This is a genomic window from Marinifilum sp. D714 (assembly GCF_030851345.1).
GTDB lineage: Bacteria > Bacteroidota > Bacteroidia > Bacteroidales > Marinifilaceae > Marinifilum.
Genome location: NZ_JALPNU010000008.1, coordinates 57,672 through 173,014, shown reverse-complemented (window position 1 = coordinate 173,014; position 115,343 = coordinate 57,672). Strand labels below are relative to the sequence as shown.

The 115,343-nt window shown below is 36.0% G+C and carries 84 protein-coding genes and 2 riboswitches (2 of these 86 cut by a window edge); of the genes, 32 read left to right on the top strand and 52 right to left on the bottom strand.

From position 1 onward, the window contains the following. The 8 genes from M0051_RS10210 to M0051_RS10175 form a co-directional block, all read right to left on the bottom strand. A protein-coding gene (locus tag M0051_RS10210; RefSeq protein ID WP_306741434.1) for an SRPBCC family protein crosses the window boundary here: on the bottom strand, positions 1-146 show its 5' portion. 202 nt of this gene lie to the left of the window's left edge; only the first 146 of its 348 coding nucleotides appear in the window; its start codon is at positions 144-146; the stop codon falls past the left edge of the window. A 132-nt stretch (positions 147-278) separates the two neighbouring features. Next, the gene (locus M0051_RS10205; protein ID WP_306741433.1) at positions 279-1,688 is read right to left on the bottom strand and encodes a B12-binding domain-containing radical SAM protein; all 1,410 of its coding nucleotides are present in this window, start codon (positions 1,686-1,688) and stop codon (positions 279-281) included. Positions 1,689-1,747: 59 nt separating this feature from the next. Further along, complete coding sequence (locus M0051_RS10200; RefSeq protein WP_306741432.1) at positions 1,748-2,476, bottom strand: class I SAM-dependent methyltransferase; 729 nt, start codon at positions 2,474-2,476, stop codon at positions 1,748-1,750. 65 nt (positions 2,477-2,541) lie between these two features. Further along, entirely contained in the window at positions 2,542-3,753 is a 1,212-nt protein-coding gene (gene lhgO / locus M0051_RS10195) for an L-2-hydroxyglutarate oxidase (protein ID WP_306741431.1), read from the bottom strand. A gap of 51 nt (positions 3,754-3,804) precedes the next feature. Continuing rightward, positions 3,805-4,188 (bottom strand): diacylglycerol kinase family protein, encoded by a 384-nt coding sequence (locus M0051_RS10190; RefSeq protein ID WP_306741430.1) that lies wholly within the window; start codon positions 4,186-4,188, stop codon positions 3,805-3,807. A gap of 24 nt (positions 4,189-4,212) precedes the next feature. Continuing rightward, a complete protein-coding gene (gene creD, locus M0051_RS10185; RefSeq protein WP_306741429.1) occupies positions 4,213-5,556 on the bottom strand; it encodes a cell envelope integrity protein CreD in 1,344 nt (447 codons plus the stop codon). A 52-nt stretch (positions 5,557-5,608) separates the two neighbouring features. After that, positions 5,609-5,899, bottom strand: a complete 291-nt coding sequence (locus M0051_RS10180; RefSeq protein ID WP_054719939.1) for a transcriptional regulator — start codon at positions 5,897-5,899, stop codon at positions 5,609-5,611. Beyond that, a complete protein-coding gene (locus M0051_RS10175; protein ID WP_306741428.1) occupies positions 5,896-6,513 on the bottom strand; it encodes a hypothetical protein in 618 nt (205 codons plus the stop codon). The genes M0051_RS10180 and M0051_RS10175 overlap by 4 nt, the downstream gene beginning before the upstream one ends. Positions 6,514-6,833: 320 nt before the next feature. Between M0051_RS10175 and M0051_RS10170 the strand changes: the two genes are divergently transcribed. Then, complete coding sequence (locus M0051_RS10170) at positions 6,834-7,649, top strand: FKBP-type peptidyl-prolyl cis-trans isomerase (RefSeq protein ID WP_306741427.1); 816 nt, start codon at positions 6,834-6,836, stop codon at positions 7,647-7,649. Between the two features lie 51 nt (positions 7,650-7,700). On the opposite strand, the gene M0051_RS10165 is transcribed toward M0051_RS10170, so the two are convergent. The 10 genes from M0051_RS10165 to M0051_RS10120 all read right to left on the bottom strand — a co-directional run bounded on the left by M0051_RS10165 (position 7,701) and on the right by M0051_RS10120 (position 18,483). Then, on the bottom strand, positions 7,701-8,015 hold the full coding sequence (locus tag M0051_RS10165) for a hypothetical protein (protein WP_306741426.1): 315 nt from the start codon (positions 8,013-8,015) through the stop codon (positions 7,701-7,703). 195 nt (positions 8,016-8,210) lie between these two features. After that, positions 8,211-9,713 carry an NAD(P)/FAD-dependent oxidoreductase gene (locus M0051_RS10160; RefSeq protein WP_306741425.1) on the bottom strand — a complete coding sequence of 501 codons (1,503 nt, stop codon included), beginning with the start codon at positions 9,711-9,713 and terminating at the stop codon, positions 8,211-8,213. A gap of 245 nt (positions 9,714-9,958) precedes the next feature. Beyond that, a complete protein-coding gene (locus M0051_RS10155) occupies positions 9,959-10,618 on the bottom strand; it encodes a hypothetical protein (protein WP_306741424.1) in 660 nt (219 codons plus the stop codon). Positions 10,619-10,829: 211 nt separating this feature from the next. Beyond that, positions 10,830-11,288, bottom strand: a complete 459-nt coding sequence (gene pyrI / locus M0051_RS10150) for an aspartate carbamoyltransferase regulatory subunit (RefSeq protein WP_306741423.1) — start codon at positions 11,286-11,288, stop codon at positions 10,830-10,832. Positions 11,289-11,321: 33 nt separating this feature from the next. Continuing rightward, positions 11,322-12,227, bottom strand: a complete 906-nt coding sequence (gene pyrB, locus M0051_RS10145; RefSeq protein WP_306741422.1) for an aspartate carbamoyltransferase — start codon at positions 12,225-12,227, stop codon at positions 11,322-11,324. 390 nt (positions 12,228-12,617) lie between these two features. Beyond that, positions 12,618-13,229 (bottom strand): YigZ family protein, encoded by a 612-nt coding sequence (locus tag M0051_RS10140; RefSeq protein WP_306741421.1) that lies wholly within the window; start codon positions 13,227-13,229, stop codon positions 12,618-12,620. A 20-nt stretch (positions 13,230-13,249) separates the two neighbouring features. Next, entirely contained in the window at positions 13,250-14,110 is an 861-nt protein-coding gene (locus M0051_RS10135) for a DMT family transporter (RefSeq protein ID WP_306741420.1), read from the bottom strand. Between the two features lie 105 nt (positions 14,111-14,215). Then, positions 14,216-15,646 carry a chromosomal replication initiator protein DnaA gene (gene dnaA, locus M0051_RS10130; protein ID WP_110359027.1) on the bottom strand — a complete coding sequence of 477 codons (1,431 nt, stop codon included), beginning with the start codon at positions 15,644-15,646 and terminating at the stop codon, positions 14,216-14,218. Between the two features lie 391 nt (positions 15,647-16,037). Then, complete coding sequence (locus tag M0051_RS10125; RefSeq protein ID WP_306741419.1) at positions 16,038-17,264, bottom strand: MlaD family protein; 1,227 nt, start codon at positions 17,262-17,264, stop codon at positions 16,038-16,040. Between the two features lie 64 nt (positions 17,265-17,328). Further along, entirely contained in the window at positions 17,329-18,483 is a 1,155-nt protein-coding gene (locus M0051_RS10120; RefSeq protein WP_306741418.1) for an N-acetylmuramoyl-L-alanine amidase, read from the bottom strand. 213 nt (positions 18,484-18,696) lie between these two features. Between M0051_RS10120 and M0051_RS10115 the strand changes: the two genes are divergently transcribed. Then, positions 18,697-21,276 carry a putative LPS assembly protein LptD gene (locus M0051_RS10115; RefSeq protein ID WP_306741417.1) on the top strand — a complete coding sequence of 860 codons (2,580 nt, stop codon included), beginning with the start codon at positions 18,697-18,699 and terminating at the stop codon, positions 21,274-21,276. 52 nt (positions 21,277-21,328) lie between these two features. Here the strand turns inward: M0051_RS10115 and M0051_RS10110 are convergent, their stop codons facing one another. After that, positions 21,329-21,895: an aminodeoxychorismate/anthranilate synthase component II gene (locus M0051_RS10110; protein WP_306741416.1), complete on the bottom strand. Its 567-nt coding sequence runs from the start codon at positions 21,893-21,895 to the stop codon at positions 21,329-21,331. A gap of 72 nt (positions 21,896-21,967) precedes the next feature. Here M0051_RS10110 and M0051_RS10105 point away from each other — a divergent pair, with 72 nt between their 5' ends. Then, a complete protein-coding gene (locus M0051_RS10105) occupies positions 21,968-22,345 on the top strand; it encodes a RidA family protein (protein ID WP_054719985.1) in 378 nt (125 codons plus the stop codon). 53 nt (positions 22,346-22,398) lie between these two features. Here the strand turns inward: M0051_RS10105 and M0051_RS10100 are convergent, their stop codons facing one another. From M0051_RS10100 to M0051_RS10090, 4 genes are read right to left on the bottom strand one after another with little or no spacing between them, the layout of a single operon-like run. Further along, complete coding sequence (locus M0051_RS10100) at positions 22,399-23,349, bottom strand: endonuclease/exonuclease/phosphatase family protein (protein WP_306741415.1); 951 nt, start codon at positions 23,347-23,349, stop codon at positions 22,399-22,401. Between the two features lie 15 nt (positions 23,350-23,364). Next, positions 23,365-23,565 carry a hypothetical protein gene (locus M0051_RS10095; RefSeq protein WP_306741414.1) on the bottom strand — a complete coding sequence of 67 codons (201 nt, stop codon included), beginning with the start codon at positions 23,563-23,565 and terminating at the stop codon, positions 23,365-23,367. A gap of 13 nt (positions 23,566-23,578) precedes the next feature. Then, positions 23,579-24,250, bottom strand: coding sequence for an SLATT domain-containing protein (locus M0051_RS19780; RefSeq protein WP_373568310.1), 672 nt, complete (start codon positions 24,248-24,250; stop codon positions 23,579-23,581). Further along, positions 24,241-25,887 carry an ATP-dependent endonuclease gene (locus tag M0051_RS10090; protein ID WP_306741413.1) on the bottom strand — a complete coding sequence of 549 codons (1,647 nt, stop codon included), beginning with the start codon at positions 25,885-25,887 and terminating at the stop codon, positions 24,241-24,243. Before M0051_RS10090 ends, M0051_RS19780 begins: the two co-directional genes overlap by 10 nt. Before the next feature lie 1,006 nt (positions 25,888-26,893). Here M0051_RS10090 and M0051_RS10085 point away from each other — a divergent pair. Further along, complete coding sequence (locus tag M0051_RS10085) at positions 26,894-27,610, top strand: hypothetical protein (RefSeq protein ID WP_306741412.1); 717 nt, start codon at positions 26,894-26,896, stop codon at positions 27,608-27,610. A gap of 151 nt (positions 27,611-27,761) precedes the next feature. Here M0051_RS10085 and M0051_RS10080 read toward each other — a convergent pair whose 3' ends face one another. Both M0051_RS10080 and M0051_RS10075 read right to left on the bottom strand, forming a co-directional pair. After that, complete coding sequence (locus M0051_RS10080) at positions 27,762-28,967, bottom strand: hypothetical protein (RefSeq protein WP_306741411.1); 1,206 nt, start codon at positions 28,965-28,967, stop codon at positions 27,762-27,764. 53 nt (positions 28,968-29,020) lie between these two features. Further along, the gene (locus M0051_RS10075; protein ID WP_306741410.1) at positions 29,021-30,247 is read right to left on the bottom strand and encodes a PQQ-binding-like beta-propeller repeat protein; all 1,227 of its coding nucleotides are present in this window, start codon (positions 30,245-30,247) and stop codon (positions 29,021-29,023) included. A 409-nt stretch (positions 30,248-30,656) separates the two neighbouring features. Here M0051_RS10075 and M0051_RS10070 point away from each other — a divergent pair, with 409 nt between their 5' ends. Genes M0051_RS10070 through M0051_RS10050 form a run of 5 tightly spaced genes read left to right on the top strand, consistent with a single transcriptional unit; the run spans position 30,657 to position 36,933 of the window. Next, positions 30,657-32,366, top strand: a complete 1,710-nt coding sequence (locus tag M0051_RS10070) for a [Fe-Fe] hydrogenase large subunit C-terminal domain-containing protein (RefSeq protein ID WP_306741409.1) — start codon at positions 30,657-30,659, stop codon at positions 32,364-32,366. A gap of 25 nt (positions 32,367-32,391) precedes the next feature. Then, positions 32,392-33,576 carry a SpoIIE family protein phosphatase gene (locus M0051_RS10065; RefSeq protein ID WP_306741408.1) on the top strand — a complete coding sequence of 395 codons (1,185 nt, stop codon included), beginning with the start codon at positions 32,392-32,394 and terminating at the stop codon, positions 33,574-33,576. A 30-nt stretch (positions 33,577-33,606) separates the two neighbouring features. Further along, positions 33,607-33,858, top strand: coding sequence for an NAD(P)H-dependent oxidoreductase subunit E (locus M0051_RS10060; protein ID WP_306741407.1), 252 nt, complete (start codon positions 33,607-33,609; stop codon positions 33,856-33,858). A 37-nt stretch (positions 33,859-33,895) separates the two neighbouring features. After that, a complete protein-coding gene (locus M0051_RS10055; protein ID WP_306741406.1) occupies positions 33,896-35,749 on the top strand; it encodes a [Fe-Fe] hydrogenase large subunit C-terminal domain-containing protein in 1,854 nt (617 codons plus the stop codon). Continuing rightward, the gene (locus tag M0051_RS10050; RefSeq protein ID WP_110359012.1) at positions 35,749-36,933 is read left to right on the top strand and encodes a SpoIIE family protein phosphatase; all 1,185 of its coding nucleotides are present in this window, start codon (positions 35,749-35,751) and stop codon (positions 36,931-36,933) included. The genes M0051_RS10055 and M0051_RS10050 overlap by 1 nt, the downstream gene beginning before the upstream one ends. Here M0051_RS10050 and M0051_RS10045 read toward each other — a convergent pair. Next, positions 36,930-37,310 (bottom strand): response regulator, encoded by a 381-nt coding sequence (locus M0051_RS10045; protein WP_306741405.1) that lies wholly within the window; start codon positions 37,308-37,310, stop codon positions 36,930-36,932. The genes M0051_RS10050 and M0051_RS10045 overlap by 4 nt on opposite strands. Before the next feature lie 199 nt (positions 37,311-37,509). Here M0051_RS10045 and M0051_RS10040 point away from each other — a divergent pair, with 199 nt between their 5' ends. Beyond that, complete coding sequence (locus tag M0051_RS10040; RefSeq protein WP_306741404.1) at positions 37,510-39,567, top strand: PKD domain-containing protein; 2,058 nt, start codon at positions 37,510-37,512, stop codon at positions 39,565-39,567. A gap of 53 nt (positions 39,568-39,620) precedes the next feature. On the opposite strand, the gene proC is transcribed toward M0051_RS10040, so the two are convergent. Further along, on the bottom strand, positions 39,621-40,418 hold the full coding sequence (gene proC / locus M0051_RS10035) for a pyrroline-5-carboxylate reductase (protein WP_306741403.1): 798 nt from the start codon (positions 40,416-40,418) through the stop codon (positions 39,621-39,623). Between the two features lie 212 nt (positions 40,419-40,630). Between proC and M0051_RS10030 the strand changes: the two genes are divergently transcribed. Genes M0051_RS10030 through M0051_RS10020 form a run of 3 tightly spaced genes read left to right on the top strand, consistent with a single transcriptional unit; the run spans position 40,631 to position 43,900 of the window. Beyond that, a complete protein-coding gene (locus tag M0051_RS10030) occupies positions 40,631-41,629 on the top strand; it encodes a LacI family DNA-binding transcriptional regulator (protein ID WP_306741402.1) in 999 nt (332 codons plus the stop codon). A gap of 10 nt (positions 41,630-41,639) precedes the next feature. Then, positions 41,640-42,794: a sugar MFS transporter gene (locus M0051_RS10025; protein ID WP_306741401.1), complete on the top strand. Its 1,155-nt coding sequence runs from the start codon at positions 41,640-41,642 to the stop codon at positions 42,792-42,794. Between the two features lie 8 nt (positions 42,795-42,802). After that, positions 42,803-43,900 (top strand): ROK family protein, encoded by a 1,098-nt coding sequence (locus M0051_RS10020; protein ID WP_306741400.1) that lies wholly within the window; start codon positions 42,803-42,805, stop codon positions 43,898-43,900. A 121-nt stretch (positions 43,901-44,021) separates the two neighbouring features. Here the strand turns inward: M0051_RS10020 and M0051_RS10015 are convergent, their stop codons facing one another. After that, positions 44,022-46,550, bottom strand: coding sequence for a hypothetical protein (locus M0051_RS10015; protein WP_306741399.1), 2,529 nt, complete (start codon positions 46,548-46,550; stop codon positions 44,022-44,024). Positions 46,551-46,945: 395 nt separating this feature from the next. Here M0051_RS10015 and M0051_RS10010 point away from each other — a divergent pair, with 395 nt between their 5' ends. From M0051_RS10010 to M0051_RS09955, 12 genes are all read left to right on the top strand, one after another. Further along, on the top strand, positions 46,946-50,107 hold the full coding sequence (locus M0051_RS10010) for a SusC/RagA family TonB-linked outer membrane protein (RefSeq protein WP_306741398.1): 3,162 nt from the start codon (positions 46,946-46,948) through the stop codon (positions 50,105-50,107). An 18-nt stretch (positions 50,108-50,125) separates the two neighbouring features. Next, positions 50,126-51,697 (top strand): SusD/RagB family nutrient-binding outer membrane lipoprotein, encoded by a 1,572-nt coding sequence (locus M0051_RS10005; RefSeq protein WP_306741397.1) that lies wholly within the window; start codon positions 50,126-50,128, stop codon positions 51,695-51,697. A 70-nt stretch (positions 51,698-51,767) separates the two neighbouring features. Then, positions 51,768-53,630 (top strand): LamG domain-containing protein, encoded by a 1,863-nt coding sequence (locus tag M0051_RS10000; protein ID WP_306741396.1) that lies wholly within the window; start codon positions 51,768-51,770, stop codon positions 53,628-53,630. Between the two features lie 238 nt (positions 53,631-53,868). Then, positions 53,869-56,145 (top strand): GH92 family glycosyl hydrolase, encoded by a 2,277-nt coding sequence (locus M0051_RS09995; RefSeq protein WP_306741395.1) that lies wholly within the window; start codon positions 53,869-53,871, stop codon positions 56,143-56,145. A gap of 81 nt (positions 56,146-56,226) precedes the next feature. Continuing rightward, positions 56,227-58,527, top strand: a complete 2,301-nt coding sequence (locus M0051_RS09990; RefSeq protein WP_306741394.1) for a GH92 family glycosyl hydrolase — start codon at positions 56,227-56,229, stop codon at positions 58,525-58,527. Between the two features lie 122 nt (positions 58,528-58,649). Next, positions 58,650-60,311, top strand: coding sequence for a PNGase F N-terminal domain-containing protein (locus M0051_RS09985; protein ID WP_306741393.1), 1,662 nt, complete (start codon positions 58,650-58,652; stop codon positions 60,309-60,311). Between the two features lie 83 nt (positions 60,312-60,394). Beyond that, complete coding sequence (locus M0051_RS09980; RefSeq protein WP_306741392.1) at positions 60,395-61,822, top strand: glycoside hydrolase family 125 protein; 1,428 nt, start codon at positions 60,395-60,397, stop codon at positions 61,820-61,822. Between the two features lie 2 nt (positions 61,823-61,824). Then, positions 61,825-63,864, top strand: a complete 2,040-nt coding sequence (locus M0051_RS09975) for a hypothetical protein (protein WP_306741391.1) — start codon at positions 61,825-61,827, stop codon at positions 63,862-63,864. A gap of 3 nt (positions 63,865-63,867) precedes the next feature. Continuing rightward, the gene (locus tag M0051_RS09970; RefSeq protein WP_306741390.1) at positions 63,868-65,880 is read left to right on the top strand and encodes a glycoside hydrolase family 97 protein; all 2,013 of its coding nucleotides are present in this window, start codon (positions 63,868-63,870) and stop codon (positions 65,878-65,880) included. A gap of 186 nt (positions 65,881-66,066) precedes the next feature. Then, positions 66,067-68,307: a GH92 family glycosyl hydrolase gene (locus M0051_RS09965; RefSeq protein WP_306741389.1), complete on the top strand. Its 2,241-nt coding sequence runs from the start codon at positions 66,067-66,069 to the stop codon at positions 68,305-68,307. A gap of 18 nt (positions 68,308-68,325) precedes the next feature. Beyond that, positions 68,326-70,206, top strand: coding sequence for a sodium:solute symporter family protein (locus M0051_RS09960; RefSeq protein WP_306741388.1), 1,881 nt, complete (start codon positions 68,326-68,328; stop codon positions 70,204-70,206). 6 nt (positions 70,207-70,212) lie between these two features. Beyond that, on the top strand, positions 70,213-71,181 hold the full coding sequence (locus M0051_RS09955; RefSeq protein ID WP_306741387.1) for a glycoside hydrolase family 130 protein: 969 nt from the start codon (positions 70,213-70,215) through the stop codon (positions 71,179-71,181). A gap of 74 nt (positions 71,182-71,255) precedes the next feature. Here the strand turns inward: M0051_RS09955 and M0051_RS09950 are convergent, their stop codons facing one another. From M0051_RS09950 to M0051_RS09895, 12 genes are all read right to left on the bottom strand, one after another. Further along, positions 71,256-71,801 carry a hypothetical protein gene (locus tag M0051_RS09950; RefSeq protein WP_306741386.1) on the bottom strand — a complete coding sequence of 182 codons (546 nt, stop codon included), beginning with the start codon at positions 71,799-71,801 and terminating at the stop codon, positions 71,256-71,258. Between the two features lie 820 nt (positions 71,802-72,621). Continuing rightward, positions 72,622-74,310, bottom strand: a complete 1,689-nt coding sequence (gene asnB / locus M0051_RS09945) for an asparagine synthase B (protein ID WP_306741385.1) — start codon at positions 74,308-74,310, stop codon at positions 72,622-72,624. Between the two features lie 512 nt (positions 74,311-74,822). Then, on the bottom strand, positions 74,823-76,250 hold the full coding sequence (locus M0051_RS09940) for a TlpA family protein disulfide reductase (protein WP_306741384.1): 1,428 nt from the start codon (positions 76,248-76,250) through the stop codon (positions 74,823-74,825). Positions 76,251-76,483: 233 nt separating this feature from the next. Continuing rightward, positions 76,484-77,218, bottom strand: a complete 735-nt coding sequence (locus M0051_RS09935) for a peroxiredoxin (protein WP_306741383.1) — start codon at positions 77,216-77,218, stop codon at positions 76,484-76,486. Between the two features lie 224 nt (positions 77,219-77,442). After that, positions 77,443-77,823, bottom strand: a complete 381-nt coding sequence (locus M0051_RS09930) for a hypothetical protein (RefSeq protein WP_306741382.1) — start codon at positions 77,821-77,823, stop codon at positions 77,443-77,445. Positions 77,824-77,878: 55 nt separating this feature from the next. Next, entirely contained in the window at positions 77,879-78,712 is an 834-nt protein-coding gene (locus M0051_RS09925) for an FRG domain-containing protein (RefSeq protein WP_306741381.1), read from the bottom strand. A gap of 141 nt (positions 78,713-78,853) precedes the next feature. After that, positions 78,854-79,657, bottom strand: coding sequence for a DUF4382 domain-containing protein (locus M0051_RS09920; protein ID WP_306741380.1), 804 nt, complete (start codon positions 79,655-79,657; stop codon positions 78,854-78,856). Between the two features lie 310 nt (positions 79,658-79,967). Beyond that, a complete protein-coding gene (locus M0051_RS09915; RefSeq protein ID WP_306741379.1) occupies positions 79,968-80,300 on the bottom strand; it encodes a heavy-metal-associated domain-containing protein in 333 nt (110 codons plus the stop codon). Between the two features lie 36 nt (positions 80,301-80,336). Then, positions 80,337-82,118: an efflux RND transporter periplasmic adaptor subunit gene (locus M0051_RS09910; RefSeq protein WP_306741378.1), complete on the bottom strand. Its 1,782-nt coding sequence runs from the start codon at positions 82,116-82,118 to the stop codon at positions 80,337-80,339. Between the two features lie 49 nt (positions 82,119-82,167). After that, on the bottom strand, positions 82,168-83,403 hold the full coding sequence (locus M0051_RS09905; RefSeq protein ID WP_306741377.1) for a TolC family protein: 1,236 nt from the start codon (positions 83,401-83,403) through the stop codon (positions 82,168-82,170). Further along, complete coding sequence (locus M0051_RS09900; RefSeq protein ID WP_306741376.1) at positions 83,400-87,158, bottom strand: efflux RND transporter permease subunit; 3,759 nt, start codon at positions 87,156-87,158, stop codon at positions 83,400-83,402. Before M0051_RS09900 ends, M0051_RS09905 begins: the two co-directional genes overlap by 4 nt. Positions 87,159-87,318: 160 nt before the next feature. After that, positions 87,319-87,693, bottom strand: coding sequence for a hypothetical protein (locus tag M0051_RS09895; RefSeq protein ID WP_306741375.1), 375 nt, complete (start codon positions 87,691-87,693; stop codon positions 87,319-87,321). Positions 87,694-88,093: 400 nt separating this feature from the next. On the opposite strand from M0051_RS09895, the gene M0051_RS09890 reads away from it, so the two are divergent. The 3 genes from M0051_RS09890 (at position 88,094) to nrdG (ending at position 92,339) form a co-directional block, all read left to right on the top strand. Then, positions 88,094-89,218 carry a DEAD/DEAH box helicase gene (locus M0051_RS09890; protein WP_306741374.1) on the top strand — a complete coding sequence of 375 codons (1,125 nt, stop codon included), beginning with the start codon at positions 88,094-88,096 and terminating at the stop codon, positions 89,216-89,218. A 190-nt stretch (positions 89,219-89,408) separates the two neighbouring features. Beyond that, a riboswitch (cobalamin riboswitch) is annotated at positions 89,409-89,606 on the top strand. A 128-nt stretch (positions 89,607-89,734) separates the two neighbouring features. Further along, positions 89,735-91,870, top strand: coding sequence for an anaerobic ribonucleoside-triphosphate reductase (gene nrdD, locus M0051_RS09885; RefSeq protein ID WP_306741373.1), 2,136 nt, complete (start codon positions 89,735-89,737; stop codon positions 91,868-91,870). Next, on the top strand, positions 91,854-92,339 hold the full coding sequence (gene nrdG / locus M0051_RS09880; RefSeq protein ID WP_306741372.1) for an anaerobic ribonucleoside-triphosphate reductase activating protein: 486 nt from the start codon (positions 91,854-91,856) through the stop codon (positions 92,337-92,339). The genes nrdD and nrdG overlap by 17 nt, the downstream gene beginning before the upstream one ends. A 182-nt stretch (positions 92,340-92,521) precedes the next feature. Here the strand turns inward: nrdG and M0051_RS09875 are convergent, their stop codons facing one another. The 5 genes from M0051_RS09875 to M0051_RS09855 all read right to left on the bottom strand — a co-directional run bounded on the left by M0051_RS09875 (position 92,522) and on the right by M0051_RS09855 (position 102,364). Further along, positions 92,522-93,034 (bottom strand): biotin/lipoyl-containing protein, encoded by a 513-nt coding sequence (locus M0051_RS09875; protein ID WP_306741371.1) that lies wholly within the window; start codon positions 93,032-93,034, stop codon positions 92,522-92,524. A 2-nt stretch (positions 93,035-93,036) separates the two neighbouring features. Continuing rightward, positions 93,037-94,524 carry an acetyl/propionyl/methylcrotonyl-CoA carboxylase subunit alpha gene (locus tag M0051_RS09870; protein ID WP_306741370.1) on the bottom strand — a complete coding sequence of 496 codons (1,488 nt, stop codon included), beginning with the start codon at positions 94,522-94,524 and terminating at the stop codon, positions 93,037-93,039. 72 nt (positions 94,525-94,596) lie between these two features. Then, entirely contained in the window at positions 94,597-96,138 is a 1,542-nt protein-coding gene (locus M0051_RS09865) for an acyl-CoA carboxylase subunit beta (protein ID WP_306741369.1), read from the bottom strand. Positions 96,139-96,191: 53 nt separating this feature from the next. Next, entirely contained in the window at positions 96,192-97,859 is a 1,668-nt protein-coding gene (locus M0051_RS09860) for a putative transporter (RefSeq protein ID WP_306741368.1), read from the bottom strand. Positions 97,860-98,325: 466 nt separating this feature from the next. Further along, positions 98,326-98,514: riboswitch (cobalamin riboswitch) on the bottom strand. Positions 98,515-98,863: 349 nt separating this feature from the next. After that, a complete protein-coding gene (locus tag M0051_RS09855; RefSeq protein WP_306741367.1) occupies positions 98,864-102,364 on the bottom strand; it encodes a S8 family serine peptidase in 3,501 nt (1,166 codons plus the stop codon). Positions 102,365-103,641: 1,277 nt separating this feature from the next. Here M0051_RS09855 and M0051_RS09850 point away from each other — a divergent pair. After that, positions 103,642-104,379: a DUF6261 family protein gene (locus tag M0051_RS09850; protein WP_306741366.1), complete on the top strand. Its 738-nt coding sequence runs from the start codon at positions 103,642-103,644 to the stop codon at positions 104,377-104,379. A gap of 74 nt (positions 104,380-104,453) precedes the next feature. On the opposite strand, the gene M0051_RS09845 is transcribed toward M0051_RS09850, so the two are convergent. Together M0051_RS09845 and M0051_RS09840 are read right to left on the bottom strand one after the other, a co-directional pair. Further along, complete coding sequence (locus tag M0051_RS09845) at positions 104,454-105,005, bottom strand: hypothetical protein (protein WP_306741365.1); 552 nt, start codon at positions 105,003-105,005, stop codon at positions 104,454-104,456. 4 nt (positions 105,006-105,009) lie between these two features. Beyond that, positions 105,010-107,823 carry an ATP-binding protein gene (locus tag M0051_RS09840; protein ID WP_306741364.1) on the bottom strand — a complete coding sequence of 938 codons (2,814 nt, stop codon included), beginning with the start codon at positions 107,821-107,823 and terminating at the stop codon, positions 105,010-105,012. Positions 107,824-108,377: 554 nt separating this feature from the next. On the opposite strand from M0051_RS09840, the gene M0051_RS09835 reads away from it, so the two are divergent. Together M0051_RS09835 and M0051_RS09830 are read left to right on the top strand one after the other, a co-directional pair. Further along, positions 108,378-109,832, top strand: coding sequence for a DUF3360 family protein (locus M0051_RS09835; RefSeq protein ID WP_306741363.1), 1,455 nt, complete (start codon positions 108,378-108,380; stop codon positions 109,830-109,832). A gap of 301 nt (positions 109,833-110,133) precedes the next feature. Continuing rightward, a complete protein-coding gene (locus M0051_RS09830; protein WP_306741362.1) occupies positions 110,134-110,448 on the top strand; it encodes a putative quinol monooxygenase in 315 nt (104 codons plus the stop codon). Between the two features lie 164 nt (positions 110,449-110,612). Here the strand turns inward: M0051_RS09830 and M0051_RS09825 are convergent, their stop codons facing one another. Beyond that, a complete protein-coding gene (locus M0051_RS09825; protein WP_306741361.1) occupies positions 110,613-111,209 on the bottom strand; it encodes an acetate uptake transporter in 597 nt (198 codons plus the stop codon). Between the two features lie 277 nt (positions 111,210-111,486). After that, on the bottom strand, positions 111,487-111,657 hold the full coding sequence (locus M0051_RS19775; RefSeq protein WP_373568311.1) for a glycoside hydrolase domain-containing protein: 171 nt from the start codon (positions 111,655-111,657) through the stop codon (positions 111,487-111,489). Positions 111,658-111,912: 255 nt separating this feature from the next. On the opposite strand from M0051_RS19775, the gene M0051_RS09820 reads away from it, so the two are divergent. Further along, the gene (locus M0051_RS09820; protein WP_306741360.1) at positions 111,913-112,995 is read left to right on the top strand and encodes a hypothetical protein; all 1,083 of its coding nucleotides are present in this window, start codon (positions 111,913-111,915) and stop codon (positions 112,993-112,995) included. Between the two features lie 36 nt (positions 112,996-113,031). On the opposite strand, the gene M0051_RS09815 is transcribed toward M0051_RS09820, so the two are convergent. The 3 genes from M0051_RS09815 to M0051_RS09805 form a co-directional block, all read right to left on the bottom strand. Continuing rightward, entirely contained in the window at positions 113,032-114,654 is a 1,623-nt protein-coding gene (locus M0051_RS09815) for an AMP-binding protein (protein ID WP_306741359.1), read from the bottom strand. 202 nt (positions 114,655-114,856) lie between these two features. Next, positions 114,857-115,324 carry a hypothetical protein gene (locus tag M0051_RS09810; protein ID WP_306741358.1) on the bottom strand — a complete coding sequence of 156 codons (468 nt, stop codon included), beginning with the start codon at positions 115,322-115,324 and terminating at the stop codon, positions 114,857-114,859. A gap of 2 nt (positions 115,325-115,326) precedes the next feature. Then, positions 115,327-115,343: the end of a Gfo/Idh/MocA family protein gene (locus M0051_RS09805; protein ID WP_306741357.1), read on the bottom strand. 961 nt of this gene lie beyond the right edge of the window; the window shows 17 of its 978 coding nt (coding positions 962-978); its start codon lies beyond the right edge, outside the window; its stop codon occupies positions 115,327-115,329.

Genomic DNA, 115,343 nt, shown 5'->3' with positions numbered 1-115,343 from the left:
GCGATAAACTCTTCAGGAAGATTTAAAGAAATTACCGTTTCAAGCATTTCCATTTCTCTTTTTCCCTGTTTGAAAATCAATTTTGAAGTGGAACCTTTAGCTCCTGGTTCTCCCCTTAAGTGCTCTATACTCTGCAGGCCTTCCATCCATTTAAAAAGGTTACCCTCACAATTGAATAATTTTACAACTTCATCAATAGGCTTGTTAATTTCTATTTCAACGGTATACTTTATTTCAAATCTGGTTTAAAGTTTATGGAGTATAGAATATACGAAAAATCATTGAAAAGATTTGTAAAGAGTTTTTTCAGAAATATTTGCTTTGGCCTTATCAACTTCGCAAAGCAATAATTCCAATAGTGGCAACATGCGCTTTAAGCCTCCTGTATTGATGATGAAATTCCATACTGGTTCAAATTTTTTCCATCCACCAGTATAGAATAGATGTTTTAATTGATGGGTAAGATGATCGTGAGCATAGGAGGATCTAATTATGTTCTGCCAGGAATAAAATTCCTTATAGGCCCATTGATATCCATCTTCCAATTCTTTTGGGCTTAAATTTTTACTTTCATATACCGTGTGCCTTGTATCGTATAAATTCCAATCCTTGGTAAGAATGCGATTTTGCTTCTTTAAATCCTGATAGAGCTTCGTACCCGGATAAGGCGTTAAGATGTGATATGTTGCTGTGGTAATAGAATGGTTCACTCCCCAATCAACGGTTCGTTTAAATACATCTTGATCGTCATGGTCTAGTCCAAAAACAAAACTACCGTTGATCATGATTCCTAAATCGTGCAGCCTTTTAACAGCTAACTCATAGCTTTGCTTTTGATTTTGGCTTTTATTGCTTTGGCGCAAATTCTCTTCCGAGAAGGTTTCGAATCCTACAAATACGCTTCTTAGGCCTGCTTCAGAGGCTAATTCCAATAAATCGCCTTTAAGAATGGATTCAACAGTAGCAGCTCCTTGAAATACCCGGTTCATTCCCTTCATCTCACGAAATAGAGTGGCAGCCAATTTTGGATCCCCCAGCAGATGATCATCCAAAAAGTAGAGATGCTTTCCTGGAAGACGATCGATTTCAGCAAGAATTTCATCTACTCGTTGGGTATAAAATGATTTTCCACCTTTAAAAAAGGCATCTTTATAACAGAAACTACAATGATGAGGACAGCCTCTGGATATGGATAGAGAGTTGGGAACCAAATATTTTTCTCGCTTTATCAAGTCTCTCCTGATTACTGGTTGGCTTTCAATGGTTCTTCCTGCTTTTGCATGATAGAATTTTTTAGTTCTTTTCATTTTAAAATCTTGCAGAAATTCAGGAAAGGATTGTTCTGCAGGTCCTAAAATCAAAGTGTCTGCATGATTGATTGCTTCATTTGGCATTGAAGTAACATGTAGACCACCTAAAACTACAAATGCGCCACATTTTCTGTAATGATCGGCTATTCTATAAGCACGCTTTGCATTGGTAATATATACTTGAATCAGGACCAAATCAGGATTGTCATTGATCTGTAATTTCTCCACATGTTGATCTACAAGTTCAATTTCGTCCTCTGCAGAAAGGTAAGATGCCAAGGTTGCTAAACCAAGCGGAGGGAACAAGGAGTATTTAATTGGACGCCAAAATGGGCTCTTCGCCTCGGTGAGTGATGGCAATACGAGTTTAACTTTCATTTCTGTAGGATATGAAGGATTTAAAAAATAACGATATGTGAACTCAGATACTTAGTGTGTTAGCCTGCCTCAACAATTAAAGGCATGCTGTTTTCAGTGAGATTTTCCCGTTTAAAGTTTCCGAAAAATGAAATGTTTGTAAAACCTGCTTTTTGCAGAAGTTTTTCCACTTTTAATTTTCTGAGCGCCAATAAAGCAATGCAGTTTTGAATGCTACTATTACTTTCTTTAATGCTCAGTATGGTTTCAAAATCAACTTTCCCCAATGAGGAATGATATTTATAGTTGCGTTCAAACTTTACGACCTCATTTTCTATTGTAGGCAAGTGATCAATCTTCTGATCGATAATTCTGTCGTAATTAATGATTTGAAAAAGTAGTTTCCCATCTTCCTTTAAAACGGCTTTGGCATTTTTAAAGAATTGCAAAACTTCTTCATCTGAATTCAAGTGCACCAATGTATTTCCAAAGCAGGCAATAATATCGAACGAATTTGATCCAAAGGCAGTATCAAGTTTCAGCATATTCTGCAACTGAAATTCAAGATTTTTGTAGTTTTTTCCTTTGGTGATTGCCTTGTCAATCATTCCTTTATCCAAGTCGATGCCAATTACTTTCTGATAAGATTCAGCTAATTCCATTGATAAATCACCAATGGCACAGCCAATATCTAACACGGAAAGTTGATCTTTAGCTTTAGGATGGCTTTTCCCAATAAAATCAAGCTGCATTTTATTCAATGGAAATATATAATGGTAGTATTTTGAGATACTCTGGTAGAAGTCCATGATATGATATTCAATTTAAATGTGAAAATTAGAAATATTTGTGAATTTTATTGTTCTGTTTTTATTTAATCGATATTTTTTTTCAATTTTTCCGATACAAGATATTTTGCAAAAGCAAAACTGCATGTAAAAGCTGGCGATACTGCATTTAGAATATGTAGAGAATTTGAATCTCCTTCTACAATAAAATCCATTTCAAGCTTTAATGTTTTTGTATTGAGCAGTTGAGCCCTGATTCCAGGTTTAGACCAGGTATCAAATGATTTAGGATCACAATTGTAAGATAAATGTTTGGCCAGCTGTACAAAATGTTTTCGATTGTACTTTTTAATTTCGGAAATGGCCAAACGCCTAAAATTAAATGAATTTAAAAGAAATAACTTTGACTCATAGTATATGATTTGAAAGAATTCCTGAAAATTAAACCTGGATAATCCGTTGTAATTTTCTCTCCAAAACGCAGGTGTTGATGTTGGTCCTAATTTTAATTCATTGTTTACCGTTAGAGTGTAGTGCACACCTAAAAATGGATTTAAAAGATTGGGAACCGGATAGATATGTGTTTTTATTGAATGCTTTTTACTCCCATACACTAGATAATTGCCCCTAAAAGGAATTATTATTCGGTTCTTCGAAAAACCAAATTGTTTGGCTATTTTATCAGCATATAAGCCTGCTGCATTGAATAAAAACTTACAAGAGTATTGTCCTTTGTTGGTGTAAATGATATTATTTTTTATTCTCTTAAACTTGGTTGAGAAATTGATTTGAACACCTTGTGTTATTAAAATACTCTTAAGTTTCGAGCAAACCAATTTGGGATCAACACTTGCTGTTGTAGGAGAGTAGAGTGCCTTTTGGTAGGTTTTTGCATTGTGATCAATCTCCTTTAGTTTATCTAAGTCAATCAACTCAACATCAACACCATTTTTCTTGCCTCGCTTTTCCAATTCATATAATCCTTTTAATTCTTCAGCATTGGCAGCGACAACAACTTTACCGCATTGGTTTACAGGAATATTATTTTCCCTACAAAATGATTTCATCAATTGATTTCCTTGTACACAAAATCGAGCTTTTAAAGAATCCGAAGTATAATAGAATCCAGCATGTAAAACACCGCTGTTCAAACCACTTGCGTGTTTGGCAACATCCTCTTCCTTTTCCAGAATTGCGATAGTGCTTTGCGGATATTTTGACATCAATTCCTTGGCCAATGTTAATCCAATTATACCTGCACCTATAATGATGTAATCGTATTGATAGATTTTACTCATAACAACTAGGATTTTTTATAAGCTAAATAAAAGTTACGAAAACTTTGCAATTTAAGAGAGTGTGCAAATCAGTCTGGGCAAATAAATAATTAATCCTATCAGGAAAGCTGTTATTGCACTTATCAATACTGCTGCAGCTGATATGTCTTTTATTTTCTTGATTTGTTTGTGATGATCTGGTTGAACAAAATCACAAAGATTTTCGATAGCTGTATTAAATAGTTCGGCTACAACAACAAATCCGATTGAGAAAAGCACTGCAACAATTTCCATTTTTTTTAGCTTTAAAACGGCAGATAGTACGTACATGATAATACCAATACCCAAATGAATTTTGGCATTATCTTCTTCTTTGACTACGATTTTTAAACCTCGTAGAGCATGTTTAAAACTATTCAATCTAGCCTTTATGGAGAATTTGCGTTTTTTATTCATTTCTCAACCGGATTTTAATTGAAATTATTCAGCACTCACATGTAATTTGTACCAATTAATGTTTCGGGTAAAGAACATGGTTATGGCAAGAATTACTGTTAATCCTATACTACCCATTAGTAAGGCATAATCAGCAAGTTGAAGCGTTACAAAAAGGAAAGTGTAAATTCCTAGAATGGTAGATGACAGTATAGCGGTAAATTTTAACGACTTGAAAACACTTGTTGAGTAAAGAGAAATAAGCAAGGAACTAACTCCGGCCGAAATAAGGTATGCAATATTAAAATTGGCATGTTCCGAAATGGATATTAACAGAACATAGAAAAGACAAAGCGCTAAACCTACCAAAGTATATTGAAATGGATGGATTTTTTTTCCGTTGAGAATCTCTACCAGAAAGAATACCAAGAAGATTAGAGAGATGGTCATGGCTGCATATTTAGCCGATCGAGTTGCTTTTTGGTAATCATCCAAAGGCATAATTAAATCTACACCAAAACTTGAATCTTGCATTCTGTCGGCTATATTTCTATCTACCCATGATTGAGGATAGTTGCGATTAAGCAATAAGGCTTTCCACTTGGCTGTAAAGCCTCGATCGCTAACTTCACGAGTTTTGGGAATAAAGTTTCCATTAAAACTAGGAGAGGACCATAGAGATTGAAGCTGGACTTGTGTACTTCCACCTACAGGAATAAAGGAGAGATTTTGACTTCCTTGTAGATTTAAGTCAAAAGAAAAGTTAACCATCTTGGTAAAATCTTCTGCCAAATTTGGTACATCAAGACTAACGCCAGAGGGCATCATATTGGGTAATCGTGATCCTGGTTGAACCGATATTTTTTCTTTTCCCCATTGGAGTTGAACTTGATCCTCGATTCCCCTTAGGTCAGAAATACCTAAGCTTATAAAAGCTTTGTCGAATTGAATCTCTTTCAATCCACTTTGATCAATTTTTGCATTCAAATCAAATTTTCCGGCAATATTTAGCTTACTACGGTAAACGACTACCTCGTAAATGCCGCGTTTTAAGGTTTTTGGTTCGATGTTGCCATTAACATTTAATTGATCTGGTAGAATGTGCAGGAGTTTGGTTTGCTTGATGGTCTCATTTTCATTGTTGAGATATTCATATAGCAGAGGAATGGTTAATATAGGGCCATTAATTTGCTGCTCATTGGCCCATTTGGAGCTTACTTCATGTAGTACCGATCTGTTTAGACTTTCTCTTTCGTGAATGATTGATTTAATCATGCTTGCTGGAATAAGAAGCAGAAGCATAAGAATGGTAATTGTAGAAAGTTTTAACCCAACGGATTGTTTTAGCCAGCGGCCAAATTTTTCGAATGGTGATTGTTCTGTGTTCATATTTGATATTTTTAAAAGTACTTTGAAATACAAAGTAAAATGATAAAAAAATTTATTTCAATAGTTGCTCAATGGCTTTTATGTGTTTTAGGAATGCTGCTTTTCCTTCGTTTGTAGCACTATACTTGGTGTTTGGTTTGCGATCTAAGAATTCTTTTTGAACGCGAATGTACTCAGTCTTTTCCAGGGATTTTAGGTGGCTGGCCAAATTACCATCAGTTACGCCTAAAAGGTTTTTTAAGGCATTAAAATCCAGGTAATCGTTTACCACCAAAGCCGACATGATTCCAAGTCGAATTCGGTTCTCAAAAGCTTTATTTAAATCTTTTAAAATATCTTTCACGACTTGTATTTTACTTCCATAATAATACCATACACAATGTGTAGGATTCCAAATCCAATGCACCAAAATATCAAGCCATAACCAATAAAGTATGTAGCAATTAATCCTAAGATAATCTCCAGAATTCCAAGACTTCGAACTTCTGTTAGGGTGTATTTACTTGCATTTACCAATGCCAAGCCATAAAAAATCAAGGTTAGGGGGGCAATTAAGCCAATGTAACCTTTAAGTAATATTAACAGACAAAATACGCCACCACTTAAAAGAGGGATAAATAAATTGATTAGCAATCTTTTGGTTTGAGAATCCCATATGTTTTGCTTGGTTTTTTTGGTTTTTAGACGAGTAAAGAAAATTCCAAAGCCAACAGCAAGCAGTAATGTGATTACACCAATGCCTAACAATTGAATAATTTGTTCCCAACTTAATAAAGCGCGATCAAAATTTTGGTAACCAGTTTCAGAGTAGATGTTAATCCATGCAAAATAGGCACCCGCCAACGCAATAATTCCTGCCGAAATTCCCGATAAACCGCTCAATGAAATAAATTTAGATGATTTGTTCATCATCTCTTTAATTTCATTCAGATCATCAATGTATTTTTGTTGATTCATAAAAAGTACTTTGAAATTCAAAGTAAAAATATGCATTTTTTATTATTCTCCAAAAATAAAATTAAAATAAGCTTAAAGTTTTGAGAGTATGTCATTCAAAATAGGGTGTTAATATCGTTGTAATGAAATATTTCACTGCCTTGATGTAAGTTGACAAAATAGGATGGGTAAAATTAAATATATGATGTCAATTGGTAATGTTAGACTTCAGATTGTAAATAGTTTCAGGATAAAATTCCATAATTTACTTTCATTCCATCATTTTATTATTTCTTACATTTGGAATTCTGATTGTACAGATACCACATAATAACAACACTATGAAAACGATTTATTCTATTTTATTTACGGCACTGGTAATGCTTAGTGCCTGTAACAATCAAAAATCAACAAATAAAGAAATTACTTTGGGTGACACCATTCAAACTGCCGGTGGTTTAAAGTATTTCTATCTGAAAAAAGGTGAGGGCCGAAAGGTTGAAACCGGATGCAAGGTAGGTGCCTATTTAAGCCTTCAGGTTGATGGGAAAGTAGTTTGGAATACCAATGAGTTACCTGATTCTTTATTTACTTATGTAGCTGATTATTCACGCTTGATTAAAGGTTTTAAAGAAGTGAGCATGTTGCTTCGTGAAGGAGATGAAGTTGTTGCGATACTTCCAGATTCTTTGGCATATGGTTCAAGGGGAGCGGGAGATGTGATTCCTCCAAATGCTACTTTGGTATACGATCAGTTTAAAGTTATTCAGGTTGAGGCTCCTAAAAAGTTTTTGTCTGATTTATTGTATGCAGATATGAATGAGAAATCTTTGGAGGATGCCATTGCAACTTACCAGAGAATTGCTGGAGGTGAGGAAGCCAATCAGTATCATACCGATAGCGAGCAATTAAACAGGGTTTGGGAATTGCTTACAAAGGATAATTTGCATGAGAAAGCAGCCAATTATGCGACAAAAATTGGAGAATTGGCCAAGGATGATAGACTAAAGTACAGAAATGTATTGTCTTTGGAAAGTATGGAAGACTATCTTGCAGCCAAGGATCACTTGGAAATTCTTTTAAAAAGTGATCCTGAAAATAAAATGATGCAGGAAAAGATGATTGAACTGTGTAAAAAGCATTCTAACAATAGGTAAGATCAGGTTTAAAATGATATTTGCCCATCCTTTTGGTTGGGCATCTTTGTTTTATAACTTTTCCAACTCCATTTCACCAAACACTTTTGATGATACAAACAAGTGGCTGTCTTCCGATTCTAAACAGAATTTGCTGGTGAATAAATTGCTTTGAAATTGCAGAGAATGACAGTCTTCTTGTTGTTCTTTGCTCAAGTACAGTTTAACAAATTTATGAGAGTCGGTTTTGCCAGCTTTTTCACCTGATATGAATTTGATGTTTATGGATTGATCGGGTTCAGTCCAAAAGAAAGAGCAGACTTCTTGCGATTCTACATTTCGCCATTCTCCATGGGTAATTAATTTTATAAGTTCTACGTAATTCATCTGATTAATTCACTGATTGTTGAACAATTATAAGTTACAAAAATCAGCTCATAAGGTCAATTTTCTGTTCCCTTATCTAATTTCAATAAATGTAGACTTCTTACGTAAGAATGATTTAACTGTTAAAATTGGATATGAACCAATTCATAAATACAAACACCCCAAATACAATTTAATATTTGAGGTGTTGTTTTATTATTTAACTTCTTTTACCTTCTCTGGTCTCCAGCTTTTCAGCTTTATTAAATCAGGAAACGCTTTGGGTTTGTATATCGATTTTTCTTCGAAAACCCTTAAACATTCCTGCACTCCTTCACTAATACTTGGGTGAGGGTGAACATTGTGTCGGATATCCTTTAAGGTGCCTTTTTGGGTAATTTGGTATGCAATAGAAGTGATTAATGTTGATGCTTGAGGACCTGCTGCTCTCATTCCTAAAATTCGAGCATTGCCATCGTCGCTTACAATAATTTTAATGAAGCCATCAATAGCTCTCATAGCAACTGCACGGTTTATCAAGGAATTTGAGTAGGTAGCTACCTTGTAAGGAATACCTCTTTTCTGGCAAGCTTTCTCGTTTAATCCAACTGCTGCTACCTCGGGTTTAAAGAACATTAAAGTAGACATGTTCGAATAGTCTAACGGATATTCCAGGTTTCCATATAAAGCTTCCACAATATATCTTCCCTGAAGTTCTCCAACAGAATAGAGTTGAGCATGACCAGAAACATCACCTGCCGCAAAAATATTACATGCCTTAAAGTCGTCGGTTGCACAAACTTCATTGATATTCAAATAACCTCGATCCGTTCTTTCAATGCCAACATTTTCAAGACCAATATTGTCTAAATTTGGAATTCTACCAATTGCCACCAGAGCCACATCCACTTCAATTACTTTAGAATGTCCATCCTGATAATCAAGTACAACTTCCAGAAAATCTGGTCGTTTTCTAATGCATCTTAAATTGGCTGTATGGTGAATAATAACACCATTATTTTCCAGGTTTTTAGATACAAAACTACTTAAATCATCATCTTCGTATGGAATTACCTTGTGTTGTCTGTCAAGTAAATGTACCTCTGTTTGGTTGTAGTTGGAAAAAATGGTAGCGAATTCACAACCAATAATCCCCGAACCTAAAATGATCATTCGTTCAGGAAACTCTTTCAGGTTCATAATTCCTTCCGAATCGATAATTCTTTCCTGATCGATTTCAACGTCAGGCATTGGGCGAGGTCTTGAACCTGTTGCAATAATAAAGTTATCACCGTAAACAAGCTCAGTCTTTTTTTGGGATTTAATTTCAATGGTATGAGAATCGATAAATTTTCCCCAACCATGCTTTAAAGTGATGTTTCCAAACTTTTCAGTTGGTTCTGCATAGGTCTCAATTTGAGAAAGCATTTGCAACTGCTTTTGTTTAGCAGCTTGCATAATGGTTTTTTGTACTTGCTTGTAATCAACATTCAAACCAGATGCGCGGTAACCTCTCATTACTGATGAGGCAATAGAATAGTCTCTGGAAAGTTCCCACATGGCTTTTGAAGTAAGAGCTCCGTTCATAATTCCAGCTCCACCAAGATGTTGTGCTTCGATTAGACAAACCGATTTGCCAAAATCAATTGCACGCATTGCTGCCGAGAAGCCTGCAGGACCACTCCCCAATACAACAAGGTCGTATTTTTCTGTACTCATAAAATGCTGTTGTTTATTGTTTTTTGCTGATAATATTTTGTTTGAAATCAAACCCTACATAGGAAAAACTCAGCGATTTTGTATACTCCTATGCTTTTAAAGCATTAAGATAGAAAGAAAAATTCAACTTCTGTAAACAATGATATGTTTTGCAGATAAAAAAGTCTTTTTTTATGAAATGAAATTGCTGCAGAAAAAAAGAGACGAATGAATTTACGTCTCTACAATCTAATATATAAACCTGATTAGTAGATTAATTCTCCTTTTTTCAATTGCTCGTATGTGAATTTATACAGTATTTTATGAAGCAGAAAGGCTTCATTTAAGTTTTCATTGGTAAATTCTTGATCGTGCTCAATCAAATTTGCCAACTCCAAAAGAAACTCATCATCACGTAGGTTTGGATAATCTTGTTCAATTAGGTAGATGTCCGAAAATTGCATAAATGGCAATCTGCTTAGAACTGCTTTTCTTTGCTCGTTGTAGGTATCTAGATTAGTAGCTTTATTATCTGCAAAATAGAAGTTTTGTAAACTCTCTACAAAGAAATCATCAAAGCTTTTCATGATAATGATTCTGTCCTTTCTTAAGCGAAAAAGTTCACAGTTATCACTTTCAGATTGCAAGCTTTCTTCTTTTTCAATGGCTTTACTGATATACAAATATGCAAGATGAGCTAATCCTATATTTTCATCTTCGTCATCAATCATATCCCAATGAATCATCATGATAATTGCTTTGCCCAATTGGGACACATAAGAGTCTTCCCATAGTAGAAAAGGATCGTTCTTAATGGTGGTGTAAATATCGTTTAATGCTGATTTACAAGCTTTAATTTTGCCACTTTGTCCATTCTCTATTGCGGCTGAAACCAATTCGCGTAGCTCTTCTATATTTTGTGTCATGATCAATTTATACCATTTATTAAATGTTGAGAGTGTTTAAGCTCTCAGATATTTTAGGTATAATACCGATATGTAATTTGTTAATCATAGGAAGCGAAGCGAACGTATGGTTGTACAAATTAATAATCGGTATTATAATTTGCTGCAAAGGTAGAAAAATAAAAAAAGCCCACTAGGGGCTTTTTTAACTAACAAGAAAATCACAAAGCAATTACATGATTTCAATATGCTTGTGATCAGTAATTTTTTCACAATAGTGGCATTTTAAAGTAATTGGAGTTTTATCGATTACTTTAAATCTTGTGGTTACTTCTTCAACATTTGTGATACACTTTGGATTCATACATTTTGCAATGCCAATCACTTTATCAGGAGACTCAACAATTTTCTTTTCAACTACTTGGTAGTCTTTGATGATGTTTAGTTTTGCATGAGGAGCTATCAATGAAATTTTATTGATTTCGTCATCTTCAAAGAATTTATCAGCAATTTTAATGATGGCTTTTTTGCCCAATATTTTACTTTCAAGATTGTTCCCGAAGGTTACAGAATTATTACAATTGTCTAGTCCGAGTATATTAATTACCTGGAAAAGATATTCTGCTGGAATGTGGTCAATTACAGTTCCATTTTCGATCGCACTTACTTGTAATTCTTTTTTTGCGTCCATATTTTGATGTTCTTTTAAGCGTGAATAATGTGATTATAAGTCAAGAGCTTTTGCAATAATTGCCTGGCGTGCATAAACACCATTAAGAGCTTGTTGGAAATAATATGCTTTAGGATTAGCATCTACATCAACAGCAATTTCGTTTACTCTTGGAAGTGGATGAAGAATTCTCAGGTTGTCTCTGGTATTCTCAAGCATATCATTCTTTAGAATGTACACATTCTTCACTTTCTCATACTCCAACGGATCGGCAAAGCGTTCACGTTGAACACGAGTCATATACAAGATATCAGCATCATTAATAATATCGTTGAACTCAGTATGTTCATGATAGTTAATGTTATTCTTGTCCATGAAAATTTTGTAAGCCAAAGGAATTTCCAATTCTTTTGGAGCGATAAAGTGGAAGGTTGGGTTAAAGTGCGACATCGCCATTAGCAAGGAGTGAACTGTTCGTCCATATTTTAGATCTCCTACCATGAAAATGTTAAGGTTTTCCAGTGTTCCTTGAGTTTTGTAGATTGAGTAAAGGTCAAGCATGGTTTGGGTAGGGTGCTGATTTGCTCCATCACCTGCATTAATTACTGGAACATCAGAAACCTCAGAAGCATAGCGAGCTGAACCTTCAATTGGATGGCGCATAACCACCAAGTCGCAATAATTACTTACCATTTTGGTGGTATCTTTCAAAGTTTCACCTTTGGTAACACTTGAGGAAGAGGAATCGGTAAATCCAACAATCTTGCCACCCATTCTGCTAATAGCAGTTTCGAAACTTAGGCGAGTACGAGTAGATGGCTCGAAAAAAAGCGAAGCAACCACTTTACCTTCCAAAAGGTTGCAGTTTGGATTTTTTTCGAATTCGGCTGCTCTGGCCAATACTTCCAGGATTTCTTCTTTTGTGTAGTCGTCGATCGATACTAAACTTTTGTTATCCATTGATTAAAAATTAAAAGTGTATATAAAATGCTTGTTCATTATTCGGCACAAAAAAAAACCAACAATCACCGAAATAAATGGTAATGTTGGTTTTTTTGAAAAATATTTTTGATGGGAATTACCCAAATAACAATCAGGAAAATACGCCTTGTTATTGCGTTTACATCGAAATAAATAATGGAAAATGTGAGCGAAGAAGTAATGAAACTTACTTCTTTCTGATATAAATGCGGCTCTAGATTGAATAATTATGTACTCCATTCTAGATTACAAATATAGGTATAATTTATTCGAGAAATCAAATGAAAACTTGATTAATTATTAACAAATTTTTAATCTTGGCATTATATTGATTATTAAAAGTAGTCTATTGGATTGAGAGATAACAAGCTAGGTAGTACGAATATATTCTGCTTTTACGCTGGTAATTTTTTCAAATTTTTGAATTAATCTTTCCACTTCACTTTGGCGAATGCTTAGAGTAATTTTGCAAGTTAAGTTAAAATCCTGCCCAAGTTGTTCTGGTTGCTCATCCTTTATGATTTTCATGATATCATTCATTACCAGGTAATCGAAATGTATGTCATAAATATCATTTACTGTTTTGTCTAAAATTTCAGCATTTGAAATGGCATCGGCTGCTGCAGTTTTGTAGGCATGAATTAGTCCACTGGCTCCAAGTTTCGTTCCACCAAAATAACGTACGACTACGATAAGAATGTTGGTAAGATCATTGGATAGAATTTGCCCTAAAATGGGTTTTCCTGCAGTTGAAGAGGGCTCTCCATCGTCGTTGGCACGGAAGTTTTTTTTATCTGCGCCAAGCATGTATGCATAGCAGTGATGACGAGCATCGTAGTACTCTTTTTTTAGCTTGGCAATGTGTTCTTTGATTTCTTTTTCGGTACTAACCGGATATGCATAGGTTATAAATTTACTGCCTTTTTCTTTGTATAAGCCTTCGGATTGTTGGCTAATGGTTTTATAAGTATCGTTACTCATCAATTCAATAATACTTTGTTCTAATTTGTAAGGATAAAAATAGCAATAATTGCGAGTACTATTCCTAAAAGGTTTATTTTGTTTAGTTTTTCTCTGAAAATTCCGATTCCAATTAAAACGGAGACTGCTACAATTCCAATATTGATGATGCTAAAGACTACAGAACTGTCGAAGTTCGATTTGTTCAATGAAGCGATTAAAAAGTGCAGAGATCCAAAATTAACTAAGCCAAGAAGAATACCTCCAATTACGACTTTTGCTTGTAATAGTTCCTTAAAACTTTGCTTTTTAATGATCAAAACAACAAAACCAGAAATGGCTGCAATAGCGAAGAGTAGGGTAGAGAATATTTCTTGTCCGCCAGACTTAAGATACTCTTCTTGTGCATATTTCACTAGGGAGTCAACAGTACCTGCAACAAAGAATAGTAGTATTGGTAGCCATAAATATCTACGGTGGGTTGTATCAGTTTGATCTTTATAGATACTTAAAAGTACTGCACTAATTGCCAAAATAAATCCGATAATTTTTTGCAATGAAATTGCTTCCTGATAAAATGCAATGGAAAAAATCATTGGCAATACAAAAGACATTTTACTAGCCAGAGTTGTAATGGAAATTCCTGCTTTTTGCGTTGATCGTCCAATAATAAAAAAGGCAGCAATAAAAGCAGTTCCAATTATAAACGAAATGTTAAACCATGGTTGGTGAACAATTTGTGGGAAAGTAATATTTGAATCACTTAAAAGAAATCCACAAACAGATGCTGTGATGTAGTTAACTATAATAGCAAGAAGAATATCTACTTTAAATCGTTCCAGGTATTTAAAACAGACAAAAATTCCAGCAGAGGATAGTATGGCAAAAAGTAAGTATAGCATTGGTTAAAATTTTGGCGAAAAATAAGGATTGAATCCCAAAAAGAAAAGCAGATCCAAAATGAATCTGCTTCTCAGGGTAGCAATATAGTATAGTTAGTAATTGAACTACATTTTTAATTTTTTGTCAATTTCATCAATTTGTGTTTTGAATCCTCTATCGGTATCCATCAAGTTGTTTACCGTTTTACAAGCATGCAATACAGTTGCGTGATCTTTGTTACCAATTTGTGATCCAATTGATGCCAAGGATGCTTTGGTTAAAGTTTTGGAAAAATACATGGCAATTTGTCTGGCCTGTACAATTTCTCTTTTTCTTGTTTTTGCCTGAAGAACATCAATAGGCAATGAAAAATGGTCACAAACAACTTTTTGAATGTAATCAATAGAGAGCTCACGTTTGGTATTTTTAACCAATTTGTCAATAATACTTGTTGCCAGCTCCAGATTCAATTCTTTTTTATTCAATGTAGATTGAGCCAATAAGGAAATTAATGCTCCTTCCAACTCTCTAACATTATTGGTAACATTACTTGCAATGTATTCAATAACATCCATATCAAGAACGATGCCGTCTTTGTATGCTTTTTGCTGAAGAATTCTAACTCTTGTATCATAGTCAGGATTCTGAAGATCAGCTGATAAACCCCATTTAAATCGCGATAATAAACGGTTCTCCATACCTTTCAGTTCAATCGGAGCCTTATCAGAAGTAAGAATTAACTGCTTACCTGATTGGTGCAAGTGATTAAAGATATGGAAGAATGTATTCTGTGTTTTTTCTTTACCTGCCAATTCCTGAATGTCATCAATAATCAGTACATCAATCATTTGATAGAAGTGAAGAAAATCATTCTTGTTATTATTACGAATAGCCTCAGTAAACTGCGTTTGGAATTTATTGGCACTTACATAAAGTACGGTCTTATCCTGATACAATTCTTTGGTTTTAAGACCAATTGCCTGAGCCAAGTGAGTTTTTCCTAAACCAGAATCTCCATATAACACCAATGGGTTAAAAGCAGTTCCTCCAGGATTTTCAGCGACAGCCACACCTGCTGATCTAGCCAACCTGTTACAATCACCTTCAATAAAGTTGGTAAATGAATAGTCAGGATTTAACTGAGAATCGATATGTAATTTTTTGATTCCAGGAATAACAAATGGATTTCGAATGGTTTGTTCTTCCTTATCGGTTGGCATGTTAACCGGACGATTTTTTGTATTCGCAGGATTATTGCCGGGAACAACAACTGAAACAGGCTTAGCATTAGCAATGTGATTATTCTCCATTACTACATTGTATTCCAATTTTGCACCATTACCAATTTCTTTTCGTAATGTTTTTCTAAGAATATCAATGTATTGCTCTTCCAAATACTCATAAAAGAAATGACTTGGCACTTGCAAAGTCAAGACTTGATTCTCCAAGTTCAAAGGTACGATTGGTTCGAACCATGTTTTGAAGCTAATTGGAGGAACATTGTCTTTTATTACAGCCAAACAATTATTCCATACCTGGAAGTGATTATTATTCATTTCTATTTCAGTGTTTTAAAAAATTAGGGTGTGTCAATTTTTGCATATGCAAGATTGTGAAAAAAAAAAAGAAAAAAAAATTATTTTTCTATTGATTTTTTAAAAAGAATGTCTAACCTACTATAAATCGACGATACAGAAATGAAAAAAAATCTAAATTTATTAAACATCAGAAAGACAGCGAGTTATAAAATTAAATTTTTTAAAAGCCTGACTTTTAGCAGGTTTCCATATCATACTTTTGAGTCTTAAAAGCTTGTTTAGAATTAAACAATAATAAAACATAATGCGATGGCTGTTAAAAAGAATTTAACAGATCCTTATTAAGCCAACAAAATCAATAGGTTAATGAGCTTGAGTTTAACTATAATAGTAATGGTTAAGTGAAGTGCTAATCCTCGGGTGTTATTTTAATAATAAAGGCATCCGGGAAGTCTACTTTAATTCTTTTAAGTTTTCTTATAATTTCTTTATAGTTCTGAGTGTCTTCCAAGGTATATTTATAAAGTCCATTATAATATAGCTCATCAATTTTCTTGTAGCCCTTAAAAATTGGATCATTCAGATCAACCTGTGATTTGGATGAAAGAATTTGAACTCTATAATGAGTTTGTTTCTCCTTGTCTAATTTCTTTTTGGTTTTGTTTGAATTCATATAAACCGTTTTTCCGGTATCGAATAAGGAGAAGTGCATGTATTTTTTAGGATTGTTTTTTAAATCGATTAACAAATTGGTCAAGCTATTCGAAGCAGCCTCCAAATTCATATATAAGGTATCATTGTTAATCAACATTCCCATTGATCCTTGACCAGAATTGATTTTCTCTAATATTTCGTTGGATTGTTTTAGAGTAAGCTTTGCATTGTTAATGGTTTCTGCAATTTCTACTGCTTTTAGCGAATCACTAATCGACGAGAAGTTGGTAAGGATATTTGAGATGTTCTTATTGTTCTCTTTTAAATTTGTGGTTATGGAATCAACATTTGAAATGATATTTTCCATATGAGTTTTTTGTCCCGTAACGATGGTGTCTAAAGTTCCTGATGTGTTTTCAAGTTTTTGAAAAGTTTGCTCTATACTACTAAAGCTACGAGTAAGATTTTCGCGAGTGTCTTTATTAAAAATGTATTGTATAACAGTCAGAACAGAATCAACACTTGACATGAGGTTTTCTGCTTTTCTTTTTAGAGGAAGCATTTGCATGCTCACCTGTTCTTTTAAATCACCTTCCATGCTACCCAATAGCGTATCTCCGGTGCTTAAAGTTAGTTTCGATTTACCAGGGAGTAATTGTATCTCTTTTGTTCCCATGATATCCGAGCTTACAATCCGAGCTTCGGTATCTTTAGGTAATTGAAATTCGTCTGAAATGGAAAATTCAACAATTAGATTATCTGCCTTTGAACTAAATTGAATGGATTTGATCTGTCCGATTTTGTATCCTCTTAACGTAACAGGACTGGATTTTTTTAATCCATCAACTCTTTCGTATTTGGCACAAAATTTTTGTTCGGATGATAGCATATTAAATCCTTTTAAGAAATTTATGCCCCAAATTAAAATTGCAATTGCACCTATAACAACTAAGCCAATTATTGAATCTTTTGATATTTTCATACAGACTGCATTATATAATAGATATTGTACGCAAGATACACATGTTTGTTTAATGTAAAACTAATCATGTTTTTTGAAGTTCCTTTGCTTTTGAAAGAGAAATTCGTTTTCCTTTGTAGAAAGCCACTACAAAACAGTCTTTTATTTTTTTGCGCACTGACTTTTGTAAGTTTACTATCTCTGAATAATTCGATGTAGAACCTATGGTGTATTTATAAGTCCCATTTATTTTTCGTTCTGTGATGTTTTTTAAATTTTTAAAAACTCTTGAGTTTAAAGGAATCTGTTTGATGGATGATTTTAATTGAATACAATATTCAACTTGTTCAGCAGTGTTTTCTAGTTGATTAATTTCATTTTCGATTTTTTTCTCATTTTCCTTTTGCTTATGAAGAACTACACTGGTTTGCTCAACTTTATCTTTATAAGCTCTAAACGCTCTGAAAATTGCGCTGGCTAAATAATCTTGTCCTTTTTTAGTTTTTAAGAACTTCTCTTCTGTTGGATTTGATATGAAGCCTACTTCAACTAAAATAGAAGGCATGCTAACCTGCTTTAGTACCCAAAAACCAGCTTCTCTAACACCTCTGGAGTGACGGCCCACTCGGTTTTTAAATTGATATTCGGTTAGTTCTGCCATGTTAATGCTTTTGTCACGATTTACACCTTGCATCAAATTAAAAATAATATATGATGCTGGATTATTAGGATCAAATCCTTCATATTTGGTAGACCAATCGTCTTCATATTGCATAACGGCATTTTCTTTCATTGCTACTGCAAGGTTCTCTTTTGTTTTATGTAATCCTAGCGTGTAGGTTTCTGTTCCTCTAATCCTGGAATTGTTATTAGCATTGGCATGTATAGATATAAATAAATCTGCTTTGTTTTTGTTCGCAATCTCCGATCTTTTATTTAACGGAATAAATACATCTGTCTTTCTGGTATAAACAACATTCACATTCGGAAAATATTGCTTTATATACCCGCCAAGTTTCAATGCTATATTTAAAACAATATCTTTTTCACGTGATGATTTTCCTAATGCCCCTGGATCTCTTCCTCCATGCCCGGCATCAATTACTACCGTCTTAATATGGTAAGATTGGTCTTGGGCATACAATCCATTTGCAAAACTGCATATGGTTAAGAATAGAATTAATCCAAGGGATGTTCTTGTAAATAATCGTTTTATAATTTTATTGGAGTTAATGTTCATTGGGCAAATTTCATAAAAGAACTTAAAAAATGTTTTTCAAGTTCATTTCGATTAGGGATTATAGTACTTTTATTTGTATTTTTGGCGACTTAAGCACGAACTGCAGTTTAACTAGCAGTGCGAAATTAAATCAGAACTTTTCACAAAAATAACAGATATAAATTGCAATTGAAATTACTACAAAAGGTTTTTATTCTTTTCATTGGAACGATAATGCCACTGAACATATTTGCTATTGAGAATTTTAATCACAAAAATTCTAATGACAAGTTACATGCCAACTTTAGCTCCTATGCGCTCGAAAAGATTTTAAAAGAGGATGTTAGGTTACAAAAAGATACCATAGAGCTTGTTCAAGACAGTTTGGCAGTTGATTCAACTCAAGAGAAAAAGCCAATTTTCGAAACAGTTGTTCAATACAATTGCGATGATACTATTATTTTTTCATTAACAGGACAACAGGTTTTTCTTACCAAAAATGCTTTTGTAAAATATGGACAAACAGAGTTAAAAGCCTATTATATCGAGCTGGATCTTGAAAAGAAACAGGCATATGCTTATGGTATTCAGGATTCAACTGGTAATTATGTGTTTACGCCTGAGTTTAAAGATGGATCGGAAGAGTTTTCCTGTAAAGAATTGAAGTACAATTTTGATACAGGAAAAGGTTTGGTAAATGAAGTAATAACAGAACAAGAAGGTGGGTTTGTACATAGTCAAATTACCAAAAAGATTGATGATAAGATATTTTATCTGAGAAATGGTAAATATACCACTTGTGATCATGAACATCCTCATTTTTATGTGAAGATGACCAAGGCAAAGATGATAAAGGATGATAAGATTGTTTCGGGGCCTTTACATTTGGTTTTAGAAGATGTACCACTGCCTATAGGATTGCCTTTTGCTTTGTTTCCATTTAGTTCAACCTATACCTCAGGTATTATAATTCCTAGTTATGGTGAGGAGCAACGAAGAGGTTTTAACCTTCGTGGAGGTGGTTACTATTGGGCAATAAATGATTATTTGGATTTATCCGTTACCGGAGATATTTTCTCAAATGGTTCTTGGGGAACATACGTACAATCAAAATACAAAAACAGATATCGATATAGTGGTAGTTTGCAAACCGAGTATCACTTTAACAAGTATGGAGACAAAGGTCTTCCGGATTATTACGAAACTACAGACTTTGCAATTCGCTGGAATCATTCCCAAGATGCGAAAGCAAATCCATACAGAACATTTTCTGCTTCGGTTAATGTATCCACAAGCAATAACGATAGAAATAACTCAACTTCGATTAGAGAGATTACCAATAACCAAAAACAATCGAGTATTTCGTATAGTAAGAAATGGGCGGATAGTCCGTTTAGTTTGAATGCCAGTTTGCGTCATTCGCAAAACAGTCGAGACACAACCATTTCACTTACTCTGCCAAATATGTCTTTAAATATGACTCAGATTTACCCTTTTAGAAAGAAGGGAAAAAGTTCAAATTTGCGCTGGTACGATAAGGTAGGGGTTAGTTATTCATCTAAGTTGGAAAATCGAACTAAAAGTGGTTTGAAGGAAAGTGACTTGATGAGTTCTTCTTTGCAAAAGGATTGGATAAATGGTTATGAGCATAGCATTCCAATTACCACCAATTTTAAGTTGGCAAAAGATTTAACACTATCTCCGACTTTAAATTATCGAGGGGTGCTGTATACCAGATCTATTCGAAAAACATTTGATACTGATGCTAAGAATGATGTTCGTATTGATACTATTCAAGGATTCAGGTATGCCCATAATTATTCCACAGGAGCCTCTCTGTCCTTAAGTCCTAAGATTTATGGTATGTATACGTTTAAAGAAACATCAAAGGTGGCAGCAATTAGGCACGTAATGACTCCATCTATTAGTGTTAGCTATACACCTGAGATTGGTGTGCCAAGAAGTAAATACTACAGGACATATTATGACGAGAATCTAAAAAAAGATGTAGAGTATTCTATTTTTGAAGGAGGAATATATAGTACTCCAACAGGTGCTCAGGAATCAGGATCAATTAATTTGAGTTTGGATAATAATATTGAAGCGAAAATTAGAACAGCCAATGATACAACTGGCCTTGAGGATATGAAGAAAGTGAAAATTCTGGAGAGCTTGAAATTTTCTACTTCGTATAATATGTTTGCCGATTCTTTGAATTGGTCAAATGTAAGAATGTCAGGGAGAACTAAGATTTTTAATAAAAAATTGGACCTGAAATTCAATGGTACAGTTGATCCTTATAAGTTGAATGCGAATAGGACTCAAAAGATTGATGAATTTGGCCCTCGTTTAACACAAGCATCTATTGATGTTGGTTTCAGCCTTTCGTCGAAAGATTTGAATCCAAATACCAAAGGCAATAGTGGAGGCTCTGATGAAGATCAGCCTGAGAAATGGCGTGACCCTCGATATGTAGATTTTGATATTCCATGGTCATTTTCGATCGATTATGGATGGACCTATTCGAAACCAACCAACAGAAAAACCATCAACCAAAATTTAGGTATAAACGGACAGTTTAGCCTAACTCCAAAATGGAAAGTTAGCTTTTCATCGGGTTATGACTTTACTGATAAAGAAGTAACGGCAACTCAATTCACAATTACAAGAGATTTGCACTGTTGGAAGATGTCATTCAATACCATTCCGTTCGGAACCTATCAGTCTTATAATTTCATGATTAACGTAGATTCATCTATACTTCAGGACCTTAAATACGAGAAGAAGCAAGCTTGGCAGGATATTCAGTTCTAGAAAAGTAAAATATAAAGGACAAAATGGAGTCGCAATATTGCGGCTCTTTTTTTTATCCAAGAATCCAATTTTTCAGCATCAAACTTCCTCTTTCTGTCATTATAGATTCCGGATGAAACTGCACGCCACATAAATCTAACTCCTTATGACGTATCGACATGATGACTTCATTTTCATCGGTAGAGGTGATGCGAAGGCAACTTGGAAATTTTTCACGAGATACAGCCCAGGAATGATATCTGCCCGAGTTAAATGGGTTCGGAATGTTTTTAAAAAGGGTTTCAGAAGGTTCTGTAATAATAGTTGCTTTAGGGATTCCATGAACAATTTCAAGTAAATTGTAAATGCTGGCATCGAAATATTCTGCAATGTACTGCATTCCCAAGCAAACTCCCAGAATAGCTTTTTGCCCGGCATATTTGTCCAGAATTTCTCCCATTACCTTTACCTCCGATGGTAATCCAGGACCAGGAGAAAAAATAATACGATCACATGTTTCTAATTCTTCCCAATCAACCTGATTGTTTCTCATAACAATGCAGCTGTTACAATATTGCTCAACAATGTGAGATAAATTATAAGTGAATGAATCGTAATTATCTATAATAGCTATTCTCATTAATACTTTTTTCTTTTAACTTTGCGACCGCAAAATAAATGAATTTTTAACAAATACTAATTATTAACTGAAATGAAAAAGTGTATTAATTCAGAAAAAGCGCCTAAGGCAATCGGACCATACAGCCAGGCAGTAGAAGCAAACGGAACTTTATATATCTCAGGACAGCTTCCTGTTGATGTTGCTACTGGTAAATTTGTTGAAGGTGGTGTTAAAGAACAAACTGAACAAGTAATGAAAAATATTGGTTACATCTTGGAAGAAGCCGGTTACAGCTTTAAAGATGTAGTTAAATCAACTTGTTTGTTGAGCGATATTTCAAACTTTGCTGTAATGAACGAAGTTTATGGCGAATATTACAAAGAAGATTGTCCTGCACGTGCAGCATTCGCTGTTAAGGATCTTCCTCTAGGAGCTTTGGTTGAAATTGAAACCATTGCTGTGAAGTAATACCATTTACAAAGATATATGAAGGGCTGCCAATTTGATGATTGGCAGCCTTTTTAGTTTTTGTCTAATGCCACATATACTGGCAGATGATCGGAAGTTCCACCGTGATAGGTGTGATATGAATAAGTTCGGTTGGGTTTATAGATTCCAGCTTCCTGATCGAAATACAACAAACTTTTATCGCCATGAATGGTAAGGCGAGGACTTGTTATTTTAATTCCTTCTCCCTTTAACATTCCTCTGCTGATCATGATTTGATCGAACATCAGCCAATGTTTTTTGGCAAACAAACTACCCAATTTCTTTTCGTAAGGAATTGTCGCAAGATTGTAAAATTCATAAGTATTAATGTTTTTATGCGATTTGGCATGTAGATGTTTGCTGATGGATTTACTTACTGGTAAATCGTTAAAATCACCCATGATAACGATTTTAGCATCCGTGTCCTCGTTAAGAATGGCTTTTGCTTTTTGGTGTAAGCATTCGGCAGCAGCAATGCGTTTTGGATTCGATGCCAAAATGCCTTCGCCTCTCGATGGCCAATGATTCACAAAAAAATGAATAATGTCATTCTCTATTTTCGTTTTTACATACAAAATGTCTCTGGTTGCAAAATGAGAATTGCCATTCAATCTAACCGGGATTTTCTCAGAAGCTAAAATTTTTACTTCTTTTTGATTGTAGAGTAGAGCAACATCAATTCCTCTTCTGTCCGGACTATCAAAATGTACATAGCCGTATTCCCCCTTAAATGCAGGCTGATAAATCAGATCTTTTAAAACTGTGGCATTCTCAATTTCGGCAACACCAATGGCTATTGGCAATTTGCTATCTTGAATAGATGCGATGGCAGCTGTAATGTGTTCCAATTTGCTTATATACCTATTCTCTGTCCAATGGTTGCTGCCGGTAGGCAAATAATCATTGTCATTCTTTTTCGGATCATCTTTGGTATCGAAAAAGTTCTCAAGGTTATAAAATGCAATGGTATGATTTTCTTTCATCTTTTGGTAATGCTATTAGGAATATCTTCTTTTGCCTTTCATGAATTCCCTTTTGCTCTTCTTTTTGGTCAGAAAATAAATGATTGGCCCTAAAAGAGGTGGAAAGAAAGCCAATAATAACCTGAAGGCACCATTGCGTTCTTTTACATTTTTAATGGCATCTATCAAAGCGAATATGTGTAGAATGCCAATTAGTATGATGTAGATAATGTTCATAGTTTAAGAGTGCTTAGTTTAATTTTAGCAGAATATAAACGAGAAAGATCCCAGGAGTAAATATTGAAACTATATACCAAAAATATGTTTGAATAAAATATGACATTCTAATGTATACAACATTGTGCCATTTTATATGGTCGTAATAATCTAGGTGTTGTAATTTAAAAATCTTATTGTCTATTTGAAGGTGATTGTCATATTGTTCAAGTATACTTTGATATCGATTTTGAATGTCCAGTGAGAATGATTTTCTATCTTCTTTAAGGCAATCTGCATTATACGACTTAAAACATTGAAGTTCGTTATATAATCTAGCTAACTCGAGAGCGCAGTTGTGATAATCGATGGCTCTTTTTGTGTAATTCTTTGAATTTTCAAATAGTGTGAATATTAGTAAAAAGATTGAAAGAGAAGTGATTGTAAATGGAATGATATTATCTGAAACCTCGGAGGTGTTGTAGAGGTCGTAAACAGAGAGCAAACCAAATATGATTAAATAAGCAGATAGGAAACTAGTGCTAAGTAGTGAATACTTGTTTTTTGCATTTAGGCGATCTGCAGCTTGAAATCGACTTCCTCTAGTCGACCATATTTTATGCTTTAATTCTTCAAGGAAATCTTTGTCTAAATGAGATTTCCCTTTAGGTTTTTTGAAGCTTATTTTAGTGTCGTTTAATTCCAAGATGTTATAGTTTTGATTAATTGATTAAGTTTGGTTTTCAGGTCAAGAATTTCGAGATCGTCTATAGTGATATGTTCCGCAATTTGTTTGGCATAAGTGCTTTTAGATGTGTTGTATTTGATTTTTGCACTTTTAGGCACAAGATTTTCAAGTTTTGTATTTTCATCAATTGTTATGTTGTCAAGATTTAACCAACCTTGTAGTGATTTTTTTGTTAGGTAGTTTTCTATTTCTCGACCTTTAGTAACCCAATAATTTCTTTCTCCTATTTCTGCCTTAACTCTTTGTTTGGTTTGGGCTAATTTTGCTTTACTAGTAAATCCATCTCTATCCATTAACACGAACGCATTTTGATTTAACTTTAGAAGAGGGATTAAATCTGAAATAACTTTTTCTTTTTCGAACGAAAGGTGGGATAGAAGCCTTCCTCCATAAAACATTATTGAGAAATGTATTCCTTCTATCAGTTCAGGGGTAAGGATTTTTAGCCATTGAAGGAGATATGTTCTATCGCTTGGACCTTCAACCCAAACAACACCATTAGTTTGCAGAATGTCGCTTGATTTGTAGCCTAAGTCATTTAATATTGAAAATGTGGTGTCGTTTCTAGTAGCTAATTGTATTGTAGATTTTAGCCCATCATTTTTAACATGGTAGATGGATGTGTTATTATTTGAATTTAAAAATGTATTTGAATGGGTGGTTATAAAATAGGTATTCTTTGTTTTATGAAGGAAATTTAAAAATTTCCGTTGTAACTCAGGATGTAGATGTATTTCTGGTTCTTCTATGCATACAATAGAGTTTTCGTGAATAACTAAAGCACTGCATAAGATAACTAATTGATGTATTCCCGTGCCGAAAGCATCTAATGGTTGTCGTACACCATCTATGGTGAGAACAATTTCTTTTTGTGTATATGGGATTTCTATTTTTAATTCGGGGTTGTTAATTAATTCTCTTACGAAATTTTGTATGAGGTTAAACTTATCTCTTGACTTCTCGTGACCAATTTCAGGATTCTGCATTGCAAACATTTTGCTAATGATATTTGATCCATTAATGGACGAATTTGAATCCCCAAATGAATGACCCTCTTGTATAACTCTTAAGTGAGGTATGTATATTAAGTCGCTAAAATCAAGCTTGATAATGGACTTAATTTTATTGGACCAATTTTCAATCACCGCTTTTTTTAAGTCTTCTGTTGGAGCACTCGAATATCTGCCCTGAAATGAAATTAATTGGTTGTTACTTAAATTTTCAAAATCTTCGGGTAAGTTTACTTCCTGTGATAAAAGATCGTAGTATAGATTCCATGATTTATTCAGAAAAACATTGTAGTTCCAATCTCTAAATCTACGCAGGTTATCTTGTTGAACGATAAGTTCACTTCCTTTGAGTTTAATTATAATTTTTGAAGGAGTACCATTTCTACGGTGTTGATTTTGAATGTCGTTTGGGAAATTTCTAAAATCTTTAATATTAGAGTTTAATGTGTGTAGAAATCGAAGAATGTTAGACTTTCCACAGTTGTTTTTTTCAATTATAATGTTAATCTTTTTAAGATCTTCTAATATAATTCCTTCTTCATCAAAACTTCTGTAATTGCTAATTCCAAAGCCTTTTAATTTCATTGTTGGTTAGAGGGGTTATGGTTAATATTTAAGAATTGGGTTAAACAATATTCAAATCTACTAAATTAAGATAGATACATCATGGTTGAAGAAATGTTATTTAATAAAATTTTTTCTCTATGTGATAATAAGATGTTTGTATCGTAGTTTATTTATTGGCATTGTTGTGTTGGCATATTTGCGCTTTATAATTTAATATTTGGAAATGCTTTTGTTGATTATGTCTAATATGTTGCAAATCAGTGTTAGTATTTTGCGAAGTTAATCAAAATAAAAACTAAGTAGCCCCAATGGAAAACTTCAACCGAGCAGTGGAAGATTGTAACCGAGTGGTGGAAAATTACAACCGAGCAGTGGAAAACAACAACCTAATACACAAAAATTATAACACGCTGATGGAATAAGGCAATATCTAATTAAAGAATTACAACCGATTGGTGGAAGATTATAATATGTTGAAGCCAGTGAACAGCCTAGTAGTAGAATATCATAACACGATACAACAAAAGATCAACAGGAAGGTGGAGCGAGGCAATATAGAGGTGGAGCGTTTTAAACTATTAGGAGAATGTTTCAATCATTGACTAAGTGGTATTTATAAGAGACCTACACGAAGGAATATCACGGCAGTGAAGTATAAAAGGTTTGAGGCAATAGTTTAGTTATGGCATAGAAAATTCATACGCACCTTAAAAATCATGAGATATATAATGTAAATCATTTTGAAATTTCTTTAAAGTTTAACTATAGGTGTGAAAAAATAATAAATAATTCATGTGAATAGTAATTATAATATAGATTTATTTTGTTTTTGATATGCAATTGTAAAATGTCTGTATTTATGGGCTAATGGTTGTAAAATATTAGTAAATCAATTAAAAAGAGATTTTAATAGATTGCGAAAAAAGTATCGATGTTAAAAAATAATTAAAAAATTATTTGGACATAATAAATTTAGTGTTTAAATTCATACTGCAAATAAAACTTACTTAAATAATATTATAACATGACTAGTACTACAAGACTTTACAACTGTTCCGATGCTGTTTTTGTTAGTTTTTCAAGTCAAATCATAAGTATACTTGAACAAGAACACTCAAAATTTGAATCCTTCTCAACTTACTTTAAGTCAGAATCTCTGCAGCAAGTAAAAGATCAGTATAATGCTGCAAGTAGTATTCCTTCTGATAAGGTTCATATTGATATTCAGGCAAAATCTACCGACAATATTAATAAGGAGGTAGATGAGTGTGCTAAGCTTTATCAGCGCTGCAAGTTTGATATTGAACTGGTATTTCCGAATGATAAGAACATTTGGAATCAGTTTGGCTTTAATGATTACTTGGATGCACGTAAATCTGCTAAAAACATGTATATGTTTTATTCGGACTTCCAATTCATGGTAAACTTACATAAAGAGGAGTTAATGAAAACGGCTTGGACTGAAGATATGTTTACCAAAATTGATGAACGAAAGAATAATTTAAAGGCCTTAATGGATGCGCAAACCAAATGTATGGTTGAGCGTGGCAGAGCAACAGAACAACGTATTGAAACTTTAAATGTTTTGTACGAAAGCCTGGCAAAATATGTAAAAGCTGCAAAATATATTTACGAAGGTAACGATGAGATGCTAAAGTGGTTTAAATTTCCTGTTACAGCTAATGGCAAAAAGGAAGAAACTACCGAAGAAGTGCTTGCTGAGGAACAAAACAATGAATAGCTTATAGGATGAAGCTCTGTGGTTCAGCATTTTGGTCATGGTTGATTGGTGTTGAATCCAAACCCCGACTTGGTAACTCGGGGTTTTTCTTTTGTAAAAAAAATCCTCAAACTCCGAAAAGAATGAGGATTTCATAAAGGTTCATCCGTATTTATTTCTTGCTTAAAGAATCTTCAACTTTTCTTGTGTAGGTTAATCTGGCCTGTGGTTTCCAGGTTTTTCCTTCGTCGGTTGATACTTTGTTTTCTACGGTAAATTGGTTGTTGTCAATTTTTGTGTAGGTAAATTGACGGCACATTCTTGCAGCATTTGGTTTATCGGAGTAGCTAACATGCGTATCTTCCATTACTAAAATATTGTCTTTTAATTCTCCCTGGAACATGTCGAAAGTTGAAGTAAAATCGTTGAATGCAGCGATTCTGTATTTCTTAGTTCCAGCATCGTAGGTAAAGTTGATGCTTAGGTTGTTTGGGAATCCATTTTCGTAGCTAATTTGCTCTTGCAGCATATTGGTAGAAGCAAATTTAATGCAAGATTGGGTAGTTCCTCTTTCTCGATAGGTGCCACGTCGTCCCATAAACTCAAGTTTTACATCCCAGTCGCCTTCCATAAAAGCCAGTTTCGAAATCTCTTTGCGTTTAGGCATTGCAAATAAAGATTTATCGATTTTAGGATTGAGTTCTATACTTTCAATCTGAGTGATGCGATCGCGTTGCCAAAAGGTGCGTTCTATAAAGAAAGGAACAATGATGCCATCAACCTCTCTAAAGTCATCGAAATACATTTCGGCTGGCACAGGTTGTGCAAAATCAACCCAAGGTGCTTCACACTTATACTCCAAATAGGTTTTGGTGTTCAGGTACCATTTTTCCGATTTGCCATCTTCACGTGTAAGTTTCAGCACAAACATTTCTTCGCCATCAACATTGTCTTTTCCTAGATATTCAACCTTATGACCTTTCTTTTTGTAGTTTAAAAAAGGAGTAAAGAATTCAGCCTTTTGTTTGAAAACATTGGTTTCGCTTGAATTGATGTTTCTTGCGTATTCAATCTCTTGCCAAGGATCGATGGTCCAACCACATTTCCCATTAAATCCTTCGAAAACATGCTGCTCGCCTAAATACAAATCCGAATAATAGGCTCCACATTTTGTTTTGTAGCTGGTAAAGTCCTTTTCGAGGCTAAAAGCGGTAAAACGACCTTTTATTTTTAGGGCTTCTATCTTTTCCCATTTTTCTGCTCCTCCGTGTGCTTCAATATGCTTGGCTATAATTTCTTCAGCAGTTTGAGCTACAAGAATGCCTGGCGTTAAAAACAAAGCAAAGAGGAAGAATGCTTGTAGTTTTTTTAGTTTCATGTGGGTATGTTTTATTGATTATTTTTTTTGATTTGATAGACTCAATTTCTGAATTATTTCAATTCGTAACAAGCCATTTCAGTTAGATTTCGTAAATAGATTTTTCCATTGGCAAAAGAAGGTGCAGTCCACGATTTTCCATTAATAGCTTGAATGTTGCCCAATTCGGTATAGGCTTCAGGAGTAGCTTTTACCTGTATTAGTTTGCCTTTGTCTGAAAGAACCAATAGCTGATTTCCAATACGAATTAAACTGCCTTTACCATAACCTCTCTTGGTCCACTTTTTCTCACCGGTTTTAACCGAGATGCATTGAAGAGCTGCTACATGGAAACCATATACATAGCCATCGTGATAAATAGATGAGCTGTAGTCATTTTTCATACTGGTACCGCGCGATATTTCCTTTGCTTTATTGTTGTTCACTTCAAGAACAATAAAACCAGGATTTCTAACGGCCGAAATAAATATCTTGTTGCCATCAAACACAATTGGCATTCCTGTAGGATTGCTAATAGGAGAGTTGTATGTCCAAAGAGTATCGCCTGCAGTTGTAAGAGAGTATACTTTTCTGCCATTGGCAAAAATAATGCATTCCTTATCGTTAATTTTACCATGCACAGGTGAGTTGTAGGTTGCTATTCCTTCTCCTTTTTTCCATACCTCTTTACCTGTTTTTTTATCGAAAGCCATAAATGCTCTTGAATCGGTACCACCTACTTCAACAATTACATTGTTTCCTACAATTACCGGCGATGAGCTAAATCCCCAACGTGGAATTTTACTTCCATATTCTTTCATGAAATCTACTTGCCAAAGTGTTTTACCATCTTTTTTCGAATTGGCACTTAGTTTTCCATAGCTGCTTAGACTGTAAACATTCTTCTCTCCAATTGCAGGAGTAGATCTTGGTCCATCGCCAAAAGTATCGAAGAACATGTTGTCAACTTTAGTTCTCCATACTTCATCACCTGTTTTTTCATCGAATGCCGCAATAAACTCATCACCAGTAATGCTGTCCTTTCTTTCGCTAATCATGGTGTAGATATTGCCTCCGGAAATGGTTAGTTCTGAGAAACCATCGCCAAGTTTTTTCTTCCAAACCAGTTTGGGCTCCTTGTCGGTAAAACTTGTAAGTTCAACATTGTCGGCAGAACCACTTCTGTTTGCACCTCTAAATTGATTCCATTCCTGATTTGAAACTTCTTGAGAGTGTGCATGATTTAGTAGCGCAGAAAACAGTAGTGCGCAAATGGTAAATAATAGATTCGTCTTTTTCATTTGATTATTATTGTTTGATATTAGTCTTTTAGGTTTGATTTAAAATGCGATAAGTGATTGAATATCACAATTTATATCTTACTGATTTATCAAATACCAAGCCGAAGAATAGAAGTGACAAGTTATAAGCCAATTAATAAAATTGTAGCTCTTAAGAAGTTTTGTAGAGTTGTTCGCCTGTGAACAATCAATGTCCGCAAACGACTCAATTTTATATGAAAATATAGCTCTATTTAGAATAAGATTCTGATAAAAATAAGGAGTGATATAATCTTTGTGAATTCCCTTATTTAAAACTAGTATGAATAGTTTAGATGTGTTCCCAAACAGATAGTGTTTCGATCAATCGGTAACATAAATATTGAACTTTGCAGAAGCTAAATGAGATACGTGATTTCAATTATATCTTATGGATGTTTTAAAGCCAGTTTATACAGAACAGAACGATTGTCAGGATTGCTACAAGTGCATACGTGAATGCACCTTAAAGGCAATTAAGGTGGTGAACAATTCAGCCCAAATTCTTCATAACGATTGTATTTATTGTGGTACGTGTACGCAAATATGCCCAGTAAATGCAAAAAAAGTACGCGACGATGTGAAGCGAGTAAAGGCAATGATTAATCGAGGAGATCATATCATTGTTTCAATAGCACCTTCTTTTGTAACCGAATTTCCTAACCTAAAGGATGATCAGTTTATTTCATCATTGAAAGAACTAGGATTTGCAGAAGTTTCGGAAACGGCATTAGGGGCACAGGAGGTTTCAAAGCATGTAGCTAGTTATGTTGATGGAGGTGAGAATGGTGTTTACATTTCATCTGCTTGCCCTTCAGTAGTTGAAATGATTTGTAAACATTATCCGGAATTTAAAGATAATATTACTCCATTTTTGTCTCCCTTGTTAACTCATGCCAAGTACTTAAAGGAAAAATCTCCCGATTCGAAGGTTGTTTTCATAGGACCATGTATAGCCAAGAAAGCAGAGAGTGATGAATTTCCTCAACTATTGGATGCATCCTTAACTTTTACTGATTTGAAGAATTGGTTTGAGGAGGAGAATCTGGATCCATATTTATTTCCTGAAGATAAGGCTAATAATAGTTTTATGCCAGGCAAAGCCGGACGTGGTATTTTATATCCAATTGATGGAGGTATGATCATGGGGATAAAAGAAAATGTTAGCGCTACCGATGCGGTTTACATGACCTTCTCTGGCATAGGAAACATTAAAAATGTTTTAAGCGATTTAAATAAATATGGCAAAACCAACAAACTGTTTTTGGAGTTGTTGGCTTGTGAGGGAGGTTGTGTAAATGGACCTGGTGCTGAAAAAAAATATTCTACAGCAATTAAACGTTTAGAGGTAATCAATAAATTGGACTCGGATAAGCCAGCTGTTTTGAATGCTGATTTTTCCATTCAGCGAAACTTTGATTCAATTTCGCCGATTCCAAAATATGAACATTCCGAAAATAGTATAAAAGAAGCTCTAACCATGATTGGGAAGTATTCTGATAAAGATGAGATCAATTGTGGAGGCTGTGGATACAACTCATGTAGAGAGTTTGCAGAGGCTTACCTGGAGGATCGTTCAGAACCAAATATGTGCGTATCATATATGAGGAAAATTGCACAGGATAAATCTTCTGCTTTGCTACGTAAAATTCCATCGGGTGTTGTAATTGTAAACGATGAGTTGAAAATTATTGAGGCCAATCAAAGTTTTGCAGGAATATTAGGCGAAGAGATTGAAGAAGTTTATCAAACTATACCTGGATTGGTAGATGCTGATCTGAAAAAGATAATTCCATTTCATAAACTGTTTGCATCAGCCTTAACAACAGGAGTTGATAATTTGGAACGTGATATAAAGCATGAGAACAAAATGCTGCATGTAAGCATATTCAGTATCCATAAAAATAAGATTGTTGGGGCAATTGTTAGAGATATGTCGCAACCGTATATTCAAAGGGAAGAGGTTGTAAACAGGGCAAAAACTGTAAATAGGAAAAATCTGGAAACAGTTCAGAAGATTGCATACTTGCTTGGAGAAAATGCATCGGAAACAGAGGAAATGCTGAATTCGATTGTGGAATTTTATAAGCCAGCAGAATAAAAAACAAAGCTAAAGCTGAACGGATATGCAAGATAATTTTTACATAGAGGTTGAATGTCAGCAAAGAAATCAGGTAGGCCAATCGATTTGTGGTGATGTTTTTATGTCGCGAAAGTTGAAGGATGAAGGCCGAACCATACTGGTACTTTCCGATGGTTTGGGCAGTGGTGTAAAAGCCAATGTGTTGGCTACACTAACAGCTTCAATGATTTTGAATTACATGAAGGTGAACAAGGATATCCGAAAAGCTGCTGAAATTATCATGAAAACTTTGCCTGTCTGCAGCAAACGAAAAGCTGGATACTCGACCTTTACCATTGTAGAAATTGAGTGTGATGGTGATACCAGGATTATTAGCTATGACAATCCTGATTGTTTGATATTAAGGGGATTGGAATCTTATAAGCCTGAATGTGAAGAATTACATCCTGAAGGAGAGGCCAATAAGGGTAAAATACTTTATTCATATCGATTTAAAGCACAAAAGGAGGATCGAATTATATTCTGTTCTGATGGAGTTACCAATTCGGGGATGGGAACCAAACGTTTGCCATTTGGTTGGGGAATGGAAAATGTGGATCAGTTTGCAAAAGCTTTGATTAGAAAGCAGCCATACATTTCGGCTCGCCGTTTGGGAAATGATATTGTGGAAAGAGCTTGTGCAAACCATAGTAATAAGCCTAAAGACGATACTTCTTGTGCAGTTTTATATTACCGCGAACCTCGTAATTTGATGATTTGTACGGGACCTCCTTACGAAAAATCGAAAGATGTGCAGCTGGTAAAGCAAATGTGTGAGTTTGAGGGGACAAAAATTGTATGCGGTGGAACAACTGCTGGCATTGTGTCGAGAGAGTTGCAAAAACCAATAGAAGTTGATTTAAATATTTGCGATAGTGAATTGCCTCCGGTTTCCTTTATCGAAGGGGTAGATTTGGTAACAGAAGGGATATTGACATTGGGGAAAGTGCATAGAACCTTAAGCAATTACAATCAAAATACAGTTTTGAGAAACGGTCCTGCCGATAGAATTGTTAAACTCCTTTTGGAGAGTGACAAGATCTTTATCATTAATGGAACCAAAATTAATGTTGCACATCAGGATCCCAAACTTCCTGTTGAATTGGAAATTAGGCGGACCGTTGTAAAGAATATCGTTGCCTTGCTGGAGGAAAAGTTTTTAAAAGAAGTAGATCTTAGCTATATTTAAACTGTACTAGATAACAAAACAATAAACTAGATGGCTGAGAAAATTGAAATCACTATTTGTTTGGGAAGTTCATGTTTTTCCAGAGGTAATGGTAAAGCTCTTAAAGCAATTAATACTTACTTGGAAGAAAATAGATTAAAAGATAAGGTTTTTTTTCATGGAGAACTTTGTACGGGCAATTGCGCCAAAGGACCCATTCTTAAAATTGATGATGAATTATACGAGGAAATTGACCCTGAAGGTGTAATAGAAATATTGAATGGGGTTTTTGGCCTTGTTTAAATCATGCTTTAGTTATAACCCCTAAAATTCCCGTATTATGCCTTTAATCCTAACCAATAAGGACAAGTGTAACCTAAGTTATACTTGCATTCGTGTTTGTCCTGCCAAAGCGATAAAAATAGAGAATGATTATGCTCATATCATTGGGAACAGATGTATTGGGTGTGGAAATTGTGTGACTGTTTGTGCTCAAAATGCAATTGAATATCGTAATTCCGAAGATCAGGTTAAGATGTTATTGAGTGGTAACGATCCGGTTGTTGCGATTTGTGATCCAAGTATTTCTGGTGAATTCGATGATATTCTAGATTATAGAAACTTTGTAGGAATGATTCGTGCTTTGGGTTTCGACTATGTGGTTGAAGCTGCATTTGGTGCTGATTTGGTTGCTTACAAGTACAAGAACCTTTTTGATAATTTCCATGGTAAATACTACATATCAACAAAGTGTCCGGCACTTGTAAATCAAGTAGAGAATTTTCACCCTGATTTGGTTGAAAATCTTGCACCTATTGTACCGCCAAATGTTGCAATGGCAAAGGTTGTGCGCAAAAAATATGGAAAAAATGTAAAAGTAGTTTCTTTATCGCCTTGCGTTGCAAGTAAAAATGATGTGAAGTTTTTTAATGGTTCGGATGGGGATATTCATGCAGTACTGAGTTTTGTTGAACTTCGAAAATTATTTAGAGAATATGATATAACAGAGAATTCTGTAGAGTTCTCAGAATTTGATCCACCTTTTGCTCGTTTAGGAGGATTATTTCCAATTAGTCATGGTTTGTTCCAGGCTGCTGACATTGATGTTAGCATGTTAAATGGTGGGATAATCAGCACCGAAGGAAGAAATAACTTTTTGCGTTCCATAAATGAGTTTAAAACTCAGCACAATTTAAATCAGCATTTGGATTTATTTTATTGTGAAGGATGTATTATGGGACCTGGAACTTCAGCTGGAGGTCGTAAGTTTTCAAGAAGATCTCAGGTTATTAGATATGTACGAAAAAGATTAAAAACTTTTGACGAGGAACAATGGCAGAAAGAAATTGATGAATACAAGAGTTTAGATCTTAATAGAGGTTTTAAATCGAGAGGACAAAATCTTCCAGTTCCTTCGGAAGAAGAAGTACATGAAGTTCTTGTAGAAATGGGAAAAGAGAAGGTAGAAGACCAGTTAGGTTGTGGCTCATGTGGATATGAATCATGCCGGGAATTTGCCATTGCGAAATGTCAAGGTTTGGCAAATTTTGAGATGTGCTCTTCTTATACCATCAAGAATATGAATTCTGTAATCAAAAAACTCAATATTACAAACTCTAAGCTTTCACAGACCAAAACAGCATTAAAAGAATCGGAGAGGATAGCCAATGAGGAAAGAGTCATAGCTCAAGAAGCCTCAGAAACAGTATCTGCAATGTTGCAAAAATTACCTTCGGGAGTTGTAATAGTGGACGAAAACCTGAAGGTTATTGAATCCAATACCAGTTTTGTGAATTTATTGGGTGATGAAGCAAGCATGCTAAGTGAAATTATTCCAGGTTTAGTTGATGCAGACTTAACGAAATTAATTCCATTCCACAAGTTGTTTTCAACAGTTATTCTTAATGGTGAAGATATTTTAAATAAAGATGTTCATTATGGGAATGCTCTATTTAATGTATCGGTATTTACGATTAAGAAAAACAAGATTGTAGGTGGAATTATCCGTGATTTATATGCTCCTGAAGTGAGAAAAGAAGAGGTGATAGGTAGGGCAAGAGCTGTAATAAAGGAAAACCTGCAAACGGTTCAGCAAATTGCATTTCTACTTGGAGAAAGTGCCTCTAAGACTGAGAAATTAATGAATTCAATTATCAAATCTCACACTCCAGGGGATAAAGAAAATTCAGAATAATGGAAGATAAATTTCACATTGATATAGATTGTCAGCAGTTATTCCATCATGGAGATATGATTTGTGGTGATGTTTTTCTTTCGAGAAGAATTAAGGAGGAAAACAGAACAATTGCAGTTTTAAGTGATGGTATGGGAAGTGGCGTAAAAGCTAATGTTTTGGCAACACTTACTGCTTCCATGGCAATGAATTTTACAGCGGAGCATAAAGATGTAATATCTATTGCAGAGATTATAATGAATACGCTTCCTGTTTGCAGTGTTCGTAAGGTTAGCTATTCTACTTTTACCGTTATTGATATTGAATATGATGGAACAACTAAGATCATAGAGTTTGATAATCCATGTTGTGTGGTTATGCGGGGAGCAGAAGTTTATGATCCAGGTTGGAGAACAATTACTCTTGATAGTGAAGAGAATCAAGGGAAACAGTTGAGAACTTGTTCGTTTACTGCGCGAAAAGAGGATAGAGTCTTGTTTTGGTCAGATGGTATTATGCAATCGGGGATGGGAAGTAGAGAGTTGCCCTTTGGTTGGGGGCATGAGAATGCATTGAATTACGTGAAGAATATTGTAAGAACAACTCCATTTATATCTGCCAGAAATTTAGGATTGCAATTGGTGAAGAAAGCTTCTCGAAACGACAATGACGAACCTAAAGATGATACTAGTGCAGGTGTAATTTATTACAGAGAACCAAGAAAGCTATTAATATGTACCGGACCACCATTCGAAGAGGATAAAGATTCTGAATATGCAATGCGTGTTTACCACTTTAAAGGGAAGAAAATTATATGTGGAGGTACCACTGCTGAAATACTTGCCCGTGAATTAAATTTAAAATTTGCAGCAGGTATGAAAATTACTGATCCTGAATTGCCACCAGCTTCATATATGGAAGGAATCAATTTGGTTACTGAAGGGATTCTTACCATAGGAAAAGTTGCACGCATTCTGGATGAATATACCATTGATTATGATCTTGGAGATGGACCTGCAGATCAAATTGTGCATTATTTGTTACAGAGTGATAAGATTTCAATTATATCAGGAACTCGTATTAATTTTGCTCATCAAGATCCAAGTTTGCCTGTAGAACTTGAAATTAGAAGAACGGTGGTGAAAAAGATTGTTAGTCTATTGGAAGAGAAGTTTTTAAAAGATGTTAGCCTAACCTTTATTTAGAGGTATTTATTTATAAGACTTAATAGCTTCTTACTTGAAATTGGCTTAGAAATATAATCGTCGCAACCAGCGGCGATACTTTTTCCTCTGTCTTCTGCCATGGCATACGCTGTTTGCGATATAACGGGAATTTTAGGATCTATTTTTTTGATTGCTCTGGTGGCATCAAAACCATTTAGCAATGGCATTTGGATGTCCATAAGTATTAGGTCAATGTCGTTTTGTGTGAACATTTCAATGGCATTTTGACCATTTGTAGCCCACAGAATACTAGCCCCTGTTCTTCCAATTACTTCTTCCAGAAATAAGAAATTGGATTCAACATCTTCAGCAATAAGAATGGTTTTTTCAGACCAATTAAATGTCTCCGTGCTCATAAGGAGTAAAATAGGTTTTTAATATTCGGTTATCAAATTTAATTATTTTTTTTGAAAAATGTGTGGATTCTACCCATCATAGAAATATTCTTTTTAAGATAATTATCGGATAGCGGAATTAATTAGGGTGACTATAAGCTTTTGCGGATTGACTTTATCAGCATTATTGTTATTTTTGGAAATCTCTATTTTAAATCTCATGATATTTAAACTAACCAGAACAGGACTTGTATTAAGTCTTTTATTTCTCTCAATTGCTGTAAAAGCACAAATTTCTCATGGAGGAGAGCCTTTGTTCAAATACGCAGCGGCCAAATCTAATCCTGTTGAACTCTCAAAATTCAAAGCGATATCAAAATCTATTATAGAAAGTGATCGTAATTTTGGTGTAAAGTTAAAGCATGCCCAATACGCTTATTCATTTAATGTAGATTATAATATTGAAAAGGATGGAGTTTGGGAAGAACTAATCGATGGCAGAAGAGTTTGGAGATTTTCGGTAAAATCTGAAGGTGCATATTCTTTGGGGGTAGAGTTTTCAGAATTCAGAATACCATTTGGAGCTCAATTATTTGTTTATAATGATCAGTCTAATAAAGTTTTAGGTTCTTATACGCATGAGAATAACAAGAATTCAGGTAAATTTTCTATTGAACCTTTAAAAGGTGATGAGCTTACAATTGAATATATAGAACCTTCAGAAGTAGAATTTCCTGCAGAATTGGCTATCGAAACAATTTTGCATGATTATAAAAATGTTTTCAATTTACTAAAAGGGAGCAATGTAAAGGCATCAGGTGAATGTAATGTTGATATAAATTGCCCAGAAGGAAATGGTTGGCAAACAGAAAAAAGATCTGTTTGTCATATTTTATACAATGGGTGGATTGCATCTGGAGCATTGGTAAACAATACCCGACAGGATGGGACGCCTTATTTGTTAACGGCTTACCATGTAATACACGAACAAGAAGTAGCAGATGCTGCAATTTTCTATTTTAATTATGAAAACTCTGAGTGTGGAGGTAATGATGGTGAGAAATCTCAATCAATTTCAGGTTCCACATTAAGAGCTACAACTTCGAATTTGGACTTTACGCTCTTAGAGCTTTCTGTGCAACCTCCTTTATCTTATTCTCCTTATTATGCAGGATGGGATAGATCAGGAAGAGTTCCGGTGAATACAACATGTATCCATCATCCAAGTGGAGATGCTAAAAAGATTTCGCTTGATATTGACGCACCTGTTACTGCTACCTATTCGGATGCTCGATACACTTTTGATGAGAATACAAGCTGGCAAATTTTAAATTGGGAAGTTGGAACTACAGAAGGAGGTTCATCAGGATCACCTCTTTTTGATGAGAACCATAGAATTATTGGAGATTTAACAGGTGGTGATGCAAGTTGTGGTAATTCCGTTAATGATTATTATGCGAAATTCTCAGAAAGTTGGGCAAATTATTCAAATATAAATGAGCAGTTAAAGCATTGGTTGGATCCAATGAATTTTGGAGTGGAAACTTTAAACGGATATGATCCATCTTTTAAAATTAATGCCAGTAGCAAATGTGTTGGGAATGATTTTACAGTAGAAGCAATTGTTAATGAAGGAGCTGAAAATATGCAATGGGATTTTGGTGAGGATGCCACACCAACTCAAGCAGTAGGCCCTGGACCTCATAATGTATCCTATAGCTCCGTGGGGAATAAATCAATACAACTTAGCTATAGGTCAAATGGTGTTGATATAGACATTAATAGAGATGTAAAAGTTGTTGACTTAACAAAACTTAGTTTTGATTATACAATACAAAAAAGAAAGCTAACATTAATTAATCAATCGGTAGATTTTGATTCATTTACTTGGAATTTAGGAGATGAAAATACCTCAGATGAATTTAGCCCAAGTCATGAGTATCTTAACTATGGTGAATATACTGTGAGTTTGACAGGTACAAATGATTGTGGAAGCACAAGTACTTCAAAACAGATTGAAATGAACTATGACAAGCTTTTATCGGTTTATCCAAATCCATCTGTGGACAAGTTTACAGTTGATCTTAGTAAAATTATATATAGCGAAATAAGCTGGAGTGTATATTCAAGTACTGGTATGAAAGTGAGGAATGGAGTTACACCAAATTTTAGCAATACTTTAGAATTTAATTTAAAAGGGCTTTCGGCTGGAATGTATATTCTAAGAATGAATGTGGATGGTGAGATTTTAAAACGCAAACTACTCCTTGTAAAATAGATGAATAAGCCATTCTTTAACTGAATGGCTTTATTTTTACTTATAAATTCATGTTACTTTTCTATTTTCTCGAATGATGTAACAATTCCTCTAATTAGTGATGAGGAGAATCCTTGATGTTCCATTTCATTTAATCCAACAATTGTACAACCTTTTGGTGTTGTAACCTTGTCAATCTCCGATTCAGGATGATTGCTGTTTTCCTGTAACATTTTGGCAGCACCTTTTACAGTTTGCGAAACAATTTGGTTGGCTGTGTTTGCATCAAATCCAATTTGAATACCTCCCTGAATCATAGCACGAATAAAACGAAAGACAAATGCAATGCCACAAGCTCCCAGTATTGTAGCAGCCTCCATTAATTCTTCATTAATGATTAAACTTTCACCTATTGCATCGAAAATGAATTTTACCTTTTGAGTATGTTCGGCTGAGGAATTCTTTCCACAAATACAAGTGACTGATTCTCCAATATCTGCAGCAATATTTGGCATGGCTCTAAATACTGGAATTTTATTATCTAGCATCTCGGATATTTCATTAGTACCTAAACCAGTAGCCAATGAAACCAAAATGTGCTTGCCTTCTTTTATTTCAGGTTTAATCTCGTTAATGATCTTATCTACATTATAGGGTTTAACGGCCACTAAAATGATGTTAGAGTTCCTAACTGCATAAAGATTATCTGAGGTAATTTCTGCACCTTGTGATTTTAAATCTTCTATCAGTTTGAGCTTTCTTCTGGTTGCAATAACATTTTCAGAATTAAAATCTTCATGTTCCAATAATCCTTTGGCGATTGATTTACCAAGGTTACCACATCCAATAACACAAATCTTTTCGTTTTTCATCTGTCTATTTTTATTTGATTTAATCAGGCAGAAGGTGTGAAAATACGCATGACAATAGGTAAAAATACAATTAATTTAAACAAGCTTATCTTATATTCAAGGGATTTCTGTTTAATTGACCTAAGATTTGGATAAAAATTTTCATTCTTTCAAAAAATGTCATACTTTTGATAAATCGATTTAGTAAAACGGTTTAGTAAAAAGCAAAAAACTTGAAAAAGAAATCTATAAAGGATATAGCCCAGGAGCTAGGTTATTCAAAAACAACAGTTTCCTTTGTTTTAAATAATAAAGGGGATGAAAAAAATATCAGTAAAAAAACGCAAGAAAAGATACTGGCATACGTTCGTGAGGTAAATTATCAGCCCAATCAGATTGCTAAAAGTTTGAAAAAAGGGAAAACCAATACCATTGGCTATTTGGTTCCCGATATATCTAACCCGTTTTATGCTAAAATTGGACGCCTGATAGAAGATTTGTTAGCAGATAAAGGATATCATTTAATTATTGGAAGTACCGATGAAACACAGGAAAAAGAAAATTTACTGCTGAATATGTTTGTGAACCGACAGGTTGATGGACTTATTCTGGCTTCCTCTTTCGAAAATTTGGGGATGTTAAATACATTGGCAGCGCAACGTTTTCCAATGGTGTTTTTCGATAGGGAACATCCTGATTTTCTGGGAAACTATATTCTTGTTGAGAATAAAAAAGCGATGAAAGGTGCAGTCCAAAATGCAATCAGGCATGGATCTAAAAAAATAGGCTTACTCTCTATTACGCCAAATGTTTATTCTCTGGAACTTCGAATTGATGGTTATCGCGAAGCCTTAAGCGAAAACAAAATTGACATCGATGATCGTTTGATACGAATTGTTGATAACAATAATCTAAAAGAGAGTACCAAAGCCCAATTGCAATATTTAATAGAAGAACAAGTAGATGCTGTTGTATTCACCAATAACCAGATTACGGCTCATGCGATTTGGGCAATGAATATTTTTCACAAAGAGAAAATTGAGGATGTAAGGTTTGTGAGTTTTGATAATTTGGATTTGTTCGATTATTCCAAACCAAAAGTAACCTCTGTTGCTCAACCTATCGAGAAGATAGCCAATTATACCGTGGATATTCTTGAAGAAGTGATGAATGAGAAAGATCGAATAAGCAAAAGAATTGTATTAGAACCAAAATTAATAGAACGTTTATAATTAACTATTTATGAAGAACAATTATTTTAAATCAGGACCAATTTTTCTTGCCTTTCTTTGTATGGGCTTTGGTGATGTTGTTGGACCTCTAACCAGTCAATTACAAGCTGATTATGAGTTAACAAATTTTATGGCTGGCTTAGTTACATTCATGGGATTCATCATGTTTGGATTACTATCTGTACCAATGGCATTATTTCAAGATAGAAAAAGTAGAAAGTTTGTATTGTTACTGGGAATGGTAATTGCATTAATTGGTTTGATTTTACCAATTTTGGGAGATTTCTCCTCGTTTGGATTATTATTAGGAGCATTATTATTGCTAGGAACAGGTGCTACTTTATTGCAAGTTGCTGGAAATCCAATAATGCGTGATGTGTCACCTGAAGGAAAGTACTCCAGAAATTTATCTTTTGGACAATTCTTTAAAGCTATTGGATCCTTGTCAGGAGCGTTAATACCTCTTATGGCAGCTAAATATTGGGATTTAGATTGGAAAATTTTATTCCCAATTTATTCTGTGGTTCTATTAGTCGCAGTAATCTATTTGTATGTTGTTAAAATTGATGAACAAAAGGATGAGGCTGCAACTCCTGCTTCATTTGGTTCAGTATTGGCTCTGCTTAAAAATCCATATGTGTTTTTTATGGTATTGGCAATTTTTCTTTATGTAGGGGCTGAAGTTAGTATGAGTGCGAAACTGCCAAATTACTTAGCGCATCAGTTCAATTATGACATTAAGGAATTGGGGCTATGGGGAACTTTGTTTTTCTTTCTGGCATTAATGACAGGTAGATTTTTAGGAGGAGTTATTTTAAATTGGATGTCTCCAACTAGATTTTTGAAGGTGACCACTATAATAGCTATGCTTGGTATTTTAGGATTATATGTAGCACCAAGTGCAGTGGTAGGTTTTGTTTCTATTTTCCTTATTGGATTAGGATTTGCAAATATTTTCCCTTTGGTATTTTCTATCACAATCGATGCAATGCCTGATCGAAGCAATGAAATTTCCGGCTTAATGGTAACAGCAATTATTGGTGGAGCATTTGTGCCATTGATTTTTGGTGCTGTAGCAGATATCTTTTCATTAATGGCTGGTTTTGTGGTAACATTGGTTTGTATCGGATATATTTTCGGTTTATCGTTTTATAAAAGAAAGTAACAATAAGAATGAATATTTGGAGAGATGAAAGAGTTGTAATGACTCTTGATGCAGGAGGAACAAATTTTGTTTTCTCGGCTATGAAAAGTGGGGAAGAAGTAGTTGAGCCAATTAGAAAACCATCAAATGCAGACAATTTGGATTTGTGTTTGCAAACCATTGTTGATGGATTTCAAGAAGTGTCCAATAAATTGAGTGAAAATCCAGTTGCAATTAGTTTTGCTTTTCCTGGTCCGGCAGATTATAAAAATGGTATTATTGGTGATTTGCCCAATTTGCCAGCATTTAGGGGAGGTGTTGCATTGGGACCAATGCTACAGGAGAAGTTCAATATTCCCGTATTTATTAACAACGATGGTGATTTATTTGCATATGGTGAAGCTCTAGGTGGTGTTTTACCAGAGATTAATAGCAAGTTGGTACAGGCAGGAAGTCCAAAACGATATAAAAATCTTGTTGGAGTTACTTTAGGAACTGGCTTTGGTGGTGGTTTGGTCCACAACGATGAATTGCTAATTGGAGATAACTCAATAGCTACTGAGGTTTGGCTAACAAGTAGTCGTATTTATCCAGAACGTTTTGCCGAAGAAGGAATTAGCACAAGAGCCATACAAAGAGAGTTTCTTTCTCGTGCAAAAAGCGAATATCCTAAAGATTTAATGCCAAAAGATGTTTACGATGTGGCAATGGATCAAAATAATCCGGATAATGCTGCAGCATTGGAATCATTTAAAATTTTTGGAAAATGTTTGGGCGATAGTGTAGCCAACTTATTGACAATTACAGATGGAGTAGCTGTTATTGGTGGTGGTCTTACAGGTGCACATGATTTGTATATGCCAGCAGCATTGGAAGAAATGAACGGCAAATGTTATACTTCGAATGGTGATTCTTTACCAAGATTAGTTCAGAAAGTATACAATATCGATAATGAAGATGAATTCGCAGAGTTTGCGGCAGATCATTCAAAAGATATTAAAATTCCAGGAACAGATAAAACAATAAAATATGATCCAAACCCTCGTTTGGCTGTATGTTCTAGTAAATTAGGAGCAAGCAAAGCCATTGGTATTGGAGCTTACGCATTTGCATTGAAAAATTTGTAGTAGTAGTGTGATATCCGGATTGAGAATTTAATAATACTCTTTCCGGATTTTTTTACATCAATATTCAAGTTTAGTTATAAAAAAGCCTGACGCTTTATGTGTCAGGCTTTTTTTTATTTGATTAATTGTCCTTCGTTACAATATCCTTAAATGTAAATTGATATTCCTCGTTGTAGAATTTCAGATATAGTTTCCTGTAGTGCTCAAATGTTTCTATTGCCAAACTGTGTTTTCCTTGCGATGCCAACAAATAACACTTTGTTTTTAAGGCAGTTTCATTCATTTGATCAAATTCGAATATTACATTGGATATGGCAAGACTAATTGCTTTGTCAAGACTTTCATTTTTAAGAATATCTTCTAAAGTACTTACAATTAAGCCTGTATTTGAATCTTTAAATGAATCTAACCATTCTGGGAAGATATCTTGAAGCATTGAACCTCGTTGAAGAATGATGATGATTTCAGCTAAATTTTCAATATTGCCATGTTCTCGTATCAATTTTATAGCATTTCGTACATATTCTAAATCGCAGAATATATTTTCAGGAAGAAGGATTTTCCAATAATTATTATCAAAAACAACTTCAGCTCCTGACAAATCTTCAAGAATACCTCTCAATTTTTTGATATTAACGCCTCTATTGTTTTTTGCGTTGCTTTCCGACTTATCAGGCCATAAATATTCTTGTATTCTTTTTGAGGATATTCCTTTTCCTTCATTAATTGTATTTAAGAGGATCAATAGAAATAGTTCTTTTAGGGTTGGGCTAAATCTATAAGTAATATCTTTTCCTTTATTATCAAAAACCTGAAATCCACCAAATAATATAATAGCATTCTGCTTTGGAGCTTCATAATCAGATATTGGAGCTTCAAATATTTCTGTGGAGGTATAAGTTGTTTGTATTGCAGTTGCCTTACGATCTATTCTAACTTTCTTGATTACAAAAAATCCTAAAAGGAGAATGCAAACAACCAGTACAGAGTAAAAAATCTTAACCGAAAGAGGTAATCCTACACCGTTAATATCGAAATTATCTTTATTTCCCGGTTCGTAACTTATCGTATAGATATTAACCTCATGGCTCGAATCTTCTTTTTTATGAGAGGTAATTGCGATGAGTTTATTTTCACTATTCCAATAGTAAAGGTCAGCAAAAGAATCAATATCAAGGAAATTGTATGGGATGCTATCACCTATAAATGCAATTCCTGGCTCTTTTATAGAACCTTTAATTGCCCTTAAATAAGTACGTTGTTTTGTTGATGGAAACATTAAAGTATAGAAACTGCTATCATTGGCAGTTACTTTCATATTATTAATTGGAAGATACTGAAATTGGTCGTCACAATTGTAGTCCCATAAATGTGTTATTTCTTGATTTTTGAAATCAATTTTATGCAAATCGTAATAAAATTCTTTTCCTAAGATTTGCTTGCCCATAGAATTTCCTAAACCTCCAAAAATGTAGTAACAGTTCGAATTTTTCCCAGACTGTCCTAAAGATGCAAGATACCTTGGCTTAATTGTATCTCCAGAAAAGACTAATTTATCCCAATTGTTGGTTTCTGGATTAAATGATAGGATATCATTGAAATAAGAATAATAACCATATCCACATATTGTTGTGATATTTTTAGTTTTAGGATGAAGTAACTTGTTGTGATGCCATAGTTTAGGAGTGTCATCCTCAGTAGACTCTTTTTGGTTGTTCCATGAATTGGTAATTGAATCATAGGAGGAAATCATGTTCTGGTTATAGCTGTAAGTAGTTATGTCTCCATTCTTGTTATAAATAATTTGCTGGGCTTTTTCAAAACAAGGAAAGCCATCAACCTTTTCATTTACAACTGTGAGAGTTTTTGTTAATGGATTAAAGCTTTGTATTGTACCATCCATGAAAATGAATTTGATTTGTTCATTTTTCTTGTCGTACAACAAAGATGGTAATGAAGAGAAATTTAAACTTTGAATTTTTTCCCACTTATTGTGATAATCAATTACCCAATCTGGATTATAGACTTTAGCGGTTTTGCTTGAGAGAAGATCTTTGACTAAGAAATTATCCGTTTTTTTGAATGGCCATAAATGTTTAGGTGCTCCATCAATTCTAATGCTTAAATCTTTTATCGAAATAGAAGGCACTTCATCAATAAAGAATCCATATTTATTTATTACACCCAATGATAATGCAAAATCAGAATTTTGAGGAAAATTAATATCTGATTGCAGTTTTTTGTCTGCAAATTGGAGATTAATTCTATTATTAATCGCATCTATATGTAGTTCAAAATCAATCCATCGGTTGTTTTGTATTTCTTCTTTGTTTAGGTCTAAATGAAATTTTGTTTCGCGCTTATTGTGTATTACAAATAAGTCTGGCATTCGATAGGTAACCTGAATTAGATTTTTATTATTGGCTTCTTTAAGTGAAAGGATTTCGCCATAATGTGTTTCAGATTCTCGAAAAGATAAATTAAAATGAATTGTAAAGTTATTGGTATAGGAAATATTGCCATTGTGTGTAATATCAATGCCAGTTCGATTTTCTTTGTTTACTTCATTAGATTTAAAATAAACTCCATGATCTGCAAATAAATCTGGAATCAAAACTAACAGAAGAATTAAGCAATTGATTAATCGCATTATTTAATAAGAGAGAGTTGGTTAATAATTAAAATCCTTTGTGAAAATCAAAGATATTCAAATCTTATTACAGAATGAAGAAAGTTGTTATAAAAAACTTGTAGAAGGACTAATTTATAAGGTAATTTGCAGAATACCTACAAGCTTAAAATCACCTGAAAATTTCACTTTCTTAATAATATTGAGAATACAGTAATTCGATTTTTCATCTCAAAAAAAACATATTAGAAATAATTGGCGTAAACGACAGAAAAACAGCGTTTAACAGAGTGGTTAATGTATTTGACTTGGTGATTAATTCAATATTAATCGTGAATTAATACGTTTGCGCTAATATTGGCTTCAGAAAATTTCACATGATTTTGTGTTCATTGTATAATTAATATTTACTAACTATGAAGAAATGCTATTTAAGTAATCTTTATTCCAGCTTAACCAACCCATTAAGTTTTGGAAGGAAGATTAGTAGTTTAGCTTTGCTAGTTGCGGTTTTAGGTTCGCCATTTGCTGCAAATGCAAACGTTAACAGTTTATTTGAAGACAATTCAACCGTAGCTGTGCAGAAAACTGTGACAGGTACGGTAATTGAAGAGTCTGGAATGTCACTACCTGGTGTGTCTGTGGTTGTAAAAGGTACAACAGTTGGTACTGTAACTGATGTTGAAGGTAAATTTCAAATTGCTGCCGACGAATCAAGTGTATTGGTATTTAGTTTTGTTGGAATGACAACTCAGGAAATTACAGTAGGATCTCAATCTGTAATTGATGTTGTTATGGCAGCTGATGCTTTGCAGGTAGATGAGGTAGTTGTTACAGCTCTTGGTATTAAAAGAGAAAAGAAAGCTTTAGGTTATGCAGTGCAGGATGTTAAAGCTGATGATTTAACCAAAGGTGGTGATGGCGACCTTGTGAGTTCATTACAAGGAAAAGTTGCCGGTGTACAAATCAATCAAACCGGAGGTGGTGTTGGTGGTTCCTCTAGAATTGATATTAGAGGTGTAAGTTCACTTGTTGGTAACAATGAGCCATTGTGGATTGTTGATGGAGTACCTTTCGATAATGGAAACTCAAACGATGGATCAGTTTGGGGGGGTACCTCAAGAGCAGGTGGTGCTTTTGATCTAAATCCGGATGATATTGAATCAGTTTCTGTACTGAAAGGTGCCAATGCTGCAGCTCTATATGGAGAGCGTGGTGGTAACGGTGTAATTTTAGTAACTACCAAAAAAGGAAAACGCAACAAAGGTTTAGGTATTAACTATTCAGGAAGCATGACTTTCTCTGAAGCTGCTTACATGTTGGATCTTCAGGATAAATATGGTCAAGGTATCAATGGTGAATATTATGCTGATGAAACTTCTTCATGGGGACCTGAAATGACAGGCCAGCAGGTTGAATCATGGACAGGAGAAATGACTTCTTTCGAAGATCAGGGTAACCTGTTGGAGGATTTCACAAGAACAGGAATCACTCATAAGCATAACATCTCTTTCTCAGGTGGAAATGACGAAGGTGCATTCAGAATGTCTTTGGGTAAGGATATCATCAATGGTATCTATGACAATCACGAGGTTGAAAAAACAACATTTGATTTGCGTGCAGACTATGATATCAACTCATGGTTAAACATTGATACTAAGTTATCTTTTTTCCTTACAGAAGGAAAGCAGAGACCAGAAGTGGGAAATTACAGTTATGTAAGCTACTTCAATACAATGCCTCGAAATATTCGTACACAGGATTTGAAACCGGGATACGATATTATTGCTGGTAAGCATGTTGAGAAGATTTACTCAGATGCGAGCCCGGGAAACAGAAACCCGTACTTCCTACAGGAGCAATATGTGAACAACGATAAGAAGAACAGAACTTTTGGTTTCGTTGCAGCAAATGTAAAACTAACATCAGACTTGAAAGCAAAGTTTAAGTATGGTATGGATTTCTTCCAGTTTGAATCTTTAGATGGATACCAGTACGCTGATAACATCAATCCAAACCGTCCGGATTATAATCCAACTCAATCGAACTTCAAAGAAGAGAACTACGAGTTCTTGTTGTCTTATAATAAAGATTTGAACGAAAACTTTACTATTAGCTTAAATGTTGGTGCAAATACAATGAAGCGTCACTTTAAGCAGTTAAGATCTTTCTCTGGTAAGCTTTCATCTGAAGATGATTTTTATTTGGGTGCGGGATCAAATATTAAAGCTGTTGAGAGCATTACAGAATCAGAGGTGCGATCAATGTACGGATTTGGTCAGGTAGCATATAAGAATATGATTTTCCTTGATTTCACAGCTCGTAACGACTGGTCTTCAACGCTTACATCAGCAGATACTGAATTTGACAATTCATATTTCTATCCATCGGTTAGTTTAAGTGCTCTGTTATCAGAGATGTTCGAATTACCGGAATTTGTTTCTTATGCTAAAATTAGAGGTTCTGTTGCACAGGTAGGTAAGGCTGCTGATCCATACCAAACAAGTCAGACTTACAAGATTGAAAGTGGTGACTTTGACCTTTCAAAAGGAAAAGTGCCTGAAGTATTGGTGAACAAAGATCTTAAGCCTGAAATTTCTACTTCTTGGGAAGTTGGTACTGATATCCGTTTGTTCAAGAATAGAATTGGATTAGATTTTACTTATTACCAGGAAGATACTAAGAATCAGATCTTGAAATTGGCTACTGACCAGACAACTGGTTATCCATACCGTTTGATCAACGCAGGTTTGATTCGTAACGAAGGGGTTGAGGTAATGTTGACAACTGTACCGGTTAAAACAAAAGACTTCAAATTGACTTTAGGTTTCAACTTTGCAAAGAACAAAGGAACCCTGGAGGAACTTTACGAAGATATGCCGGTTTACAAGTTTGAAGACAACGAAGGTTTTGTTGGATTACCAGGTAAGAGATTGGGTATCATCAGAGGTTCTAAATATGAAAGAAACGAAAAGGACCAAATCATTGTTGACGACAAAGGATTAATGAAATTATCCAATGAAGAGCACAACATTCTTGGTAATGTTCAGCCTGACTGGACAGGAGCAATCAATTTGAATGCTGAATACAAAGGATTCTATGTATCTGCTTTGGTATCTATCCAGCAGGGTGGTGACATTCTATCTACTTCAGAACAAGCTGCTGTTTCTTCAGGTACGGCAGAGCGTACAGCTCAGAACAACAGAATGGCATTATTTGTTGACGGTGTAACCTCTGATGGTGGTGCGAACAATGTAATGGTTTCGGCTCAGGATTATTGGAGAAAAGTTGCTCAGGCTGACGAAGAATTTCTTTATGATGCCTCTCATGTTAAACTAAAAGAACTTGCAATTGGTTACAATCTTCCAAAATCAATTTTAAATAGAATTCCCAATAATCCTATTCAGTCAGCAAGAGTGTCACTTATCGGTCGTAACCTTTTCTACTTTCATAAGAACACTCCTGGAACTGCACCAGATGCAAGTGCATACAGCTCAAGTTACTTAGCTCAGGCTTATGACTTTGCTCCGGTACCATCTGTTCGTACATACGGATTTTCACTTAATCTTGGTTTTTAATTGTAAAAGAAGAACAACATGAAATTTAATAATTATATATACGCACTGCTTGGAATACTGCTGTTTAGCCAAGCTTGTTCCGATGATTTTGGAGATATGAATGTTCCTTCGGATTCAGCAACACAGGTTGAACCAAGATTCTTTCTTCATGATATGCAAATGCAGGTATTTGCTAACTATCAGCGAAATGTAAACTTATATCCTGATTTATATTCTCAATACTGGGCAAATACGGTTTCTGGATTTGGTTCTCCACGTTACGAATATGTTGATGGTTGGATCGGAAATCAGTGGAAAGAGTTCTATACTAGTCAGGTGCCTAAGTCAATCGCAATTAGCGATGCTTATGGTGATGATCCTTATTATGTAGATGCTATTGCAATCAAGGAAATTTGGATGTGTTACTTCTGGTCACGTATTACTGACTCATATGGTGATGTTCCTTACTTTGGAGTTGGTAAAGGTGAATCTGTAGTTTACAGTACCCAGAGCGAGGTATATACAGATTTATTTAAGCGTTTGGACAATGCTGTAAACAGCATTACAGGTGATGCTGCTCAGTATGAGTACTCAGACGGATATGATTTGATTTATGATGGAGATGCACTACAGTGGAGAAAATTTGGTAACTCACTTCGTTTGAGATTGGCAATGAGAATTTCAAATGTTGATGCTGAAAAAGCAAAAACAGAAGCATTGGCTGCAATTAACGGACCAGGTGGAGTTTTTGATTCAAATGCAGACGTTGTTAAAGTTCCTATGTGGAGCAAAGGTTGGAATGACTACTTGCACCAAATGGGTTGGAGCTGGAACAACATTCGCATGTCGAAAACAATGTCTGACTACTTGTACAATACATCAACTGTGGGTGAAGATCCAAGAACACCATTCTGGTTTACTTACCAAAGAACTGTAGATGATGAAAAAGTTGGACAGACTAAAGAGCAGGTTGGTAAAGAAAAATACTACGGATTGGAGAATGGTTACAATACTGTTCCTGCAAAGGTAAAAGAGGATTTTGCAACTATTAATTTATCGGGCGGCTACATTGATTTTGCAGGTGATGGCAAAGAACACAAAATGTATTGTCCTGTAATGTTCTTCTCGGAAGTACAATTCTTAAAAGCGGAAGCAGCACTTAGAGGATGGATTAGTGAAGATGCAAATGCGCTTTACTTAGCTGGAGTGCAGGCTTCAATGGACTACGTGGGTGTTTCTTCTTCAGATGCTACGGATTACATTAATGGATTAACAAATCTTGATGGTTCTGATGAAAACAAGCTAAAGCAGATTATTACTCAAAAATGGATTGCTAACTTCCCGAATGGTGTTGAAGGTTGGGCCGATTTTCGTAGAACGGATTATCCTGATATTTCTCTACCTCTTGACGGAGTTAGTGGTAGTTCAACTGTGGCCGCTAACACTTGGGTGAAGCGTATTCGTTACCCAAACAATCAGCATGAGCAAAACGGTGCAAACATTCCATCAGCATTGAACACTAAAGATACTGACCGTATGGATATTCGTTTGTGGTGGGATACTGCTGACACTAAGGAAAAATCCGGAGGATTAATGAATAGTAACTTTTAATCATTGCAGACTTGAGGCTTAAAAGTTTAATTCAATAATTCTTAAGCCTCATACCTAAATTTTTTAAAGTATGAGAACAAATAAAATACATATAAAATTCTTATCCATGCTTACTGTAGTTGTAATGCTATTTGGCCTTGCAGCTTGTGACGATGATGATAAGAGTGCAGGAAATGTTGATCTTGCATCATTAACGCAATTAATAACTGAGGCAAATGATTTAATTGCCAATAGCGAAGAGGGTACAACACCAGGGAAATTCAAGCCGGGATCGAAAAAAGAATTACAGGATGTTTTGAACTGGGTAGATTGGAAAATGGCCCGCGCAAAAGATCAGAGTGATGTTACCGATGCGGCAACAAAACTTCAGATTTACATCGATAAATTCAAAGGAAACATTGTAAAACTGGCTATTCCTTACATTGCTCAGGGTAACAATACTTACATTGGTATTTCTGATAATATCCTACCAATATTTAAAGAGAGTTTTACTATTGAGTGTTGGATGTATGTTGTAGACTTAGATCAAAGAGGTTATTCAAATAATATTTTTGCTACTGAGCAATCAGGTCCTGACAGTGGTTTTGTAATCCGTTATTTTAGTGATGGTAACATCCACTTGAATGTTGGTGACGGTAGTGGTTGGAATACCATTGAAACCGGAGGTGGCGTGATTCGTGCCGGAGAATGGATGCATATTGCTTTTGTGAATGAAATTACCAGTCAGAAATTGTATGTGAATGGTGCTGAAGTTCTTTCTCAGGAGAAAGGTTATAAACCAGCTCCAGAGGCATCATTTTGGTTAGGAAATGGTCCAACTTGGTCCGACCGTGTAATGAATGGTATGATGAAGGATGTAAGAGTTTGGAAAGGTGCCAGAACAGCAGCTCAAATTGATGATAACAAAGAGGCAATATTGGAAGGAACAGAGGAGAATTTGGCAATGTTTTTCCCATTTAATGCTGATTTGGGAACAGAATTCAAAGACAATACCAATACATATACAGCAACATTAAAAGGTGAAGTTAGCTGGTTAGTTGATGGAATTCCTCCTGTAATAGAATTGGATTACTCTACTTTAACAACAGCAAAAACAAACGCATTGACATTGAAAGATGAGGTTGTTGAGGGAACTAATACCGGAGATTATCCTGTTGGAACTAAAGATTATTTACAGTCATTGGCAAATGATGCTGATGATAAAATTGCTAATGCAAAACGTCAAGATGAAATTGTTGATCTTGCTGATGCGATAGAGGCAAAAATAGAATTGGTAAAAGAATATTTAGTAGCTGACGCAACAGGTGTATATGTTGATCGTGATGATTCAGATGCAATAGGTTTCAGAATTACACCTAACTACACTCCACAAGGAGATTACACTGTTGAGTTTGATGTGCGTGTGAAGTCATTGGGTATGTACGGAACAGGAGAATTCTTTAACAATGGTAACTACGGTATTTGGGTTTATGGTTACACGGAGTTAACTGAAGAGGCATTATTGTCATCAGGTGGACTTTGGAACTTTACCAATGCAGGAAGTGGCTGGCAAGGACCAAAAGCTGAAGCACTTTCAATCAAGTCTGGGGTGTGGCAGCATGTTGCTATCGTTCATGATAACACAGCTAGAACAACAACTTTATATGTTGATGGCGAAGAAAAAGGTGTTCAAACCGATATAGGAGCTCCTGAAGTTTCAGGTTGGGGAGAAATGTGGCTTGGAAACGGTTGGGGTAAAATGCATGGTTCTATCAAAGATTTCCGTCTATGGGATGTTGCACGCGATGCTGCTGATTTAGATGCAGATATCGATGGTACTGAGGCTGGACTAAATGCTTATTTCCCACTAAATAAAGTTGGTGGTGTTAAGTTTAAAGATGTTACCGGTAACTATCATGGAGAGATGAGAGGTATTACTTGGAATGTTGACTAGTAGTAGCGATTAATCATCATATAACTTGGAGTTGCCTTTTGGGCAACTCCAAGTTTCAATAATTTTTAAAGTAGGAAAACTGATCATATTGATCAAAAGAAACGGGTTTGCTTCTACCAACATAAAAAGAAGGATTGTTTTGTAGCCTTTTCTCAAAAGGTGTATTAATTTAGACAAATATTAGAGCGATAAGCTTATTATATATCAACCTTATTACAGAACCTTATAGTAAAACCAAATGCAAAAATTTAAATCAATCAAAACACTAGGATTGTCATTATTGTTAGGTGCATTTGCCTCCTGCCAGCTAGCTGGAGGTAGCACAAATGATGATAGTTTAACGCAATATGTCGACCCATATATTGGATCGGGTGGACATGGTCATGTGTTTGTAGGAGCCAGTGTACCTTTCGGGGCAATTCAAGCTGGACCAAGCAATTTCCACAAAGGATGGGATTGGTGTTCATCTTATCACTATTCAGATAGTATTATCAAGGGATTTTCACATCTGCATTTGAGCGGAACTGGTTGTACCGACTTGGGGGAGTTTTTAATTATGCCAGCTGTAGGTGAATTGAAAATAAATCCTGGTTCTCAAGAAAATCCAGAAGAAGGTTATGCTTCCTATTACAGTCATGATACTGAAAAAGCCGAAGCAGGTTATTATAAAGTGTTTTTGGATACCTATAATGTAGGTGTTGAAATGACAACTACCGAAAGGGTTGCGATGCATCAAATTACCTATCCAAAATCAGAACAATCCAGATTGATTATTGATTTAAAAGAAGGTAATGGAGATCAGGCAACAGAAACTTTCTTTCATAAGGTAAATGATACAATTGTGGCAGGCTATCGCTTCTCAAAGGGTTGGGCTGCAGATCAACGTGAGTATTTTGCAATGGTTTTGTCAAAGCCAGTTAAAAATATCATGGTTTATGATGCAGATAAAAAATTAAATGGGGATGCAGGAAAAGGGAAAGCAATCAAAGCCTTTCTTAATTTTTCCACAGAGTCATTTGAGAAACTTCAGGTGAAGTTTGGAATGTCTCCAGTTAGTATGGAGAATGCTTTGCTGAATATCAAAACAGAAATGCCAAATTGGAATTTCAATGAGATTCTTGCTGCGAACAAAGCCAAATGGAATAAAGAACTTGAAAAAATTCATATCGAGACTCAAAATGAGAAGGATAAAAGAGTATTCTATACTGCTATGTATCATACACTAATTGCTCCTAACATTTTCGATGATGTGAACGGTGATTATAGAGGAACCGATAAAAAGGTTTACAACAATACCAGTAGTACCAATTACACTTTATTCTCATTATGGGATACTTATAGAACTGCCCATCCGCTTTACACAATCACACAACAGGAAAGGGTACCCGATATGATCAATTCAATGCTTGAAATTTACAAGCACCAGGGTAAGCTCCCAGTTTGGCATTTACGAGGAAACGAAACCAATACGATGGTTGGATATAGTGCAGTACCAGTAGTAGTGGATGCCTGCCTTAAAGGCTTCACAGGTTTTGATATCAATTTGGCATATGAAGCTGTGAAAACTACTGCAATGGGTGATTTTGAACCAGGCGTTAAAGAATTGCAGAAGTACGGATACATTCCTTGCGATATGATGCACGAATCGGTTGCAAGTGCCATGGAATATGCGATTAGTGATTGGGGAATTGCTCAGTTGGCGAAAAAGTTAGGTAAACAAGAAGATGCTCAGTATTTTACAGAACGAGCTAAAGCTTACCAAAAATATTTCGATCCAAATGACAAATTCATGAAGGGTAGAATGAAAGATGGTAGTTGGAGAACTCCATTCGATCCTGTATCTGCCCAACATAGAGTAAATGATTACTGTGAGGGAAATGCTTGGCAATACCTTTGGTTAGTTCCTCAAGACCCGGAAGGACTAATTCAATTGTTTGGAGGTGATAAACCATTTATAACAAAACTAGACAGCTTATTCTCTATTTCTTCAGACTTGGAAGAAGGAGCTTCTGCCGATATTACTGGATTGATTGGACAATATGCTCACGGTAATGAACCAAGTCATCACATTACCTATTTGTATGCATTTGCAGGAGAACAGTACAAAACTGCTGATAAAGTAGATTATATCCTTAACGAATTGTATACCGATAAGCCTGATGGATTATGTGGTAATGAAGACTGTGGTCAAATGTCAGCTTGGTATGTAATGTCGTCGATGGGTTTTTATCCAGTAAATCCTTCCAATGGTGCTTATGTATTTGGTAGACCTTTATTTGATAAAGTAAGCATTAATCTAAGTGAAGACAAGTCATTTACCATACTTGCCAATAATAATGGTAAGGAGAATATGTATATCCAGTCGGTAAAATTAAATGGACAGGATTATACCAAGTCATTCATTACTCATAAAGATATCATGAATGGTGGAGAGTTGGTGTTTGAAATGAGTCCAAAACCAAATAAAGAATTTGGTTCGAAAATGATGGATAGACCGAAATCAGTTGTATACTAAGGAATCAAGAAAATTATTGTATTGATTTTAATTGAAGAAAACAGTTGTATCACTTGTTGATATAAGTACTAAAAGATAAAAATGAAGAGAGCAAATATTCTATTAATTCTGATAGCATTTTTGGCATCGTGTGTGGGTGAAAAAGAGGCGATAAAATCCAATGAAATTTCAAGTGTAGATATGGTGAATCCGTTAATGGGAACAGATTCTGAACATGCACTTTCCAATGGAAATACTTATCCTGCCATTGCAGTGCCATGGGGAATGAATTTTTGGACGCCGCAAACCGGTAAAATGGGAGATGGTTGGACTTATGCTTACGATGCAAAGAAAATTCGTGGTATAAAACAGACACATCAACCTAGTCCATGGATTAATGATTATGCAGCTTTTTCATTCATGGCTGTTACAGGAGAGTTAAAGTTTAAAGAAGATGAACGTGCTTCTTGGTTTTCGCATAAGGCTGAGGATGCTAAACCATATGCTTACGAAGTTTATTTGGCCGACTATGATGTAAAAGCAGAAGTAAGTCCAACGGAACGCGCTGCTATTTTTCGATTTACATTTCCCGAAAATGATAATTCATACATTCTGTTAGATGCTTATAACGAAGGTTCGGAGGTGAAAATTCTTCCTGAAGAAAGAAAGATTGTAGGTTATTGTCGCAACAACAGTGGTGGTGTGCCAGATAATTTTCATAATTACTTTGTAGCCGAATTCGATAAGGATTTTGAAATTGTTCATACCTGGAATGGCGATAAATTAAAATCAGGATCCAAAGCTGCTTCTGGCGATCATGTTGGTGCGGTTATTGGATTTAAAACTAAAAAGGGTGAAGAGGTTCACGTAAAAGTGGCATCTTCGTTTATTAGTAAAGAGCAAGCTCAATTAAATTTATCAAGAGAAATTGGGAATAAAAACTTTAATCAGGTTAAAAAAGAAGCAAAACAAGCCTGGGAAAAGGAATTCGCCAGAATTAAAGTAGAAGGAGGAACAGATGATCAATTGAAAACATTCTATTCCTGTCTTTATAGAGTGTTATTGTTCCCAAGAAAATTTTATGAATACAACGAAAAAAATGAAATAGTTCATTACAGTCCTTATAATGGTGAAATACTGCCTGGCTATATGTTTACAGATAATGGCTTTTGGGATACATTCCGGGCAGTATTTCCATTTTTTACAGTGATGTATCCAGACCTGAATGCTCAAATTATGGAAGGATTGGTTAATACTTACAAAGAGAGTGGATGGTTACCAGAATGGGCAAGTCCTGGACATCGAGGTTGTATGATTGGGTCCAATTCCGCATCCCTTATTTCAGATGCTTATTTAAAAGGGATTCGTGGATATGATATTGAGACTTTGTATGAGGCAATTGTAAAAAATACAAACGGATATAACAAAGAGATTACCTCAGTGGGTAGATATGGTGCAGAATACTACAACAAATTGGGGTATGTGCCTTACAATGTTGGGATTCATGAAAATACTGCAAGAACATTAGAGTATGCTTATGCTGATTTTTGTGTTTGGAAACTGGCACAGGAGCTAGGTCGTCCGCAGGAAGAAATCGATCTTTTTGCCCAAAGAGCTCAGAATTTTAAGAATGTATTTGACAAGGAATCTGGACTAATGCGAGGTAAAAATGAAGATGGAACCTTCCAGACACCATTTAATCCGTTAAAATGGGGTGATGCATTTACCGAAGGAAACAGTTTGCATTATACATGGTCGGTTTTCCAGGATATTAATGGTTTAGTTGATTTGATGGGTGGAAAAGAACAGTTTATTTCTACTTTGGACGGAGTATTTGAAATGCCTCCAAAATTTGATGATTCATACTATGGATTTACCATCCACGAAATTCGTGAAATGCAAATTGTAAATATGGGAAACTATGCCCATGGAAATCAACCAATTCAGCATATGATCTACTTGTACAATTTTGTGGGTCAACCATGGAAATCCCAAGCAAGAGTTCGAGAAGTGATGGACAAATTATATACTCCTCAAGCTGATGGTTATTGCGGCGATGAAGATAATGGACAAACTTCCGCTTGGTACGTGTTTAGTTCTATGGGATTTTATCCTGTATGCCCTGGAACTGACGAATATGTTTTTGGATCACCACTATTCGATAAGGTGACCTTAACATTGGAGAATGGAAACACCTTTACTATTTCGAGTTCAAACAATTCAAAAGAAAATGTATTTGTAAACAATGTAAGCCTCAATGGAAAGTCATACAATTTGAATTACATCAAACACGAAAACATTCAGAATGGAGGAGAACTGAACTTTGAAATGTCGGATCAACCCAATAAGGAAAGAGGGAGCAAAGCTGACGCTTATCCTTACTCAATGAGCAATCAGAAATAATCCACTAATTTGGGAAGCCAAAGGAATAATATGCATTAAACCAGTTAATGATTCGATTACCATCTTAGGTATTTACTCAGGTTTACTGTTATTCCTTTGGCTTTTTATTTTAATACAAGTCTATGAAAACAAGAATACTATTCCTGGTATGCATTTTATCTTTTTCTCTTTTGGTATCAGGAGCAGAGAAAAAAGAGAAGGGGGTTAAGATTAGCTATGAGCAATACAATCATGGTAAACTGGTTCCAGATAGAGGTGTAACAGCAACTGTTATCAATGGGATCGTGGAATTATCAAACTCCTCAAAGGTTGAAAGCTTCTTTATTAATTACAAGTCAAAGAGTGTGGTGAAGGTGCTAAACCTTAAAGATGGACAATTTCAGCAAATTACACCATTTTCAGAATTACCTACAGCAAAAGAAACCAACGAGAAGGAGACCATTTTAGGTTATGAATGTAAAAAAGCCAGTTTCCTTATTTTTTCAAATAGAGTTGATGTTTGGTATACTACCGATGCAAAAGTAAGTGCTTCGCCTTCCTTATCTGTAATTATCGACAATGGATTGGTGTTAAAGTACGTGGTTAATGGGAATCGTACCATCCTGGCAAAATCTATTGAGAAAGAAAAGGGGGTTATGAATTACCCTGATGAAACAGCTGCTGAAATTAGCCAGGCCGTTTATCGGGAGTTAATTATTAAATCAAGGTACAAGACCATTCCTGTATTTGATAAGGAGCAGGTAAATTTCCAGGGAGGTATAACGAATCCTAAAGAAGAGATTCTCAACCATACCTATCGTTTTTCAAAGGGTACGGTGATCATGAAAAAGATTAAGTTACCTGACATGAACCCGGAAGGTAGTGTTTTCGTAAAGCTTACAAACTGGTCGAATGGAGATGCCTACGACAGAACAGGCTGTGTATTTACAATAGCGAACGATGATAAAAAGTCGATGCTAACAGCCCTGAAAAATGGAAAGGAAGAGCTACCTGTGTATATTGACAATAAGGGAGTGGAATACCAGGGTGTAGTGAGCGATGATACGTATTCTGTACCTGTAGAGCTGATGAGATTCTTTACCTCATTTGGAGTGGGACATTTTAATGAGAAGAGACCAATAAATAATTACAACTGGCAGGATTCCGTTGTCTACAAACAAGAAGTTACAGAATTAATTCCTTTACAAGAGGATGAAATTTGGATTGGTGTGTTCATTGGGAATTATGACAAGGGAGGTCATAAGGTGAGCCTGGAGTTGAATTATTATCCTCCGTTTGAAGATACTGCTGCGACAGAGAAATATATTCAACCACTATTTTATACTTTGAACGTGATGGAGGCAAGTGGTCAAAATTACGGTCGCATGTTTAAAAATGATACGCTATCGGTTCAATTCACTTTAGAGGAAGGTGTTGAAAATCCAAAACTCTTGTATACCACAACTGGTCATGGAGGATGGGGAAATGGAGATGAGTTTGTTCCCAAACTAAATAAGATTTTTATAGATGATAAATTGGTGTTTTCACACGTGCCATGGCGTAGTGATTGTGCCACATACAGAATGTCAAATCCGGCATCTGGAAATTTTGGAAACGGATTGTCAAGTAGTGATCTCAGTCGTTCCAATTGGTGTCCTGCAACCTTAACACCTCCTTATTATATCCCTCTTAGTAATTTAAAAGCAGGGAAGCACGTTATTAAGGTTGTAATTGACCAGGGAAACGATGAAGGATCAAGTTTTAACCACTGGAGTGTATCTGGAATTATTGTTGGCGATCAATAAGTCGATAACTGATCAAAGGCTTACGATTTTTATTGTAAGCCTTTGTTTTTACTGGTAACCCTTTAACCTCAAATACAATCATGATGAAAAGAAGAACTTTTTTAAAAAATTCACTACTATTTACAGGTGGAATAAGCCTGATAGGTACAAAAAGTTTGGCAATAAATAAAGATTTGAAATATATATCGAACAGACCGGAAGCAAAAAATAGAAAGTTTGTTAGTAAAGCTGTAGACCTTAAGATTGATGAGGTGAAAAAAGCCATCTCCAACCATGAGTTGGCCTGGATGTTCGAGAACTGTTTTCCAAATACATTAGACACAACGGTAACTTATTCTGAAGAAGATGGAAGACCTGATTCTTTTGTGATCACGGGAGATATTCATGCCATGTGGTTAAGAGATTCTACCGCACAAGTATGGCCATATTTGCCTTTGGTGAATGATGATGAACAGCTCCGAAAATTGTTCCAGGGCCTTATTAACCGACAAAGCAAATGCATCAATATCGACCCATATGCCAATGCGTTTAACAAAGGGGCAGAAGGTTCTCATTGGGAGAGTGATCAAACAGAGATGAAGCCTGAATTGCACGAGAAAAAGTGGGAAATAGATTCATTGTGTTATGCAATTAGGCTGGCTTATCATTATTGGAAGAAAACCAATGATACCACCTGTTTTGATGCTAACTGGGTAAAGGCAATGAAATCGATGGTGCGAACATTCCAAGAACAACAGCGAAAGGAAGGTAAGGGGCCTTACTCTTTTTTAAGAACAACGAGCAAACCTACCGACTCACAGCCAGGAAATGGTTACGGAAACCCTATCAATCCTGTTGGCCTTATTGTTTCTTCCTTCCGCCCGTCTGATGATGCTACCATTTTTCCATTTTTAATTCCATCCAACTATTTCGCGGTGGTTTCACTCAAACAGTTGACCGAGATCTTAAATTCTTTGGGCATTGAAAAGGAATTGTCAAAATCGGCTTTCCTGTTGGCAGAAGAGGTGGAAGTAGCTTTGGAGAAATATGCAAGTGCTGATCACCTTGCCTATGGTAAAACTTTGGCTTTTGAGGTAGATGGTTTCGGTAATCAGCTGTTTATGGATGATGCAAATATACCAAGCTTACTTTCATTGCCTTATTTGGGAGCAGTAGATCAGGAGTCTAAGCTGTATCAGAATACAAGAAAATTCATCTTGAGTAAAAATAACCCTTGGTTCTTCGAGGGAAAGGCTGCAGAAGGTATTGGAGGTCCACATGTTGGAGTAGACATGATTTGGCCAATGAGTATCATTATGAGGGCAATGACCTCAGACAATGATCAGGAGATTCTGAAATGTCTGAAAATGTTAATGAATACTCATGCAGATACAGGATTTATGCATGAAACTTTTCACAAAGACAAGCCGGAACACTTTACTCGTTCATGGTTTGCCTGGGCAAACACCTTGTTTGGAGAGTTGATTTTGAAGATTTACAATGAAAAACCTGAATTGCTAAAACGCATATAATAATGAATACATACTATCGATATCTATTTCTTTTTGTCTTGTGTGTTGTGTTTAGCTTTGGTGTGAATGCACAAACAAAACAAGAAGCAGGGTGGGTAATTGAAACAAATGATTACTCTGATTATACAGGTGTTGCCATTGCCAATGGACGCATAGGTCTGTTGCCATCCAAAGAACCAGGCAAAACGAAAGCCATTATTTTAAATCATGTTTTCGATAAAGAGTCAAAATATGGTGTGAGTAAGGTTTTATTGGGTATTAATTTCGCAAACCTTGAGATTGTTATTGAAGGGGATACATTAAAAGCTGACAATTGCACCTCATGGACTCAAAAGTTGGATATGAAAAATGCAGCTTTAACAAGCACCTGCAGGTTTAAGAATTATGCTGATTTTTCTTTCACTTTATATGCTTTGCGAGGCATGCCTTATACAGGCATGATCGATGTTGAGATTATTCCATTGATCAGAAATTTGAAAGTGCAGGTAGGGGGACAAATCGTTTGTCCTAACGAATATAAAAATGTTGAGTCTGGTTTCCGTGTAATGCAGGATTTGGATGCCAGAATGCCAGTTCTTCAAACCATAGCTGATAGTCCTTTTGGAAAACATCAAATGGCTACTTCTGCTACATTTATTTTCGAAGAGGAAACACCGGAATTAAAGCACAGCGTAAAAGGGGCATATCATCATGAGTTGGTTTTTACAAAGGAGTTGAAAAAAGGGGAGAAGTATTGCTTTGCCTGGGCTGGGGCCGTTTGTACCTCTCAAAATTTTGATGATCCCAAGAGTGAGTCTGAAAGAATGGTTGTTTTTCAGCTGTTGGGAAATAAAGAATCAGTAATCGAAAGACACCAGGAGCTGTGGGAAGAATTATGGCAAGGTGATATTGTAATTGAAGGAGATATAGAGTCTCAGCAGGATGTTCGCTTGGCTTTGTATCACTTGTATTCTTTCTCGAGAGATGATTCAAATTTGAGTATCCCGCCAATGGGCTTATCGGCTCAAGGCTACAACGGACATGTTTTCTGGGATACAGAATTGTGGATGTATCCGCCTTTGTTAGTGTTTAATCAGGATATTGCCCATTCACTTTTAAACTATAGATTTCACAGGCTTGAAAAGGCAAAAAAGAAAGCTGCCAACTTTGGATATGAGGGAGCCATGTTTCCCTGGGAGTCTGATGATACAGGTGAGGAGGCAACTCCAACCTGGGCTTTAACGGGAACTTTCGAACATCATATTACTGCTGATATTGGCATTGCCTTTTGGAACTACTACAGGCTAAGTAAAGACAAACAGTGGTTGAAGGAAGTTGGTTTTCCGGTATTGAAAGAGGTGGCTGATTTTTGGGTGAGTCGATCTGTTAAAAATGAAGATGGTTCATATTCCATCAATAATGTGGTGGGAGCCAATGAGTTTTATCATCATGCTGATGACAATGCATTTACCAACGGAGCTGCAAAAACAGCATTGGAATATGCAGTGAAAGCGGCAAAGGAGCTTGGCTTGCCTCCAAATAATCAGTGGAGTAAAGTGTCTCAGACTTTGCGATTTCATTATTTCCACAATGGAACAATGAGAGAAAACAGAACCTACAATGGGGAGGTAATCAAACAGGCTGATGTGAATTTATTGGCATATCCACTGAATATCGTGAGTAAGCCTGAAGATATTCGCAGGGACTTGGCTTATTATGAGCCAAAAATGGCACCGGAAGGACCAGCCATGTCTCATTCCGTATTGGCTGTTCTTTATGCCAGATTGGGAGAAGCGGATAAGGCATTCGAGTTATTTAAAAGAGCTTACGAACCAAATAAAAGACCTCCTTTTGGAGCTTTGGCTGAATCGGTATTTAGTAACAACCCATACTTTGGAACGGGTGCGGGAGGTATGCTGCAATCTGTGATTTTTGGTTTTGCAGGCCTAAAAATAACCGACGAGGGAATTGAGCAGGGTAGTACATGTCTTCCAAAACAGTGGAGAAGCTTGACCATTAAAGGGATTGGTTGTGATAAGAAAACATATGTGATTGAAAATTAATTTATGAGAGTAAGAGTAGTATTCCTCGCTTTGTGCGCTGGATTGATGAGTTTATCCTGTTCTTTGGATAATAGAGTGGAGGTGAAATCTCCCAATGGAGAATTGAAGTATGAATTACACGTTAACGATCAAGGTCATCTGTCCTATGAATTACTATTGGGACAAGCTAAGTTGATTAATGAATCTAAACTTGGCTTGGAAGCTACACAGAGCAGGCTTTCTATCGAAAAAGTAAAGATCGTTGATAAGAAAATTGTAGAAGTTGATGAGGTTTGGAGTGCTGTGTGGGGCCAAAACAAAAGAATCAAAAACAACTATAATCAGTTGGTTTTAGATTTGATTACCTCAAAAGGACTACAACTTCAATTACAAGTGAAAGTATATGATGATGGTGTTGGTTTCAGATATAAAATTCCTGAGCAAACAGGTATAGATAGCATTTTCATTACCGATGAAAAGACAGAGTTTAACCTGGCTCAAAATGGTACAGCCTGGTCTATTCCTGCTAATTTCGATAGCTATGAGATGCTATATCAAACTACTAAAATTGATGAGGTAAAAGGGGCCAATACTCCTGTAACCTTCAAAACCAATGATGGAGTTTATTTAAGTATCCATGAGGCAAACCTGACGGATTATGCAGGTATGACCTTGAAAAATACTGGAGGTACAAATTTCCAGGCAGAACTGGTGCCATGGCCCGATGGTGTGAAGGTAAAAGCCAAAGGAAGTGTAAAATCACCATGGAGAACCATTACCATAAGCAAATCGGCAGCGGGTTTGGTTGAATCGAATTTGATTCAAAATTTAAACGATCCATGTGCATTGGATGATACATCTTGGATTGAACCCATGAAGTACATTGGAATATGGTGGGGAATGCATCTTGGTGTAGAAACCTGGACCATGGGTCCAAAACATGGTGCCACTACCGAAAATATGAAAAACTATATCGATTTTGCTGCCGATCACAATGTTCAGGCAGTGCTTGCCGAAGGATGGAATACAGGTTGGGAAAATTGGGGGAAAGCACGTGCTTTTGACCAGCAAACTCCTTATGCTGACTTTGACTTTGATGAGGTGGTTCGATATGCAAATGCAAAAGGTGTGGAACTGATTGGACATCATGAAACTGGTGGCGACTATATTTACTATGAGGAGTGCATGGACAAGGCTTTTTCCATGCTAAGAGATAATGGTATTCGAGTTCTAAAAACTGGATATGCCGGTCCAATACCAAATGGTCATTACCATCATGGACAGAAGATGGTACAACACTACAGAAAGGTTGTGGAAAAGGCTGCAAAGTACAATTTAATGATCGACGCTCATGAACCGATTAAAGCAACTGGGATCAGCCGTACTTATCCCAACATGATGACTCGCGAAGGTGCACGAGGAATGGAGTGGAATGGTTGGAGCGAAGGAAATCCTCCGGAGCATTACGTGATTCTTCCTTTTACCAGATGCCTGGGTGGACCTATTGATTATACACCAGGTACATTTGATATTCTTTACAAAAACAGGAAGGAATACACCAAATGGAACAGCAATGATAAAGGAAATAGCCGAGTGAATACAACGCTTGCCAAACAATTGGCCCTTTGGGTTTGTCTGTACAGTCCTTTGCAAATGGCATCAGATCTGGTAAGTAATTATGAAGATCAGCCAGCTTTTAAATTCTTTGAAATGCTTCCTGCCGACTTTGATGAATCAAAAGTACTATTGGCAGAAATTGGAGATGTATATTCGGTTGCACGCCGCAAAGGAAAGAGCTGGTATATTGGAACCGTTACCGACGAGAACAGTCGAAATACTGAAATTGAGTTATCCTTTTTAGAGGATGGTAGAAAGTATATGGCTAGCATTTTTGAGGATGGAGATAATGCAAATCTCGAAAATAACCCTACAGATATTAATATTCGAAAAGTAGAGGTTGATTCGAAAACTGTGTTGCCTGTAAAAATGATTGAAAGTGGTGGTCAGGCAGTTGCAATTGTTCCTGTTGTGAATTAATTTGTCATTGCAATTGATTAATGATTCAATTGGTAGATTAACCTCAATATTAATCACCATTTAATCTTGAATGCTTTATTTTGAATTATAGATTAGAAATTAGTAAACCGATCGGGAAAGAGCTTGGCTGGCGATAGTCCCGTTCGGTATTATTTTTAAACCCACGATTACAATAAAACCTAACTAATGAAACGCTTTATAGGAATTTCAATTCTACTGTTTTTTTGTTTTAACGGCTTTGGCCAATATACCGAGTATGTAAATCCCTTTATTGGAACTACGAATTTTGGGACTACAAATCCTGGAGCTGTAGTTCCCCGCGGAATGGTTTCCGTAACTCCCTTTAATGTTTCCGGATCTGATATCAATAAATACGATAAGGATGCACGTTGGTGGTCAACACCATACTCATGGGATAACTCTTACCTTACAGGATTTTCTCACGTAAATTTGAGCGGAGTAGGTTGTCCGGAACTTGGTGTTATTTTATTGATGCCTACAACAGGAAAGGTCAATGCAGATCACAAGCAATATGGTTCTGTAATGAAAAATCAGGAAGCAACACCTGGTTATTATGCTACAGAACTTGAAAAGTACCATATCAAGGCAGAATTGAGTTCTACAAAACGAACAGGAATCAGCCGTTATACTTTTCCAAAAGGAGAATCGAATATTCTATTAAACCTAGGTTTAGGATTGACCAATGAGGTAGGTGCCAAGATAAGAATCGTTAATGACAAAGAAATTGAAGGTTCAAGAATGACAGGCACTTTCTGCTACAATGATGGGTCGGAACGTCCGGTTTATTTTGTGGCCAGATTTAGCAAGCCTGCAAAGAAATTCGGAGTATGGAAAAATATGCCGGAGCTACAGGCAGAGTCAGCTTGGAGCAAAACTTCAGGGGAATACAAATACTACGATGGGTTTGCCCGCGAAATGTATGGCAATGAAATTGGAGCCTACTTCACTTTCGATACCGAAGATAATGAAGAAATTATTGTAGAAGTTGGAGTTTCCTATGTTAGCATCGAGAATGCTAGATTAAACCTTAAAGCTGAGTCGAATGATTTTGATTTTGAGAAAACAAGAGTACAAGCTGAAAAAGAGTGGAACGATATTTTAGGTAGAGTTAAGGTTGAAGGTGGAACAAAAGATCAGAAAACCATTTTCTACACGGCTTTGTATCATACTCAAATTCATCCGAATATCATCAACGATGTCAATGGACAATATCCGGCTATGGAATCTTTTGAGATTAAAGAAACAAAAGATTGCAATCGATATACGGTATTTTCTCTTTGGGATACCTACCGAAACTTTCACCCGTTAATGGCTCTGCTTTATCCACAGGAACAATTGGATATGGTTCGCTCGATGGTAGACATGTACAAGGAAAGTGGCTGGTTACCTAAATGGGAACTAAATTCAAAGGAAACACATGTAATGGAAGGTGATCCGTCAATTCCGGTAATTGTTGATTCTTACTTGCGCGGATTAACTGATTTCGATGTGGAAGCAGCCTACGAAGCAATGTATAAATCGGCTACCATAGAAGGAGCAAAAAATAAGTTGCGTCCCGATATCGATCATTACCTGGCAGAAGGATATGTGCCAATTGAAGAGGAATATGATAATTCGGTATCGCATGCATTGGAATATTACATTGCCGATTGGAATTTGGCTCAATTTGCAAAGACATTGGGAAAGAAAGCAGACTACCAGAAGTTTTTAAATCAATCTTTAGGATATAAAAACTACTATTCAAAAGAATTTGGAGTATTAAGACCTAAACTGGCCGATGGTACTTTCCTGAAGAATTTTGATCCGAAGCAAGGAGAAAACTTTGAACCATGTCCCGGATTCCATGAAGGAACATCATGGCAATATACTTTTTGTGTGCCACATGATATCAAAGGGTTGACCAAGTTAATGGGAGGCAAAAAGAAGTTCGTAAACAAGCTTCAGAAAGTATTCGATGAGAATCTTTACGACATGGCTAACGAACCAGACATTCATTACCCATTTCTATTCAACTATTTTAAAGGTGAAGAGTGGAGAACTCAGAAAGAAGTTCGCCGCTTGATTAATAAATATTATAAAAATGCACCTGATGGAATTCCGGGTAACGACGATTGTGGAACACTTTCGGCTTGGATCGTTTACAGCATGATGGGAATGTATCCTGTTTGTCCGGGTAATACAGAATACGCACTAAGCTCACCAATTTTTGATAAAATTACCATTGAACTGAATCAAGAATTTTATCCTGGAAAGAAACTGGAAATCCTTTCGAAGAAGGGGAGTGCTGATGATATTTACATCAAAAGCATTAAACGAAATGGTTCAAATCATTCCCGCTACTTTATCAATCATTCCGATTTGGTAAAAGGTGGAACAATTGAGTTTGAATTAAAATCAAGCAAGTAAAAAACTAAATAGAATATAATGAATCTATCAGTACTCGACATATCCATCATTATAGGATACATTGTTCTAACCATTGTAATTGGTTACGTGTTGTCGGCAAAAGCATCAAAAAACTTATCGAACTATTTCCTGGGAGGAAATAAAATTCCCTGGTACATGCTTGGAGTTTCCAATGCATCGGGAATGTTCGATATTACCGGTACCATGTGGACGGTAACCATACTGTTTGTATATGGTTTGAAATCAGTTTGGATTCCTTGGTTGTGGCCGGTTTGGAACCAGATTTTCTTGATGATGTTTCTTGCCATTTGGTTGCGCCGATCGAATGTTATGACTGGGGCCGAGTGGTTAAAAACCAGATTTGGAGATGACAGAGGTTCACAATTATCTCACCTGATTGTGGTGCTATTTGCCATTGTTAGTGTAATTGGTTTCATAACCTATGGATTTGTTGGAGTAGGAAAATTTGCGCAAACATTTTTTCCTTGGAATCTGCAAACCTATTTGATGGGAATTACCATTAGTTCGGAAAATATGTATGCCATAATCATTATGGGTGTAACTACACTTTATGTGATAAAAGGAGGGATGTATTCGGTGGTATTTACCGAAGTTTTACAATTTGTAATTATGACGATCGCCTGTATCATGGTAGGTGTAATTGCCATGTCCTTGGTGACTCCTGAACAAATATCAGCTGCAATTCCTGAAGGTTGGAAAGATGTATTCTTTGGTTGGAATCTGGATTTGAACTGGGACCATTTGATACCAGCAGTAAACAACAAAATTGAAACAGATGGCTATTCATTGTTCTCAGTATTGATGATGATGATGATATTCAAAGGAATGTTGGTAAGTATTGCAGGTCCTGTGCCAAGTTACGATATGCAAAGAATTTTATCGACAGAAACACCTAAAGATGCAGCTAAAATGAGTGGTATTGTTTCTTTGGTACTTTTTGTTCCAAGATATTTGATGATTACTGGCCTGGCCGTACTTGCCTTGGTGTATCTTGCTCCTGAATTCAATAAGATGGGCGACAATATAGACTTTGAAATGGTACTCCCTTATGCACTGAATAATTTCATTCCAATGGGAGCGAAAGGCTTGTTGTTGGCTGGTTTGGTAGCAGCATTCATGTCAACCTTTGCTGCAAATGTAAATGCGGGTCCAGCTTATATTGTGAATGATATTTATAAGAAATTTATCAATCCTAATGCATCGCAAAAGAAGTACATTAGAATGTCGTATTTGGCATCATTTGCTGTAGTTGCAGTTGGTATTTTCTTCGGATTCTTTGCCGAAAGTATCGATACAGTAATGAAATGGTTGGTAGGTGCATTGTTTGGAGGTTATACTGCTTCCAATCTGTTAAAATGGATTTGGTGGAGATTTAATGGATATGGCTACTTTACAGGCATGTTAGCTGGTTTGTTGGCATCATTAATTGCACCACTGGTTTTTCCTGAGGTTTCGCCTATTTATGCATTTCCTTTTATTTTCGTGTTTGCATTGGCAGCCTCTATTATTGGCAGTTTGGTGACCAAACCAGAACCAGATGAAGTGCTGATTAAATTCTACGATAGTGTTCGCCCTTGGGGATTTTGGAAGCCAGTTTACCTGAAACTGAAAGAACAAAAGCCAGAAGCCAAGCCAAATAATGATTTTTGGAGAGATATGATGAACTGTACAATAGGTACAGGATGGCAAATGATGTTGGTTCTAATTCCAATTTATTTGGTGATTGGTGAATTCATGTCGCTAACATGGGTAATTGTGCTGTTTGTCGTTTCGAGTGTTGTGTTATACTTTACTTGGTACAAGAAGTTGAAAGACTATCCGGATGATTACAAATGCGAAGTGAAAAAAGAAGAAATTAAAGAAACTGAATTAGTGTAAAATCAAATGACAAAACAAGTTAATATGCCGTGGGAGGAACGTCCTGAAGGATGTTCGGATGTGATGTGGAGATATTCTCAAAATCCTGTAATTGGTAGGTACGATATACCTAGTTCTAACAGTATTTTTAATAGTGCAGTTGTCCCTTTTGAAGATGGTTTCGCAGGAGTATTCCGTTGTGATAACAAAGCGGTACAAATGAATATTTTTGCTGGTTTCAGTAAGGATGGAATCAATTGGGAAATCAATCATGATCCCATTGAAATGGTGGCTGGTAACACCGAAATGATTGAATCGGATTACAAGTATGATCCACGCGTTTGCTGGATCGAAGACCGATACTGGATTACCTGGTGTAATGGATATCACGGACCAACTATTGGTATTGCATATACTTTCGATTTTAAGACTTTTCACCAGTGCGAGAATGCATTTCTTCCTTTCAATAGAAATGGTGTGTTGCTTCCCGAAAAAATTGATGGTAAATATGCCATGTTGAGTCGTCCGAGTGATAATGGCCATACACCTTTCGGTGATATTTACATCTCTTATAGTCCTGATATGAAATACTGGGGAGAGCACCGTTGTGTAATGAAAGTAGCTGATTTTACCGATAGTGCATGGCAGTGTACCAAAATTGGCGCTGGTTCCGTACCCATACGCACCGAAGAGGGTTGGCTGATGTTCTATCACGGGGTAATCAATACCTGTAATGGCTTCCGTTACTCAATGGGAGCAGCTTTATTGGATTTGGAAAATCCTGATAAAGTATTGTACCGTTCTAAGCCATATTTATTGGCTCCTGCGGCACCTTACGAATTGGTAGGTGATGTACCAAATGTAGTATTCCCATGTGCTGCCCTAATGGAAGATAACAAAGTTGCGATCTACTATGGAGCTGCCGACACGGTTGTAGGTATGGCTTTTGGATATGTGGATGAGATTATTGATTTCTTGAAGAAGAATTCATTATAGTTAGATTAGATTTAGCAAAAAAAAAGGGATGAGATCATTTGGTCTCATCCTTTTTTATTCAATATCGTTAATCTTTACCCCAAAAGAAAAAAGTAAATCGCACTTAATGAAAAAGGCAGACTAAGCAACATGAGTATCATGAAGTTTTTCATTGCTGATGGTTGATTTTTTTCATTGTATTGAGGACTCTCTTCTTTCATTCTTTCTTTAATAAAAGCAGTAATGGCATCATCAGTCATGGTTCTTTTTTGAGATTGCGAAGGCATAAAACAAATCTTCTTTCTATCTCCCGACTTTTGGTCAAAATACTTGATGGTCATAAACCAGGGGCCAGCCAAATCAAACTTGGCAATACTTTCCACGTCAGCATAGGGAATTAACTTTCTTTCTCTGCCCTTAACCAATATGCCTTTTTCTAAGGTGGTGATTTTCTTTAATCTGAATGGTACTTGTATAAAGAAAATAGAGAGCCATACCGACATGATTGCAAAGGCTATTTTAAACCCATCCGGGGCTGTATCCACAAATCCGGAAACGATGAAAGAAGTCCCGAATCCTAGAATGAATAGAAAAGGAAAGTAGTATTTAAAGAATACAGTTTGTTTAGAGCTTGCGTACATAGGTTTAGAGTATTAGTAGGTTTAATTTCTTTTACAATATACATTTAAAATTTTTATTGTAAAAAAAAGAGAGGTGACTATTAACAATAATTTTTTAGGTTCAGAGTTAAAAGTTTTAGGATCAATCGTGGTTAGAAACACGATGTGGTGTGTCTTTTTTAGGTAATTTCTTAAAAGTTTTAACAGCAAGTGTGTCTTTACCCACGCTAAGTTGTGCTTCTTTTAACAAGAAGATTAAAATTTTTAAGCCACATCGTGCTTTTACCCACGATAAAGGTGTCTCGAGGCATGAAATACATGCATAATTTGATGTTTTTTGTACTTCGAAGCTCGAATTTGATATCTCATTTAAAGATCGAGGTACTTTTACGCACCTTTTTGATGCTCCGACTCTTGAATTTGATAGTTTTTTTCAAGATAAAAATGCTTTTATGCTTGGTTTTGATAAATCGATTTTTGAATTATGGATCTATCTGTGAGAATAGAGCTAGCACCATGAAAGGTCAATTCCATACCAATGATTGAGTGGATCTCATATAGAAGCATTCATGATTAAAGGGAGAACACCAACAAAAATGAAAGGTACGGTACTCTGTACCTAAGTAGACTCTTAGATGATTAAACTATAAACCTTACGCAGCTCTGCTGCTTTTCTGATGAATTTGAATTGAGTATTACTAGGTGCAGAGCACCTTGATATTTATAGATAACTTGATAATTTAACTAATATTAAGGTACAGAGTACCGTTATCTTTGAAGACTTTCAGAAAAAAAAGCTCCCCAAAATGGAGAGCTTTGCTGAATATTCAAAAGAAAATATCTATTGAATTGTTTTATTCTTTTCCTTATAGCCATCATTATGCACTGAATTTACGGCACGTCCCGATGGATCGGCATTGTTTTGGAAAGCTTCGTCCCAAGCCAATGCTTCGGCAGTACTACATGCAATAGATGGAATTGATGGAACACAAGCCGCTGCAGTATCAGAAGCAAAATGCTCGGCAAAAATTGCCCTGTAGTAGTATTCTTCCTTCGACATTGGTGGATTTACCGGGAATCGATAAGCCGCATTTTTCAATTGCTCATCGCTAATTTCATTCTCTGCAATATCACGCAAAGTGTCAATCCAGTTGTATCCAACACCATCAGAGAATTGTTCTTTTTGTCTCCAGGCCACTTCTTCCGGCAAATAATCTTCAAAAGCTTTACGGATGACCCATTTCTCCATCTTGCCATCCTTTGCCATTTTGTCCTCAGGATTAATTCTCATGGCGATATCAAGGAATTCTTTATCGAGGAAAGGAACGCGACTTTCTACTCCCCACGAAGCCATCGACTTATTGGAACGCAAGCAATCGAACAAGTGTAGCTTGCTTAGCTTACGAAGCGTCTCGGTATGGAATTCCTTCGCATTAGGTGCTTTGTGAAAATACAGGTATCCACCAAACATTTCATCGGCACCTTCGCCCGAAAGCACCATTTTAATTCCCATCGATTTGATAACACGAGCCATCATATACATAGGTGTAGAGGCACGAACGGTGGTTACATCGTAAGTTTCCAAATGGTAGATTACATCACGAACTGCATCCAAACCTTCCTGAACGGTAAATGTAATTTCGTGGTGAACCGTGCCAATATGATCAGCCACCTTGCGTGAGGCAGCCAAATCTGGCGAGCCTTCCAAACCAATGGCAAAAGAGTGTAATTGTGGATACCAGGCATCTTGCTGATCACCCGACTCTACACGCTTGGAAGCATATTTCTTGGCAATGGCCGAAATCACCGAAGAATCCAATCCTCCCGAAAGGAGTACACCATATGGTACATCAGACATCAACTGACGGTGAACTGCATCTTCCAATCCTTTGCGAAGTGCTGCCATATCAGTCTCATTGTCTTTCACATTCTCATAATCCATCCAGTCGCGCTGGTACCACTCTTTAACCTCACCATCCTTGCTGTACAAGAACTTCCCAGGCAAGAATTCTTCAATCTTGTTACAATATCCTTCTAAAGCTTTCAATTCTGAAGCTACATAATAGTTGCCATGCTGGTCCCAACCCTGGTACAATGGAATAATTCCCATATGATCGCGACCAACTAGGTAAATATCCTTCTGCTTATCGTACAAAGCAAATGCGAAGATTCCATTTAAATCATCGATAAAATCAATTCCTTTTTGTTTGTACAAAGCCAAAATTACTTCACAATCAGACTTGGTCAAGAACTCATAGGATCCGTTCATCTGATTTCGAATGTCCATATGATTATAGATTTCTCCATTAACCGCCAAGACCAAATTGCCATCTTTGCTGTAAAGGGGTTGTCCTCCTGATTGAGGATCTACAATCGATAGTCTCTCGTGCGATAAAATCGCTTTTTCATCACAAAATATACCTGACCAATCGGGACCTCTGTGGCGAATTTTTTTGGACATTTCCAGTACTTGAGGACGCAATTCCTGTGCATCTACTTTCAAGTCGAATACTGCTACGAATCCACACATAAAAATTTAGTTTAATAGTTACTTAAATGTCGCCAAATGGTAGTTTGGCGAATGGTTAATTTTGATATACAGTTTGAAAATACAACTTTATTACTAGAATACCTTGTGAAATTTATGCGTTATCGTTTGCGATTGTATGAAAATTGCAAATGCACCCTTTGTGAGAGGGTGTTTGTTTCTAGAAAAGTAAGTTTTGGGAAATGGTGTTGGGAATGAAAATATTCATGATTAAAGGGAAAACACCAACAAAAAAGAAAGTTACTGTACTCTGTACCTAAGTAGGCCCTTAGATGATCAAACTATAAATCTTACGCAGCTCTGCTGATTATCTGATAATTTGAATTGAGTATTACCTAGGTGCAGAGCACCTTGACATTTATAGATAACTTGATAATTTAACGAATATTAAGGTACAGAGTACCGTTATCTATTTCATTAAGATTTTGAAGACTTTCAGAAAAAAGGACACTTTTTACAGTGTCCTTTGTTCTTATCTCTTTTGATAAGCGGGATTAATTCTTTTTCAATTCGTTATCCAAAAATAATTTCAGATTATCGATGTCGAGTCGCTTTGCTATAATTTTTTTGTCTTTATCGAGTAGGTACATGGTTGGAGTACTATATACATCGTAGAAAATTCTGAAGTTGGTTTGAAATTCAGGATCATAGCAATTGATAAAATCATAAATGTCGTAATCGTGAATGGCATTCTCCCACATTTCTTTTTGATCTTGGGTACAAACGGCAAATACTTTTAGGCCTTTGTCTTGGTATTTGTCTAGAATTTCTGTTTTCAACTTAGGAGTAATCTTTTTGCAGTGTCCGCAATCTGGTTCCCAAAAATAAAGTACTGTTAGTGGGGCTTCAACCTCGTGTAGTCGCACATATTCTCCTTCTGGAGTTTGCATTAGCAAATCCTGTGATTTCATTCCAATTAGATTGAACTGAGTTTTGATAACCCTTTCTCTAATATTTGCCATTAACGTAGAATCGGCCCATGTGGCCTGTCCGCTTAAATAATATCTTTTTGCCAGGTTTACAAAGGCAGCATCCATACCCATTACCTTACTCTTTACTGCGTAGTTTAGGGCATATTGAGTTAAATATTGGAAAAAGGTTGTATCCGGACGTGCATTTTCAATCAGTTTTACCGATTCCTTTACAATGGAATCAGGACTTTGAACAAGTATTTTTTCATAAAAGAAATCCAACTTCTTTTTTAATATTGGCGTTTTTAGGTACCTGTTATCCGTAAGGTTTACATGATCAAAGTAATGATCTTTATTGTATAAATAGGATTTGCGCTGAATTACTTTGTCGCGATCAGGAGTGTTTTCAGGAACTTCATTTTTGAAATCAGGAATTTTAGGAGACAAGGTAAACTGGGCAAATTTCTGGACAAATGAATTTTCCGGGAATTCAGACTTTAACTTTTCGATGTAAGCTCTTACTTCAATATCAGTATTTTTAAATTGTTTTCTGAATTTTTCCTTTTCAGAATCATTAGTGGCGTTTTTATATGCTTCTTGTATGGCTTTCGATTTTTCATTCTGAGATTTCATAAACTTCTGAAAGTTGTGAAATCCATTAGTTTCTTTGGAACCATTAACCGATATGCTTCCAATAAAATCTTTTGGGTCGGCAGAAATTGAGAATTCCTGATCTTCACCAATCAACAAATCAAAGTATTTTTGACTTGGCAAATAAATGACATAAATACCTTGCTCTAGAAGCTTGTTTTTGGAGAAAGTACCCTTACCGTTTACCAACTTTGTTGTGTCATCAGCAAAGATTCTGCCATCGAAATAATGGGCAAGGTATGCTGTGGAATCATTACAGTTTAGTAATTGTACCGAGATATCGTATTTCTGAGCATTTAAATTAGTAGTAATAAATGTGCAGAAAATCAGTACACAAAGAGAATTGAATATGTTTTTCATTTGTAAATATCTATTGATAGTTATAAAGTCAGCGAAAATTACAAAACTTTTTCAAGTGGGTTTATACTTTTTTTGACTTAAATGTTTAACGAGATCTTAAAAGAAATGTTAGGTAATTGAGTTCATAAGTTTAATTTGCTTGTACTATAGACTTTACTGCGGTTATTGACTTTAAAAAGGAAAGCCTGCCAGAAAACTCTGACAGGCTTAGGTTTGTTAAACTAGCGTTAAAGTTAGTGAGCAATCGGTTCCTTTTTTAAGATGGTATCCCAAATTTCTTCTTTTTTCAGTTTTTTGGTACAGAAAAACCAATCGTAGCATTTTACGTCTTCTTCGGTATTTTCCATTCTGTCTTTGGCCATACCACATGATCCGGCAGGAGGTACAATGACTTCGTCTCCAGGTTTCCAATCAGCAGGAGTAGCAACAGAAAACTTATCGGCAGTTTGTAAAGCTACAAGCACTCTATAAATTTCATCGAAATTGCGTCCAAGGCTTAGTGGGTAATAAATTATGGTCCGTATAATACCGTGAGGATCAATGAAAAATACAGCTCTGACGGCTTTTGTGCTATCTTCTCCTGGTTGAATCATTCCATACTTGTTGGCTACCTCCATTTTAATATCTTCAATTAGCGGGAACTGTACCTCTATGTCCTTCATCCCTTTGTATTCAATTTTTTCCTTAATGGTTCTCAGCCAGGCAATATGGCTATACAATCCATCTACCGATAGTCCGACTAATTCACAATTGGCTTGATTGAATTGGTTTTCCATTTTGGCAAAGGTCATGAATTCAGAAGTGCAAACGGGAGTAAAATCTGCTGGATGACTAAATAGAATTACCCATCTACCTCTGTAATCATTAGGAAAGTGTATGTCGCCTTGAGTTGTGATGGCTCTAAATTCAGGTGCTTTATCTCCAATTCTTGGCATGTTAACAGTTTTAAGTTCTGAATGTTCGTTCATATCCTAAGTTTTTGATGTTTATTGGTTTGAGTTGATTTTGAATTTGTTTTTCTCCAAGAGAAAACAATGCTTCTCATGATTCGAAACATCAGGGAATACAGATTAAGGTAATGATCTGCCGAAGTATATTAAAGTTACTTCATTGACATATGGATGTCAATAGTTTGGGAGGTGTAATTACTTAATTTTAAATAAGTTTTAATTAAAGGGAAGAGTACGGAATATTATTTTTTTACATGAACTGGGTCTATTTCAAGCCAGTTCAATGCTTCTTCCTCAGTATAAAATACTTTTGCATTTTGAATTCTAACTTGAATTTCGAAAAGCATAGCCATAGGAGTATCGTAACTGTGGCTAACCAGAATTGCACATTTATTTAATATTGGACTGTACTTTTCATATTCGTCAATATAGTCGTCTAAATCTTTAATATTCAAAAGAACTTTGGCACGGGTAAAATCAGAAATCACATTGAAGGATTCATTAAAAAATTCATCCTTGCGTGTGCTTAAGGTATATTGAATTAAGTCATTCCATTTGAAATAACCATAGTAGTATTCCTTGATGAGTTTTAAATCAGGAAGTATTTCGTATTTAAACTTCATACCTTTAGCTTTTTAATTAAAGATAAAAAGATCAATCTTTCCGAGCAAAAAAGTTTTACTGATGGTTGGTTTCCAAACTTAGGTTTTGTTGTTTTTCCAGATCTTTAGGGGAATAATGTCTGGTTAGCCATTTGCTCAATCCATCCATTCCAGGAAATAGAACCCGTTCGTTAATGTTTACCTGGTCTAGTTTGTCACGAATTTCCCATTTCATATCTGCTGGAATTCGTATCCTAAAATACAATTCAGGTTTATCCATCAACCAAGAATTTAGAATTGAACTAGAATGCGACATGAAGGTAAATATCCCATATTGATTTACAATTCGATCATCCAACGATGGCGGTTCAAATGCTACTACAAAATCGCTTTTTTCTTTCGATAATTCTCTTAAATCCTGATAAAGTTCGTGCAACATTTCAATGGTGAAACTATTGGATCCAATTTGATTGAGCTTGTTTTGTAATTTTTCTGGAAGATAATTCTTTAGGTTTTCATAGTTCAGTGCCCAAATTATACCATCGTGATTGTATTTTTCGATTTCGGCGGTTGCAAAATGCAAAGCTACATATGGAGAATAGGTCCAATCTAATAATCGAGTGGGTAAACCATGGTGCTGAGCCAAGGCCAACCATTCCCAATCTAATTTGTTATTGATATCAGGGCGAAAAGAATACTTTTTAAAATTCCTTAGAAGATGAAACTCCAATTCTTTAACGGGACCATTTAAGCGAATCAATGAAGTTTTCAGTTGATAGTCGAAATTTGATAGTCCTCTGTAGATATAAGGGGATCTTATTCTGTTTATCTTGTCATTATACGAATCGGTAAAGAGTATCTCTTGCAGTTCGGACCAAGAAGTAGGAATAATTTCTTTCTTTAATTCCATAGAATAGATTGTTAGTGGTTTTACAACTTAAAATTGGGAATAATGATTAACATTTAAGTAATGGGAACCTTAATTTTTTGCATAAAAAAAGTTACTTCGATGTGAAGTAACTTTTGTCAATTGTAATATAGCAGGTTATTACTAATTATTTTGTACTAGCGCATCAATCTCAATGCTTCCAGTATCCGTAATTTTACCAATAGCTACTGCAATATTTTCTACTTCTTTTTTATTGTAGCCTTCAATAGGTTCAATTGCTAACTTATAGGTTCCTTCTTCCAAGCCTTTGATTAGGAATTCCCCATTTTCTTCAGCTATTGTTGATATGGTATCCAAACCAATTATCGCATGAATTGTAGGAAGTGCTTCAACTGGAGATACGGTTCCGCTAATTGCTCCAGTAGTAGCTTCATTAAAAGTTCTGATTACTGGTTTTAAACTATAAGTGCCATTACCTGTTGTAACAATTGAACGAGCAGCATCAAAGTCTATCCAAAGTTTATATTCGATACCAGCAAGAAAATCATCGTGAATCTGAAATTTTAATCCAGAAGCTTGAGCAGAAGGGGTATCTAAATCATGTTCTACACCATCTACAACAACTGTGTTGTTTTCACCAAGAATCAACCTCATCTGAGAAACTTTACCACTGGGCATATCCTGATCAACCAAAAGTGTATCAATACCATTATTGAATTCGAGTAGATCATAAACACCAGGGTTTAACAAGTTCATTTCTTGCCATCCATTTTCTTCACTCTCATCTGCAGAAGAATGGATTTGTATTGCTTGAATATCAATATTTACTTTATCAAATTGAGCAGGGGCATCTGTTAATCTAATTTTAACCGGAGTTGTTGATTTCGTATCATCATCTGAGCATTGCACAAAAATCATAGCAACAATTAACAGTGATAGGAAACTTAACGGTTTTAAAACTTTCATAAGTATGTGTATTTATTTGTTAATAATATAGAAAATACAAACGATGAAAACATGAATTTGTTTCATCGTTGTATAACCAGAAATACCAATATATATGCCAGTTTTAGGCCATGAATATACAATTAATGGATTATCAGTCTACTGTATTGGTTAATAAAAATTAATCCAATTCTTACTTGAATGTAGAAATTGGGGAAAACTTCCAACAATTGTCCATTTTTTCTACAAATTTGGGGTATTCTTTTTACCTATGATTCTATTGCAAGTAATGTATGTAGTAAATAAATCATAAAGAATACCCCATATTGCTTTATTTTCTTTCGTATTTGCAGCAAGAATGAAGCTTGTTGTACACTTCATCTTTAGCCTTTACCTTTTCGGTGTCATATCCCACCTTAGCAATGGCTTTGTGAATTGCATTCAAGCTGGTTTTTTCAGTATCAAAACTTACTTTTATCACTTTTGTTTTCTTGTCCCAATCAGCCACAGTTACTCCCTCAACCGATTTTGCTGCAGTTTCGATTGTCTTTTCACACATTCCACAGTTTCCAAAAACTTTGAATGTAACTTTTTTGTTTTCTGCCTGTGCCGAGTAGGAAAGGCTTAGCATTGCAACGATACCTACTAATAATAATTTCTTCATTTTGTTCTAATTTAAATTTAACTTGTTTATTGGTTTTTAATGTTGATGTCCCTGATGCATTGATTTAGGTTCTTCTTTGATTAAAGTATCGGTTACTTCACCACAATGAAGCATCATATCGCCAAAATATGGATTCATGATTTGCTCCTCTAAACTTAACCAATAAGCCCCTGTATCATTGTCGGCCATCGGACAATATTGTATGTATAGCTTCTCTGCTCCAGTTCCCATTGATTTCAAGCTTGCAATAAGTGCTTCATTAAATGGTTTGAATGCTTTTCGTTGTTCTTCCATGTCTTCATTTCTGATAATATCAGCTAAATGATTATGAAGCAATTCGTATTTTTCTTTCCAATACTTCATGGCTTTTCCTTTTAGGTCAAGATTGGAAGGCTTCATTTGCATTAAGGCTTTCATTACAACTTCAGCTGCCTGATTGCTTTCTTTGGCCTTTGTTTCTACCATTACATCTTTCATTATCAGGTATGATTTTAGCAAATCCTTCAATTTGGTATTGAATGTCTCTGTTGCATATTGCTGAAGATTAGGGGTTCCAGGCTCACTTTCAGGACGATTCATCATGCTATATTTGTTGTTCAGTTGTGCAGCAGCGTCAATGGTAAAGGTACCTTTGCTAACTACTTCTTCACCTTCTTCAACTCCTTCCTTAAGGATATAGGATTCTCCCAATGATTCGCCAAGCTCAACATCGCGCATTTCAAAACCCCCGTCAACTTTAACATAGGCAACAGATCGTTTCCCCGTCCACATTACTGCCGATTTTGGAATAATCAATTCACTTTCTTTATGTTTCATGTCTGCATAAATAATTCCATTAGCAAACATTTCCGGTTTTAGAAGATGATCAAAGTTGTTAACTTCTGTTCTAACTTTTAGAATTCGCTTTTTTGCATCGATGACCGGATCAATATAGGTAATTGTGGAATTGAAAGTCTTTGAAGGAAAAGCAGAAACGGTGAATTCGATTTCATTGCCTTTTTGAATGAATGGCAAATCCTTTTCATATGCATCAAAAACGATCCATACCTTTTGCAAATCAGCAATTTCAAATAGTTTACTTCCAGCTTTTGCATACGCACCTTCTGCTACATTTCGCTTGATAACATAGCCTGTTGCATCCGCTTTGATCTCAAAGTACTCCTTAATTTTTCCACTACTTTTGATTTGCTCAATTTCCTTTTTAGTAAGCTTCCAGAATTTAAGTTTTTGCTCTGCAGCTTTTACCAATTCAGGATAAGTATCTTTTGTTTTTAAAGCTTGAATCAATTCTTCCTGTGCACTAATTAATTTAGGCGCATATACCTTTGCAAGTATTTGACCTTTTCTCACCTTTTCGCCTTCGAAGTTCACAAATAGTTTTTCAATTCTTCCATCAAAGTGGATTGCTTGCAAGCTGATTCTTCTCTCATCAATGCTAACTTTTCCATTCAAGTGAATCTCTTTGCTGCTCTGACCGATTTGTACCCTTGTGGTTTGCACATTTGCCAATTTAATGGCATCAGGATTCATTTCGATTACTGCAGGAGAGGAGTTTCCAGATGATTTGTCTAATGGAATTAAGTCCATTCCACAAATTGGACAATCACCTTCATTGGGTTGTTGAATTTGTGGGTGCATGGAGCAGGTCCAAACTGTAGCTTCAGCAGCACTACTTTCCTCTGCATCTTGATGTCCTTCATGTGAATGATTACTTTCGGTTTTTCCTCCAAAAATCAACCATCCCAATAGCAATCCGACAAGCAGGACAATTAATTTTTGTTGCCAGTTGGTTGATATGTATTCTAGTATATTTTTCATTGTGCTTTATTATTAGTCTCAAGACGGGATTATTCGATCATTTCAGACTTTAGTTTGCATCTAAATATTTAAATTTTGCCAGGCTTTTCTGTACTTGAATCTGTGCTTCAATTTGTTTCTGTTCATAAATCCAGATTTTTTGCTGCATGTTCAGAACTTCTTCATAGCGCTTCACAGAACTCTCGTAACTACTTGACAGGATCTCAAAAGATTGCTTTGCTTTGGTAAGCAGATTTTCATATAAAGCAACATCTCTGCTTCCAGTTCTGTACTGTTCCAATGCTTGCTGTTTCTCAAGTTTTAATTGATTGAGTTCGGAAGTTTTCTTTTCCTGAAACTCCTGTTGTTTCAATTGATTGACTTTGATGGCAGCTTTGTATTTCTTTCGAAAAATTGGAATGCTTACAGAGAGCATTGGCATTATTGCATCCTGACCATTGTGTGCTACATCCATATCATTTCGTTTGGATAGAATTGCATAATCCAATCCTAACCCAAACTTGGGCATAGAGTTGAGCTTCGATGCTTTCTCACCAAATTGAGACGCTTGTATCATTTGTTCCCAACTGTTAATTCTATTGTGATTGGCAAATTGCAAATCCTCATTGGGTAATGTGCTCGATAACAAGAAAGAATTGTCCTCAGGAGTATTTACTTGCATGACAAGATCCCGATTAAGGAGTTTGTTGAAAGCAGTCTGTTGTGTAAAACGCTTATCGTTGAACAGTTCCACTTTTGAAATCAATTCTTCTTTTAGCATTTGGATATACAACACATTTACCATGTCGGTTTGATCACTTTCATAACGTTTTAAGCTTTGCTTTTCCAATAAGTCCAATACCTCAACTCTTTTTTGTGTAAAGTGTATCTTCTGATCTGTTAGGATTAAATCCAACCAGGAGTTGGTAACACTTAATTCCAATTTCGAGCGTGCATCTAAATATTGCAAATAGATAGCCTGGGCCTGCAAACTGGCTTGTTGTTCTTTTGCACCCAAAGTTCCGAACCATGGAAACATTTGTGATATAGATAGCTTAGCCTTCTGAGCTCCAACTCGTGTTTCAATTGGTTGAATAAAAACGCCAGTAGAGAAAGTTGGATCAGGCAAAGTTTTCACTTGTGGAATCTGTTCCAAAGCTTGTTGATATTTCAGATCCATTGCCTTTAAATCAGGATTGTTTGCAATTGCATATTCTATATGGTATTGCAAATTTGACTTGCTTTCTTGTGCAAATAACTTGGCACCAATCAATAGTACCATTGCGGTTATTATTAAAAATCTCATACCAAACCTCCTTTCTTCAGTTGGAATTCTTTGTACATGGCATATAGCACAGGGACTACAAATAGTGTTATCAATTCAATTGCCATACCTCCAAAAGCTGGTATTGCCATTGGTATCATTACATCCGATCCTCTACCGGTAGAAGTTAATATTGGAAGTAAGGCCAAGAGGGTAGTGGCTGTTGTCATCAGACAAGGACGAATACGTTTTGAACCGGCTTCGATTACCGATTGCCTGATTTCTTCCTTTGTTTTTGGTTTGTTCTTTTCAAATACCTGTTCAAGATAGGAAGCCATAATTACACCATCATCGGTGGCTATACCAAAAAGTGCTATAAATCCTACCCACACAGCAACCGATAAATAGACGGGGTGTATCTGGAACAATTCCTGCAAATTGATACCAAGTATAGAAAAGTTTAAAAACCAATCTTGTCCGTAGAACCAGATCATAATAAAGCCACCTGCAAAGGCTACAGCAATTCCGCTAAAAACCATAAGAGTAGGAGCAATGCCTCGGAATTGGAAATACAAAATCAAGAAGATGATTACCAATACAATTGGAATCACAATTCCCAATCTTTTTTCGGCACGAATCTGATTTTCGTAGTTTCCAGTAAACTGATAACTCACACCAGCAGGTACTTTCAAATCACCACTTTCTATTTTATCTGCCAGATAAGATTGAGCAGCTTCTACAATGTCAACCTCAGAATAGCCTTCTTCTTTATCAAAAATTACATATCCTACCTGAAAGGTGTTTTCGCTTTTAATTACTTGAGGACCTTGCACATACTCTATGGATGCCAAATCCTCCAAAGGAATAGATTTTCCTAAACTTGTTGGAATTAGAATTTTTTTCAATAGATCAGGATCATTCCTCAATTCACGTGGGTATCTTACCCGAATAGGGTAGCGTTCTCTTCCTTCCACCGAATTGGTTAATGTCATTCCACCAACGGCAACTGATAAGTGTTTCTGCACATCTTCCACCTGTAAGCCAAAACGAGCAATAGCCTTTCGGTCAATTCTGATTTCCAGGTAAGGTTTTCCAATCATTCGTTCAGCAAAAACAGAAGCATCATTTACCCCTGGTATATCTTTTACCAATTTTTCAAGCTGTAATCCAAAACTTTCTATCTGTTTCAGATTATTGCCCGAAACTTTAATACCAATTGGTGCACGCATTCCAGTTTGCAGCATTACCAAGCGAGTTTCTATTGGTTGTAATTTAGGAGCTGATGTAACACCAGGTATTTTGGTGGCATTTACAATTTCCTGCCAGATGTCATCTGGAGACTTGATATGATCTCGCCATTGACGGTAAAACTCTCCATAGTCATCAGGAATTAATTCTCCATTCTCATCTTTAAGGAAGTTGCCATCATCATCAACTGCAAAACGAATTCTTTTGCCATATTCATCGGTCTTGTATTCGCTTTTGTAATTGATAACATTTTCATACATGGAAATAGGAGCAGGATCTAAGGCTGATTCCACACGACCCAATTTTCCAACCGCCATATCTATTTCTGGAATATTGGCAACTGCCATATCCAATCGTTTTAATACACGTTTATTCTCTTCTATTCCTGCATGTGGCATAGATGTTGGCATTAAGAGGAATGATCCTTCATCCAAAGCAGACATAAATTCTTTTCCAATACCAGGATACTTGTGGTACATGCTCTGCCACGCTGAAGTGGAAGTAATGTTAATTCCTACTTTATCCAATCCACGGGCTACGAAACCAAAGGTGTTTCCAAATCCCAACCAAATAATTACTCCCCATAAAATAAGAAATGCTGGAACAGACAGGAACAGTAATTTAAGACGCAAGGCCCAGGATAAAATTCGCTGATAGTATCGCATGAATAACAGGAATGCTGCTAATAATATTGCAATACTAAAAACTACAAACAAGAAATTTGAAACTAATGAGTTGGACGCTCCCAATGGCAACCATTCTCTGGCCAGTAGGAATGAAACGGTCAATGCAATTACCAATAGGTTGGCTTGAAATAAATACTTTTGATATTTATTGTAGAATTGTGCAGCAAGGTTGATTCCTCCCAAAACCGTTAAGGTAATTCCTATCCAAGCGGATGAGGCAAAAATTACGTATATTCCAATCAGAATCAGCAATCCATTAAGGGCAATTTTAATTCTTCTCTTTTCCGTTTTAATGGCGAATAGCCAATGTGCCATGGCAGGCAGAATAATTATTGCAACCACCAGTGCCCCAAACAGCACAAATGTTTTGGTAAAAGCCAAAGGTCTGAAGAGTTTTCCCTCAGCTGCTTCCATGGTAAATACCGGAATAAAACTGATAATGGTTGTTAATACCGCTGTGATTACAGCAGGTGCAACTTCGGTTGTTGCTTCGTATATAACCTGTCTGAGATTTTTATCAGGATTCTTCATTTCCAGATGTCGAATCATATTTTCTGACAATACAATTCCTACATCTACAATTGTACCAATGGCAATGGCTATCCCCGAAAGGGCAACAATATTGGCATCAACATTAAAATAGCGCATTGCGATGAAGGTCATTAACACGGCTATAGGAATTAATGTCGATATTAAAATACTGGCCCTTAAATTCATTACCATAATGATGATCACAATAATAGTAATGATGATCTCCAGTGTCAATGCATCTTCTAGAGTTCCCAAAGTTTCATAGATCAACTGAGTTCTGTCGTAGAATGGCACAACCGTTAGTTTGGAGATGGTACCATCGGCAAGTTCTTTTTCAGGTAAGCCAACGGAAAGCTCCTCAATCTTTTCTTTTACATTGTTGATGACCTCTAAAGGGTTAGCACCATATCGAGCTACCACAACTCCTCCAACCACTTCGGCACCCATTTTATCTAGAATACCTCTACGATCCGAAGGGCCATAATTTACTTTGGCAATGTCTTGAATACGAACCGGTGTGTTATCTGTCATTTTAACAACCGCCTCTTCCAAGTCTGCCAATTGCTTCACATAGCCAATTCCACGTACAAAATATTCGGCCTGATTAATTTCTATGGTTCGGGCACCAATATCAAGATTGGATTTCTTCACTGCATTCATCACCTGCATAAGGTTGACCCCATGTGCTTGCATGGCTGCTGGGTCAACATCCACCTGGTATTCCTTTACAAATCCACCAATAGAGGCAACTTCGGAAACCCCTTTGGCAGAGGCCAAGGCATATTTTACCTGAAAATCTTGAATGCTACGCAATTCTTGAAGATCCCAACCTCCGGTTACTTCACCTTCGGGAGTTCGACCTTCCAATGTGTACCAAAAAATCTGCCCCAGGGCAGTAGCATCAGGACCTAGTGTGGGTTGAACGCCATCTGGCAGAAGATTTTGCGGCAACGAGTTCAACTTTTCAAGAATTCTCGACCTACTCCAATAGAATTCAATCCCTTCATCGAAAATGATGTAGATACTGGAGAATCCAAACATGGAGGAAGAACGTATGGTTTTTACCCCAGGAATTCCGAGTAATGATGTTGTCAATGGATAGGTAATCTGATCCTCTATATCTTGTGGAGAGCGACCCATCCACTTTGTAAAAACAATTTGCTGATTCTCTCCAATATCAGGAATGGCATCAACCGCCACCGGATCTTTTGGCAGAAAATCAATTTTCCAGGGGAATGGCGATGTAATCAATCCCCAGGCAATGAACACAACCAAAAGTATGGTTGTAATCAGTTTGTTCTCTAAAAAGAACTTTATGATTTTGTTAAGCATATCTTCTTGTAGTTTAACCACAAAGGAGACTCAAAGGATGTCACAAATACCCACAAAGGAAAATGCAGAGTAATGAATACTTTGCGCTACTTAGTGCCGTACTTTGGAGTCCTTCCTGGTAAATAATAATTTATTTATCACAAAGAGTACACTTGCTAAATCATAAACGGAATACCTGATTCAATATGCATAAATCAGGCAAGGGAGGAGGAAAAAATTCTCCAATTGGAAATGAATTTGTTGAAACTTCTGTTCTTACAAATTGCATCAATAAAGGAATACTTGCATATAGCAGATCCATTTGAGCAACATCGTCTAATTCAAACGAAGAAGCTAAATAATCCGCTTCAAGCTTGAGGGTTTCAGTAGATTCATTACAACATCCACAAGGAGTTTCGCAACAAGAATCCGCTTCAACAAAAATAGCAGTAGAGAAAAGTTCTCCACCAGAATAATGCTTGTTAATGCTTACTCCAGCTGTTGAGATCAGCAGGAGAAAAACCAAAATGATATGACCAAGTTTTTTTGATAGCATACAATTAATCGCATTATTTAATACAAAACTAGTTTAATTTACAAAAAGTAAAAGAAATATTTATACTCTTAACAATGGATTAACTTTTACACGATATATCTATCGATTGAATTTCTTCCCGTTTAATCTAAATCTTTTTCATGCTATGGGAATTGTAGAAGAAGAGGAAAGAAAACTATTCTATAAAGGATAAATTATCGACTATCTTATTTATTTCATTGTTCATTTGTAGAATTATCTTGTAGGTATTAAGCAAATTAAATCATTTTGACTATGAAATTAGTCTCGAATCTTTGGTATTACTCACTTTCAGGTTTGAATTAATTGATAATTCATCATTTATAATTCATCATTCTTAATTGTTTGTATTATTTTTGCAGCCAATTTAATACAAAGAGCTGTGGAAACTTTTAAGGAACTAGGTGTAAATAAGAACATTGTTAAGGGATTAAACGAATTGGGAATTGTTAATCCTACTGAAATACAATCAGAAGTAATTAAGGTTTTGTTGAATGCGGATACCGATTTAATTGGTCAGGCGCAAACGGGTACTGGTAAAACTGCTGCTTATGGTGTACCATTATTACATCGTGTGAACCCAAAGGTTGAAAAAGTACAAGGGTTAATTCTTTGTCCAACGCGTGAACTTGGTTTACAGATTGCAAAACAGTTGTTTAAGTTTACAAAGCATACCGAGAAGACCTTCACAGAATGCATATATGGTGGAGCACCAATTGAAAAGCAGATTGCTAACTTGCGTCGCCCTACACATGTAATTGTAGCTACACCAGGTCGTTTAATCGAGCTGGTGAAGAAGAAAGCTGTTGATTTGACTCATGTTAAAACGGTAATTTTAGATGAGGCTGACGAAATGCTAAGCATGGGTTTCAAAGATCAATTGAATGAAATTCTTACTTACCTTTCACGTGTAGAGAACAAATGGTTGTTTTCGGCTACCATGCCTGATGGGATTAAACAGATCATCAAACGACACATTTCAAAATCGGCACACCGTATTCAGATCAGTGGAAAGAATGTGGTGAATAAGAATATCAAGCATCAATTTGTATTGTGTGATGATCATGAGAAATTATCAGTATTGATGCAATTCTTAAAATCGGATACCAAAGCCAGAGGAGTTGTATTCTGTAAAACCAAGGAAGCAGCTCAGAAACTGAATCAGCAATTGCAATCGCAAAGAGTGAAGGTTGATGCCATTCATGGTGATTTGAAGCAGATTGAGCGTAACAAGGTAATGCGAGCTTTTAAAAATGAGAAGCTAAGAGTTTTGGTGGCAACCGATTTGGCTGCACGTGGTATCGATATTGAAGGACTGGCCTTTGTAGTACATTATCAGTTGCCTGATAAAGAAGAGTATTACACGCACCGAAGCGGAAGAACTGCTCGTGCTGGAAAAGAAGGAATTTCTTTATCATTGGTAAACCACAAAGAGATGAAGAGCTTGCGTTATTTCCAGAAAGCATTGAATATTGGCTTTAGCCAGATTCGTGCGAAAAGACAATAGTACAATGAACAATTAGCAATGATCAGTTAACAATTGATATTGCTGTAATTCTAAAAAAATAAAACCCATTGGAATTTATTTCTGATGGGTTTCTTTTTTATGGAAATAAAAGTTATAAACCGACAAACCTCAAAGAAAATCAGTGTTTTGCCTATTATTGTTAATAACTGAGATTGCTTAGAATCATTTTAATTCTTAACATTGTTTTGATTTATGGAATCCGTAAGGAAATAATAGGGAATCACGTGTAATTCGTGAGCTGTACCCGCAGCTGTAAGTCCATATTTAGTGTTTTTGAAAATCTATATCCACTGTCCCGATAAATTGGGATGGGAAGGTATCAAAAACCGGATAAGCCAGAAGACCTGCCAGAATCATTTAACAAATTAGACTTTCGGGGATTGAAGTCTGATTCAGGTATGGCTATGTTTTTATAATAAACATATCTTCTTGCTTCCTGTATCGCTCACTCTCCTTTAGTTTTTTAAGTAATTACCATTCAAAAATGATAAACTTATGAGTAGTGCAGAGACTTTAATCGTAAAAAGAGATGGGAAAAAGGTGCCTTTTTCTATTGATAAAATTCGAAATGCGGTCAAAAAGGCTTTTCTATCAGTAGGAAGCTTTGCTAGCGAGGAAGACCTGGCGAATATTCTACATCGTGTAACCGTTAGAAATGGTGCAAGCGTAGAAGACATCCAAAACCAGGTGGAAAGATCATTAATGGCAGAGAATTTTTATGCTGCAGCCAAATCATACATGCTTTATCGCCAGAAGCATTCAGAAGACAGAGAAACGCGTGACCGAATTAAATTCTTAATTGATTATTGTGGTGCAGGAAACGCTGCAACGGGAAGTAAATTTGATGCCAATGCCAATGTTGACAGTAAAAACATTGCTACATTGATAGGCGAACTTCCTAAAGGGAATTTCATCCGTTTAAATCGTCGTCTGCTAACCGACCGCATCGATAATATATTTGGTAAGGAGCTGTCCAATAAATACCTAAGTTGTTTAAATCAGCATCTGATATATAAAAATGACGAAACCAGTCTTGCTCCCTATTGTGCCAGCATCACCATGTATCCATGGTTGTTAGAGGGTACTTCAAAAATAGGAGGTAACTCAACGGCTCCAACCAATTTAAAATCATTTTGTGGTGGTTTTATAAATATGGTTTTCATTGTGTCTAGTATGCTAAGTGGTGCTTGTGCAACTCCTGAGTTCTTGATGTACATGAATTATTTTGTCGGTAAAGAATACGGCAACGATTACTATAAGCGTAGTAATGATGTGGTGGATTTATCAGTCAGAAAACGCAGCATTGATAAAATAATAACAGATTGTTTCGAACAAATTGTTTACTCTTTGAATCAACCTACTGGCGCAAGAAACTTTCAGGCTGTATTCTGGAACATTGCTTATTACGACAAATATTATTTCGAGAGTCTGTTTGGAGAATTTGTATTTCCTGATGGGAGCAAACCAAATTGGGAATCGTTGAGCTGGTTGCAAAAGCACTTTATGCAATGGTTTAACAAAGAGCGTTCAAAAACCGTCTTAACCTTTCCGGTAGAAACTATGGCATTATTGTCGGAAGACGATGATATTAAAGACAATGACTATGGCGATTTTACTGCAAAAATGTATGCCGAAGGCCATTCATTCTTTACTTACCTGAGCGACAATGCAGATAGTTTAAGTTCATGCTGCCGTTTACGTAACGAAATTCAGGACAATGGTTTTAGCTATACTTTAGGTGCAGGAGGTGTATCAACGGGTTCAAAAAGTGTATTAACTATTAACCTTAACCGATGTGTTCAGCAAGCTAAAAGAGAACAAATACCTTACATCAATTATTTAGAAGAGGTAGTGGATTTGGTGCATAAAGTTCAAATTGGCTACAACGAAAACCTAAAAGATCTGCAAAGCAAAGGCATGCTTCCATTGTTTGATGCAGGATATATTAATCTTAGCCGTCAATACCTTACCATCGGGGTAAACGGATTGGTCGAAGCTGCTGAGTTTTTAAACATCGAAATAAACGACAATGCAGAATATGTAGCCTTTACACAGGAAGTTTTAGGACTGATAGAAACCTACAATAAGAAATATCGCTCTGATGATTTAATGTTCAATTGCGAAATGATTCCGGCTGAAAATGTTGGTGTAAAGCATGCCAAGTGGGATAGAGAGGATGGTTTCTTTGTTCCTCGCGATTGTTATAACAGTTATTTCTATGCGGTTGAAGACGAATCCCTAAACATTATCGACAAGTTTAAAGTTCATGGTAAAAAGTATATTGAACATTTAACTGGTGGATCTGCATTGCACTTAAATTTAGAGGAGCATTTAAGTGAAGTTCAATATCGCCAGCTACTTAGGGTAGCATCTAAAGAAGGTTGTAACTATTTCAGTTTTAATATTCCCAACACCATTTGTAACGAATGTGGGCATATTGATAAACACAACCTAAGCGAATGTCCTAAATGTAGCAGCAAAAACCTTGATTACCTTACTCGTGTTATTGGTTACATGAAAAGAGTGAGCAGTTTCTCTATCGCTCGCCAAAAGGAAGCTGGTGATAGGTATTACGCTAAAGATTTTAATGAAAAAGAAGTTGAGGAAAAAGAATATGCTCAAGTATTATAATTACGATATCGTTTTTCAAGAAATTCCCAACGAAGTAAGTTTGGCTATTAATATTACCAATTGTCCCAATCGTTGTAAAGGATGTCATAGCCCTCACCTTCAAAAGGATATTGGCGATGTGTTGGACGAAGATTGTATTGTGTCAATTATGGATAAATATGCTTCGGCAATAACTTGTTTTTGCTTTATGGGGGGAGATAACTCCCCTCATCGGGTAGCCGAGTTGGCCAAATTTATACAAAGCCAATATCCGAAAATAAAAACGGCATGGTATTCTGGCTGTCCTAATTTGCCCAAGAACTTTAATAAAAACTCCTTTCAGTTTATTAAGCTGGGTAGTTATAAGGTAGAATCGGGATCACTAGACAGCCAAACAAGCAACCAACGTTTGTTTGAAATTCAACATGATGGATTTATGAAAGATATAAGCTACATGTTTAAAACTAAAAAACAACGAGGTGTCTTTTGATTTATCTTACACAAGGCGATCTGCTTTTAGCAAAGAAGATATGATGAGCATGATGGACCAAATCAGAAACTTGATGCCAAATATAAGAGGACTATAAAAAGATCCTATATATTATAAACTCCCCTTGTATAAGAAGATTCATTAACAAGGGGAGTTTTTTATCATATTAAGTGCTTAACAACCTATTCTATTTCCATTAACAGTTGATTTGCCATTACATTGTCTCCTTCATTTATCAACAGTTTGCTTACAATTCCTGATTGTGCACTAAGCACTTGATTCTGCATTTTCATTGCTTCCAATAGCAAGAGAGGACTGCCTTTTTCAACTGAGCTTCCCTCGCTAATCAGAATTTCGCTGATTTTTCCTGGCATTGGCGCAATAATCTGGCCATTGCTTTTTTGTAAATTGTTCTTGCTCAACTTTTCTTTGCGTTGAAAAGAAGACTCGGTATCGATGGTGAAATTGTAAGTATTACCATTTATGGAAACACTACATTTGTTCTGTTTCAGTTCAATGATTTCACCAACAAATTCTTTCTCTTTGTATTTGACAATGTATTCTTTGTCGGTTTCCTTAATGCTGAACTTTTCACTCTTTGAGCGAGATGAAACAACCTGATAGTTTTGAGCTTTAAGGTTGTAAGTGTTTTCTCCTGACAGCACAAATATTTTATTCTTCTTTAGTGAAATCATGATTAAAATAGTTTACTTCTCATTTTTGAGGCCCAAACAGAAGAATCTTCATGAACCATATTCTTTTCTATATTTTGATTTTCTTTCAAGTAGGCTTGTAGAGCCATAATTGCAGCAGCCTTTTCTTCATCCTGTTCCTGAAAATAAGGTTTGTCTAATTTCTCAGAAATAAAAGATGTATTGTAGCTCCCATTAATAAAATCGGGATGATTTAATACTGATTTAAAAAATGGGATGGTAGTTTTTACTCCCTTGATTACGGAATTGTCAATAATGGCAATGGCATGATCAATGGCTTCTTGTCTGTCATTTCCTGTAATAATCAATTTGCTGATCATAGAGTCGTAGGATGGAGGAATCAATTTACCACTTTCAAAGCCAGTGTCAACTCGCAGAAAGCTACAATTGGGGAACTCCATTTTATCGATAATGCCTGGAGTTGGTGAGAAGTCAGCCTGAACATCTTCTGCATTCACTCTAAGTTCGATAGCCCAGCCTTTTATCTTAATATCCGATTGTTCGAACTCCAAGACTTCACCAACAGCTGTTTTTATTTGTTGTTCAATTAAATCTATTCCTGTAATACACTCTGTAATGGGATGCTCTACTTGCACACGAGTGTTCATCTCAAGAAAATAGAAGTTCATATCCTTGTCTACTAAGAATTCTACTGTTCCTAAAGTATGGTACTTTATTTTTTTACAAAGATAGAGAGCCATTTCGCCCATTTTATTTCTCAACTCTTTGGTAAGAATGGTAGAAGGTGCTTCTTCCATCAATTTTTGATGTTTTCGTTGAATAGAACATTCGCGTTCGTACAAATGAACTGCATTCCCATGTTTGTCGGCCAGTATTTGAATTTCAATATGTTTTGGGTTTTCAACATATTTTTCTATTAAGAGGGAGTCATCATTAAAGGCTGATTTTGCTTCATTAACAACGAGTTTGTACATCAATTCAAGTTCATCTGAGAAGCGGACAATTCTCATTCCTTTACCGCCACCTCCTGCAACTGCTTTCATGATAATTGGATAACCAATTTTTTCGGCCCACATTTTGGCATCCTTAAAGTTTGTGATATTGGAAGTGCTACCCTCTAGAACCGGAATGCCACTTTTTTTAGCTAAATTTCTAGCCATTCCTTTGTTACCCATGGTATAAATGGCTTTGTCGTTGGGACCAATAAACATGATATCTTCATCCTTGCAACGACTGGCCAGATAAGGAGATTCTGATAAAAATCCATATCCCGGATGTATGGCCTCAATTTTATTTTCCTTACAGATGCGAATGAGTTCTTCAACATTTAAGTAGATCGAACCATTAGGGTTTTCTTCCAGAATGATGATTTCATCGGCATAATCAAGGTAAAGAGCATTTGCTTCCCTATTGGTTTGGATACAGTAGACTACGATACCCATATCTGTTGCAGTTTGAGCAATTCGGATTGCAATTTCACCTCGGTTGGCTATTAATAAAGATCTTATCATTTTGATGAATTGTTTTAATGATGAGCTGGAAGCAATCAACTTCCAAGCTCGTCCAATTACTAACTAATAAAACTAGAGTGGGATATTCCCATGCTTTTTTGCATTCTTTTCCATGTACTTGTTTTCCAAAGCTTCGAATGCAGATATCAATTTGACTCTTGTGTTTGCTGGTTCAATTACTTCATCTACATATCCTTTTTCATCTGCGATATAAGGATTGGCAATGTTATCTTTGTATTTTGAAATGAGTTTGTTCTTTGTTTCATCAACATTATCGGCGTTAGCCAATTTTTTGCGATGTAAGATTTTTACGGCACCTTCGGGGCCCATTACAGCAATCTCGGCAGTTGGCCATGCAAAATTAAAATCGCCACCCATGTTTTTGCTGTTCATTACGATGTAGGCACCACCATATGCTTTTCGTACAATTACCGTTATTTTAGGAACACTGGCTTCGCTAAATGCATACAAGAGCTTTGCACCTCGTCGTATAATTCCAGTGTGCTCTTGATTGCTTCCCGGCAGAAATCCCGGAACATCTTCCAATACCAAAATCGGAATGTTAAAAGCATCGCAGAATCGCACAAATCGAGCTGCCTTTTCAGCCGAATTTATATCTAAAACTCCAGCCAACACTTTTGGTTGGTTGGCAACAATACCGATCACCTTATTGTCCAGACGGGCCAATCCGGTAATAATATTGGCTGCAAAGCATTCTGAAATTTCGTGAAAGCTGTTTTTGTCAACCAGATTTTTGATGATGTCAAGCATATCATAAGGGATGGTGGCTTCTTCGGGAATGATGAGACCTAATTTGTTAGGGTTTTCAGGAGCTTCCATCTCCATTTCTGTTATTGGAGGCAAATCTACATTATTTGAAGGTAGATATTGTAGAAGTTTACGAACCCCCAATAAGGTGTGTTCTTCATCGTCGTAAATAAATTGTGCAACACCACTTTTCGATCCATGTATATCAGCACCTCCCAATTCTTCAGAATTCGTATCCTCATTCAGTACTTCTTTTACCACATCAGGACCTGTAACAAACATGTATGCCGTATGGCGACACATGAAAATAAAATCGGTAAGGGCAGGAGAATAAACAGCTCCACCTGCAGCTGGCCCCAGAATTATTGAAATTTGAGGAATGACACCTGAAGATTTAACATTTCGATGAAAAATTCCGGCATATCCTGCCAAGCTGGCTACCCCTTCCTGAATTCTGGCTCCACCCGAATCAATTAGTCCAACTATTGGATGTCCCATGCTTAGGGCCATATCCTGAACTTTCATGATTTTTTCGGCATGAACAGATCCTAGAGATCCACCCATAAAGGTGAAATCCTGCGCAAATGCAAATACTTTTCGTCCATTGATTTTTCCATGACCACATATTACGCCATCCCCAAAAACATTTGTCGTTATGTCGCCAGCAGGTTTTACAAAAGCATCAATTTCTTCAAAGCTATTTTCATCAAACAGGATCTCAATCCGTTCACGAGCTGTAAGCTTTCCTTTTTTGTGTTGTTTTGCGAAATATTCCCAATTGTATTGAGCTTCTAATTGCTCTTTACGGGAAGTATATTTTTTAAATTGTATTCTATTGTCTTTCATGATGTATTCTTTACAATTAACAGATAATAAATTCGATTTTAGAATCGGATCAATTAGCTAAAGAGCAATACCAGTACCTGTGCCAATAATACCCTTAGGAACATTACCAAAGGATAAACCGTTGCATATGCTGTTGATTGAGCCTGAACTGGCGCAATGGAGTTGGCGAATTCCAGTGCTGGAGGATCGGTCATGGAGCCGGATAACAAGCCACAAATCGATAGGTAATTTAGTTTCATGATTCGGGCAATGATGGCAAAAATAATTAGTGGCACAAAGGTGATGGCCATACCATAAAGCATCCAAATGTAACCTTCGTTTAAAAGGGTTTCAACGAAATATTTACCCGATGAAAGTCCTACGCAGGCAAGGAAAAGAGCAATACCCAATTCGCGAATAAATAAGTTTGCACTTGGTGTAATGTAAAAGTCCATTTTGCCAATTCGTCCTTTATGCCCCAAAATTAAAGCAATTAAAAGCGGTCCACCAGCCAGTCCTAATTTTGCTGGGGCTGGCAAACCAGGAATGTGAATTGGAACCAAACCAATCAATACTCCAAACAAAATTCCCATAAAAATAGGAAGGATGTTAGGGTGCGAAAGGTCTTTAATCGAATTCCCCAGTAAGTTGGCAACCTCTGGCAAAGCGGTTTTTTCACCTACAATACGTACAGTATCTCCAAACTCAACGCTATCCTCTTCGGTAGGCATTAATTCCAAACCATTACGATAAATTCTTGTAATATTTACAGGGAAACGGCGTGAAATACCAATTTGTTTGATGCTTTGTCCGGCCAGTTTTTTGTTGGTAATTCTAACCTGTTGCATACCCAATCGACCTGAGATTTCCTGTTCCTTTGTTTCATTAATTTTCCCAAGGTTTAGCTCTATATTTTTGAAATTCGTTGGAGTGGAAACGCCATACAATTTGTCGCCTTGTTCGATGATGAAATCTGAATCGGCAGCTAAAAATTCTCCATTTCTTTCAATTCGAGAAGGAACAAAAGCTTTGTTGCAATTGCCAATAATAAATTCAATGCTTTTACCAATCAGGTTTTGGTTGGTGATTTCAATGTTAATGGCTATTAGCTTGCCATCCATTCCAGTAACTTCTTTGCGATATTGCTCTTCTTCCTTTTTTACATTGATTTTATAGATAACACGTAGAAGAATCATGGAAATAATAATCCCGAAAATCCCGAAAGGGTAGGCAACGGCATAGGCCATACCAACGGTTTGTGCATTGGCAGCGGCTATATCGGCATTGCTTACTATATCACCGATGGTTTGCTGAGCTGCACCAAGAGCAGGAGTGTTGGTTACCGCACCACACATAACACCTGTGATTACCGATATCGGCACATTAAAAATAAATTTTATTGCGACGGCAGTTAAAAATCCAGTAAGCACAATTCCTGATGCCAAAAGGTTAATGCGTAATCCGTTCTTTTTTAAAGAGGGAAGAAAGCGTGGACCAACTTCAAGACCAATGGAGTAGACAAATAGAATCAAACCAAATTCCTTGATAAAGTGCAGAACATGTGGATCGGTTACAGCACCCAGGTGTCCCACCAGTAATCCTGAAAATAGAATTCCGGCTATTCCTAGCTTGATTCTCAGTAGTTTTATTTTTCCAAACAGAATACCCAGTACTGCTACAAGGCAGATAATAATAATGGAAGAGGCAGTACCGGGCTTGGTTAAAAGTTCAATAAAATTCATGTTTTGTGTTTATTATTTAAGATGTATTTACCAGTATAAGAGTGCGGCCTCTCCTTGTCAGAAACATGTTAGGATTGTTATGAATTGCTCTTGAGAACCATGGGAACCGATATGATGCAATTATGAATATAAACCATAAGTTCACAAGTAGGCATAGCAAAACCAAAAAGGGAAGCCGCACTCATCGATATTGATTTCGAGGGCTAGTCAGGAATCAATATCAAATATTTTCCAGTTTAAAATCTCGATAGGTGGCACGATCAGGTGGAGGTATCGAATACCTCTATTCTAATGTGTAGTGCGAACTCCGTTGCGCGAGGAGTAGATGTAGTTTTTAGCATAGCAATAATTGTTTAGCATTTACAATTGATCACTTAGCGAATCATAAAAACAGGTGGAATCGAATTACATGAACTAGCAATTCAAATGTGAAGACCTGATTTATAGCTTTATTTCGCGAAAGCATCAATCTATACTTGAATAAGACAGGTCTCCTGGCTTTCCTATTTGTAAGGCCTTCCCATTCCTCGTTTTGGAACAGTGGCTTTGTTCTTACAAACTTTTGCATGGAATCACAGTTGCGCGTCAGCTCATGATTTTCACATGATTCCCTATTAAATCCCTTTTACGGGATACCTTATTCGTTATCGGTGACAAAGATTTGATTTTTTTTTTGAACTATGCAAGCAATTGGTAAAAATATTTATGAGTAAATAGAGTATAACTCGGACTCTATATGGATTATTGTCTGTGTTTAAAATACAAACAATAAAAACTTCAATGATAAAATGAGAGTCAATAACAGAAATGAAAGCTTTTCGTCATTGTATGATATTGTTGTTGTTAGGATGTGGAATGAGAACTATTCAGCAGTATCTATATTTGATTCTCATTGAGATTTCACAACTTTTCTACTTTTTCACTATTCAAACTTTTCAAGACTTTCAGAAAAAAAGCTGCCTCAAAATGATATTGAGACAGCTTTGGGCGAATCTACTTAATTATTAACGCTTGATTAATTTCTTGGTTTCACTGTTCCTTTCATCTTCAAGGATGATAAGGTATGTACCAGAAACAAGATTGGATACATTTACTTCAGTAGTGTTAGACACTACGGGTATTACTTTGATTAGATTACCATGCATGCTTACAATCTTAATCTTACCACCAGCATTTCTGGTTTCGATTTTTACGTAATCACGTGCTGGGTTAGGGCTTAATATTAGAAGATCAGTTGGCGCTTCGTTACCCAGAGGATCTGAAATTGTAAGATTAGTTAACTTAGCGGAAGAAGAAGTATTTGTAATGTTTACGGTGTAATCTTCTACTTCACCATAGCTAAATGTTTCGCAAGGATCTGCTGCAGAGTTGTATTTCATGGTCACACGCATTCGGGTGTTCCCAAGACTTGCATCGTTAGGAACCGTAAATGTTTCTGATAAAGTTCCGCTACTGCTAGATGATCCACTTACCATTAATTCGTTTGAATCGAATGTGCCATTTTGATTAAAATCGATCCACACATGCCAAAATTCTGTATAACTGGAACTGCGGAAACCAGCACTAAAGTAAATGGTTTGAGAACTACCAGGAACCAAATCAGTGCTTAGGTTTGTGTAATCGGCATAACCACTATCGTTTCCAGTACTGTTATCGATATTTCCCAATTGAACCAAATCGATCCATTCGTAGCTCGAATTGTTTCCTTTAGAAGAGCAATAGTTCAAGCTAGCAGCATTTGTAGTTAAATTGTAGGTGCTTGAATAGTCGCTCGAACCAAAACTGTTATTGGCTCTTAGTCTGTATTCGTAAGTAGTTGATGCATTTGCACCAGTATAATCGTAACTTGCAGATGTTGTATTGAATGAACTCCAATTTCCGCCTTGCTCCCTGATATCGATATCGTATGAAGTAGCTGTAGCTACACTATTCCAGTTGATGCTAAAAGAGCTGGATGTAATGTTGCTGGCCGTAATTCCATCAGGAGTTGGAGGAGGATTTTGGCTGGCTGCCTGAATGTTTACTGTATAATCCTCAACCTCGCCATAAGAGAAAGACTCGCAAGCGGTTTGAGAAGCATTGTATTTCATACTCACACGCATTCTGGTTGTTCCCGAAACGCTTGAAGGAATGGTAATGGAACCAGTTACAGTTGTTTTGCTCAAGGAACCGGCATCAAAGGCTAACTCATCGGAATCATTAAATGTACCATCCTGATCGTAATCAATCCAGATTTTCCAATACTCATTGTATGAAGATCCTGAGAAAGCAGGACTTAAGGAAATATTATACTGATCGCCAGCATTCAAATCAACAGTCAATGATGTGAAATCTGTGTAATTGGCTGCTCCCGATGTATTATTGAAAGTTCCAATGGTCACATCCGAAATCCACTCGTAAGTGGAGTTGTTCCCTTGTGAATCACAATATACCAACTGAACGTCAGAGGTGGTAGTAGAAGCGATTGCAGAATAATCACTACTTCCGGTATCGTTGTTCGAACGAACTTGATACTCATATACCGTAGAAGCCTGTAGGTTTGTTATGTTTTGACTGATGTTACTGGTATTGTAACTGATCCAGCTTCCGCCTTGTGGACGAACCTGTACATCGTAATCATTCGCATAATTGGCAGCATCCCAACTTAGACTAAATGAATTAGCGGTAATGTTGCTCACTGTGATATTTGCAGGAATATCTGGTAGAGGAGGCAAGGCAGTGGTGCTTACATTGCCAATGGATGTATAATCACTATTGCCGGCACTGTTAACGGCTCTTACCTGGAATTCATAAGTGGTTTCGGCGGTTGCTCCCGTGTACGAATAAGCATTGCTTGATGAAGTATAATTACTCCAGGTTCCGCCACTTTCTCTTATCTGAATATCATATGAACTTGCTCCTGAGCTTGCATCCCAGGTAAGATCAAAAGAAGTAGCTTTTACGTTGCTTGCTACGAGACCAGTTGGAGTTGCAGGAGGATTGCCATCGGAAAGAGCGGCAAAGGCATTCATTCGCCCACTTCCAAGTTTGCCTATGAAAGTAGGAATGGTAGCATCAATATTGTCTGTTGTATTTACCAATTTATCCCAAACTTGCTGAGGAGTAATATTGCCATAATATTTTGATACGATTAATGCTGCAACCCCTGAAACGTGAGGACATGCCATTGAAGTTCCCTGCATCACACCGTACTGGTTATTCGGTAGTGTTGAATGAACAGCCGTAGGATCTGTGTTTGAGGAAATTAATTCACCACCCGGAGCAGAAATATCCACCCAAGTGTCGTAATTGGAGTACCATGCTTTCTCGTCTTTGCAATTTACTGCACCTACAGCCAATGCACTTTCATAACATCCCGGATACCATAATCCAGAGTCATCATCATTACCTGCTGCAATAACCACCAAGCCACCATTCATTGCTTCTCCAGGTCCACCTGCATTGGCAATAAAATAATCGATCGCATCCAGCACAGCCTGATCGTAAACACCTTTATTGCTATATCCCCAACTGTTTTGAGAGATTACAGCACCATTATCAGCTGCATAGGTAAAAGCTTCGGCAAATCCACCATTTGAGGTATCGGTGAAAACGTTACAAGACATCAGGCGAACCCCATTGTTGTTACCGTTACCACCAGCAACACCAGCAACACCAATACCATTATTGGTTTCGGCAGCTACGGTTCCTGCTACGTGTGTTCCATGATCTCCAACCGATATGGTTCCCGTGTTGTTAGCAAAATTGTATCCGTAAACATCATCTACATAACCATTGTTGTCATCATCGATGCCGTTTCCGGCAATTTCTCCTGGGTTAACCCACATGTTTCCGGCCAAATCTTCATGGTCCCAATCCACACCACCATCCTCGATGGCAACAATTACATTGGGATTACCAGTTTCAATTTCCCATGCTTCCAATAAGCTAATATCAGATCCTGGTGTACCACCGTTTTGACCTGTATTTTCGTAGTGCCATTGATCTGGAAAGCGTGGATCGTTAGGAGCTGTACTTAAGCTTGGAGGACTTGCCTTTGGCAATTCGGGTAGTGGAGTAATGCTGTGCGAAACCAGCTTGGCTTCAGGAATTGCCTGGGCCATCGAAATTTCAGTAATGTTACTGTACTGCGAAATCAATTGCTTGACAGGCGTGTCGGAACTGAACTCAATATCGTACCATAGGTGCAAGCCAAACTTACGGTGCTTGGCTTCATGTTTACCTGCATCGCGGAAAACACGTTTCATTTTGTAAGCCGTGAATTTTTCATTCAGCTTATCTACGGCTCTCATGTTGGTTACAACATAGCCATCCTGAGGACGAGCTTTTAGTTTGTGACCTTTTTCAAGGTTTTCAGAAAATACATCCACTTTCGCTTGAATGGTTTCTGAGAATTTTACCCGGATAACGCCTTTGTAAAGGCCTTCGGAATTAACAGCACGCTTTTGTGCAAAACCTACCTGAAAGATTAGCAGTAGGACAATAAAAAATGTAAAGTTTTTCATAGAACTTAATTTAATTGTGATTGGTTTTTGTTGGGCAATCACCAATTTATGACATTTTTTTAATATGATGAAAAATATTTATTGTCTAATATTTAATTTGTCATTGTAAATTCATAGATGAAAATTCTGTAAGCCTGATGAAATAAGAGATTGCTGGATTTAAAAAAATATTAGGTTAATGTTGAAATATTTACAAGCTGATTTTTACATTCAAAAAAAGTTATTTAATAATCAAAAAAGATTCTTTAATGACAAATATTTGATTTTTGATCGAATGGCAAATAGTGATCTAAAAAATCAATTTTAGGAAGGGCAAATTCTTGAGAAATGCGATGTTTTATGGATTTTGGACGCTGTAAAGATGCGTCTGTACAAATAGGTTTTTGTTAATATGTTTATATGTAGAGGTGAGTTTGTTCTATAATGCCCGTAAATGAAAGTAAACGATATGTTGTAGCTGTTTTTTTAGACTATTGAATGGATTGCTTCAATTTTAAATGACAAATCAGACTAACAAAATGTATTCGGTAAGGTGTTTTTATATCCTTCGAATTTTGTGGAAAGGGATAAACAGTTTTAGTTAGGCTAATTGTTTTTTCTAGAAAGGTCTTTTAAGAATGTTGTACATCCATCTACTCTGGTAGAAAGGTGTAAAATGTTTTAGTTGGACCATTTGTTTTTTTTAGAAAGACCTTTTAAGAATGTTTTACAACCATCTACTTTGGTAGAAAGGTGTAAAATGTTTTAGTTGAATCAATTTTTTTTTTTAGAAAGACCTTTTAAGAATGTTTTACATCCACCTACTCTGGTAGAAAGGTGTAAAATGTTTTAGTTGGACCATTTGTTTTTTTTAGAAAGACCTTTCGAGAATGTTTTGTATCCATCCACTTCAGTAGAGAGTGGCAGTCAAGTGTATTTTATCCTTCGTTAAGGAATAAGAATGATGCAATTATATGTGATATTTATTTGTTTCAAAAAAAATATGTTTCAGATGCTTTAATTGCCAAAAATATGGTTTTAAAAATATGCTTTGCAGCATAATGTTTTGTGGTTGAACCCTTTGTTTTGACTTTTTGAGTCGGTTTTGAATGGTGCAACGTGCTGATGTTTATTTTATTGTCTTGATAAAAAAGGAATGTATGTTTAATTTTATATGACCAATGTATTACATACATAAAACAACCATTAAAAACAGTGAAAATCAGAGCTCAAATTTTAGGAATCGGTAATCTTTAAAAGAATGGATTACTTATTGTTTAACTTCAAATTGAGATGAAATGAAAACAGAACAATTTAGTGCTGCACGATTCAGAAATGCAGAATTGATTTCATTGGGAGATGATACCATTCGAATCTGCAAGATTCACGATTGGAGTACGTCACCTGTTCAGGCTCTTTATACGAACACAGAAAGTTCGTTGGGAGCATTAAAGCAGCAAGTGAACAAGGCATCGACAACAGTTGAGACTGCTGAAGTTCGTGAGTTGGATTCACTTTTTAATAATTCGTGGAGAGCAGCGAAATGGTACTGCAAGGCTTATGTACTTAGTCCTGTTAAGGCTGAGAGCGATGCTGCTACCGTATTAACAAACCTGGCGAAAACTCATGGTAGTAACTTGCACAACGAAAGTTTGGCGGTGCAAAATTCAAATGCACGTTTGTATTTGAATGATTGTGAAACGATGCAAAATGTAAAGGATGCCATTGCTGTAATTAAATTCCAACCTTTTGTTGATCGCATCAAGTTGAATCTTGATAATTTAGTGACAGGCATTGTAAACCGGGATAAAAAGGCTAGTAGCGAACATCGCGAAGTCGACACCAAGGAGTTTCGTGTAAAGTTGACAAATGACCTGAACAGTCTTTACAAGTATTTGGAACTGATGTCGGAATTGAATGGTGATGGTGAGTTTACCGACATGCTTATGCTGATTAACGAGAGCATTCGCAAAATTGAGCATTCGATTAGCTTGAGAAGCAAACAGGCCAAAGAGGAGGAGGTAGTAGAAGAATAGTTTGATAGTAATGGATATGAAATCGCCCCACTGGATTGTTTTGGTGGGGCGATTGTTTATAAATTATTGTGTTATTAGATCACATATTCGTCATTTAATTCATTTTGCTTTTTCTCAACCAAAGATATATCAGGATTGTTTTTTACTAGAATCAACTCTTTATATAAATCCCAGAAAACATATAATATGAATAATGCTAAAATATTCACATATAGGAAATAAGATTTTTCGTTTAGATTAAATGACATATCAAACTGTGAAAGCAATCCTAAATCAAATTTGAAATGGATTCCATCTGTAAAGTTTGGCCCTACCGTAAATTTTGCACCTGAATAATATACGAAAGTATTTCCACCAAATCCAATTCCTATAATCTGAATAAGTTGATGGATCATAGAATAAATTAGCCCTCTTTTGTTCTCTTTGCGAATAAGTAAGCTTCCTGATTTAATCGAGAGAAAATACAATCCAATTGCAGATAGAAATATAAAGAGCAATGCTCCATTTAAGGATTGTGTTTTAAATAGAATTTTTGTAATCAGATAGAGGCCAATAATTCCACCAATAATTTGGTAATAGGCTAAAATTAAAATAGTTAATCGTGTGTTTTTAATTCTGAGTTTCATGGTATTAGTTTAAGGAAATGTCATTGATTGTAGTGATGTAATTTTTCAAGGTTTTCATGGCTTCTTCTTTGTTAAAATACCAATCGGAGAAGGGCAGAGGGAATATGCTAACATCAGCTCGGTTTAAAATTCTGTAGCGCTCAATTCCAAAAATATCAGAATATTCTCCAGGGTAACCTATCAAATCAATTCCGATATATTTGTTGTTGTATTTTAGAAGTAGATCGATTTTAAGACCTGCAATAGAGTAGCCCTCCCAAATTGAATTTATCTGCCAGTATTTAAGAGCTTCTTTAACTTCATTTAGGAATTGATCACGTGATTGATTCTCTATATCAGATGGTACAATTGTATTCGATTTGGTTTTCGATAAATAAGCCCGAAGAAGTGTATCTGTTCTCAAGTCGTTTTTGCTTATTGAATGGTGTACATATTGTCTGTATCTTGCGCGAGTAATGGCAACATTAAAAACATCCTCTTTGTTAATATGATTGATTGCCGAATGATGACTGTGAGCATCTATGGTCAAGGATAAATGCATAATGTCCCGTTCTTCACCTTGAAAGCTATAAGCAGTTCCTACTCTTATTTTATGCTTTTCGATTTCTTCGATTTCAAACTGATTTAAAAGCTGTTTGCCCAACCAATCTACCTGTGCTCTAAAGGGGGATAGTACTCCAATACTTGAGCTAAATTCGGGAGATAAATCTTTTTCTTTGTCAACCAATTCACGAACAGCTTTCAATATTGTACTTGCCTCTTTTTCGTTTGAACCATTTTTATCGCGCTTGCCTTCAATATTGATAAAATATAAAGCTTGTTCAGTCTCATCAGGTCGAGAAGTCATTATTCTTAGTTGATTATCGTAAAAATGTTCATTACTGAAATGAATAATGGGCGATAAACTTCTAAAATGTTCATCAAGCATACTCACTTGGTTTCCTGATTGCAGACTACTCATAACCAAATCTAAAATACTCTTATCTCTGTAGTTTAGTATATTGTTATCGATATGTTGAAGGTTGTACTTGTTTCGATAAATGTTTTGAATTCCTTTGGACAGAAAAGAAACATGTCTCAGTTGGCAAGGATCACCTGCAAAAACAAGTCTTTTTGCTCGCTGAATTAGAGGAAGACAACTGGCGATGTCGCATTGTGTAGCTTCATCTATAATCACGACATCGAACATTTCTTTTTTGAAAGGCAATGCGTCTTTTACTTCCGATAAATTACATAACCAAATTGGGAATGCTTTTAAAACTGCATCGAATTTTATTTCATCGAATTTGGCAAGCTTTTCTGTGTCGTTTGACATTTTTAAGGCTTCGTGAAAGCGTTGTATGTTTTTCCAGTCGCTTTTCATTACACTTAAAACCTGTTTGATATATTTCAAGCGAATAAAAAGCTGAATGTCTTCTATTTGTTGCTGATCGTTTTGCTTTAATTGCTGATTGTATTCCCATATTGGCACCTGAATTCGGTTTCTGATGTCAATATATCGTGTCTTAATTTTATTCCAGACACCATTCTGATGGTTGCTGAGGTGTTCACCCCATTTAAGTTCATTTTCTACCTCATTAGAGAAGGATTGCTCCAGTTTGTTAATAAGCTTGGCTCTCGATTCAATCTCAGTAGATAAGTTCAATAATCTCAGATCTAACTCATCGTCTTTTAATTTAGGTAGATCAAATTCTTTTAGGAGGTAATTTAGTTTTCGTACACGAGTAAGAAGAGATTTTAGAAATCGGTTTAGTGGAGTGGAGTAGGATCGTTTTTTACCGGTTCTCACAACAGCTTTATCTACACCCAATTGAAGTTTTATCTTTTCAGCGATTACATCAACGGCTTCATCGGTGCGAGATGCAATTAAGACCGATTCTCCTCTGTTCATGTGTTCCAAGGCAACTGCTCCTATTGTATATGTTTTGCCAGTTCCAGGAGGGCCAACAATTAAAGTTAATGGATTCTCCGTACTAGACTTTAGTATGGCTTCCTGGGCATCACTTAATATCATAGGTAGCTTGCCCTTGGTGTATTTTTTTTGTTTATTCTTTAGTTCTTCATCTGAAAATAAAGATTGCAAAGGCAATGAATAATCGGAATGTGAGCCCAATTCATCTAGCTCATTTAATACCCCCCTTGTATTTGTAGATTTTGTTACCAATCCCAAAATACTAGATGGTAGCAATACATATTTACTTTCTTGATCCTTGGATAAGCTTGAAAGGTTTTCTTTGATCGTTTTTACATTTGTGTTTTCCGGGTATGCATAAATGTTTTCAATGTCAACATTTAAAAAGTATTTTTTAAAAAGGCGAACGATATATTCAATATGCTCGAAACGGATGTAATTTTTTGGTAGATCTTCGAATAAAGTATCTTGAAGAAATTCAGAACTGGAATCACTCAAGAGCATTTGTATGATTGGATAGTTTACTCTTCTCTCGTTGGTGTTGATTGATAAATAATAGAATTCATCCTTTTGTTGTATTTCAGCAGGATAATAAAACAGAGGCGCACATAGTGTTTTGGAATCTCCTCTTGAATCTATGTAATTTCCACAAATGAAAAACGTACCATATAGCAATTCCTTTTCTTTCTCGTATAGCTTTACCTTTTTGCTGATTGTGGATGCTTTCGCAGAATCTATGGGTGTAATTGGGTGATTACCAGTTAGTAATTCTTCTTCTTCGTCGAAGTAAATTTTATTTTCTACTTTTTGATCTAAGAAATTATAAATTGTTAACTCCCTGTTGTCTGATCTGTAACAATCATTAAAGTACTGAATAATATTCGGTATGGAACTGTTAATATTCATAAGAGGTATAAGTATTTTATAAACTATCTAAGGCCTAAACTTACATAAGAATTTTCTTTTATTCTAGAATAATGTAGTACTTGTTTACTAAATAAGAGTTTGTTCTTTTAGAGCAATTCTTTAAGCTAAAATTGTGCCTAATTTAGTTTCTCTCTAAATTCTATCGATTGAAATATTTCATTAATATCTCTTCAAATTGTCTTCGAAATAATGGTTAGTAAACAAAATAAGTGCTCAAAGTTTGTTTTGGGTACGCAAGTGTGACATGCTTTTGAATTCAGCGGGAGAGGTGAGTCTTCATTTTCCATAGAAAAATTAAAGTTTATCGTGAAATCAAGATATCTGGATACAATCGGTGTATTTCTATTGATCTTAAAAGTAGGATTTGATTTATAAATTGAGAATATTCCCAATATGGATCTTAGGTCTTGTTGCAGTGTGTTTTAAGTATCATTGCCTGGCATGGCTTTTTTCTTAGTTTTACGGTGATTTATAACTCCTGAAAACGCGTAGGTAGCTGAATAGGAGTATGTAAAACTCATAAATCTATAAGCATGAAAAAAGAGAATCAAAACTCTTACAAACAACAGCGCAAAAAGGCGCATGAGTTCGAGAGCAGAGAAGCGTATCTGAATCACGAGCTTGAGATTATGAAATTTCGCAGATGGCGTATCCACTTGCCATTCAGAGATTTTCATATCGAACTAGAAGACTGGGTGCCTGCTTTGGCTGCCACCATTGGTAAGGTGGTAATGGTAACCGCCATGGTTGCTGTATTTGCAACCCAGTTTGGCTTATCGCCAGAATTTGTAGCAGAAAACGTTCGTTACGAATTGTTAATTGCCGGAGGTATTTTTGTACTTCTGTTTTCGGCAATTCTTAATCCTAATGCCAACCTTGCAGGAACTCACGGTCCTATGATCCCGCTGATTCCCATCATTGCCGCCGCTGGTGGTCACCCGCTTGCATTGGGGATTTTAATTGGTGTGTTTGGGCTTGCTTTAAGTATCACAAAAGGGGGCTCGAAGTTGATGAAACTCACCGGAGTAGGAGTTCGTGGTGGACTACTAATTTATTTGGGAGCTGTAGGTCTGTTGAGCCAGATTACGAAATTAGAAGCCTGGGCTTCTTCTGGTGATATTGGGTATGTTTCCTTTGCGGTAATCGGAATTACCATTTTAATTTATGCATACCTGGCAAAAATCAACAAGCGTTGGTTGGCAATTCCTTTGTGTTCGGCAATTGCAGGTATTGTTGCCTTTGCTTTGGGTGCCGATTTTGCCTTTACAACCAAACCTGGTTTGCCTCACATGAACCCAATGTGGTGGTGGGGTGAAGATACAGGATGGAAACTTGGCTTACCAAATGTAGGTCATTTTATTGCTGTTATTCCTTTCGCGATTCTTGCTGTTGCCATGTGGTCGCCTGATTATTTGGGGCACCGCGTATTCCAGGAATTGAATTATCCTAAGAAAGCCAAGAATGTATTAATGGATGTGGATGATACCATGACTGTTGCTTCTGTTCGTCAGATGATTGGTACAGCTTTAGGTGGTGGTAATATTGCTTCATCGTGGGGAACATACATGATTCCTGCTGCAATTGCCAAGCGTCCTATTCCTGGTGGAGCTGTATTAACGGCACTGCTTTGTGTTTTGGCATCGGTATTCGGATATCCTATGGATTTAGCAATGTGGGAACCGGTATTGCGTGTTGCACTAATTGTTGGTGTCTTCTTGCCATTGCTTGAGGCAGGTATGCAAATGGTTCGCAAGCACAAAGATTCGTTAAGTGCAGGTACTTGTATTTTTGCATGTGCTTTTGTGAATCCTGTTTTTGGATGGGCATTTACCATGTTGCTTGATAATCTTGGGCTGATTGGTGATAGCGATCGTGCTGCAGAATTGAGCTGGAAAGAAAAGCTAATTATTCCTGGAGCAATGTTTATTGTTTGTGTTGTTTCCCTTGCATTGGTGGGACAGCTTCCTGGAATCCCTGGAATTTTCTAATTGATAGTAATTAGATCAATATAGGATGCCGTTCCATTTGGGACGGCATTTTTATTTGATAGTCTTGAATAGTCCAAAAGGTGAATGGTCCAATAGTCAAAAGTAGGATGGGCAAACAGTCATTGCTAATCACAATATCTTTTGTACGCACAAAGCAGCAGAGTTTCGTAATATTTGTAGCCCTGTATTATATTCTTGTTTTTAAGGTGCAGAGCACCGAAATATTTTTCCTTATCATGAATGCTTGTCTATTTTTTCTTAAGTTTGATTTCGAATTCATTTAATTAAACAGAAAAGACAAATGGAAATCAGAAAAAACGAGACACAATTGGTGTGTATCGCCAAATTTATAGCCAAAGAAGGAGAAGTTGATCAGTTGATTAAAAATCTTCATTCTTTAATTCCAATGACATTGCAAGAGGGTGGATGCATTCGTTATGAATTAAACCAATGTATCGATGAGCCAAATAGAATCACTTTTATCGAAAAGTGGTACGATCAGGTAACTTTTGATGCGCACTGTAATACACCATATATTGTAGAATTCTTTAATGATGGCAAACCACATCACGTAAATGAGTTTGAGGTGACCTTGCACAAAGAGTTGTTGCCGTAATCAATTACAAATTAATAATTACGATTTTATAGTTTGAGATTCCGACTAAAGTTCGGACTCTCAATTGTAGATATCTTTAAAGATAACCAGATAAAACAAAAGGGAAATTGGATATCATCCAATTTCCCTTTTTTAATGTCTTATAATAGAGTCGTAAACTCTGTCTATTTTGTTGCAGGAATTACTTCTTTTTCTCCAGCTTTAAGCCATGCTTCGCCAACTCCTAAAATGGTTCTGCCAGCAACACCGTTAATAATTATTGCTGCCATCATGTACCAAGCTGCAAGTGCACATGCAATTAGTACGTAAGCTGCAACTGTATTCATTGCTGGGAATCCAAAGTGTCCTAAATCCAATAGGATGAATCCTAGCACTAAAATACTGAAAGTAGTTGCCATTGCTCCGTGAATGAATAGTGAAGCAAACCAAAGAATGATTGTGAAGAATGTATAGGCTAATAAAAAATAACCTACATCAGTTCCGGTAGATTTGTAGATTCCAAAGTGGTTTAACATCCATACAATTCCTATGGCAATCCAGAAAGATCCATAAGCTGAAAATGCTGCAAAACCAAAGTTGTTCGCATTTTTGTGTTCTAAAAGACCTGCGCACAATTGAGCAATTCCGCCAAATGCAAAACCTACAGCCAATACCGGACCTAATCCACACAGTCCAAGGTTATGCAATTGTAATAAAATGGTACTTAAACCAAATCCTCCAAGTCCGACAACAGCCGGATTTCCTAATTTTACGTTGTTCATTACTAAAGTTAATTTTATCTTAGATTGAGCGGCAAAACTAACAAAATGCCTAGCAGGTAATTAAAGCCGATTGTAGTTTAAAAACATACCTACTGTACAACATTTTGCTTTGAAAAGTGTAAGTTCGTGATCAGTAGTGCTGTGTAGCTGATATGCGTCCTTTTAGGGCTTTATGTTGTGTTGCACAATAGTATTTGTAACAATTAGATTGACAGGTTTTTATGGGATAAAAAACCTCAAGATTAAATCCCGAGGTTTTAAATGAAATTATCAGTTCTTATTTTTTTGGAGTATCGCTCATATAAAAAGTGATTTCACCACCATTCATAATTTCAGAGTGCCTAATAGTAAAGTTGGCAAGAACTTTACCGTTTAATTCAACTTTATCTACATAAACATTTTTCTTCGATTGATTTACCGTATTTACAACAAATGGGTTTTCATTTATGAGGAGTGAATTTTTGTTGTAACAAAGATGGATAGATAAAAACTTAAGTTTGGTGCAGTGATGGTGAAAGTGACTCCTGATTGTAACAGGTTTAATTCTTTTTATTACCTATCTCATGAGGTATAGAATAAAGATGATTTGTTTTAAGAAAGATATTTTGTATAGAATTTCAATATGCTTAATTTAGTCTTTCTGTTAAATTTAGTTTTTATCGAAAAAAACTATTGATATCACTTTAAACCAATTTTTTTTAAAATGAGGAAAATTCAATTAATCTTATTTGCTGTAATTATTTGTATTGGCAATAACGCTTTTGCTCAATATTCGAGCAATAAATTTATGGTAAAATCAGGCTATGTGGAAATGAAATTGAGCGGTGCAACAAAAGGGCAGCGTTTGATATGGTTTGATGATTATGGGAAACTTTACAAAGAAGAGGTAAAGTCCGAAACAAAAGTTAAAGTTTTTGGAATTGAATCCTCAGAAAAAAAGCACACATTAAAGATAGTCAAGGATGGTGTGATTTATGAGGTAAATCAATTGAATCATACCGGAACAAAACTGGAAACCGTTATTTCACCCGAATATTATTCAGCTTTGGAAAACATGTCGGATGCTCAGAAAAAAGAGATTGCGGATGAATTGTTGGAAGCCTTTGGAGGCCAAAGATTAGGTACTTCAGAGTTTTTTAACAGAAGCTGTGAAAAAATTAAGGTTTTGGGAGCAACAGTTTGGATTTATAAAGGAGTTGTTTTAAAATCCGAGGCAAAAATGATGGGTGTTGAGAACCATGAGGTAGCGCTTAAGTTTGATGAGAATATAAAAATTCCATCATCAACTTTTGAGATTCCTGAAGATATAAGTTGGAATGAACCTGAAATGAGGTTGGGCCAATCGTTAGACATGTTTTCAGAAGAGGAGATGGAGTATGATTCGGATGAAGAAATATTTCCAGTTGAATATCCATACAATGAATTTCAGGATGTTGTTGGGAAAGTAAAGTACAGCAACTTTAAAAAATCAGCCGTTTTTAATGTAGATGGGCAATATATTGCGTCTTTCACAAAAACAATGACAGAAAACTTTACCATTGTTGCCAGTTCAAATAAAGATGTTGAATCAGATGAGGCACAAGAGGAGCTGGCTGCTTACAGTCATTTTACACATCAAGGGAAAAAAATGCATTTTGGGGATGCCATTGACGATGATGGGAGCAATATGAATGCTTCTGCATTGATTATTGAGTATCCTTCAGAAGATATGCTTATATCAATAGTAAGTATGCCAAAAATGACAAAATCTCAAGCCTTAACAATCGCAGACCAACTAAAGTTTTAAATAAAGTCCCGGCTCAAAGCTGAGCCGGGAAATTTTTTATCTTCCAACCAATTCTAGTTCACGGCTTGATATCTCTCGCATTTCTACTTTTCTAATCTTTCCAGTAACCGTTGTTGGAAATTCTTTTGTGAATTTGAAGTACTTTGGAATTTTGTAGGTTGCAATTTGTCCTTTACAGTACTCGCGAAGTTCATCTTCACTGACAGATTTTCCTTCCTTGAATTTAATCCAGGCCATCACTACTTCGCCATATTTGTAATCGGGAACACCAATCACGTAAACCTCACTAATGGCTTCGTGTGTGTGCAAATACTCCTCAATTTCGAAAGGAGAGATGTTCTCACCACCTCTAATGATCATATCCTTAATTCTACCAGTAATGGTAACATAGCCTTCATCATCCATACTTGCTACATCGCCAGTGTGCATCCAACCTGCATCATCGATAACTGCATTGGTTGCTTCTTCGTTGTTCCAGTATTTTAACATTACCGAATAACCTCTGGTACAAAACTCTCCACTTTCTCCACGTGGTACAATTTTTCCAGTTGTAGGATCAATGATTTTAATTTCCTGATGTGGATGAACACGACCAACGGTGCTAACTCTTTTATCCAATTGATCATCCACGAAAGTTTGAGTAGAAACAGGTGAGGTTTCCGTCATTCCATAGCAAATGGCAACATCTTTCATATTCATTTTTTCTTGTACCTCGCGCATCGCTTTTTCAGGACAAGAAGCTCCGGCCATAATTCCAGTTCTCAAACTACTCATGTTGTATTTTTCGAAGTTGGGATGTTCCAATTCGGCAATAAACATCAGAGGAACACCGTATAAAGAGGTACATTTCTCATCCTGAACGGTTTTTAAAACGGTTTCTGCCTCAAAGGCTTCACCAGGAATAATCATTGCCGAACCATGTGTAATGCAGGCAAGGTTTCCCAATACCATTCCAAAACAGTGGTAAAAGGGAACAGGAATGCAGACTCTATCTTTTTCCGTGTAATGCAATCTTTCGCCAATAAAGTAACCATTATTCAGAATGTTGTGATGAGTTAATGTAGCTCCTTTTGGAAATCCTGTTGTTCCGGATGTGTATTGAATATTAATCGGATCATCGAATTGTAAGGTGGCTTCAATGTCTTCAACTTCCTGGGTAGAGATTCTTTTTCCAGCTTCAATTAAAGCTTGCCAATCCCTATCAAGAATTACAATTTGCTTTAGATGAATACAGGATTTTCGAACTTCCTGAATGATTTCAAAGTAATTTGTTTTTCTAAAGTTTTTGGACATGATTAGCAGGCTGATCTCCGATTGACGTAAGGCAAATTTCAATTCAGATGCCTTGTAGGCTGGATTTACATTGACCAATATGGCGCCAATTCTGGCAGTTGCAAATTGCACTATTACCCACTCGTGTCGGTTTGGAGACCAAACTCCTACACGATCACCTTTTTTTACGCCAAAAGCCAATAAGCCTTTTGCGATTTCCTCAATTTGGTTCCAGAACTCCTGATAGGTGGCACGATAATTTTGGTATGGAACAACTAAAGCTTCTCTGTCTGGGAATTGCTCCACGGTTCTTCTTAATCTTTCAGTAATGGTTTCGCCTAAAAGTGGCATTTCTGAGCTACCATGCTCATACGATAGTTTATTCATGTTTATGGTTTTGCGCAGGAGAATTATTTCAATTCAACTGTTTTAAGATTATTAACAAAACCATCTTTTGCTCAAAAGAAAATTTGAGCACTTTGATTAGGAAGTAAATTTAGTTGTGTGATTTATCTGAAATCGGCTGCAAGTTATAAAAATTGAGACTAGAAAGAACTTCTTTTACAGAATAAATTGTTGGAGCAATTTACTAATCTTCCCAAACTATGGTTTTCATATCTTCCCAGAACGGTCCAAATTGAATTTCCGAAATTTTTCCATCATCTAACCAAAGGTGCAGATTTTCATTTGGGAAATAGATTAATTCATGAGTAGGAAATTCTTCGGAGTCAGCCTTTTCGAATTCTGGTTTACCGAGCTGAAAAAGCTCTAGTTCATCCAAAAGGTTACGTTTTGATAATCCTATTTTTATAAAGTTAAAGATGTGGTATTGTGTGTGATAGATTGAAATGTAGCTCAATCTGAACTGATCAACAGATTCGAAAGTAAAACTTAAACCTTTGCTATTATAAAATAGAGTAATACTGTTTTCACTTGGAGAAAGTGAATATTCTCCAACTTCATCAGCTTTACCCAATATTTTTTCAACTTCGGCTTGTATCATACCAAAATTGACTCCAGAGATGCCTTTGCCTAATATGATTTCGTTTTGGTCCATATTCAATTTTCAAAAGGAT

Coding starts and splice junctions, on each gene's coding strand:
- M0051_RS10205 (WP_306741433.1), bottom strand. CDS start 1,688: ATGAAAGTTAAACTCGTATTGCCATCACTCACCGAGGCGAAGAGCCCA.
- M0051_RS10200 (WP_306741432.1), bottom strand. CDS start 2,476: ATGGACTTCTACCAGAGTATCTCAAAATACTACCATTATATATTTCCA.
- lhgO (WP_306741431.1), bottom strand. CDS start 3,753: ATGAGTAAAATCTATCAATACGATTACATCATTATAGGTGCAGGTATA.
- M0051_RS10190 (WP_306741430.1), bottom strand. CDS start 4,188: ATGAATAAAAAACGCAAATTCTCCATAAAGGCTAGATTGAATAGTTTT.
- creD (WP_306741429.1), bottom strand. CDS start 5,556: ATGAACACAGAACAATCACCATTCGAAAAATTTGGCCGCTGGCTAAAA.
- M0051_RS10175 (WP_306741428.1), bottom strand. CDS start 6,513: ATGAATCAACAAAAATACATTGATGATCTGAATGAAATTAAAGAGATG.
- M0051_RS10170 (WP_306741427.1), top strand. CDS start 6,834: ATGAAAACGATTTATTCTATTTTATTTACGGCACTGGTAATGCTTAGT.
- M0051_RS10165 (WP_306741426.1), bottom strand. CDS start 8,015: ATGAATTACGTAGAACTTATAAAATTAATTACCCATGGAGAATGGCGA.
- M0051_RS10160 (WP_306741425.1), bottom strand. CDS start 9,713: ATGAGTACAGAAAAATACGACCTTGTTGTATTGGGGAGTGGTCCTGCA.
- M0051_RS10155 (WP_306741424.1), bottom strand. CDS start 10,618: ATGACACAAAATATAGAAGAGCTACGCGAATTGGTTTCAGCCGCAATA.
- pyrI (WP_306741423.1), bottom strand. CDS start 11,288: ATGGACGCAAAAAAAGAATTACAAGTAAGTGCGATCGAAAATGGAACT.
- pyrB (WP_306741422.1), bottom strand. CDS start 12,227: ATGGATAACAAAAGTTTAGTATCGATCGACGACTACACAAAAGAAGAA.
- M0051_RS10140 (WP_306741421.1), bottom strand. CDS start 13,229: ATGAGTAACGATACTTATAAAACCATTAGCCAACAATCCGAAGGCTTA.
- M0051_RS10135 (WP_306741420.1), bottom strand. CDS start 14,110: ATGCTATACTTACTTTTTGCCATACTATCCTCTGCTGGAATTTTTGTC.
- dnaA (WP_110359027.1), bottom strand. CDS start 15,646: ATGAATAATAATCACTTCCAGGTATGGAATAATTGTTTGGCTGTAATA.
- M0051_RS10125 (WP_306741419.1), bottom strand. CDS start 17,264: ATGAAAATATCAAAAGATTCAATAATTGGCTTAGTTGTTATAGGTGCA.
- M0051_RS10120 (WP_306741418.1), bottom strand. CDS start 18,483: ATGAACATTAACTCCAATAAAATTATAAAACGATTATTTACAAGAACA.
- M0051_RS10115 (WP_306741417.1), top strand. CDS start 18,697: ATGCCACTGAACATATTTGCTATTGAGAATTTTAATCACAAAAATTCT.
- M0051_RS10110 (WP_306741416.1), bottom strand. CDS start 21,895: ATGAGAATAGCTATTATAGATAATTACGATTCATTCACTTATAATTTA.
- M0051_RS10105 (WP_054719985.1), top strand. CDS start 21,968: ATGAAAAAGTGTATTAATTCAGAAAAAGCGCCTAAGGCAATCGGACCA.
- M0051_RS10100 (WP_306741415.1), bottom strand. CDS start 23,349: ATGAAAGAAAATCATACCATTGCATTTTATAACCTTGAGAACTTTTTC.
- M0051_RS10095 (WP_306741414.1), bottom strand. CDS start 23,565: ATGAACATTATCTACATCATACTAATTGGCATTCTACACATATTCGCT.
- M0051_RS10090 (WP_306741413.1), bottom strand. CDS start 25,887: ATGAAATTAAAAGGCTTTGGAATTAGCAATTACAGAAGTTTTGATGAA.
- M0051_RS10085 (WP_306741412.1), top strand. CDS start 26,894: ATGACTAGTACTACAAGACTTTACAACTGTTCCGATGCTGTTTTTGTT.
- M0051_RS10080 (WP_306741411.1), bottom strand. CDS start 28,967: ATGAAACTAAAAAAACTACAAGCATTCTTCCTCTTTGCTTTGTTTTTA.
- M0051_RS10075 (WP_306741410.1), bottom strand. CDS start 30,247: ATGAAAAAGACGAATCTATTATTTACCATTTGCGCACTACTGTTTTCT.
- M0051_RS10070 (WP_306741409.1), top strand. CDS start 30,657: ATGGATGTTTTAAAGCCAGTTTATACAGAACAGAACGATTGTCAGGAT.
- M0051_RS10065 (WP_306741408.1), top strand. CDS start 32,392: ATGCAAGATAATTTTTACATAGAGGTTGAATGTCAGCAAAGAAATCAG.
- M0051_RS10060 (WP_306741407.1), top strand. CDS start 33,607: ATGGCTGAGAAAATTGAAATCACTATTTGTTTGGGAAGTTCATGTTTT.
- M0051_RS10055 (WP_306741406.1), top strand. CDS start 33,896: ATGCCTTTAATCCTAACCAATAAGGACAAGTGTAACCTAAGTTATACT.
- M0051_RS10050 (WP_110359012.1), top strand. CDS start 35,749: ATGGAAGATAAATTTCACATTGATATAGATTGTCAGCAGTTATTCCAT.
- M0051_RS10045 (WP_306741405.1), bottom strand. CDS start 37,310: ATGAGCACGGAGACATTTAATTGGTCTGAAAAAACCATTCTTATTGCT.
- M0051_RS10040 (WP_306741404.1), top strand. CDS start 37,510: ATGATATTTAAACTAACCAGAACAGGACTTGTATTAAGTCTTTTATTT.
- proC (WP_306741403.1), bottom strand. CDS start 40,418: ATGAAAAACGAAAAGATTTGTGTTATTGGATGTGGTAACCTTGGTAAA.
- M0051_RS10025 (WP_306741401.1), top strand. CDS start 41,640: ATGAAGAACAATTATTTTAAATCAGGACCAATTTTTCTTGCCTTTCTT.
- M0051_RS10020 (WP_306741400.1), top strand. CDS start 42,803: ATGAATATTTGGAGAGATGAAAGAGTTGTAATGACTCTTGATGCAGGA.
- M0051_RS10015 (WP_306741399.1), bottom strand. CDS start 46,550: ATGCGATTAATCAATTGCTTAATTCTTCTGTTAGTTTTGATTCCAGAT.
- M0051_RS10010 (WP_306741398.1), top strand. CDS start 46,946: ATGAAGAAATGCTATTTAAGTAATCTTTATTCCAGCTTAACCAACCCA.
- M0051_RS10005 (WP_306741397.1), top strand. CDS start 50,126: ATGAAATTTAATAATTATATATACGCACTGCTTGGAATACTGCTGTTT.
- M0051_RS10000 (WP_306741396.1), top strand. CDS start 51,768: ATGAGAACAAATAAAATACATATAAAATTCTTATCCATGCTTACTGTA.
- M0051_RS09995 (WP_306741395.1), top strand. CDS start 53,869: ATGCAAAAATTTAAATCAATCAAAACACTAGGATTGTCATTATTGTTA.
- M0051_RS09990 (WP_306741394.1), top strand. CDS start 56,227: ATGAAGAGAGCAAATATTCTATTAATTCTGATAGCATTTTTGGCATCG.
- M0051_RS09985 (WP_306741393.1), top strand. CDS start 58,650: ATGAAAACAAGAATACTATTCCTGGTATGCATTTTATCTTTTTCTCTT.
- M0051_RS09980 (WP_306741392.1), top strand. CDS start 60,395: ATGAAAAGAAGAACTTTTTTAAAAAATTCACTACTATTTACAGGTGGA.
- M0051_RS09975 (WP_306741391.1), top strand. CDS start 61,825: ATGAATACATACTATCGATATCTATTTCTTTTTGTCTTGTGTGTTGTG.
- M0051_RS09970 (WP_306741390.1), top strand. CDS start 63,868: ATGAGAGTAAGAGTAGTATTCCTCGCTTTGTGCGCTGGATTGATGAGT.
- M0051_RS09965 (WP_306741389.1), top strand. CDS start 66,067: ATGAAACGCTTTATAGGAATTTCAATTCTACTGTTTTTTTGTTTTAAC.
- M0051_RS09960 (WP_306741388.1), top strand. CDS start 68,326: ATGAATCTATCAGTACTCGACATATCCATCATTATAGGATACATTGTT.
- M0051_RS09955 (WP_306741387.1), top strand. CDS start 70,213: ATGACAAAACAAGTTAATATGCCGTGGGAGGAACGTCCTGAAGGATGT.
- M0051_RS09950 (WP_306741386.1), bottom strand. CDS start 71,801: ATGTACGCAAGCTCTAAACAAACTGTATTCTTTAAATACTACTTTCCT.
- asnB (WP_306741385.1), bottom strand. CDS start 74,310: ATGTGTGGATTCGTAGCAGTATTCGACTTGAAAGTAGATGCACAGGAA.
- M0051_RS09940 (WP_306741384.1), bottom strand. CDS start 76,250: ATGAAAAACATATTCAATTCTCTTTGTGTACTGATTTTCTGCACATTT.
- M0051_RS09935 (WP_306741383.1), bottom strand. CDS start 77,218: ATGAACGAACATTCAGAACTTAAAACTGTTAACATGCCAAGAATTGGA.
- M0051_RS09930 (WP_306741382.1), bottom strand. CDS start 77,823: ATGAAGTTTAAATACGAAATACTTCCTGATTTAAAACTCATCAAGGAA.
- M0051_RS09925 (WP_306741381.1), bottom strand. CDS start 78,712: ATGGAATTAAAGAAAGAAATTATTCCTACTTCTTGGTCCGAACTGCAA.
- M0051_RS09920 (WP_306741380.1), bottom strand. CDS start 79,657: ATGAAAGTTTTAAAACCGTTAAGTTTCCTATCACTGTTAATTGTTGCT.
- M0051_RS09915 (WP_306741379.1), bottom strand. CDS start 80,300: ATGAAGAAATTATTATTAGTAGGTATCGTTGCAATGCTAAGCCTTTCC.
- M0051_RS09910 (WP_306741378.1), bottom strand. CDS start 82,118: ATGAAAAATATACTAGAATACATATCAACCAACTGGCAACAAAAATTA.
- M0051_RS09905 (WP_306741377.1), bottom strand. CDS start 83,403: ATGAGATTTTTAATAATAACCGCAATGGTACTATTGATTGGTGCCAAG.
- M0051_RS09900 (WP_306741376.1), bottom strand. CDS start 87,158: ATGCTTAACAAAATCATAAAGTTCTTTTTAGAGAACAAACTGATTACA.
- M0051_RS09895 (WP_306741375.1), bottom strand. CDS start 87,693: ATGCTATCAAAAAAACTTGGTCATATCATTTTGGTTTTTCTCCTGCTG.
- nrdD (WP_306741373.1), top strand. CDS start 89,735: ATGAGTAGTGCAGAGACTTTAATCGTAAAAAGAGATGGGAAAAAGGTG.
- nrdG (WP_306741372.1), top strand. CDS start 91,854: ATGCTCAAGTATTATAATTACGATATCGTTTTTCAAGAAATTCCCAAC.
- M0051_RS09875 (WP_306741371.1), bottom strand. CDS start 93,034: ATGATTTCACTAAAGAAGAATAAAATATTTGTGCTGTCAGGAGAAAAC.
- M0051_RS09870 (WP_306741370.1), bottom strand. CDS start 94,524: ATGATAAGATCTTTATTAATAGCCAACCGAGGTGAAATTGCAATCCGA.
- M0051_RS09865 (WP_306741369.1), bottom strand. CDS start 96,138: ATGAAAGACAATAGAATACAATTTAAAAAATATACTTCCCGTAAAGAG.
- M0051_RS09860 (WP_306741368.1), bottom strand. CDS start 97,859: ATGAATTTTATTGAACTTTTAACCAAGCCCGGTACTGCCTCTTCCATT.
- M0051_RS09855 (WP_306741367.1), bottom strand. CDS start 102,364: ATGAAAAACTTTACATTTTTTATTGTCCTACTGCTAATCTTTCAGGTA.
- M0051_RS09850 (WP_306741366.1), top strand. CDS start 103,642: ATGAAAACAGAACAATTTAGTGCTGCACGATTCAGAAATGCAGAATTG.
- M0051_RS09845 (WP_306741365.1), bottom strand. CDS start 105,005: ATGAAACTCAGAATTAAAAACACACGATTAACTATTTTAATTTTAGCC.
- M0051_RS09840 (WP_306741364.1), bottom strand. CDS start 107,823: ATGAATATTAACAGTTCCATACCGAATATTATTCAGTACTTTAATGAT.
- M0051_RS09835 (WP_306741363.1), top strand. CDS start 108,378: ATGAAAAAAGAGAATCAAAACTCTTACAAACAACAGCGCAAAAAGGCG.
- M0051_RS09830 (WP_306741362.1), top strand. CDS start 110,134: ATGGAAATCAGAAAAAACGAGACACAATTGGTGTGTATCGCCAAATTT.
- M0051_RS09825 (WP_306741361.1), bottom strand. CDS start 111,209: ATGAACAACGTAAAATTAGGAAATCCGGCTGTTGTCGGACTTGGAGGA.
- M0051_RS09820 (WP_306741360.1), top strand. CDS start 111,913: ATGAGGAAAATTCAATTAATCTTATTTGCTGTAATTATTTGTATTGGC.
- M0051_RS09815 (WP_306741359.1), bottom strand. CDS start 114,654: ATGAATAAACTATCGTATGAGCATGGTAGCTCAGAAATGCCACTTTTA.
- M0051_RS09810 (WP_306741358.1), bottom strand. CDS start 115,324: ATGGACCAAAACGAAATCATATTAGGCAAAGGCATCTCTGGAGTCAAT.